88 protein-coding genes, 1 tRNA gene and 1 pseudogene (1 of these 90 running past the window's edge) are annotated in these 115,343 nt (G+C 60.0%); 46 read left to right on the top strand and 44 right to left on the bottom strand.

Going from position 1 to position 115,343, the window contains the following annotated elements:
• The 5 genes from AKL25_RS14925 to AKL25_RS14905 form a co-directional block, all read left to right on the top strand.
• Window positions 1-443, top strand: the final stretch of a protein-coding gene (locus AKL25_RS14925) for a hypothetical protein (protein ID WP_050478483.1). It extends 604 nt beyond the left edge of the window; the window shows 443 of its 1,047 coding nt (coding positions 605-1,047); its start codon lies off the left edge, out of view; its stop codon occupies window positions 441-443.
• A 60-nt stretch (window positions 444-503) separates the two neighbouring features.
• Entirely contained in the window at window positions 504-1,553 is a 1,050-nt protein-coding gene (locus AKL25_RS14920) for a DMT family transporter (protein ID WP_050478482.1), read from the top strand.
• A 22-nt stretch (window positions 1,554-1,575) separates the two neighbouring features.
• Window positions 1,576-2,034: a GNAT family N-acetyltransferase gene (locus AKL25_RS14915; protein WP_050478554.1), complete on the top strand. Its 459-nt coding sequence runs from the start codon at window positions 1,576-1,578 to the stop codon at window positions 2,032-2,034.
• An 87-nt stretch (window positions 2,035-2,121) separates the two neighbouring features.
• The gene (locus tag AKL25_RS14910) at window positions 2,122-3,123 is read left to right on the top strand and encodes an acyltransferase family protein (protein WP_050478481.1); all 1,002 of its coding nucleotides are present in this window, start codon (window positions 2,122-2,124) and stop codon (window positions 3,121-3,123) included.
• Window positions 3,124-3,195: 72 nt separating this feature from the next.
• Window positions 3,196-3,498 carry a YciI-like protein gene (locus AKL25_RS14905; RefSeq protein ID WP_050478480.1) on the top strand — a complete coding sequence of 101 codons (303 nt, stop codon included), beginning with the start codon at window positions 3,196-3,198 and terminating at the stop codon, window positions 3,496-3,498.
• A 59-nt stretch (window positions 3,499-3,557) separates the two neighbouring features.
• On the opposite strand, the gene AKL25_RS14900 is transcribed toward AKL25_RS14905, so the two are convergent.
• Complete coding sequence (locus AKL25_RS14900; protein ID WP_240475755.1) at window positions 3,558-5,060, bottom strand: FAD-dependent oxidoreductase; 1,503 nt, start codon at window positions 5,058-5,060, stop codon at window positions 3,558-3,560.
• A 50-nt stretch (window positions 5,061-5,110) separates the two neighbouring features.
• Between AKL25_RS14900 and AKL25_RS14895 the strand changes: the two genes are divergently transcribed.
• Window positions 5,111-5,587 carry a MarR family winged helix-turn-helix transcriptional regulator gene (locus tag AKL25_RS14895; protein WP_050478478.1) on the top strand — a complete coding sequence of 159 codons (477 nt, stop codon included), beginning with the start codon at window positions 5,111-5,113 and terminating at the stop codon, window positions 5,585-5,587.
• A gap of 63 nt (window positions 5,588-5,650) precedes the next feature.
• On the opposite strand, the gene AKL25_RS14890 is transcribed toward AKL25_RS14895, so the two are convergent.
• Complete coding sequence (locus AKL25_RS14890; protein ID WP_050478477.1) at window positions 5,651-6,352, bottom strand: O-methyltransferase; 702 nt, start codon at window positions 6,350-6,352, stop codon at window positions 5,651-5,653.
• 154 nt (window positions 6,353-6,506) lie between these two features.
• On the opposite strand from AKL25_RS14890, the gene AKL25_RS14885 reads away from it, so the two are divergent.
• A complete protein-coding gene (locus AKL25_RS14885) occupies window positions 6,507-7,361 on the top strand; it encodes an AraC family transcriptional regulator (protein WP_050478476.1) in 855 nt (284 codons plus the stop codon).
• Between the two features lie 231 nt (window positions 7,362-7,592).
• Here AKL25_RS14885 and AKL25_RS14880 read toward each other — a convergent pair whose 3' ends face one another.
• On the bottom strand, window positions 7,593-8,372 hold the full coding sequence (locus AKL25_RS14880) for a substrate-binding periplasmic protein (protein ID WP_050478475.1): 780 nt from the start codon (window positions 8,370-8,372) through the stop codon (window positions 7,593-7,595).
• Window positions 8,373-8,650: 278 nt separating this feature from the next.
• A tRNA-Thr gene (locus AKL25_RS14875) sits at window positions 8,651-8,726 on the bottom strand.
• Window positions 8,727-8,887: 161 nt separating this feature from the next.
• On the opposite strand from AKL25_RS14875, the gene rarD reads away from it, so the two are divergent.
• Entirely contained in the window at window positions 8,888-9,778 is an 891-nt protein-coding gene (gene rarD, locus AKL25_RS14870; RefSeq protein WP_050478474.1) for an EamA family transporter RarD, read from the top strand.
• An 85-nt stretch (window positions 9,779-9,863) separates the two neighbouring features.
• Here the strand turns inward: rarD and AKL25_RS14865 are convergent, their stop codons facing one another.
• Together AKL25_RS14865 and pepN are read right to left on the bottom strand one after the other, a co-directional pair.
• Window positions 9,864-10,868 carry a class 1 fructose-bisphosphatase gene (locus AKL25_RS14865; protein ID WP_050478473.1) on the bottom strand — a complete coding sequence of 335 codons (1,005 nt, stop codon included), beginning with the start codon at window positions 10,866-10,868 and terminating at the stop codon, window positions 9,864-9,866.
• 48 nt (window positions 10,869-10,916) lie between these two features.
• Window positions 10,917-13,613: an aminopeptidase N gene (pepN, locus tag AKL25_RS14860; RefSeq protein WP_050478472.1), complete on the bottom strand. Its 2,697-nt coding sequence runs from the start codon at window positions 13,611-13,613 to the stop codon at window positions 10,917-10,919.
• A gap of 200 nt (window positions 13,614-13,813) precedes the next feature.
• Between pepN and AKL25_RS14855 the strand changes: the two genes are divergently transcribed.
• Window positions 13,814-14,500, top strand: a complete 687-nt coding sequence (locus tag AKL25_RS14855; protein WP_050478471.1) for a DUF4136 domain-containing protein — start codon at window positions 13,814-13,816, stop codon at window positions 14,498-14,500.
• A gap of 40 nt (window positions 14,501-14,540) precedes the next feature.
• Here the strand turns inward: AKL25_RS14855 and AKL25_RS14850 are convergent, their stop codons facing one another.
• The 6 genes from AKL25_RS14850 to AKL25_RS14830 form a co-directional block, all read right to left on the bottom strand.
• Complete coding sequence (locus tag AKL25_RS14850; protein ID WP_083444724.1) at window positions 14,541-15,707, bottom strand: ABC transporter substrate-binding protein; 1,167 nt, start codon at window positions 15,705-15,707, stop codon at window positions 14,541-14,543.
• A 196-nt stretch (window positions 15,708-15,903) separates the two neighbouring features.
• Window positions 15,904-16,065 carry a hypothetical protein gene (locus tag AKL25_RS24260; RefSeq protein WP_157050654.1) on the bottom strand — a complete coding sequence of 54 codons (162 nt, stop codon included), beginning with the start codon at window positions 16,063-16,065 and terminating at the stop codon, window positions 15,904-15,906.
• 9 nt (window positions 16,066-16,074) lie between these two features.
• A complete protein-coding gene (locus AKL25_RS14845; protein ID WP_050478470.1) occupies window positions 16,075-17,049 on the bottom strand; it encodes a quinone oxidoreductase family protein in 975 nt (324 codons plus the stop codon).
• A gap of 35 nt (window positions 17,050-17,084) precedes the next feature.
• The gene (locus AKL25_RS14840; RefSeq protein WP_050478469.1) at window positions 17,085-18,002 is read right to left on the bottom strand and encodes a DMT family transporter; all 918 of its coding nucleotides are present in this window, start codon (window positions 18,000-18,002) and stop codon (window positions 17,085-17,087) included.
• Between the two features lie 55 nt (window positions 18,003-18,057).
• Window positions 18,058-20,580: a DEAD/DEAH box helicase gene (locus AKL25_RS14835; protein ID WP_050478552.1), complete on the bottom strand. Its 2,523-nt coding sequence runs from the start codon at window positions 20,578-20,580 to the stop codon at window positions 18,058-18,060.
• Window positions 20,581-20,591: 11 nt separating this feature from the next.
• Entirely contained in the window at window positions 20,592-22,127 is a 1,536-nt protein-coding gene (locus AKL25_RS14830; RefSeq protein ID WP_050478468.1) for a helicase HerA-like C-terminal domain-containing protein, read from the bottom strand.
• A 201-nt stretch (window positions 22,128-22,328) separates the two neighbouring features.
• Between AKL25_RS14830 and AKL25_RS14825 the strand changes: the two genes are divergently transcribed.
• From AKL25_RS14825 to mug, 10 genes are all read left to right on the top strand, one after another.
• Entirely contained in the window at window positions 22,329-23,054 is a 726-nt protein-coding gene (locus AKL25_RS14825; RefSeq protein ID WP_007876866.1) for a YebC/PmpR family DNA-binding transcriptional regulator, read from the top strand.
• A gap of 31 nt (window positions 23,055-23,085) precedes the next feature.
• Window positions 23,086-24,354, top strand: coding sequence for a phosphoribosylamine--glycine ligase (purD, locus tag AKL25_RS14820; protein WP_050478467.1), 1,269 nt, complete (start codon window positions 23,086-23,088; stop codon window positions 24,352-24,354).
• Window positions 24,355-24,567: 213 nt separating this feature from the next.
• On the top strand, window positions 24,568-25,446 hold the full coding sequence (locus AKL25_RS14815; protein WP_050478466.1) for a mechanosensitive ion channel family protein: 879 nt from the start codon (window positions 24,568-24,570) through the stop codon (window positions 25,444-25,446).
• 183 nt (window positions 25,447-25,629) lie between these two features.
• Window positions 25,630-26,541 (top strand): oxygen-dependent coproporphyrinogen oxidase, encoded by a 912-nt coding sequence (hemF, locus tag AKL25_RS14810; protein ID WP_050478465.1) that lies wholly within the window; start codon window positions 25,630-25,632, stop codon window positions 26,539-26,541.
• Window positions 26,532-27,218 (top strand): nicotinate-nucleotide adenylyltransferase, encoded by a 687-nt coding sequence (locus tag AKL25_RS14805; protein ID WP_050478464.1) that lies wholly within the window; start codon window positions 26,532-26,534, stop codon window positions 27,216-27,218. Before hemF ends, AKL25_RS14805 begins: the two co-directional genes overlap by 10 nt.
• A complete protein-coding gene (gene rsfS / locus AKL25_RS14800; protein ID WP_050478463.1) occupies window positions 27,218-27,955 on the top strand; it encodes a ribosome silencing factor in 738 nt (245 codons plus the stop codon). The genes AKL25_RS14805 and rsfS overlap by 1 nt, the downstream gene beginning before the upstream one ends.
• 17 nt (window positions 27,956-27,972) lie before the next feature.
• A complete protein-coding gene (gene rlmH / locus AKL25_RS14795; RefSeq protein WP_050478462.1) occupies window positions 27,973-28,443 on the top strand; it encodes a 23S rRNA (pseudouridine(1915)-N(3))-methyltransferase RlmH in 471 nt (156 codons plus the stop codon).
• A gap of 107 nt (window positions 28,444-28,550) precedes the next feature.
• Window positions 28,551-29,168 (top strand): Maf family protein, encoded by a 618-nt coding sequence (locus tag AKL25_RS14790; protein WP_050478461.1) that lies wholly within the window; start codon window positions 28,551-28,553, stop codon window positions 29,166-29,168.
• 55 nt (window positions 29,169-29,223) lie between these two features.
• The gene (gene rng / locus AKL25_RS14785) at window positions 29,224-30,696 is read left to right on the top strand and encodes a ribonuclease G (protein WP_050478460.1); all 1,473 of its coding nucleotides are present in this window, start codon (window positions 29,224-29,226) and stop codon (window positions 30,694-30,696) included.
• A 31-nt stretch (window positions 30,697-30,727) separates the two neighbouring features.
• Window positions 30,728-31,270 carry a G/U mismatch-specific DNA glycosylase gene (mug, locus tag AKL25_RS14780; protein WP_050478459.1) on the top strand — a complete coding sequence of 181 codons (543 nt, stop codon included), beginning with the start codon at window positions 30,728-30,730 and terminating at the stop codon, window positions 31,268-31,270.
• Here mug and AKL25_RS14775 read toward each other — a convergent pair.
• The 8 genes from AKL25_RS14775 to AKL25_RS14740 all read right to left on the bottom strand — a co-directional run bounded on the left by AKL25_RS14775 (window position 31,267) and on the right by AKL25_RS14740 (window position 40,317).
• Window positions 31,267-32,187, bottom strand: a complete 921-nt coding sequence (locus tag AKL25_RS14775) for a bestrophin family protein (RefSeq protein WP_050478458.1) — start codon at window positions 32,185-32,187, stop codon at window positions 31,267-31,269. The genes mug and AKL25_RS14775 overlap by 4 nt on opposite strands.
• 142 nt (window positions 32,188-32,329) lie before the next feature.
• The gene (locus AKL25_RS14770) at window positions 32,330-33,496 is read right to left on the bottom strand and encodes a M20 aminoacylase family protein (RefSeq protein ID WP_050478457.1); all 1,167 of its coding nucleotides are present in this window, start codon (window positions 33,494-33,496) and stop codon (window positions 32,330-32,332) included.
• 117 nt (window positions 33,497-33,613) lie between these two features.
• Complete coding sequence (locus AKL25_RS14765) at window positions 33,614-35,113, bottom strand: sodium:solute symporter family protein (RefSeq protein ID WP_050478456.1); 1,500 nt, start codon at window positions 35,111-35,113, stop codon at window positions 33,614-33,616.
• Window position 35,114: 1 nt separating this feature from the next.
• Complete coding sequence (locus AKL25_RS14760; RefSeq protein ID WP_050478455.1) at window positions 35,115-35,333, bottom strand: DUF3311 domain-containing protein; 219 nt, start codon at window positions 35,331-35,333, stop codon at window positions 35,115-35,117.
• Window positions 35,334-35,575: 242 nt separating this feature from the next.
• Entirely contained in the window at window positions 35,576-37,006 is a 1,431-nt protein-coding gene (locus AKL25_RS14755; protein WP_050478454.1) for an NAD-dependent succinate-semialdehyde dehydrogenase, read from the bottom strand.
• 27 nt (window positions 37,007-37,033) lie between these two features.
• Window positions 37,034-38,260 carry an MFS transporter gene (locus tag AKL25_RS14750; RefSeq protein ID WP_050478453.1) on the bottom strand — a complete coding sequence of 409 codons (1,227 nt, stop codon included), beginning with the start codon at window positions 38,258-38,260 and terminating at the stop codon, window positions 37,034-37,036.
• A 37-nt stretch (window positions 38,261-38,297) separates the two neighbouring features.
• Window positions 38,298-38,792, bottom strand: a complete 495-nt coding sequence (locus AKL25_RS14745; protein ID WP_007876837.1) for a flavin reductase — start codon at window positions 38,790-38,792, stop codon at window positions 38,298-38,300.
• 157 nt (window positions 38,793-38,949) lie between these two features.
• Window positions 38,950-40,317 (bottom strand): LLM class flavin-dependent oxidoreductase, encoded by a 1,368-nt coding sequence (locus tag AKL25_RS14740; protein ID WP_050478452.1) that lies wholly within the window; start codon window positions 40,315-40,317, stop codon window positions 38,950-38,952.
• Window positions 40,318-40,596: 279 nt separating this feature from the next.
• Here AKL25_RS14740 and AKL25_RS14735 point away from each other — a divergent pair, with 279 nt between their 5' ends.
• The 5 genes from AKL25_RS14735 to AKL25_RS14715 all read left to right on the top strand — a co-directional run bounded on the left by AKL25_RS14735 (window position 40,597) and on the right by AKL25_RS14715 (window position 46,470).
• Window positions 40,597-41,175, top strand: coding sequence for a helix-turn-helix domain-containing protein (locus tag AKL25_RS14735; protein ID WP_240475753.1), 579 nt, complete (start codon window positions 40,597-40,599; stop codon window positions 41,173-41,175).
• A 290-nt stretch (window positions 41,176-41,465) separates the two neighbouring features.
• On the top strand, window positions 41,466-43,202 hold the full coding sequence (gene msbA / locus AKL25_RS14730; RefSeq protein WP_050478451.1) for a lipid A export permease/ATP-binding protein MsbA: 1,737 nt from the start codon (window positions 41,466-41,468) through the stop codon (window positions 43,200-43,202).
• A gap of 64 nt (window positions 43,203-43,266) precedes the next feature.
• Complete coding sequence (locus AKL25_RS14725; RefSeq protein WP_050478450.1) at window positions 43,267-44,379, top strand: glycosyltransferase family 9 protein; 1,113 nt, start codon at window positions 43,267-43,269, stop codon at window positions 44,377-44,379.
• Entirely contained in the window at window positions 44,376-45,377 is a 1,002-nt protein-coding gene (locus AKL25_RS14720; protein ID WP_050478449.1) for a glycosyltransferase family 8 protein, read from the top strand. The genes AKL25_RS14725 and AKL25_RS14720 overlap by 4 nt, the downstream gene beginning before the upstream one ends.
• Before the next feature lie 46 nt (window positions 45,378-45,423).
• Window positions 45,424-46,470, top strand: a complete 1,047-nt coding sequence (locus AKL25_RS14715; RefSeq protein WP_050478448.1) for a glycosyltransferase family 9 protein — start codon at window positions 45,424-45,426, stop codon at window positions 46,468-46,470.
• A 32-nt stretch (window positions 46,471-46,502) separates the two neighbouring features.
• Here the strand turns inward: AKL25_RS14715 and AKL25_RS14710 are convergent, their stop codons facing one another.
• The 3 genes from AKL25_RS14710 to dnaE all read right to left on the bottom strand — a co-directional run bounded on the left by AKL25_RS14710 (window position 46,503) and on the right by dnaE (window position 52,353).
• Window positions 46,503-47,765 carry an O-antigen ligase family protein gene (locus tag AKL25_RS14710; RefSeq protein WP_050478447.1) on the bottom strand — a complete coding sequence of 421 codons (1,263 nt, stop codon included), beginning with the start codon at window positions 47,763-47,765 and terminating at the stop codon, window positions 46,503-46,505.
• Window positions 47,766-47,827: 62 nt separating this feature from the next.
• A complete protein-coding gene (locus AKL25_RS14705; protein ID WP_050478446.1) occupies window positions 47,828-48,829 on the bottom strand; it encodes a glycosyltransferase family 8 protein in 1,002 nt (333 codons plus the stop codon).
• Window positions 48,830-48,891: 62 nt separating this feature from the next.
• A complete protein-coding gene (gene dnaE / locus AKL25_RS14700; RefSeq protein ID WP_050478445.1) occupies window positions 48,892-52,353 on the bottom strand; it encodes a DNA polymerase III subunit alpha in 3,462 nt (1,153 codons plus the stop codon).
• 206 nt (window positions 52,354-52,559) lie between these two features.
• Between dnaE and AKL25_RS14695 the strand changes: the two genes are divergently transcribed.
• Window positions 52,560-53,459 (top strand): sulfurtransferase, encoded by a 900-nt coding sequence (locus tag AKL25_RS14695; protein WP_205627258.1) that lies wholly within the window; start codon window positions 52,560-52,562, stop codon window positions 53,457-53,459.
• 75 nt (window positions 53,460-53,534) lie between these two features.
• Here the strand turns inward: AKL25_RS14695 and AKL25_RS14690 are convergent, their stop codons facing one another.
• The gene (locus AKL25_RS14690; RefSeq protein WP_050478444.1) at window positions 53,535-54,110 is read right to left on the bottom strand and encodes a flavodoxin family protein; all 576 of its coding nucleotides are present in this window, start codon (window positions 54,108-54,110) and stop codon (window positions 53,535-53,537) included.
• Window positions 54,111-54,364: 254 nt separating this feature from the next.
• Between AKL25_RS14690 and AKL25_RS14685 the strand changes: the two genes are divergently transcribed.
• Window positions 54,365-55,291 carry a LysR family transcriptional regulator gene (locus tag AKL25_RS14685; RefSeq protein WP_050478443.1) on the top strand — a complete coding sequence of 309 codons (927 nt, stop codon included), beginning with the start codon at window positions 54,365-54,367 and terminating at the stop codon, window positions 55,289-55,291.
• The gene (gene gluQRS / locus AKL25_RS14680; protein WP_050478442.1) at window positions 55,288-56,190 is read left to right on the top strand and encodes a tRNA glutamyl-Q(34) synthetase GluQRS; all 903 of its coding nucleotides are present in this window, start codon (window positions 55,288-55,290) and stop codon (window positions 56,188-56,190) included. The genes AKL25_RS14685 and gluQRS overlap by 4 nt, the downstream gene beginning before the upstream one ends.
• Window positions 56,191-56,212: 22 nt before the next feature.
• Here the strand turns inward: gluQRS and AKL25_RS14675 are convergent, their stop codons facing one another.
• The gene (locus AKL25_RS14675; protein WP_050478441.1) at window positions 56,213-57,724 is read right to left on the bottom strand and encodes a DEAD/DEAH box helicase; all 1,512 of its coding nucleotides are present in this window, start codon (window positions 57,722-57,724) and stop codon (window positions 56,213-56,215) included.
• Between the two features lie 346 nt (window positions 57,725-58,070).
• Entirely contained in the window at window positions 58,071-58,754 is a 684-nt protein-coding gene (locus tag AKL25_RS14670) for a fumarylacetoacetate hydrolase family protein (protein WP_050478440.1), read from the bottom strand.
• Window positions 58,755-58,974: 220 nt separating this feature from the next.
• Here AKL25_RS14670 and AKL25_RS14665 point away from each other — a divergent pair, with 220 nt between their 5' ends.
• A complete protein-coding gene (locus AKL25_RS14665) occupies window positions 58,975-60,810 on the top strand; it encodes a tetratricopeptide repeat protein (protein WP_050478439.1) in 1,836 nt (611 codons plus the stop codon).
• Between the two features lie 76 nt (window positions 60,811-60,886).
• On the opposite strand, the gene AKL25_RS14660 is transcribed toward AKL25_RS14665, so the two are convergent.
• Both AKL25_RS14660 and AKL25_RS14655 read right to left on the bottom strand, forming a co-directional pair.
• Window positions 60,887-61,768, bottom strand: a complete 882-nt coding sequence (locus AKL25_RS14660) for an SMP-30/gluconolactonase/LRE family protein (RefSeq protein ID WP_050478438.1) — start codon at window positions 61,766-61,768, stop codon at window positions 60,887-60,889.
• 204 nt (window positions 61,769-61,972) lie between these two features.
• A complete protein-coding gene (locus tag AKL25_RS14655) occupies window positions 61,973-63,082 on the bottom strand; it encodes a porin (protein WP_050478437.1) in 1,110 nt (369 codons plus the stop codon).
• Between the two features lie 293 nt (window positions 63,083-63,375).
• Here AKL25_RS14655 and AKL25_RS14650 point away from each other — a divergent pair, with 293 nt between their 5' ends.
• Window positions 63,376-64,317: a LysR family transcriptional regulator gene (locus tag AKL25_RS14650; protein ID WP_050478436.1), complete on the top strand. Its 942-nt coding sequence runs from the start codon at window positions 63,376-63,378 to the stop codon at window positions 64,315-64,317.
• Between the two features lie 178 nt (window positions 64,318-64,495).
• Here AKL25_RS14650 and AKL25_RS14645 read toward each other — a convergent pair whose 3' ends face one another.
• From AKL25_RS14645 to AKL25_RS14600, 10 genes are all read right to left on the bottom strand, one after another.
• Window positions 64,496-65,272, bottom strand: a complete 777-nt coding sequence (locus tag AKL25_RS14645) for an SDR family NAD(P)-dependent oxidoreductase (protein WP_050478435.1) — start codon at window positions 65,270-65,272, stop codon at window positions 64,496-64,498.
• 24 nt (window positions 65,273-65,296) lie between these two features.
• Window positions 65,297-66,295 carry an AraD1 family protein gene (araD1, locus tag AKL25_RS14640; protein WP_050478434.1) on the bottom strand — a complete coding sequence of 333 codons (999 nt, stop codon included), beginning with the start codon at window positions 66,293-66,295 and terminating at the stop codon, window positions 65,297-65,299.
• 12 nt (window positions 66,296-66,307) lie between these two features.
• On the bottom strand, window positions 66,308-68,056 hold the full coding sequence (locus tag AKL25_RS14635) for an IlvD/Edd family dehydratase (RefSeq protein WP_050478433.1): 1,749 nt from the start codon (window positions 68,054-68,056) through the stop codon (window positions 66,308-66,310).
• Window positions 68,057-68,176: 120 nt separating this feature from the next.
• Entirely contained in the window at window positions 68,177-69,391 is a 1,215-nt protein-coding gene (mmsB, locus tag AKL25_RS14630) for a multiple monosaccharide ABC transporter permease (protein ID WP_050478432.1), read from the bottom strand.
• Complete coding sequence (mmsA, locus tag AKL25_RS14625) at window positions 69,378-70,916, bottom strand: multiple monosaccharide ABC transporter ATP-binding protein (RefSeq protein ID WP_050478431.1); 1,539 nt, start codon at window positions 70,914-70,916, stop codon at window positions 69,378-69,380. The genes mmsB and mmsA overlap by 14 nt, the downstream gene beginning before the upstream one ends.
• A gap of 193 nt (window positions 70,917-71,109) precedes the next feature.
• The gene (gene chvE / locus AKL25_RS14620; protein WP_050478430.1) at window positions 71,110-72,183 is read right to left on the bottom strand and encodes a multiple monosaccharide ABC transporter substrate-binding protein; all 1,074 of its coding nucleotides are present in this window, start codon (window positions 72,181-72,183) and stop codon (window positions 71,110-71,112) included.
• Window positions 72,184-72,395: 212 nt separating this feature from the next.
• Entirely contained in the window at window positions 72,396-73,427 is a 1,032-nt protein-coding gene (gene yjfF, locus AKL25_RS14615; RefSeq protein WP_050478429.1) for a galactofuranose ABC transporter, permease protein YjfF, read from the bottom strand.
• Between the two features lie 16 nt (window positions 73,428-73,443).
• A complete protein-coding gene (locus AKL25_RS14610) occupies window positions 73,444-74,523 on the bottom strand; it encodes an ABC transporter permease (protein ID WP_050478428.1) in 1,080 nt (359 codons plus the stop codon).
• 8 nt (window positions 74,524-74,531) lie between these two features.
• On the bottom strand, window positions 74,532-76,088 hold the full coding sequence (locus AKL25_RS14605) for a sugar ABC transporter ATP-binding protein (protein WP_050478427.1): 1,557 nt from the start codon (window positions 76,086-76,088) through the stop codon (window positions 74,532-74,534).
• Between the two features lie 256 nt (window positions 76,089-76,344).
• Window positions 76,345-77,316, bottom strand: coding sequence for an ABC transporter substrate-binding protein (locus AKL25_RS14600; protein WP_050478426.1), 972 nt, complete (start codon window positions 77,314-77,316; stop codon window positions 76,345-76,347).
• A gap of 420 nt (window positions 77,317-77,736) precedes the next feature.
• Here AKL25_RS14600 and AKL25_RS14595 point away from each other — a divergent pair, with 420 nt between their 5' ends.
• The 5 genes from AKL25_RS14595 to AKL25_RS14575 all read left to right on the top strand — a co-directional run bounded on the left by AKL25_RS14595 (window position 77,737) and on the right by AKL25_RS14575 (window position 83,038).
• Window positions 77,737-78,666, top strand: coding sequence for an aldose 1-epimerase (locus AKL25_RS14595; RefSeq protein WP_050478425.1), 930 nt, complete (start codon window positions 77,737-77,739; stop codon window positions 78,664-78,666).
• A 14-nt stretch (window positions 78,667-78,680) separates the two neighbouring features.
• Window positions 78,681-79,646, top strand: coding sequence for a 2-dehydro-3-deoxygalactonokinase (locus tag AKL25_RS14590; RefSeq protein ID WP_050478424.1), 966 nt, complete (start codon window positions 78,681-78,683; stop codon window positions 79,644-79,646).
• A gap of 49 nt (window positions 79,647-79,695) precedes the next feature.
• Window positions 79,696-80,343 (top strand): 2-dehydro-3-deoxy-6-phosphogalactonate aldolase, encoded by a 648-nt coding sequence (locus tag AKL25_RS14585; RefSeq protein WP_050478423.1) that lies wholly within the window; start codon window positions 79,696-79,698, stop codon window positions 80,341-80,343.
• Between the two features lie 110 nt (window positions 80,344-80,453).
• The gene (dgoD, locus tag AKL25_RS14580; RefSeq protein ID WP_050478422.1) at window positions 80,454-81,602 is read left to right on the top strand and encodes a galactonate dehydratase; all 1,149 of its coding nucleotides are present in this window, start codon (window positions 80,454-80,456) and stop codon (window positions 81,600-81,602) included.
• Between the two features lie 275 nt (window positions 81,603-81,877).
• A complete protein-coding gene (locus AKL25_RS14575; protein WP_050478421.1) occupies window positions 81,878-83,038 on the top strand; it encodes an MFS transporter in 1,161 nt (386 codons plus the stop codon).
• 100 nt (window positions 83,039-83,138) lie between these two features.
• Here the strand turns inward: AKL25_RS14575 and AKL25_RS14570 are convergent, their stop codons facing one another.
• On the bottom strand, window positions 83,139-83,390 hold the full coding sequence (locus tag AKL25_RS14570; RefSeq protein WP_050478420.1) for a GlsB/YeaQ/YmgE family stress response membrane protein: 252 nt from the start codon (window positions 83,388-83,390) through the stop codon (window positions 83,139-83,141).
• A 167-nt stretch (window positions 83,391-83,557) separates the two neighbouring features.
• Here AKL25_RS14570 and czcI point away from each other — a divergent pair, with 167 nt between their 5' ends.
• The 10 genes from czcI to AKL25_RS14520 all read left to right on the top strand — a co-directional run bounded on the left by czcI (window position 83,558) and on the right by AKL25_RS14520 (window position 98,969).
• Window positions 83,558-84,064 carry a cation efflux protein, CzcI family gene (czcI, locus tag AKL25_RS14565; RefSeq protein WP_276203015.1) on the top strand — a complete coding sequence of 169 codons (507 nt, stop codon included), beginning with the start codon at window positions 83,558-83,560 and terminating at the stop codon, window positions 84,062-84,064.
• Between the two features lie 233 nt (window positions 84,065-84,297).
• A complete protein-coding gene (locus tag AKL25_RS14560) occupies window positions 84,298-85,530 on the top strand; it encodes a TolC family protein (protein ID WP_050478418.1) in 1,233 nt (410 codons plus the stop codon).
• Window positions 85,531-85,550: 20 nt separating this feature from the next.
• Window positions 85,551-86,786, top strand: coding sequence for an efflux RND transporter periplasmic adaptor subunit (locus tag AKL25_RS14555; RefSeq protein WP_050478417.1), 1,236 nt, complete (start codon window positions 85,551-85,553; stop codon window positions 86,784-86,786).
• A gap of 59 nt (window positions 86,787-86,845) precedes the next feature.
• Window positions 86,846-90,061 carry a CusA/CzcA family heavy metal efflux RND transporter gene (locus AKL25_RS14550; RefSeq protein ID WP_050478416.1) on the top strand — a complete coding sequence of 1,072 codons (3,216 nt, stop codon included), beginning with the start codon at window positions 86,846-86,848 and terminating at the stop codon, window positions 90,059-90,061.
• Window positions 90,062-90,195: 134 nt separating this feature from the next.
• Window positions 90,196-90,564: a hypothetical protein gene (locus tag AKL25_RS24255; RefSeq protein WP_157050652.1), complete on the top strand. Its 369-nt coding sequence runs from the start codon at window positions 90,196-90,198 to the stop codon at window positions 90,562-90,564.
• 89 nt (window positions 90,565-90,653) lie between these two features.
• Window positions 90,654-91,898, top strand: a complete 1,245-nt coding sequence (locus tag AKL25_RS14540; protein WP_050478414.1) for a TolC family protein — start codon at window positions 90,654-90,656, stop codon at window positions 91,896-91,898.
• On the top strand, window positions 91,895-93,379 hold the full coding sequence (locus tag AKL25_RS14535; RefSeq protein WP_050478413.1) for an efflux RND transporter periplasmic adaptor subunit: 1,485 nt from the start codon (window positions 91,895-91,897) through the stop codon (window positions 93,377-93,379). Before AKL25_RS14540 ends, AKL25_RS14535 begins: the two co-directional genes overlap by 4 nt.
• Window positions 93,376-96,516 carry an efflux RND transporter permease subunit gene (locus AKL25_RS14530; RefSeq protein ID WP_050478412.1) on the top strand — a complete coding sequence of 1,047 codons (3,141 nt, stop codon included), beginning with the start codon at window positions 93,376-93,378 and terminating at the stop codon, window positions 96,514-96,516. Before AKL25_RS14535 ends, AKL25_RS14530 begins: the two co-directional genes overlap by 4 nt.
• Window positions 96,517-96,546: 30 nt before the next feature.
• Window positions 96,547-96,888, top strand: coding sequence for a copper-binding protein (locus AKL25_RS14525; RefSeq protein WP_050478411.1), 342 nt, complete (start codon window positions 96,547-96,549; stop codon window positions 96,886-96,888).
• 464 nt (window positions 96,889-97,352) lie between these two features.
• Complete coding sequence (locus AKL25_RS14520) at window positions 97,353-98,969, top strand: methyl-accepting chemotaxis protein (protein WP_050478410.1); 1,617 nt, start codon at window positions 97,353-97,355, stop codon at window positions 98,967-98,969.
• A 119-nt stretch (window positions 98,970-99,088) separates the two neighbouring features.
• On the opposite strand, the gene AKL25_RS14515 is transcribed toward AKL25_RS14520, so the two are convergent.
• Window positions 99,089-99,589 carry a cupin domain-containing protein gene (locus AKL25_RS14515; RefSeq protein WP_050478409.1) on the bottom strand — a complete coding sequence of 167 codons (501 nt, stop codon included), beginning with the start codon at window positions 99,587-99,589 and terminating at the stop codon, window positions 99,089-99,091.
• 378 nt (window positions 99,590-99,967) lie between these two features.
• On the opposite strand from AKL25_RS14515, the gene AKL25_RS14510 reads away from it, so the two are divergent.
• The gene (locus AKL25_RS14510) at window positions 99,968-100,600 is read left to right on the top strand and encodes a carbonic anhydrase (RefSeq protein WP_050478408.1); all 633 of its coding nucleotides are present in this window, start codon (window positions 99,968-99,970) and stop codon (window positions 100,598-100,600) included.
• A 39-nt stretch (window positions 100,601-100,639) separates the two neighbouring features.
• Here AKL25_RS14510 and AKL25_RS14505 read toward each other — a convergent pair whose 3' ends face one another.
• Window positions 100,640-101,611, bottom strand: coding sequence for an AraC family transcriptional regulator (locus tag AKL25_RS14505; RefSeq protein WP_240475752.1), 972 nt, complete (start codon window positions 101,609-101,611; stop codon window positions 100,640-100,642).
• Window positions 101,612-101,729: 118 nt separating this feature from the next.
• Between AKL25_RS14505 and AKL25_RS14500 the strand changes: the two genes are divergently transcribed.
• A complete protein-coding gene (locus AKL25_RS14500; RefSeq protein WP_050478407.1) occupies window positions 101,730-102,575 on the top strand; it encodes an SDR family oxidoreductase in 846 nt (281 codons plus the stop codon).
• Window positions 102,576-103,297: 722 nt separating this feature from the next.
• Here AKL25_RS14500 and AKL25_RS14495 read toward each other — a convergent pair.
• From AKL25_RS14495 to AKL25_RS24545, 3 genes and pseudogenes are all read right to left on the bottom strand, one after another.
• Window positions 103,298-113,059: a hemagglutinin repeat-containing protein gene (locus AKL25_RS14495; RefSeq protein ID WP_050478406.1), complete on the bottom strand. Its 9,762-nt coding sequence runs from the start codon at window positions 113,057-113,059 to the stop codon at window positions 103,298-103,300.
• A 39-nt stretch (window positions 113,060-113,098) separates the two neighbouring features.
• On the bottom strand, window positions 113,099-114,793 hold the full coding sequence (locus AKL25_RS14490; protein ID WP_050478548.1) for a ShlB/FhaC/HecB family hemolysin secretion/activation protein: 1,695 nt from the start codon (window positions 114,791-114,793) through the stop codon (window positions 113,099-113,101).
• A gap of 359 nt (window positions 114,794-115,152) precedes the next feature.
• Window positions 115,153-115,343, bottom strand: a pseudogene (locus AKL25_RS24545) (IS21 family transposase); the annotation flags it as partial.

Here is a 115,343-nt window from a genome sequence, read left to right as displayed (position 1 = left end):
CCTATCTGTACTTCGACAACAGGCGGCCGCAGCCGGACGGCAGCTTCGCGGACGTCAGTGCCAACTGTCCGGCCGTGAGCACATGGAACAACGGCTTCGCCTCCAAACTGCCCACTTACCTGGAACAGCCGGTGTCGCCCGCCGATTTGGAAAGGAACTATCTGCAGCGCGATGTCGTGTATCTGCTCGGCACCGCCGACAACGATCCCAACGCCGATGCGCTCGGCCTGTCTTGCGGCTACAAGAGCCAGGGCGCAACTCGCCTGGAACGCGGACATGCTTATTTCCGCTATATCAACGCCGCGGCTGAAGCCGCTCGATTGCCGCAACGCCATCGCCTGCTGGAAGTGCCGGACGTCGCCCATCGCACCTACGCCATGTATCACTCGGCTTGCGGATTGGCGGCGCTGTTCGATCAACCCGGCTGCAAGGGCGAGCCTTGACTTGAGCCATCCGGCGAGGGATTAAAATAGATCTGCTTCCAACCGGCCTGCAAAATCATCATGCGCAAATTGAAAAACATCGCCTCATCCGGTCCTCAGGCAGCCTTGCTTGCGGCATTGCTGTTCGGCGCGGCTACGCCGCTGGCCGGCATGCTGCTGAAGAACAATTCGCCGTGGATGATCGCCGCCCTGCTCTATCTCGGTTCAGGCCTCGGGTTGACCACCTACCGTCGGATCAGCGGCGCCAGGCAAGTCGTGCCGGCGCGCGCTGAGCTGCTGTGGTTTGCCGGCGCCATCGCCTGCGGCGGCGTACTCGCCCCGGTGTTGCTGATGATGGGGCTGACCGGCATGCCGGCGTCTTCCGCATCGCTGCTGCTCAATGCAGAGGGTGTGTTCACTGCACTGCTGGCATGGTTCGCCTTCAAGGAAAACGTCGACCGGCGCATCATGCTCGGCATGCTCGCCATCGTCGTGGGCGCCGTCATCCTGAGCTGGCCTGCGCAGACCGGGGCGGTCACGCTGTGGCCGATGCTGGCCGTACTCGGCGCTTGCCTTGCGTGGGGGCTCGACAATAATCTGACGCGCAAAGTCTCGCTCAACGATGCCACCTGGATTGCCTCGGTCAAAGGCCTTGCCGCCGGCGGCACCAACCTGGTGCTGGCCTTGCTGTCCGGCGCGCACTTTCCGGAAGCGCCCGTGATCGGCGCCACTTTGCTGGTCGGTTTTCTGGCTTACGGCGTCAGCCTTGCATTGTTCGTCGCAGCGCTGCGCCATCTGGGAACCGCACGGACAGGCGCTTACTTCTCCGTCGCGCCCTTCTTCGGCGCCGGCCTGGCCCTGCTGAGCGGAGAACGATTGACGCCGCAACTCGTGGTCGCCGGCCTCTTCATGGCCTGGGGCATCTGGCTGCATTTATCGGAACGCCACGCGCATACACATCGCCATGACGAGATGGAACACGATCACGAGCACAGCCACGATGAACACCATCTGCATGAACACGACGTCCCGGTCGCACCCGGCGTCACGCATCGCCACAGGCATCAACACCTCGGCCTGACGCACTCGCATGCACACTACCCGGATGCGCACCACCGGCACCGGCATTGAAACTCGCGAAGCTCTTGAAATCATGACTCAACACGACGCCCCCATCATCAGTTTCGCGCCGACAGCATCATCCGACCTCGACGAACTGGTCGGCATCCGCATCGCCGCCATGCGCGAAAGCCTGGAGCGCGTCGGACGCTTCGATCCGGTCAGGGCGCGCGAGCGCCTTCAATCGGGATTTTCGCCCGCCGATACGCGCTTTGTACTTCATGAAACGCGCCGCGTCGGCTTTGTCGTACTCAAGACGAAAGCGGATCACTTGCTGCTGGATCATCTGTACATCCTTCCGGAACACCAGGGCAAAGGCATCGGCGGCGCGGTGCTCGCGACGATCTTCGATCACGCGGACAGCGCAGGCCTGGCCTTGCGTGTCGGCGCGCTGAAAGGGAGCGATGCCAACCGCTTTTACCAGCGACATGGTTTTGTGCAGGTGGCCGAAGAACAATGGGATATCTGTTACCAGCGCCCGCCGCGCCAATGAGCGACAAGCTGGCCGGCGCACCGATGCACGACGCCGCCGCGGTCGGGCTGCTCATGAGTCCTGATACAATTCGGCCCAGAGGAAATCATGAGTAGCAAAAAACTAAACTACATCCAGTTACTCCGCGCCATTGCCGCCATCGCCGTCGTGATCTTTCATGCATCGGTCGCCACGACCAAATATTCCGATTTTCCATCGCGGTTCATTGATTTCTTCAAGTTCGGCACGTATGGCGTGGACTTGTTTTTCGTCATTTCCGGCTTTGTCATCTATTACGCCAACGACGATACGCCACCCGGGATGTTCATCCGCCGCCGCCTTGAACGCATCGTCCCGATCTACTGGATCTTGACCCTGCTGGCCGTACCGTTTGCCTATCGCTCGGCCAGTGCGCAATTTACCTGGCTCAAACTGGCGGAGTCGCTCGGCTTCGTTTCGTTTCTCGGCGAATCCAGTCCTGTCCTGTATGTCGGCTGGACGCTTGAATTTGAAATGTTTTTCTATATCAGCGCGGCGGCCTCGATGCTGCTCATGCGGCACCGTTGGCGCGCCGTCTGCATGGCCATCTCATGCCTGGTCGGCATGGGTGCATTGATGCAGACATCGGGTCCGATTGCGAATTTCCTGACGGCGCAGATCATGCTTGAATTCCTTGCCGGCATCGTGATCGGCCAGATCGTCAAAAACAGGCGCGTCGAATGGATAGAAGTAGCCTTTATCGGCGTCGCATCCGCTCTGGTCGTCATCCTGAAACAGGATTTTCGCCTGTTGTGGCTTGGCGTCCCGTCGGCATTCCTTGTCTGGTGCGCGGCGTCGGCAGGCGACAGAGGCTTGCCCAAATGGATCGTCACGCTCGGCGACGCCTCCTACTCCATTTATCTGATACAAGTGTTTACTGTCTCCGCTTGCGGACAGCTTGTTCACCTCGTCTATCCGCACCTCGACCCTGAGGTGCTGATTGCGCTGGCCACGCTGCTTACCGTTTGCGCAGGCGTTGCCTCTTACAAACTGATTGAATCCCCGATACAACGCTGGTTCCGCAACCTGAGGCGCCAGGGCTCTTCGCGTCGAGCGCAGCAGCTCGAATAAACGCAGGCGACATCCGACTGCCGGGACAAGTCGACATACAATTGCATCGCATCATTCTGAAGAGAGGCCGACATGCACTACGTTCTTTTTTACCGCTTCGTCAAAGACAGCAAGACCGTCAAACTGCCGTTCCGCAACGACCATCTCAAATTCGCGTGGGAGGCGGCCGAGCGCGGCGAGCTGATCCTCGGCGGCGCGCTCAGCGATCCGGAAGATGAAGCCATGCTGCTGTTCAAGGGCGACTCGCCCGAGGTTGCCGAGAATTTCGCCAACAAGGATCCGTATGTGCTCAACGGCGTGGTCACGCAATGGCAGGTGCGCTTGTGGACGACGGTGGTCGGCGACAGCGCCGGCACGATCGTCCGGCCGGTTTGACGGTCAGCACGCAAAGCCCGTATTGCTACGGGCTTTTTCTTGCCGCCAGGAGCAGGCAATTACTCCTCCCGATGCGCTGATACTCCTGCGCGTTGCAGGTAATTCATGAGCGCCTCCAGATTGTCCGAGGCGACAATCGCGCCGATGTAACCGTCCGGTCGCACCAGCACCCAGTCACCGTTCTCGAGACCGTAGGCATCGCGGAAATGACCGCTCACGTCCGCCAGGTTTCCTCCGGGTCCGAAGAGATGAACCTGCAAGTCATCAGCTTGCGGTGCGCGCGCGGGCTGCACGTGAAATCCGATCAGGGTCCAATGCGTGCCGCGAAACAGCTCGAAGAGACGCCGCGGCGCACCCGAGAGCGTTGCGACCGGCGCGTCCGGCGCGCGGTCCCCTGCCATCAGTCCTTGCCGGCGCACCGGCATTTCCAAGGCCAGCGATGATCCCGGATACCCGAGGTCGAGCTGCTGCACTTCCCTTCCCCGGCGCATTTCGCCGCGCCTGGCTTCGTCCAGCAGTCTGGTCGACAACCCCAGCATGGATGCGGCAATCGGACGCCGCTCTTCTTCATAGGTATCGAGCAGCGTTTCTTCCGCACCGGCCAGCACGGCGGCAAGTTTCCACGCCAGGTTGTAGGCGTCCTGCACGCTCGTGTTGAGACCCTGGCCGCCGGTCGGCGGATGAACGTGCGCCGCATCTCCCGCCAGCAAGACGCGACCGACGCGATATCGTTGCGCCAGTCGCGCATGCATCTGGAATACCGAAGCCCATTGCACGGCGACGATGGCGATGTCTGTGCGGCCGGTGCGTTCCGACACCATTCTCGTCAAACCATCGGCGGAGAGGTCCGGCTGTTCGTCGCCGGCCAGCGCCGCCTGCAATTGGAACAGATCGGTTCCGGCCAGAGGACACAAGGCAATTTGCCGTTCTTGCGCACCGCCGCTGAAGCGATGCCAGACATCCCGGCTCAAGCCTTGCAAGGATACGTCCGCGACCACCGCCCTGACGCCCAGCGTCTTGCCGGGAAAATCGATCTCCAGCAGACTGCGCACAAAGCTGCGCCCGCCGTCTGCCGCCACCACATAGCGTGCGCGCAGCAAATGCTCCCCGTCTTGGCCGGTGACGCGCGCGTTGACGCCTTGCGCTTGCGGTTCCAGTCCGATCAGTTCGCAGCCGAACTCCACCTGATGGCCCAGCTCGCCGAGTTTGGCGCGCATCGCCGCTTCGGTTGAAAACTGCGGCACCATCCACGGCATCGAATAGGGCTCCGACGCTGTCGGCGCCCTTTGCTCGGCAGTCGGGGAGTCACGCCAGCTGCCGTCATCCTGATACTCGCGCTGCGGCGGATAGGGTCCGCCTGCCGCCATGATTTTTTCGAGAATTCCCACATCCTCAAAGATCTCCAGGGTGCGAGGTTGCAGGCCTTTTCCTCGCGAACCGTGAAAAGCCGCCTCCATTTTTTCAATGAGGCGGAAAGAAACGCCCCGTTGCGCCAGGACAAGCGCCAGCGTCAGGCCAGTCGGGCCTGCTCCGCAGATCAATACGTCGACTTCTTTATTCATAAGCATTATCGGCCTCTTAAGTGTAATATGCACATAACTTAGGAGAGTGTATGTCATCAGATAAAAATGTGCAAGATACACATATATCGTCGCAACTCAAGATTCTGCACGGAACGCTGATCAGTATCGCGAGTGCGATGAATCGCCCGCAGCGAGATGAGGCGATGATCAAGGAAGCAGGCATTCCCCTGGACCGGGCCTTGTTTCCCCTGCTCGTCGGAATAGAAAAGCTGGGGCCTATCGGTGTGGTGGAGATTGCAGACCGCGTCGGGCGCGACTACACCACCGTCAGCCGCCAGGTTTCGAAACTGGAAGAACTGGGACTGGTGCGCAGAGAAAGCAGCGCCGCCGATCGCCGGATTCGCATGGCCTCGGTCACCGCCAAGGGAAAGGGAATGACCGACCTGGTCGACGCCGCGCGCGAACGCATAGGCAAGAAAATCTTCGCTTCCTGGGAGCAAACCGAGATGGATGAATTGGTGCGCCTCATGCGCAAGTTTGCGGATGCGCTTGATACACTGGATTGACGCCGCGTTCGGGTGTCGGCCACCGGCAAGGCGTCATTCGCCTCAAGGCCTCGCCGGTGGCGATCAATGCGTGCGCACGCTGAACTCATTTCCGCGCCCTTCGTTGATCGCCAGCGCCTGCGAGCGGTAACCGTTAGCGGGATCACGAACATAGGTCAGATAAGCATTGCCATGATCGAAGGCATTTTCAGCCAGGACCGCCGCTCCGGACGTCAGATGTGGCTCGATCAGTTGCAGCACCGGCAAGTAGAGGCTGAAGGCGCCGTCCAGCAACACCAAATCCACTGCGCCATCCATATCAGCCAATGTATCGCGGGCGTCGCCTTCACGAATATCCACCAGGCCGGCCAATCCCGCCGCCTGCAGGTTGGCGCGCGCACGCGCTGCCTTGGCCGGTTCCAGTTCAGTGCCGGTCAAATGGCCGCCCCCATTGTCGCGGAGAGCCGCAGCCAGGTATATCGTCGAAATTCCCATGGAAGTTCCGAACTCGACGATGCGCTTGGCTCCGCGCATGCGCGCGCATTGATAAAGGAAGCGACCGTATTCTTGCGTCACGTTGAGGAAATTGTCGGCATAGCCATGATAGAAGCCGAGGAGATCCCGGGTCTCCGCAGCGATATGCTCCGCAACGGCTTTTTCGATCTGCAACTCCGACGACTCGCCATCGGTGAACTGCGCCATCAAGTTGCGATCGGCCTCTTCGGCTTCCCTGAAAAGGCGATTCAGTGTGTCCGTTACTGGTCCGTGTTCTAAAGAATCTGGCATGCGTTGCGCTCCAAGTGAGGCGGCGACGGGGAATTCCGTATGCCGCATTGACGCCATCGTAGGCATTTGCCGGATTGGCGACATTGGCAAACCAGGTCAATAAATGATGAATTCATGCCAATATGGTGGCGTTGCAAACTTTTAGTGTGCCGAGATGCCTTTGCTGAACGACATAGCCCATCCCCCCGCATGGATAGACCCGGACCTGGTGCCGCGTCCGCTGGTCACTTTCGGCGCGGCGGGGAGCGTGCCGCCGGACATCGCGCCCGAGGAATGGGAACGCATCGCACGCGAGCGCAAGGAAGTGGGTGCGCATCGCCATCAAAAGGGTGAATTGGTGCTGGCGCTGCGCGGCATTCTCACCTGTGAAGTAGCGGGAGGACTTTGGGTTGTGCCGCCGCATAGCGCCCTTTGGATACCCGCCGAGCTCGAGCACAAAGTCACGGCATCGGGCGTGATTGAATGCTATATCGCCTTCGTCGCACCGGCTGCTGCCGCCCGGCTTCCTGCGCAGTGCTGTGCGATAAGCGCCTCTCCGCTGTTGCGAGAACTGCTGATCCGCGCCGCCGGCTTTGAACTGCTTTATCCGGAAGGAGGATTGGAAACGCACTTGACCGATCTGATGATGGAAGAGCTCGCCATGGCGGAGATTGGCAGCCTGCACTTACCGATGCCCTCCGACAAGAGGCTGCGCCAGATCGCAGATATGCTGATGAAGGACCCAGCCGCCCCTGGCACGCTGCAGACATGGGCCCGACGGGTGGGATTGAGCGAACGCACGCTGGCGCGCCTGCTTGCGCAGCAGACCGGGATGAGCTTCGGCCGCTGGCGCCGGCAGCTGCAAGTGATGCTGGCGGTTACCTGGCTGGGCAGCGGGAGTTCCGTGCAACAGGTCGCCGAAAGGCTAGGCTATGAAGGAACCGGCAGCTTCGTTACCATGTTCCGCAAGGCGCTCGGGACGACTCCGGCACGCTACATGAAACAGCGAAACAAGGAAGCCCTGGTTTGATTGGTTTGCAATATTTGCATCAGGCGGCAATCAACCGGATGCGGTCGCAATCATGATCTTGGCAATGACGAGCGAGGTACCGGTTACGACGTCATTTTTATGGATCGAAGAGGCTGTTGCGACACGCGGCTTCCTGCCGCCCAAGATTGCGGTGCACTCTGCCAATGCATCTGCACGCGAGAGAATTTATGAAATGAGTTCCAGCCTTTCCCGGCAAAGCAAAGGTATTTATTATTGCCTGGTCCGCTGCGCCAGCAGCGCCATGTGCTTGTCCAGGATCAGCTTCAGTTTGCCTTCATGGCGCATAGTGTCCAATTGCAGATTCAATGCCTTCAGGTGTTTGATACAGGGACTGGATTTCGTGAGGGCGATGAAATTGTCTGATTCCGAGACATACGGCTTTAAGGCAACGAACCTGTCGTTTTGTCCGGATGTGGCGAGGTAGGCCAATCCGCTGTAGTACCCGGTGATCAGGTAATCGATGCGACGCAGTTCGAGCTTCTTGAAATTCATGTAGGTTTTTTGCTCAGCCTGCACCTGCAAATTGTTTTGCAGGAACTCATCGAAGCCGTTTCCAAACTGATTGCCAAGCGTGACCCCGCCCCTTTTCCCGATCAGATCCTGCCATCCCGAATAGCTGATTTTTTTGTCCCTGGCGACAAATACGGCAATGGGATTGGAAAATAAGGCCACGCTTGTGTAGGCCAGATACTCGCGTCTTTCGGGGGTGTCCTTGAGCGACGCGATCATGTCGATCTCGCCGTCCTGTGCGCTTTTCAATACGCGGTGGAACGGCCCCACATAGCGAACTTCGTAGGGGATGCTGAGCGCGCTCAAGGCGGTCGTCACGATTTCGATACTGGCGCCGGTCAGATGTTTGCCGTCGTACCATTGCAGCGGCGCGTAGTCGGAATCAGCCGAGACGACCACTTTCCGGCATTCTTTTTCTTGCGACAACGCCACCAGCGGGACTAGCGCAAGGAACAAGACACATCGAATCAACATAGGCATGCGCGGTCTCCCAGCGAATTTTATTTAATATTTTGCCGTATTGTTTCTGCACTATAACGCGAATAAAACCGATGGAGGAGAATGAAGTTCAAAACTGTTGGGAAGTTGCCGGCTTGCCCGGGAAATACATTGCAGCATGGGACGCAGGCTCGCAGCTTGCCAACCTCGCCCACTGCTTACGCGCGCAAAGAAAAATGCCGTTCAGCTTTCACTGAACGGCATTGCCACCGAAGTGTCTTGTTACGACCTGAAGACGCTTGCGCCGTGCTTACCACTCATGGTGCTGATGAGAGGAATCGAACCTCCGACCTACTGATTACGAATCAGTTGCTCTGCCAACTGAGCTACATCAGCGCGAACAATATTCTAGCGAAAATTCCTGCTTCGCAAAAATCGCTTCTGCAGCCCTCTCCATGCTTTCTCGACATAAGGTCCCTGCGCCACCACTCCACTAGGCTACAATCGCGCTCGCACCACGTTGGTGCCGCAATATCCAACTCCAATTCATTTTCTGCATGAACCACCCTGAAACGGCGCGCGGCATCGCCTTGTCGGTCATCGCGTCGACGCTGTTCGCCCTGCTCTCTGCCTATACCAGTTGGCTGACGCCGCTCAACGGCCTCGATATTTTTGCCTGGCGCATCGTGTGGACGCTGCCGCTGGCGTTCGTGCTGATCGGTTGGCGCAAGCATGGCGCGCAGTTGCGTGATGCCGTTCTTGCATTGCTGCGCGCGCCGTTGCAGGCGCTGCTGTTTGTGGCGATGACGGCGATGCTGGGGGTGCAGCTGTGGCTGTTCTTGTGGGCGCCGCTGAATGGGCGGGCGCTGGATGTGTCGCTGGGATATTTCCTGCTGCCGCTGGCGATGGTGCTGATCGGGCGGTTTTATTACGGCGAGCGGCTGGATGTGTGGCAGCGCATTGCAGTGGCGTGCGCGGTCGCAGGCGTGTTGCATGAGCTGTGGATGACGCGGGCGTTTTCATGGCCGACGGTGCTGGTGGCGCTGGGCTATCCACCTTACTTCATGCTGCGGCGCCGCCTGAAGCTCGACTCGATGGTGATCTTCACGATGGAGATCGCGCTATTGACGCCGGTGGCGCTGTACACGCTGGCGATCAGTCCGAATCTGTCAGCGGTGTGGCAACGTCCTGACATGTATCTACTGCTGTTGCCGGGCCTGGGGCTGTTGAGCACGGCGGCGCTGGATTGTTTCCTGCGCGCGAGCCGCTTGCTGCCGATGGGTCTGTTCGGAATTCTCGGCTATGTCGAGCCGGTGTTGCTGGTGGTGGTGGCGATCATCCTGCTGGATGAGACGCTGAGCGCGGCGCAGTTGTGGACTTATATTCCGATCTGGATGTCGGTCGGCTTTACGGCGATTCACAGCGTGAGACTGATGCGGCGGCGCTAAAAACTCGCCGAAAAAATGAAAAGGGACTTGCATCGCAAGTCCCTTTGTCGTTCCGGCAGCTGGAAATTTCCCGCCGCTGTCGCTATTACTCTTTGTGATAACCGGTAACGCGCTCAACCTCGTTCTTCGACCCGAGGAATACCGCGACGCGCTGGTGCAGCTTCTCAGGCTGGATATCGAGGATGCGTTGATCGCCGTTGGTGGCGGCGCCACCGGCCTGTTCGACGATGAAGGCCATCGGGTTGGCTTCGTACATCAGGCGCAGCTTGCCTGGCTTGTCCGGTTCACGCGCATCGGCCGGGTACATGAAGACGCCGCCGCGGTTGAGGATGCGATGCACGTCGGCGACCATGGAAGCGATCCAGCGCATGTTGAAGTCCTTGCCGCGCGGACCGGTGGAGCCGGCCAGCATTTCGTCGACGTAGCGCTTGACCGGCGGATACCAGTGACGGGCGTTGGAGGCATTGATGGCGAATTCCTTGGTGTCTTCCGGAATCTGCATGTCGCGCTGCGTGAGCACCCAGGCGCCCATTTCGCGGTCCAGCGTGAAGCAGTGCACGCCGTCGCCGGTGGTCAGCACCAGTACGGTTTGCGGGCCGTAGACGGCGTAGCCGGCGGCGACTTGCCTGGTGCCGGGTTGCAGGAAGTCTTGTTCCGACGGCGTGGTCATGCCTTCCGGCGCCTTCAGCACGGAGAAGATGGTGCCGATGGAGACGTTGACGTCGATGTTGCTGGAGCCGTCCAGCGGATCGAACATCAGCAGGTATTCGCCCTTGGGATAGCGGTTGGGAATCGGGTGGATGGTTTCCATTTCTTCCGACGCCATGCCGGCCAGGTGGCCGCCCCACTCGTTGGCTTCGAGCAGGATTTCATTGGAGATGACGTCCAGCTTTTTCTGCACTTCGCCCTGCACGTTTTCGCTGCCGGCGCTACCCAGCACCTCGCCCAGCGCGCCCTTGCCGACGGCGTGGCTGATGCTCTTGCAGGCGCGGCCGACGACTTCGATCAGCAGGCGCAGTTCGGATGGGATCTTGTTGTGCAGGCGTTGCTGCTCAATCAGGTGTTGGGTCAGGCTGATGCGTTTGGTCATGATGCTCTCTCTTAAAAATCAAATTTTCTTTATTCAGTCTACCGACGCTTAATTGGACAGCGACTTGGTGATCACTTCGGCGACGTCGCGCGACAGGTTAGGCGTATCGGCCACCTGGCGCAGCGCGGCGCGCATTTTTTCCTGCAGCGCCGGCGAATACTTGCGCCAGCGGTCCATGCTGCGCGCCAGACGGGCCGCGACTTGCGGGTTGCTGCCGTTGAGCGCGATGACTTGCTCGGCCCAGAAGGCGTAGCCGCTGCCGTCGAGCGCGTGGAAGGCCGATGGATTGCCGTTGCAGAAACTGAAAATCAGGCTGCGTGCGCGGTTCGGATTCTTCAGCGTGAAGGCCGGATGCTGCGCCAGCGCGCGCACGGTGTCGACATCGGCGGTGCGTGCGGTGGCTTGCAGCGTGAACCACTTGTCGATGACCAGCGCTTCTTGTTCGAACTCGGTGTAGAAGACTTCCAGCGCTTTGCCCTTGCCCTCGGCGCGGCTGTTGGTGAGCGCCGCCAGTGCTGCCAGGCGGTCGGTCATGTTGTTGGCGTCGTCGCATTGCTGTTGCGCCAGCGCGTGCGCCTGCTCGTCGTCGAGTTCGGCCAGGTAGGACAGCACCACGTTTTTCAGTGCGCGCTTGCCCGAAGCGGTTGCGTCGGGGCTGTAGGCGCCCTTGTTCTGGTTGGCCTTGTAAGCGGCCAGCAGATCGGTGCGCAGGTCCTTGGCCAGCGTGCGGCGCAGGAACTGGCGCGCGGCGTGGATGGCTTGCGGATCGATGACTTCCATCTGCTCGGCGATCATGGTTTCCGACGGCAGGGTCAGCACCAGTTCGCGGAAGGCCGGGTCCAGCGAAGTGTCGTTGAGCGTGGCGCGCAACGCGTTGGTCAAGGCATCGTCCTGCTGCAGGTTGCCGAGCACGGATTCGACCGAGACGACGTGTCCCGATTGGCGCGCAGCCTGCACGGCGATGGTCAGGTTGAGCAGGCGGCGTGTGGCGAGACGCTGCCCGGCTTCCCAGCGATTGAAGGCATCGCTGTCGTGCGCCATCAGGAAGGCCAGCTCGGCATCGCTGTATTCATATTCCAGCACCACCGGTGCGGAGAAGCCGCGCAGTATGGACGGCACCGGTTTCTCGGCGACATCGGTGAATTTGAAAGTCTGTCTGGCTTGCGTCAGTTCCAGCACGCGCGTGGTCTGCGTCTGCTTGGCTGCCTTGTCGCCGGACAGGCTCAAGGCCATATCCTTGCCCTTGCTGTCGAGCAGGCCGACCGCGACCGGAATGTGGAACGGCAGCTTTTTCTTTTGTCCCGGCGTGGACGGGCAGGATTGTTCCAGCGTCAGTTCCAGCGTCTTTGCCTTGGCGTCGTAGCGTACGGAGGCGGCAACGCGCGGTGTGCCGGACTGGCTGTACCAGCGTTCGAACTGCTTGAGATCGCGCTTGTTGGCGTCGGCCATGGCGGCGCGGAAATCGTCGCAGGTCACGGCCTGGCCGTCGTGGCGCTTGAAGTACAGGTCCATGCCCTTGCGAAAGCCATCGCGGCCGAGCAGGGTCTGGTACATCCGCACCACTTCGGCGCCTTTTTCGTAGACGGTGACGGTGTAGAAATTATTGATCTCGACGAAGGAGTCGGGACGCACAGGATGCGCCATCGGGCCGGCGTCTTCCGGGAACTGCGCCTGGCGCAGCACGCGCACATCGTCAATGCGCTTGACCGCGCGGCCGCTGTCGCTGCCGATCATGTCGGCGGAAAACTCCTGGTCGCGGAACACGGTCAGGCCTTCCTTCAGCGACAGCTGGAACCAGTCGCGGCAGGTGACGCGGTTGCCGGTCCAGTTGTGGAAGTATTCGTGGCCGACCACGGCTTCGATGTTGGCGTAATCGACATCGGTGGCGATGCGCGGATTGGCCAGCACGAACTTGGTGTTGAAAATGTTAAGACCTTTGTTTTCCATCGCGCCCATGTTGAAGTCGCCGACGGCGACGATCATGAAGCGGTCCAGGTCCAGTTCCAGCCCGAAGCGCTCTTCATCCCAGCGGATGCTGTTCTTGAGCGAATCCATGGCGTGCTGGGTCTTGTCGAGGTTGCCCGCTTCCACCCACACTTGCAACAGCACTTCGCGGCCGGATTGCAGCTTGTATTTTTCTTCCTGGCAGACCAGCTTGCCGGCCACCAGCGCGAACAGGTAGGACGGTTTCTTGAACGGGTCTTCCCACTTGGCGTAATGACGGCCGTCGGGCAGATTGCCCTCTTCGATCAGATTGCCGTTGGACAGCAGCACCGGGTACTTTTTCTTGTCGGCGCGCAGCATGACGGTGTACTTGCCCATGACGTCGGGACGATCCGGGAAGTAGGTGATCTTGCGGAAACCTTCGGCTTCGCACTGCGTGAAAAAATTGCCGTTGGACACGTACAAACCCATCAGCGAGGTATTGCGCTGCGGATTGGTGGTGGTTTCGATATCCAGCGTGACCTTGGCCGGCGCGCCGGGAATGCGCAGGATGCCGCCCTGCACGCGGTAGTCGCGCGCGGTCAGCGTCTTGCCGTTGAGGCGCAGCTGGACCAGGTCCAGTTCTTCGCCGTAGAGTTCGATGTCCTTGCCGGCGGCGGCAGGGTTGCGCTGCATGGTGATGCGGGTGGCAACGCGGGTCAGTTCCGGCTCAAGGTCGAAACCCATTTCGACAGTATCGACAAAATAGGTCGGAGCAGCGTAATCTTTGCGGTAAATCGTCGGAGGCGTTTCTGTGCGCATGGAGGATATCCCGTGGAATGGAGGCACTAGGTGCAATAGGAACAAAACAGGATTTTACCAATCAACCGTATGGATAGGCAGAAAAGGGCGAGAATAGTCAGTTGTGACTCGCTACCAGGCGTCGTAGCCGGACATTTCACCGAAGCCGCTCACTTCACGATGCTCACACCATGACCTGCCAGAACCACCGGAGACTCACCATGAAACGCTTGCTTGGAGTCCTTTTCCTCGCCGGCAGCGCCCTGCTCACAGGATGCGCCACCACCATCACCAGCGACGTCACGGCTTTCCACGCCTGGCCGGCGGACCTGAAGGACAAATCCTTCGTCTTCGCGCCCGCCAAGGAACAGGAAGGCAGCCTCGAATACCGTAACTACGAACAACTGATCCGCGCCGAATTGCTGCGCCTGGGCTTTACCGATGCCCCGGCTTCGGCACCGGCAGCGTTGAAGGTGTCGTTCGCCTACGGCATGCAATCGGGCACCATCGTCGTGACGCAACCGATGTATGACCCCTTCTGGTACGGTCCCGGCTATCCGGGCTGGCGCGGACGCGGCTTCGGGCCATGGGGACCGGGACCGTTCTACGATCCGTTCTGGGGACCGCCGATGCAGACCACTGCCTTCCCGGTATTCCAGCGGCGTTTGCATGTGACCATTGCGCGCGCAGCCGGCGATCAGAAACTGTATGAAGTGACCGTCGACAGCGAAGGCCGCGAAGCCACCTTGCCGATGGCGATGCCTTACATGGTGCGCAGCGCGTTTGCGGAATTCCCCGGCCCCAGCGGTGTGTCGCGCCATGTGGTGCTGAAGCTGGACAAGACGGCCAAAACGCCGACACCTGCACCCGCGCCGACGCCCGCCTCGCCTGTCGGAACTGTCCCCTAGCACGCAGCTCACGCCTATTGACGAAATGAGTTCCTGGAGTTCAGTTGATGAGCTTTGAGCCGTAGGCAATACCGGTAACGTCCACATAACTGGAACCGTTATGGTTGCCCGGCTCAAAACGAATATCAAAGCCGCCGGCGTCATAGTTCTTGGTACTGATCGATTCCAGCGCCTGCATAAAACGCTCTCGCGTAAGCAATCTGCCGGTCCGTTTCAAGCCTTCCACCAAAATCTTGGCAGCAATGAAGCCTTCGAGACTGGAGAAATCGAATTTCCCTCCATGCTGTTCTCCATAAACCTTTTGGTATTCGTACACAATCGGAACACGCTTTGACCAAGGGAAAGGCACGACCTGGGTGATGACATTGCCGGCCCCTTCACCCTGTAATGACGCCAGTAGCGAGGTCGCTCCGACAAAGGAAAGATTGTAAAAAATTCCGCGATAGCCGCCCTTGCGCATGGCTTTGATAAATGCAGCCGAAGAAACATAGCTGCTGACCACGATAATTGCATCGGGCTGATGAGGCGCGATTCTGCCGATGGCGCCGGCGACTTCCTGACTATTGCGTTCTACGGAGGCACTGACAATCAACTGGATATTTTTTTCAGCCAGCTTGCGCTGCAATATTTCCAATGTCGACCAGCCGAACTCATCATTCTGATACAGCACTGCAACTTGCTTTTTACCGCTGCTGATCAGTTGCTTGAGCATGTAGCCTACTTCAACCTCATAGCTGGCGCGAATGTTGAAGACCAGCGCGTTGAAGGGTTCGCGCAGGAACTGCGCGCCCGACACCGGCGCAAAAAACGGAATCCCGGCCTGGTTAACCAACGGCAAGGCGGCGCGCGCCGTCGGCGTGCCGACATAGCCAAACAGTGCGAACACTGCATCTTTGCGGATCAGTTGCTCGGTGTTCTTGACAGTCCGTTCAGGTTCGTACTGATCGTCCCTCGCAATGAGTTCGATATAACGGCCGTGCACGCCGCCATCGGCATTGACCTTGGAAAAATAAGCGCTGGCGCCGCGATTGAAAAGTCTGCCCAACTCTCCGGAAGGCCCGGAAAGAGGTGCCGACTGCCCCAACAGAACCCTGGCTTCGCTGACACCGATCTCGGCGTGGACCTTGCCGGCGGCAAACCAGAGCAGGGCGGCAAACAAGGCGCTCAAGAGAGAATATTTGTCCCTGAACAAAGGTATTGTCGACATAAATTCTCACTTAAAACGAATAAAAAATCGTAATAATCAAGAGCAAGATATTGCATTATCGACAACACAAATAGATCGGCAAGCAACGTTACATTTTTTGCCATCTATACAACACAAATAAAACACAAACCCCGGCGTATCTTGCGACAGGCCGGGGTGCGTGAAAAGCTATCGAGGGGGCTACGCGACCGCAGCGCTAAGAGAAGTACGCTTCGCTGCCGAAGGTAATCGCCACAATCATCAATACCGCCAGGATCAGCACGATCAGCAGCCGCCCGAACCTGGGCGAGCCGTCGGTGCCGGACGGCTGCTCGTCGGGGTGATTCATCGGGCTCTTGCCCGGATCGGAGTTAGCCAAGATCGGTCCTCAGGGAATCAGGATGGTGGAACCGGTGGTCTTGCGGCCTTCCAGATCGGCATGCGCCTGGCCGACGTCTTTCAGCGCATAACGCTGGTTGATGTCGATGCAGACCTTCTTGCTCTCGACCATGGCGAACAGGTCGCCGGCCGTGGCGTTGAGCGCTTCGCGCGTGGCGACATAATTGCCCAGCGAAGGACGCGTCAAAAACAGCGAACCGCGTGACGCCAGTTCGCTCACGCCGAACGGCGACACCGGACCGGAGGCGCTGCCGAAGCTGACCATCATGCCGCGCGGCGACAGGCAGTCGAGCGAACCGAGGAAGGTGTCCTTGCCGATTGAGTCATAGACCACCGGCACGCCTTTGCCGCCGGTCAGTTCCTTGACGCGCTCAACGAAGTTCTCGGTCTTGTAATTGATCACGTGGGTGCACCCTGCAGCAGTTGCCAGCGCAGCCTTTTCGTCGGTGCTGACGGTGCCGATCACGGTCACGCCCAGCGCCTTTGCCCATTGGCAGGCGATCAGGCCGATACCGCCGGCGGCGGCGTGCAGCAGGATGGTTTCGCCGCCCTTGAGCGGATAGGTCTGGCGCAGCAGGTATTGCACGGTCATGCCTTGCAGCATCATCGCGGCGGCGGTGTCGAAGCTGATCGAATCCGGCAGCTTGACCAGGATATCGGCAGGCATCACGCGCGCTTCGGCGTAAGCGCCGTTGGGGCGGCCGGCATAGGCGACGCGGTCGCCGGCCTTGAAGTCGGTGACGCCGGCGCCGACGGCCTCGATGGTGCCTGCGCCTTCCTGGCCGAGGCCGCTCGGGAGCGGCTGCGGATACAGGCCGATGCGGAAATAGACGTCGATGAAATTCAGGCCGACGGCGGCGTGGCGGATGCGGACTTCGCCGGGACCGGGATCGCCGACCTCAACGTCGACGTATTCCATGACTTCCGGTCCGCCGGTCTTGAACATTCTGATTGCTTTTGTCATTTCGGTCTCCTGAATGGCGATTGAAGAAAACTTGCTTAAGTCTTTTTGCGCGACAACAAATAAATCCCGGACAACACCAGCGCCGTACCGACCAGCTGGATCGCCGTGATCGGCTCATCCAGCAGCATGGCGCCGAGGAACAGCGTCGACACCGGCCCCACCAGCCCGGCCTGGGCAGCGCTCGGCGCACCGATGCGCGCCACGGCGATCATGGTCAGGAATACCGGCAGCACGGTGCAAAACACGGCGTTGAACGCCGACAACTGATACACCTCAACCGGCTGCACCAGCGCGCCGACCGGACGCAAGATGAAAAACTGCGCAATACACGCCACCGACGACACGCACATGGCATAGGCCACCAGGCGCATCGCGCCGACGCGGCGCACCAGCTCGCCGGAGAAGATCAGATAAAGCGCATACGAAATCGCCGCGCCCAGCACCAGCACGCTGCCCAGCACCACGTTGCTGCCGCCGGTGTTGATGTCATGTTGCAGCACCAGCGCCGTACCGAGGTAGGACACCAGCAGCGCGGCCCATTCCACCAGGCCGACCTTGCGCTTGTAGAACGTGAAGGAAATCAGCAGCACGAACGACGGCGTGAGAAACAGGATCAGCCGCTCCAGCCCGGCCGAGATGTATTGCAGGCCGAGGAAATCGAGGAAGCTCGACAGGTAGTAGCCGATCAGGCCGAGGAAGACGATCTTGGCGTAATCGCGTCCGGCCAGCGGCGGCGAATGGCGCGCCTGCCAGACCGCCACGACGGCGAACATCGGGAAAGAAAACATCATGCGCAGGCTGATCACCATCACCGCATCGACGTGATAGCGGTACATCAGCTTGGCGACGATCGCCTTGGCCGAGAAGAAAATGGCGCCGACGACGGCGAGCAGCAAACCGCCGAGATAAGCCTGGCGTTTGGAAATAGCGGGGGAAAGTGTGGCGGAAGACATCGCATGATTGTAAACGCTCCCGGCCCGAAGCGCCGAAGTGCCGTCGCTGCCGGATTCAAGCCGTCCGGATGGACGCGCTCAGCGGCGCCATCAGCGCATTGAGTTCGGCGGCGTCGAATTTGGGCGCGAGCTCCGCATCGCTGCCCAGCACGCCTTCGGCCAGCACCGACTTGCGTTCCTGCAGCTCCATGATGCGCTCTTCGATGCTGCCTTCGACGATCAGTTTGTAGACCAGCACGGTCTGGTCTTGCCCGATGCGATGCGCGCGCGCGATGGCCTGCTCTTCCACGGCGGGATTCCACCAGGGATCGACCAGGATGACGGTGTCGGCCGCGGTCAGGTTGAGGCCGATGCCGCCGGCCTTGAGGCTGATCAGCAGAATCGGCACGCTCTTGCTCTGGAAGCGCGCCACCACCTCGCCGCGCTGCGCCGGCGGCGTCTTGCCGGTCAGCGACAGCCAGTCGAGCTGCAAGGCGTCGAGTTCGGTTTCGATCAGCGCCAGCATCTCGGTGAACTGCGAAAACACCAGCACGCGCCGGCCTTCCGCCGCCAGCGAGGGCAGCATGTCGCGCAGCATTTCTATCTTGGCGCGTTCGATGTTCTTTGGCGCTTTGTCTCCCTTAAGTAACAGCGGATCGCAACATACCTGGCGCAGCTTGAGCAAGGCATCCATGATCGTCACGTGCGAACCGGTGAAACCCTTGCGCTCCAGCACGCGGCGCACTTGCTTGTCGGCGGCCACGCGTACGCTTTCGTAGAGGTCGCGTTGCGCTCCTGCCAGCCGCAGCAGTTTGACGGCGACGGTTTTGGCCGGCAATTCGGCGGCGACGTTTTCCTTGCGGCGACGCAGGATGAAGGGACGCACACGTTGCGCCAGCAATTGTGCGCGCAAGGTCTCGCCGTTTTCTTCGATGGGCTTGCGCCACAGCCGCGCGAACGTGGTGGCGTCGCCGAGGAATCCCGGCATAAGGAAATTGAATTGCGTCCACAGCTCGCCCAGATGGTTTTCCATCGGCGTGCCGGTCATGCAGATGCGATGCCGTGCCTGCAAACGGCGCACCGCGCTGGCGGCGCGCGCCGATGCATTCTTGACGGTCTGCGCTTCGTCGAGGATCAGCAGATGGAACGGTTGCCGCGCCAGCATGTCGAGGTCGCGCCACACCAGCGGATAAGTGGTGAGCACGATGTCGTAGTCGGCCATGCGCGCGAAATCCTCTTCCCGCTCCGGACCTTGCAAAGCCAGCACGCGCAAGGCCGGCGCCATGCGCCTGGCTTCCGCCTGCCAGTTGAATACCAGCGAGGTCGGCAACACCACCAGCGCGGGACAGTCGAGCCGCCCCGCCTGATGTTCGATGAGGATGTGCGCCAGCATCTGCGCCGTCTTGCCCAGCCCCATGTCGTCGGCCAGGATGCCGGCCAGATTGTGCTCGCGCAGATATTGCAGCCAGGCGACGCCGTGCAGCTGATACGGACGCAGCGTGACGCCAAGTCCTTGCGGCGCAGCCACCGGAGGCGGCTCGCCGGCAGCGCGCAGGCGTTGCGCCAGCGCACGCAGGCCGGCGTCGTTTTGCATGGTCAGCACGCCACTGCGTGCGGCGTCGCTGTCGCCCAGGCGCAGGCACATGTCTTCGAGACGGCCGGCATCCCAGGCGGAAATGCGCAGCGGGCCTTCCTTGCGGCGCGGATCGGTCAGCAGGTCGAGCATGGACGAGACGATGACCTTGAGCGGCGCCGCCAGCGCATCGACACGTTTGCCGCCGGGCGCGCGCAGCGAGATGACGGAGATGTCGTCGATGGCGGCGATCTTTTGCACGTCGGTCCAGCGCGCATCGCGACGCAACAGGTCGGCCAGCATCGGCGCGAGGTCGAACGATTGTCCTTCGATCTCAATGCCCATGGTCAGCAGCCACCAGGCGGCGCGACCGGGGCCGACCTCACCGAAGTCGCCGATGACTTTGTGACGCCCTTGCAGCAACCGGCTGGCGACTTCCTTGCCCAGCACGGCGCCGGACTCGGGACTGACGATCAGACGCCAGGCGTCGACCGGCACGCTCTCGTGCGCGAAGCCGGGACGCACGACGATGGTCCAGCCCTGCTCCTGCAATTGCGGCACCTGATCGGCCCAGAAATCGCCGAAATTATTTTCCAGCAGGAGCGACCACAAGGGATCGTGCAAGGTCGCCATGTCGTCGGCGCGCCATTGCAAAGCGTCTGGCGGCAGCGGCAACAATCCCGCCGCCTGGATCGCTTCGAGCGCATCGGCCTCGGCGTGCAGGTTGCGGCGCATGACGATTTGCCGTCCTTTGCCATCGAACAAGGTTTGCGTCGCGGCGACGCTCCGGTCCATGAGGCTGGTTTGCGCGGCCGTTTCCCAGCGCAGATGCTCGCCGGCCTGATACGTCCAGTCGATCTGCGCAACCGTCACATTACCGCCGCGCGGCCCGAACAGTCCGCCCGGACGCAGGCCGAACACGCCGTCGCCGCGCGTGAGCGTGTGCAGCGTCAGGCGCGGGCGAAAGCGCCCCAGTACTTCAGAGGCGTTCAGCGACGATGAGGATTGGTCCTCGGAAACTGCCATCGGCGGATCGATCAACGCTTCTTGAGCAGGGACCCGAGCACGCCGCGAATGATTTCACGGCCGACCTGCGAGCCGATGCTGCGCGCTGCAGATTTGACCATGGCTTCCACGGGCGACTCGCGGTGGCTCTTGCCTCCGGCGCTGTTGCCGAAAAATCCGCCGGCAGCGTCTTTCAGCAAATCACCCAAACCGCCGCCGGAAGATTCCGGTTCGGCCGGCACGGTCGTGTTGGCAGGCGCGCCGGAAGCAGTCGCAGTGCCCGGCTGCTGGGCGGCGCGGCCCTTGAGTTTTTCGTAGGCGGACTCGCGGTCGACGACTTTTTCGTAGACGCCCGCGACCACGGACGAGGCGATGAAGGCCTTGCGCTCGTCGTCGGTGATAGGACCGATCTGCGAACCCGGCATCATGACGTAGGCGCGCTCGACCACGTTCGGACGGCCCTTCTCGTCGAGGAAGGACACCAGCGCTTCGCCGACGCCGAGTTCGGTAATCGCAGTCGCGGTATTGAGTTGCGGATTGGCGCGGAAGGTTTCAGCCGCTGCCTGCACGGCCTTCTGGTCGCGCGGCGTGTAGGCGCGCAAGGCATGCTGCACGCGGTTGCCGAGCTGGCCCAGCACGGTGTCGGGAATATCCAGCGGATTTTGCGTGACGAAGAAGACGCCGACGCCCTTGGAGCGGATCAGGCGCACCACTTGCTCGATCTTTTGCAGCAGCGGCTTGGGCGCTTCATCGAACAGCAGATGCGCCTCATCGAAGAAGAACACCAGCTTGGGCTTGTCGAGGTCGCCGACTTCCGGCAGATGCTCGAACAGTTCGGACAGCATCCACAGCAGGAAGGTCGAATACAAACGCGGCGCGTTGAGCAGCTTGTCGGCGGCGAGAATGTTGATCACGCCCTTGCCCTTGGCGTCGGTCTGCATCCAGTCTTCGATATTGAGCATGGGCTCGCCGAAGAACTTGTCGCCGCCCTGCTCCTCGATGCCGATCAGGCCGCGCTGGATGGCGCCGATGCTGGCGGCCGAGATGTTGCCGTATTCAGTCTTGAAGGTGGCGGCGTTGTCGCCGACGTGCTGCAGCATGGCGCGCAGGTCTTTGGTGTCGAGCAGCAACAAGCCGTTGTCATCGGCGATCTTGAACACGAGTTGCAGCACGCCTTCCTGCGTGTCGTTCAGGTTCAGCATGCGCGACAGCATCAGCGGTCCCATGTCGGACACCGTGGCGCGCACCGGATGGCCCTTTTCGCCGAACACGTCCCAGAACGTCACCGGCAGCGCCTCCCACGCCGGCTCGCTCATGCCGAGCGAGCTCAGGCGTTCCTTGCCCTTGGCCGTCAGCACGCCGGCCTTGGACAAGCCCGACAGATCGCCTTTGACGTCGGCCATGAACACCGGCACGCCGATGTCCGACAGCGCCTGCGCCACCACTTGCAGGGTCACGGTCTTGCCGGTGCCGGTGGCGCCGGTGATGCAGCCGTGGCGATTGACCAGATTGGGCAGCAAGGCCAGTTCCTGGGTCTGATTGCGGGCGACGAGAAGTGGATTGATCATGATAGGAATGTAATAAGAACGCCAATAAAGAGGATGGCCGGAGGTCGGCTTTGGGGTCGGACGATATGGTAAAATTCCCGGTCGATTATAACTAGAACGCCTTTCGTCAATCTCCGATATCCACTGAAAATTCGGGAAAATTCAGCAGACTTCGCGACGATCCGGTTGGAGCGCGTTTCATCAAGGCAGGAAAGATTCATCATGGCTGGACACAGCAAATGGGCCAATATTCAGCATCGCAAGGGCCGTCAGGACGAAAAGCGCGGCAAGATCTGGACGCGCCTGATCAAGGAAATCACCGTTGCAGCCCGCATGGGCGGCGGCGAACCGGACGCCAATCCGCGTCTGCGCCTGGCCGTCGACAAGGCGGCCGACGCCAACATGCCCAAGGACAACGTCACGCGCGCCATCCAGCGCGGCACCGGCACCCTGGACGGCGTCAACTACGAAGAAGTCCGCTATGAAGGCTACGGCATCAACGGCGCGGCCATCATCGTCGATTGCATGACCGACAACCGCATCCGCACCGTGGCCGAAGTGCGCCACGCGTTTTCCAAGTTCGGCGGCAACATGGGCACCGAAGGTTCGGTGTCGTTCATGTTCAAGCACTGCGGCCAGCTGATGTACGCGCCGGGCGTGAGCGAAGACGCGGTCATGGAGGCCGCGCTCGAAGCCGGCGCCGATGACGTCATCACCGACGAAGAAGGCGGCATCGAAGTGTTGACGCCGCCGCACGACTTCGCCGTCGTCAAGGCCGCGATGGAAAAAGCCGGCTTCAAGGCCGAAATGGCCGAAATCATCATGAAGCCCGCAACCGAAACCGTCTTCACCGGCGACGACGCCGTCAAGATGCAAAAACTGCTGGATGCTTTGGAAAACCTCGACGACGTGCAAGAAATTTACAGCAACGCCGTGATTGAAGAATAAGCCGGCCAATTCAACTTAATCAGCCTATCCCATGAAAATTCTCGTTGTTGGCTCCGGCGGTCGTGAACACGCACTGGCCTGGAAAATCGCCCAATCCCCACGCATCCAAACCGTCTACGTTGCACCGGGCAATGGCGGCACCGCGCTCGACGAGCGCCTGGAAAACGTCGCGATCACCGATCTCAACGAACTCGCCGATTTCGTCGAAAAAGAACACGTCGCGCTGACCGTGGTCGGCCCGGAAGTGCCGCTGGCCGCCGGCATCGTCAACCTGTTCCGCGCCCGCGGCCTGAAGATTTTCGGCCCCACCAAGGAAGCCGCACAACTGGAAAGCTCGAAGGATTTCTCCAAGTCCTTCATGAAGCGCCATGCAATCCCGACGGCTGAATATCAGACCTTCTCCGACGTCAAGGCAGCGCACGACTATGTCGACCAAAAGGGTGCGCCTATCGTGATCAAGGCTGACGGCCTGGCCGCCGGCAAAGGCGTGGTCGTCGCGCTGACGCTGGAAGAAGCGCACGGCGCAGTCGACATGATGCTGTCGGACAACAAGCTCGGCGACGCCGGCGCGCGCGTGGTGATTGAAGAATTCCTGGCCGGCGAAGAAGCCAGCTTCATCGTCATGGTCGACGGCAAGAACATCCTGCCGCTGGCCACCAGCCAGGACCACAAGCGCCTGCAAGACAACGACCAGGGTCCGAACACCGGCGGCATGGGCGCCTACTCCCCGGCGCCGATCGTGACGCCGGCGCTGCACGCCCGCGTGATGCGCGAAATCATCGTGCCGACCGTGCAGGGCATGGCCAAGGACGGCATCCCGTTCTCCGGCTTCCTGTACGCCGGCCTGATGATCGACGACAAGGGCAATCCGAAGACGCTGGAATTCAACTGCCGCATGGGCGACCCCGAAACCCAGCCGATCATGGCGCGCCTGAAGACCGACCTGCTGGCCGTGATGGAACACGCGGTGCAAGGCACGCTGGACACCATCGAACTGGAATGGGACCGCCGCACCGCGCTGGGCGTGGTGATGGCAGCCGCCGGTTATCCGGACGCGCCGCGCAAGGGCGACCTGATCACCGATATCCCTGCAGAGACCGATGACTGCGTTACTTTCCACGCCGGCACCACACTCACCGGCGACAAGCTGACCACCTCGGGCGGCCGCGTGCTGTGCGTCGTGGGCCTGGGCGACAGCGTCAAGGTCGCACAGAAGCAGGCGTATGCCGCGGCGGACCTGATCCACTTCGAAGGCGCGCAACTGCGCCGCGACATCGGCTGGCGCGCGATCAAGCGCTGATCCCTGCGCAAAACGCGGAATCGATGGAAACCTCGCAAAATCTTATGTTTTGCGAGGTTTTTTCTTTGTATTCGCCTGTTTTGCATAAAATCGCATCAAATCTGCAACAAAAAACGCAACGGGAGAACTAATCCCGATGAATGACGTGGATAACACCGCCCATCACGATACCCGCCACCCTATCTGCGCAGCGAATACAAGAAAGGAACACGCATGCAACAACATCTGCTCAATCTGGACACCCTGATCAACCTCTACCTGGTGCCGTTCGGCCTCAAGGTCCTCGCCGCGCTGGTCATCTGGATCGTCGGCGGCATGCTGATCGCCACCTTCGCCAAGGTCGTGCGGCGCGTGCTGACGGCGCGCCAGTTCGAGGCGACGCTGATCAATTACGCCGTGTCGGCCATCCACGTGATCCTGCGCGTGCTGCTGGTGATGGGCATCCTGGAAGTCTGCGGCATCCCGACCACTTCGTTTGCCGCCATGATCGGCGCGGTCGGCGTGGCGCTGGGCGTGGCCTGGTCCGGCCTGCTGTCGAACTTCGCGGCCGGCATCTTTCTGGTGGTGCTGCGCCCGTTCAAGGTCGGCGACTACATCACCGCAGCCGGGCAGACCGGCACCGTGACCGACATCGGCCTGGTGACCACGACCATGCTGACCGACAACAACCTGCGCGTGATCATCGGCAACAACAAGCTGTTCTCGGACATCATCACCAACTACAACGTCCAGCCCACCCGCCGCATCGATCTGCGTTGCCAGATCGCCTACGGCGTCGATCCGGCCGCCGCGATTGCGCGCCTGACCGAGAAGGTCTCGCACATTCCCAATGTGCTGACCACCCCTGCCATTGCGGTGGTGATCCAGGAGTTCAACGCCATGGGCACGCTATTGGCGGTGCGCCTGTTTGCGGCAACGCCGAATTTCGGCCAGGTCTACAACGACACCAACCAGGCTATCGCCCAGACTTGCGCCGAGGCCGGCTGGCCGGCGCCGGCAACATATCAGGTCAGCATCGCCAATCCCTCCGCAGATCCGGCGGCCGCGCCGGGCGCCAAACCCGATGCAGACAAGCCTGCCCCACAGGCCTGAACCGCGCGCTTTTGTCTCTATCTGTCTCAAATCCCTCTCTAAAGCCTGTTCCGGAGCCGTCAAAACGGCTCCGGACTACCCGCTGAAGCCCCTGTCAGGGTACAATCGCGGGGGTAATTTTTCTTGCGTGCACCAAAGAGCGCCTTAGCGGCTGCCACCACGCCCCCTTCCGATCGACGCGCCGTGACATCATCCGCCAACGCACCTTCTACCGTTAAAGCCTATTTGCAAGATCTTCAACACCGCATCGTCGCGGCGTTGGAAGACGTGGACGGCAAATCCTTTCTGACCGATTCATGGGAACGCCCTGAAGGCGGCGGCGGGACCTCGCGCATCATCGAAGAAGGCGATGTGCTGGAGCGCGGCGGTGTGGGTTTTTCTCACGTGATGGGCAAGAACCTGCCGCCCTCGGCTGCCGCCAACCGTCCGGAAATCGCCGGCCGCGAGTGGGAAGCCATGGGCGTATCGCTGGTGCTGCATCCGCGCAATCCTTACGCGCCGACGGTGCACATGAACGTGCGCTTCTTCGTCGCCAAGGCGGACGGCCAGGAGCCGGTCTGGTGGTTCGGCGGCGGCATGGACCTGACGCCCTACTATGGCTTCGCCGAAGATGCGAGCCATTTCCACCGCAGTTGCCGCGATGCGCTGGCGCCGTTCGGCGACGAACTGCATCCGCGCTTCAAGACATGGTGCGACGACTATTTTTATCTGAAGCACCGCAAGGAAGCGCGCGGCGTCGGCGGGATTTTTTTCGACGATTTCAACGCGCTGCCGTTTGACGACAGTTTCGCCCTGATCCGCAGCGTCGGCGACCGTTTCCTCGATGCTTACCTGCCGATCCTGCAACAGCGCAAGGACACGCCTTACGGCGAGCGCGAACGCGACTTCCAGGCTTATCGTCGCGGACGCTATGTCGAGTTCAACCTGGTGTTCGACCGCGGCACGCTGTTCGGCCTGCAATCGGGCGGACGCACCGAGTCGATCCTGATGTCGATGCCGCCGGTGGTGAAGTGGCGCTACAACTGGCAGCCCGAAGACGGCAGCCCGGAGGCGCAGCTGTATACCGATTTCCTGCCGCATAAGGAATGGATCTAGTGGTGGCCGCCTCTTTGCCTGTACCAGCCTCGCGCTGCATCGCCATCCTGGGCGGCAGCTTCGATCCGGTCCATAACGGCCATGTCGCGCTGGGCGATCATTTCGTCGAACTGCTGCAGCCGGACGAGTTGCGCGTGATTCCGGCGGGCAACCCGTGGCAAAAGCATGGCCTGCAGGCCACGCCGGCGCAACGCGTAGAAATGGTCGAACTGGCGTTCGGCCATGAACACGTGCCTGTGGTGATTGACCAACAGGAAATCCGCCGCACCACGGCAACTTACACCATCGATACCTTGCAGGCCTTGCGGGCCGAGCTCGGTCCCGAGGTCTCCATCGTTTTCCTGATGGGCGCAGACCAATTGCAGCATCTGGACACCTGGCAAGGCTGGCAACAGCTGTTCGACTATGCCCACCTGTGCGCGGCTTCGCGCCCCGGCTTCGGCATCGACGCCGCGCAGGTGCCGGACGTTGTCATGCAGGAATTCACACGCCGTGCCGGCACTGAAAAGGAAATACGCACCACCTCGCACGGCAAAGCCTATCTGGCATCCAGTCTCGACGTCGACATTTCGTCGACCGAAATCCGTTCCTTGCTGCAACGCGGCGAAAGACCGGAGTCGCTGATCCCGGCGAGGGTGCTAGACTATATCGAACAACATCATCTCTATCAAAACTAATGGATATCAAAAAACTGCAAACAGCCGTCGTGGACGCGCTGGAAGACGTCAAAGCTCAGGACATCAAGATCTATGACACCACTCACCTGACCAGCCTGTTCGACCGCGTGGCGATCGCCTCCGGTACCTCGAACCGTCAGACCAAGGCATTGGCCGCATCGGTGCGCGACAAGGTCAAGGCCAAGGGCGGCCACGTCGTCAGCGTCGAAGGCGAAGACACCGGCGAATGGGTGCTGGTCGACTTGGGCGACATGATCGTCCACATCATGCAGCCGGCCATCCGCGCCTACTACCGCCTGGAAGAAATCTGGGGCGACAAGGAAGTGAAGATGGGCGCCGCCAAGCGCGTGGCCTCCACCGCCGCCGCCAAGAAGGCCGCCGAAGACGAAAAGCCGACCAAGATCCGCCGCACCCGCGAGCAAGCCGAAGCGGTTGAAGCCAGCCAGGCCATCGACGACGACGAAGCACCGAAGAAGCCGGCACGCAAGCCGCGCGCCACTTCGGTCACCACCGACGCCAAGCCGGCGCCGAAGACCACGCGCGCACCGCGCGCCTCGACCACCCTCAGCGCCGCCAAGAACAAGGCTGCCGCCGGCACCGGTACTGCCGTCAAGCGCAAGGCCCCGGCCAAGAAAGCAGTCGGCACCACGGTCAAGGTCGCCATGCCGAAAAGCGCCGTTGCGTCGAAGAAGGCGGCCGCCGCCAAGCGTCCGGCACGTCCAAAAGCCAAGGCCTGACCCCGGCAGTGTGAGCCATGCAGCTCATCATTACCGCCGTCGGCCACAAAATGCCGGATTGGATCGCATCGGGATTTAACGAATACGCCAAGAGAATGCCGGCCGAGTGCCGGGTTCTGTTGAAAGAAATCAAACCGATAGAACGCTCCGGCAGCAGGACCGCAGAAACCGTGATGTCGCAGGAACGCAGCAAGATCGAAGCGGCCCTGCCGAAAGGCGCCCGCATCATCGCGCTGGACGAGCACGGCAAGGACATCACCTCAGTACAGTTGTCGCAGTTGCTGACGCAGTGGCAGCAGGACGGTCGCGACGTCGCCTTCGTGATCGGCGGCGCCGACGGACTCGATCCCGGCTTCAAGGCCAATGCCGACATGCTGGTGCGCATTTCCAGCCTGACGCTGCCGCACGGCATGGTGCGCGTACTGCTGGCGGAACAGTTATACCGCGCCTGGTCGATTACGCAGAATCATCCTTATCACCGCGTGTAAGGATCAACGGCGTAACAGACGAGACACGGAAAGAATACAAGCAAGCACGTCGTCGCAGATGGAAACACAGCGACGACGTACGGATAAATACTGAGAAGTGTTGCTTCATGAAACTTGCTGACAAAAAAATCTACCTCGCCTCCAAAAGCCCGCGCCGGCGCGAACTGCTGCGCCAGATCGGCATCGATTTCGAACTGCTGCTCAACGACAAGGAAGTCGACGAGCAAGTCCTCCCGGACGAAAAACCCGCCGCCTATGTCGCCCGCGTCACGCGCGACAAGCTCATGAGCGCACGCCAGACCATGCTGTACCGGCAACTGCCGATGCGCCCCATACTCGCGGCCGACACCACCGTCGTGGTGGACGACCTGATCCTCGGCAAGCCGGCCGACATGAAAGAAGCCATCGAGATGATCAAACGTCTGTCCGGACGCACGCACCAGGTGCTCACCAGCATCGCGGTCGCGTTCCAGGAACAGATGTGGCAGACCACGCAATACTCCGACGTCGTCTTCGAAGCGCTGAGCGACGACATGATCCGCTCCTATTGCGCCACCCAGGAACCCTACGACAAGGCCGGCGGTTACGGCATCCAGGGACTGGCGTCGATTTTCATCAAGGACATCGCCGGCAGCCACTCCGGCATCATGGGCCTGCCGCTGTTCGAGACGGCGCAGCTGCTGCACAACGCCGGCCTGCGCATCCTGCCGCCGGCCACGCCGTGATCACGTCGATCGCGGCCCGCACCTCCAAGAATTCACATTTTAGGGTCACCAGACCATGAACGAAGACATCCTGATCAACATCACGCCGCAGGAGACGCGCGTGGCGCTCATCCTGCAAGGCGCGGTGCAAGAACTGCACATCGAGCGCACGCTCTCGCGCGGCCTGGCCGGCAACATCTATCTCGGCAAAGTCGTGCGCGTGCTGCCCGGCATGCAGTCGGCCTTCATCGACATCGGCCTCGAACGCGCCGCCTTCCTGCATGTCGCCGACATCTGGGAAGCCAAGCCGCACGACGGCCAACATGGCCAGAACGTGCCGCAAATCCCGATTGAAAAACTGCTGTTCGACGGCCAGACCATTACCGTCCAGGTTATCAAGGACCCGATCGGCACCAAGGGTGCGCGCCTGTCGACGCAGATTTCCATCGCCGGCCGCATGCTGGTGTATCTGCCGCAGGACAAGCACATCGGCATCTCGCAGCGCATCGAGAACGAAGCCGAGCGCGAACTGTTGCGCAGCAAGGTGCAAAGCCTGCTGCCGCCGGAGGAAAAAGGCGGCTTCATCATCCGCACCATGGCTGAAGACGCTTCCGACGCCGACCTGCAGATGGACGTCGAATATCTGCGCAAGACCTGGGCCAGCATCATCGCCCAGACCAAGACCAAGCCCGCCGCCACGCTGATGTACCAGGACCTGAGCCTGGCGCAGCGCGTGCTGCGCGACTTCGTCAGCGACGACACCTCCAACATCCAGGTCGACTCGCGCGAAAACTTCCAGATGCTGCAGGAATTCGGCACGCTCTACACGCCGTCGGTGCTGCCCAAGCTGATGCACTATCGCGGCGAACGTCCGCTGTTCGATCTGTACGGCGTCGAAGAAGAAATCGAACGCGCGCTGGGCCGCCGCGTCGACCTGAAATCCGGCGGCTACCTGATCGTCGACCAGACCGAAGCGATGACCACCATCGACGTCAACACCGGCAGCTTCGTCAACGGCCGCAACTTCGACGACACCATCTTCAAGACCAACCTGGAAGCCGCACACGCCATCGCACGCCAGCTGCGCCTGCGCAATCTGGGCGGCATCATCATCCTCGATTTCATCGACATGGAAAACCTTGAGCACCGCGCCGCCGTGCTCAGTGAATTGAACAAGGCGCTGCAGCGCGACCGCACCAAGATTTCGGTGTCCAACTTCTCGACGCTGGGCCTGGTGGAAATGACGCGCAAACGCACGCGCGAATCGCTGGCCCACATCCTGTGCGAAACCTGCCCCGCCTGCAAAGGCAAGGGCCAGGTCAAGACTTCGCGCACGGTGTGCTACGAAATCCTGCGCGAGGTCTTGCGCGAGGCCAAGCAATTCAACCCGCGCGAATTCCGCATCCTCGCGGCGCAAGTGGTGGTCGACATGTTCCTGGAAGAGGAATCCCAGCATCTCGCGATGCTCGGCGACTTCATCAAGAAGCCGATTTCCTTGCAGGTGCAGACCGATTATCAGCAGGAGCAGTACGACATTATTTTGATGTGAGCTGTCACTGCATGCCTGAGCAACGCCAATCATGACGCCGCTTGCAGCCGCGCCTCTCCCGGACATTCTGGCGCCGGGGCTCGATGTCGTTTTCTGCGGCATCAATCCGGGGATGTCTGCGGCGGCGACCGGCCACCATTTCATGGGCCGCAGCAATCGCTTCTGGAAAACCATACATCTTGCGGGCTTCACGCCGACATGCCTTGATCCGCTCGACGACCGCCGGATCCTTGAACATCGCTGCGGACTGACGACGGTCGTCGAACGACCAACCGCACGCGCTGATGAATTGGCACGTGACGAATTTTTTCTCGCCTCAGCGAAATTACGCGAAAAAATCGAACGTCTCAAACCCAGGTGCCTGGCTTTTCTGGGAAAGCCCGCGTATCAGGTCATCTCGGGAAACTCAAAACTCCTTTGGGGAAAACAGACGGAAACGCTCGGCGGCGCAATGGTCTGGCTGTTGCCGAATCCCAGCGGACTGAACCGTGGCTTCAGCCTGGACGATCTGGTGCAGGCGTATCGGGAATTGCGCTGCGAGTTTCCTGACGGCGCATCTTCCGCTGCCGGTTAACTGAGCCGGAAGTTCTTTCCCGCTGCAGCGGCAGGAGGCATATCCCGACCGCCCAGCTCCAGCACCGTACGTTCGATTTCGGTCGCGATGGCGTCTAGCGCCAGGCAATTGGGCGCCACGCCGAAAGGCTCTGAGATCTCGCTGGCGATCGCTTCCAGCGCCAGGAAGGTATAGGACACAAAAACCGAAATGACCGGCGTTGCAATGCCTATCGTGTCGACCAGGCCGAACGGCAGCAACAGGCAGTACACATACACGGTCCGATGCAGCAGCACGCTGTAGGGATAGGGAATCGGCGTCGAGGCGATGCGCTCGCAGGCGCCGAGAATGACGCTGAGTTCGTTGAGCTGATTGTCCAGCATCCACAATTGTTCGCTGCACAGATGGCCGCTGCGATGGGCAACGGCAATCATGTCGCGCAAGCTGTCGAGCAGCATCACGGGGCGATACTGCACCTGCGCGCACTTCCCAAGATCCTCGTTGGACAGCAGGCGCGCCAGGTCGTCATTCCACGCGCTGTGGCGCAACTGATGCTTCAGCGCGTACACAAACGCGATCAGGCGATTTTCGAACAGCACCTGATCAAATTCGCCGACGCCGGGGTTACCGTAGCGCTGCGCCTGCGACGTCAGCGTACGCGCCGAGATAAGCAACTGGCCCCACATCTTGCGCGCTTCCCAGAAGCGCTCGTAGCTGGCGTTGTTCCTGAACGCGAGGAAGATCGCCAGCGCCAGCCCCAGCAAGGTAAAGGAAGCGATATTGAGCGGCAACTTTTCGCCCAGCACGCTGCCCTTCGTGACGACAGCGAGCGTCGACACGATCGTCATCAGCGCCATCTGCGGCAGGATGGACGGTAGCACCGAGCCATCCCAGACCAGAAGCATCCGAAACCAGTTTTGCTGCGGGCGGACAATCATGTTGGACTCTCTCGGCGACGTGAAGGACTCTATGCGTCACAGAATACGCCCAAACAGCGCCCTGCCTGGAGTACAGATTTTCCTTCAGGGTTGATGCACAGCTGACAACCAGAGCGCGCCCGTCAAGCAGACGCGCCGGCGCTTACCCCGGCCGCGCGTAGCTTTGCGCCAGCCGTATCCAGTACTCCACGCCGTAGGCGATGACGTCGTCGTTGAAGTCGTAATGCGCATTGTGCAAGCGATGGTTGTTGCCCTGCGCGGCGTTGCCGATGAGGATGTAGGCGCCGGGCCGTTCTTCCAGCATGAAGCCGAAATCTTCCGACGTCATGTTGGCCGGCATGTCGCCCTGCACTTGCTCCACGCCGAAACAGGATTCCAGCACGCGTTGGCAAAATGCCGTTTCGGCGGCGGTGTTGACCGTTGCCGGATAGTATTGAAAGAAATCCAGGACCGCCTTGGCGCCGTGCATCGACGCAATGCCTTCGGCGATGCGCGCCATGTCGCCTTGCAGTTTTTTCAGCAGGGACGACGACAGGGTGCGCACCGTGCCGCGCAGTTCGGCGCTGTCAGGAATCACGTTGTCGGTCTCGCCGGCGTTGAACATGCACACCGAGATCACCGCGGGATCGACAGCGCTCTTGTGCCGCGCGATCAGCGTCTGGAATTGCTGCACGATGGCGCAGGCGATCGGGATCGGATCGATGCCCAGCTGCGGTTGCGCGGCATGCGCGCCGCGCCCGTTGACGGTAATCCGGAAGCGCTGGCCGGCGGCCATGATCGGCCCCACGCGCAAGCCGAACTCTCCGGCCGGCAGGTCCGGCCAGTTGTGCATGCCGAATACCGCCGCCGTCGGGAATTCGTCGAACAGGCCGTCATCCATCATCTTGCGCGCACCGGCGCCGCCCTCTTCACCCGGCTGGAACACGAAGTGCACGTCATGCTGCGGCGCCGGCAGCGTCTTCATCAGCAAGGCCGCGCCCAGCAGCATCGTGGTGTGGCCGTCATGGCCGCAGGCGTGCATCCGGCCCTCACAGGAGGAGCTGTGGGCGAAGACGTTTTTCTCGCGAATCGGCAAGGCATCCATATCGGCCCGCAGGACGATTCCCGGACCGTCGCGCCGGCCTTCCAGCGTGGCGACGACGCCGGTGCCGCCCATGCTCTGGCGCACGCGGTAACCGGCGTTTTGCAATTCTGCGGCGACGGCTGCCGCGGTACGGTGTTCTTCAAAACGCAGCTCGGGATGGCGATGCAGGTCGCGCCGGAAGCTGCTCAAAAAAGGCAGGTTGGCGGCAATCAGGGCGCGCAGCATCTGACTGTCGGAAAAAGCCGGAGCATCGATAGAGGTCATGGTGAGGGAATCGAAATCGTGAAAAAGCGGCGCAGCCTGGTGGAAAATGCCTTCTCACCTTGCCGCGCCGCCGCAACGTTATGCCACCGAATCAGCCTGTAACGACTGGCTGCCTTGCTTGACGCCGGAACGCGTCATGGCAGAGACCAGCAGCATGGCGATCACATTCAGCGCCAGGGCCACGACGCCGACGTTGGTGTCTTTCAGCGCATCCGGAATGAAGGGCAGCAGATCGGCGATCGTCATCTTGGTCACCGACAGCGCCGCCACGGTCGCCTCACCCACCAGGATGCCGACGATGGCGCCTGCCTTGCTGACCGGCTTCGACGGCAACAGACTCGCCAGCAGCGCCGGGAACAATTGCGTAACCAGGCTGTAGGCCATCAGCAGCAACGACACGATGGTTTGTCCGCCCTGCAAAGTGAACCACAGGCCGGCCAGCATCACCAGCGGCGCCGCCAGTTTGGCGACGCGGCCGATGTGCTGGTTGTCCGCCGCCGCATTGCCTGTCGATGTGCGCCAGGCGCGATAGACGTTGTTGGCCAGCAGCGTCGACACCGCCATCAAAATCATCGAGCCGGGAACGATCGCCGTCAGCACGCCGGCAGCGCCGATGATGCCGACCACCCAGGGATCGAAGGTCGCGAGCGAAATCTTGAACAGCGCCAGATCGATGTCCGGACCGGTCAATCCAGGAATCTGCAAGACTGCGGCAAAGCCCACGAAGAACACGAACAGCAGCATCATCTGGTAGATCGGCAAGGTATAGGCATTGCGACGCAGGTTCTGTTCGCTCTTGGCGGTGAAGGACGCCATGAACATGTGCGGCCACATATAGAAACCCAGCGTCGTCAGCAGCACGGTGGAGGTCATCCACACTGCGCTCTTGCCGGTCGCTGGCAGCGCCAGGAAGCCGGGCTTGGCGTGTTCGATCGCTTCAAACATCGGCGTGATGCCGCCGTAGTAATGCCATGGCAGATACAAGCCGAGGAAAATCGCCACCGCCAGCACCAGGAAGTCTTTCAACACCGAGGTCCAGGCCGAACCGTGCACGCCGGAGACCATCACGTAGATCACGGTCACGATCGCGCCAATCCAGACGCCCTGCGTCGAGCTTAATCCCGAATACGATGCCACGCTCACGATGATGCCCAGGCCCTTGAGTTGCAGGACCAGGTAAGGCATCAGCGCCACCACGCCCACCAGCGCCACCAGGATGCCGAGTGCGGGGCTGTTGAATTTCTTGGCGAAGAAATCCGGCTGCGACAGCAGGCTGTGCGTCTTGGCGAAGCGCCAGATCGGCGGCAGCAGCCAATAGGACAGCACGAAACTCAGGCTGCCGAATCCCAGCATGTAATACGCCGGACCACCGACGCCGTAGGCAAAGCCGCTGCCGCCGAGGAACACGAAGGTGGTATAGATTTCACCCGCCATCAGCAGGAACACCAGACCGGCGCCAAAGCCGCGCCCGGCCACCGTCCATTGCTCCAGGCTCATGTCCTTGCCGCGCTGGGCGCGTACGCCGAGCCACAAGGCCAGCAGCATGGTGCCGAAAATAAGGATCAGAGAAATATTCATGTCACTCTCCCTGCTCGCCGAGTTCAACATAGCCGGGCGCATTGCGCGGGTCGAAGCGATACACGATGTACATCACCACCGAGGTCATCGCCAGCGACAGCGCCATCCACGACAGCAGAAACGGCAGGCCGAACAAAAACGGCGTGACACGATTGGCGAAAAACGGCCCGAGCATGACGGCTGCCACGGGCACTAACGCAAGATACCTAACTGCACTCATTGAATCCCCCCTTGAATTGACAATTGACAAATGCAAACGACAATAAGCGTGGTCTGCCGCCGGTACAACGACGTGCGAGCAGCAGAAACAGGCGACGATGGACTGCGAGGTTCCCAGCGCAGATGACTGGCGAACCGGACTGACGAACTAACTCAAGAACAAAAAATGCAAAATAAAACAGAAGGACACGGACGGATTGCATGGCGTCCCCTCCGCAGCAAGAACAGCGCCAAGAACAGGATCTATCCCAGCAACTTGTGCGACACCGATTTGACGTGGGTGTAATGTTCCAGTCCCTCGGTGCCTCCTTCGCGTCCGTAACCGCTGTCCTTGACGCCGCCGAACGGCGTCTCTGACACAGCGGACACCATGTGATTGATGGCCAGATTGCCGACTTCCAGTTCGGTCGCCAGCTTGTAGGCATAGTTGGCCGATTCGGTGAAGGCGTAGCCGGCCAGGCCGAACGGCAACGCGTTGGCTTTGTCGATGGCCTCGTCGATGTTGTCGACCGGGCTGATCAGGCAGAGCGGTCCGAACGGTTCTTCACGCATCGCCAGCGCCGTCACCGGCACATCGGCCAGCACCGTGAACGGAAAGTGATAGCCGGCGCCGGGCAGGCGCTTGCCGCCGCACACGATGCGCGCGCCGTACAGCAGCGCATCGTCGACCATGGCGTCCAGGGCTTGCACCCGGCGCACGTTGGTGACCGGGCCGATCTGCACGTCCTCGCGCATGCCGTCGCCGACGCGGATCTTTTCGCCGAAGGCGGCACAGGCCGCAACGAACCTATCGTAGATGGCGCGATGCACGAAGAAGCGCGTCGGCGCCACGCACACCTGGCCGCCGTTGTTGAGCTTGCCCTGCAAAGAGATCGTCGCCGCCAGCTCGGGATCGGCGTCTTCGCAGACGATTACCGGCGCGTGTCCGCCGAGTTCCATGATCACCGGCTTCATGTGGCGCGCCGCCATCGCCGCCAGCTGTTTGCCGACCACGGTCGAACCGGTGAAAGTCACCAGCCGCACCAGCGGATGGCAGATCAGCGTTTCTGAAATCTGCGCCGGATCGCCGAACACCAGGTTGAGCACGCCCGGCGGCAAACCTGCATCAGTGAAAGCGCGCGCCAGCATGACGGCGCCGGCGGGCGTTTCTTCCGCCGCCTTGAGAATGATGGAGCAACCTGCCGCCAGTGCGCCGCCGACTTTGCGCGCCGGCGAGCTCAGAGGAAAATTCCACGGCGTGAAAGCGGCGACCACGCCGACCGGTTCACGGAATACGGTGTGCCGCATCCCCGGTTCAGCAGGAATCAGGCGGCCATACAGGCGACGGCCTTCGTTGGCGTCCCAGGCGATCAGATCGCAGCCGCGCAGCACTTCGGCGCGCGCCTGCGCCAGCGTCTTGCCCTGCTCCAGCGTGATGGCGGCGGCAATGATGTCGACCCGTTCGCGCATCAGGTCGCAGGCGCGCAACATGATTTCCGCGCGCTTGGCGGGAGCCATGTTCTTCCAGATATGAAAGCCCGCATCGGCGGCCTGCAACGCCAGCTCCAGATGCAGCGGTGTGGCCATCGGCACGCTGCCGATCACGCTTTCATCGGCCGGGTTGAGGACCGGCTTGCCGGCGCAGTGGATCCAGTTGCCGTTGATCAGGAATTGAATTTCAGGATAGTTGTTCATCACTCGACCTTATGTTGTTGGGACTATCTATCTTTTTCCGTTTGCAAGACGCACTGCCTCCGGCCGCAGACGCAGGCGATACATGGCGATGCAGCCGAGCGCGGGACCGATCGCCAGCAGGAAGAAGCCGGCGCGCCAACCCGCCCATGCCACCGCTTCCGGCACCAGGTGGATGCTCGCCAGCGTCAGAAGAAATCCCGCGCAGGTTTGCACCGTCAGCAATGTTCCCGTCATGGACGCCTCGCCCAGCTCGGCCACGCTGGCGGAGAACTGGGCGGAGTCGGCGATCACCGAAATCCCCCATGCCAGCGCAACCGGCACCACCAGCCAGGGCGTCATGCCGAACAGGAAAGCGATCAGCACCGCGCAGCAGGCGCTGGTCGCCATCGCCGCGATGGTCAGCGTGGTGCGCCCGAAACGATCCGCCAGCCAGCCGCCGCCGCCGGCGCCGACCGCGCCGATGGCAACCGCGGCAAAGGTCCACAGGCTGGCGAAATGGTCCGCACGCGCCATGCCGGCCGCCGCAAAACTCGCCGCCAGAAAAGCCGCCAGCCAGGCCCACATGGCGTACAGCTCCCACATGTGGCCGAGGTAGCCCAGGTTGGCCAGGCGAATCGCAGGATGGCGCCAGGCCTGGGCCATGTAGTTGAAATCGATGCGACTGCTGCGCGCCATGTTGGGACCGAGTCCGCACAACAGAATGCCGACGCCGGACAGGGCCGCGCACGCCGCCGCCGTCGCGTAAATGGCGCGCCAGTCGATGCCGCCCATGGCCGCCAGCAAATGGGGACTGGCCGAACCGAATGTCAGTCCGCCTACCAGCAAACCAATCAGCAAACCCATGTCGCGCTGCGCCCACGTCACCGCCAGCCGCATGCCGACCGGATATACGCCGGCCATGCACATGCCGGTGATGAAGCGCAGCAGGAACACAGCCGGTCCGACCGGCGGCATCAGCGCCAGCAAGCCGGTGGCGGCAGCCGCCACCAGCGCGGACGCCATGAACAGGCGGCGCGGATCGTAGCGATCGGCCAGCGACAGCAAAGCGCTGATCACCGTGCCGGCAACAAAGCCGAACTGCACCGAGCTGGTCAGCAGCGCCTGATCCAGCGCCGGGATGGCCTGCGTGCGCTTGATCGTCGCCACCACGGCGGCGGAAGAAAACCACACCGCCATCGCGCCGATTTCACACAGCAGCAAGATGAACAGGGAGCGCATCTTGCCGGGCAGCGCAGCGGTCTGATGAGACGGCATGGGGGATGAGTTTGCGTTCAATTTCTTACTCAGCCTCTCAGGCTGCAAGCGCTGTGGGCAAACGATGGAAATTGCGGCCCAGATAAATCAGCGCTTCCATACCCTTGTTGCTGCGCGCCGCCTGTACGGAGCAAAAGAACACGCTGTGGGTGCCGACTTCCGATACCGAATCGATCTTGCAATCGAGCGCCACCAGCGCATCGACCAGCACCGGCGCGCCGGTGTCGAGGCGCTCCCATTCGGCGGACAGGAAGCGTTCCCTGACGTCGACGCCTTTGCTCGAAAACAAGACCGCCAGTTGCTGCTGGCTGGCCGACAACACGTTGATGCACAAGGCGCCGTTCTCTTTGAAGATGGCGTTGTTGCGGCTGTCGCGGTTGATGCAGAGCATCAGCGTCGGCGGTTCGTCGGTGACGCTGCAGACGGCGGATACGGTGCATCCGGCCAGGCCTGCGGGACCGTCGCTGGTGATGACGTTGACGGCGGCGCCGAAGCTGGACATCGCTTCGCGGAAAATGGCTTTATCGATCATGACGGGCCTTCTCTATGGTGAAACCGGTGGAACGGACTGCGCGATGAAAATCCTGATATCCGGATCGGCAGGCGAACGCTCTCCCGCGGCGCATGGCAAGAATGCGATGCGCCGTCTGACTCATTGAACGGAAGAGCGGGCCTTGCCTCGCCCGGTGTTACGGCTTGGGGTGGATCCGGTACTGATTGGCGCTATGGCTGCCCGGCAGGCGTGGCGTGCCGAACAACTTCTCGCGCAACGGTCCCTGCTTGTAAGCGGTCTTGTAGGCGCCGCGCTCCTGGAGAATCGGCACCACCAGCTCGATGATGTCGTCGAAGCACTCCGGCACCACGGTGCGCGACAGGTTGAAGCCGTCGACGCCGGCTTCCTCCGACCAGCCCATCAGGGCGTCCGCCACCTGCTCCGCCGATCCCACCAGCGGTTGCTGGCGGCTGCCGAGCGTCATCTGTTCCAGCAGCTTGCGCTTGGTCCATTGCGGACCGGCGCTGCGCGTCATGGCTTCGACGTTGGAGACGATGGCCTGGCTCTTGCCGGTTTCGATCGGCTCATCCATGTCGTATTTGGCGAAGTCGATGCCCATGGAGGCGGCGGCGTGCACCAGCGCCGCTTCCGAGCTGACGTAGCGCTGATATTCGGCGAATTTTTCCTTGGCCTGGCTTTCGGTTGGCGCCGTGATGATGGTGGCGCCGAGGAAGACCTTGATGTCGGCGGCAGCGCGCCCCAAGGCCACGGCCTGTGCGCGGATATCGTCCACGATGTTCTTGACCCCGTCCTTGCTCTGGCCGTTGACGAAGACGCACTCGGCATGCGTGGCGGCGAACTGGCGACCGCGCGTGGAGGAGCCGGCCTGATACAGCACCGGGGTGCGTTGCGGCGAGGGCTCCGACAGATGCATGGCGTCGACCTGATACTGGCGTCCACGATGGTGGACGACGTGTACTTTGGATGGATCGGCGTAAAAGCCGTCGGCACGGTTAACCTGCACGGCGCCGTCTTCCCAGCTGCCTTCCCATAGTTTGTAGACCAGTTCCATGTATTCGTCCGCCAGATCGTAGCGGTCGTCGTGGGCCATCTGGCCGGACAGGCCGATGGCGCGCGCTGCGCTGTCCAGATAGCCGGTCACGATGTTCCAGCCGACGCGCCCGCCCGTCAGGTGGTCGAGCGTCGACATGCGGCGCGCAAACAGGAAGGGCGATTCGTACACAAGATTGCTGGTGACGCCGAAACCGAGGTGGGTGGTGACGCCCGCCATGGCCGGGATCAGCATGGTCGGATCATTGACCGGCACCTGCACCGCGCCGCGGATGGCGGCGTCCGGGTTGCCGGCATACACGTCGTAGACGCCGACCACGTCGGCGAAGAAGATGCCGTCGAACAAGCCCTTCTCAAGCTTTTTTGCGTAGTCCATCCAATAACGGATGTCGCGATAATCGGCGGAACGGTCGCGCGGATGGCGCCACAGGCCTTGCTGGATATGACCAACGCAGTTCATGTCGAATGCGTTGAAATGGATTTCCTTGGACATCCGGTCTCCTCGATAGTGAATGCTTTTCTTGTTGCTATAAACGATGCAAACTCAAGACATCAGGTGCATCTTGATTGTATTTTTTCTACTTATCTGTCGTTTACTATATTGGACAAAAATACACTATGCAAGAATATTTTACATATTTTTTAGACTAAATAAAGATGCCCCACATTGATCCGGATCAAGCCCGGTCGTGGTGCGCGCGTCCTTCCGGTTTTCCCCGGTCCGGTGCAGCGGTTATAATCCGAGCCTTACCGACATCGATCTTTCATCCGCTTGAATACCTCTCACGCCCTCATCGCAGAAGACCCCACCCAGGCCATTTCCACCCGCATCAAGATCGAACGTGGAAGCCGGGGCTGGTCGCTGGCGGAATTGTCCGAGCGCTCCGGCGTGTCGAAGGCCATGATCAGCAAGATCGAGCGCGGCGAGGCCAGCCCCACCGCCACCGTACTGGGCCGCTTGTCGGGCGCGTTTGGCCTGGCGCTGTCGATGCTGCTGTCGCTGGCGGAACAGAACGGCAACCGCCTGAACCAGCACGCGCATCAGAATGTCTGGACCGACCCCGAAACCGGCTATACCCGCCGCACCCTGTCGCCGCCCGCCGGCGGCATGCTGGAATTGCTGGAAATCGTCTTGCCGGCCAAGGTCAGCGTCCCCTATCCGGCCAGCGCCTTCACCTTCCAGCATGAGCAGATCCTGATGCTCGAAGGCCGCCTGCTGTTCCGCGAAGGCGAACAGGAGCACCAGCTCAATCCGGGCGACTGCCTCCAGCTTGGCCCGCCGATGGATTGCGTGTTTACCAACCCAGGCAGCAAAGCCTGCAAATACCTGATCGCGCTGGTACGCCGCTGATCGCAGTGCAGACCGCGCCAAGGCGCACCCGACGCCGGGCGGCAGATCCGGCCAAAAAGTTGCCATACCGACAAATTTATTCCCGCCTGCTTTACATGCCCGGCGGGTCAATTCGCCCCTCCCTTGCATTACAATGTGCGGTTTCTCCGATTTGCGACCTGGCTGCGCTTTTGAGGCGCATCCAGGAGCGTCGCGAACGGCCCGGAAGGGACGCTGACGCACCCGCAAACCGCTGGCCGTGGCATGATCGCCCATCGCATTTTCAATTGCAGCAATCAGTAAGGAACAGCATGTTTTTGTCCCACAATATGAAGCGCCTCGCCGCTCTGCACTGGCCCCACAAGAAGCGCCTGGCAATCGCGTTTCTCGCCATGATCGTTACGGCAGCGACCGAGCCGGTAGTGCCATACATCTTTCAGGTGCTGTTGGACAAAGGTTTCGTCGGCAAACCGACTTTCTCGCTGTGGCTGGTGCCGGTGGCGGTGATCGGGATTTTCTTCATCCGCGGCATTGCGACGTTCACCAGTTCATACATGATGACCTGGGTGACGACGCGCATCCTCAATGAATTGCGCCGCCAGATGTTTGCGCGCATGCTGGATCTGCCGGTCAACTTCTACGCCACCAATACGGTCGGCAAAGTGATCAACTCGATGATGTTCGAGGTGCAGCAGATCATCGACATGGTGACCAAGGTGTTCACCTCCATCGTGCGCTCGGCGCTGACGGTGCTGGGCCTGCTGGCCTGGCTGCTGTATCTGAACTGGGCATTGACCATCGTCACGCTGGTGCTGCTGCCGCTGGTGTCCGTGGTGGTGCGCATGACAGGCAAGCGCCTGAAGAAACTCAACCGCGATTCGCTGGCCGTCAATGCGGAACTGACGCAAGTCATCGAAGAAACCACGCGTGCGCAGCAAGTGATCAAGATCTTCGGCGGCCACGATTATGAAAAGGGCCGCTTCCACGAGCGCGCCGAAAACCTGCGTCGTTACACGATGCGCATGACCACCGCATTTTCCGCCACGGTGCCGATCACCCAACTGATGACTGCCTGCGCCGTCGCGGTCGTGATCGTGATGGCGCTGATCCAGTCGGGCAACGGCCAGATCACCGTCGGCGGTTTCGTGTCCTTCCTGACCGCGATGCTGATGCTGCTGGCGCCGCTCAAGCAACTGGCGGAAATCAACGGCCCCTTGCAACGCGGCATGGCGGCGGCGGAAGAAGTCTACATCCTGATCGACAAACCCATCGAACGCACCGGCGGCGAGACGCTGCCTGCGCGCAGCAGCGGCAAGCTGGATCTGGTCAACGTCAACTTCTCCTATCCCGGCCATACCCAGTTGGCGCTGCAGAACATCAACCTGAACGTGCAACCGGGCGAGGCCATCGCCTTCGTCGGCATGTCCGGCGGCGGCAAGTCGACGCTGGTGAGCCTGATCCCCGGCTTCTATTCCGCAACAGGCGGCGAGATCCTGCTCGACGGCAAACCGATCGAATCGATTTCGCTGACCAGCCTGCGCCAGCAGATCGCCATGGTCAGCCAGAACACCGTGTTGTTCGACGACACGCTGGCGGCCAACATCGCCTACGGCGATGCCCAGCCCGATGCCGGGCGCATACGCGCGGCGGTGGTGGCGGCGCATCTGACCGATGTCGTGGAAGGCATGCCGGAAGGCCTGGAAACGCGCATCGGCGACAACGGCTCGCGCCTGTCCGGCGGCCAGCGCCAGCGCGTGGCCATCGCCCGTGCGATCTACAAGGATGCGCCTATCCTGATCCTCGACGAAGCCACCTCGGCGCTCGATACGGAGTCCGAGCGCGCCGTGCAGGCCGCCCTGGATCGTCTGATGGAAGGCCGCACCACCTTCGTGATTGCACATCGTCTGTCGACCATCGAACGCGCCGACCGTATCGTCGTGCTGTCGCATGGCCAGATCGTCGAAGTCGGCAGCCATCAGCAGTTGCTGGCCAACGAAAGCGTGTACGCCAATCTCTACCGTTTACAATTCTCGCAGCAGGCAGCCTGAAGCCACTGCGGCCGCAAGCAAAAATACAGAAGAACATCGCGCAGCATCAGAGAAAAACTCAACCATGCCCCAGACACTCATTCCTGCAGAGCTGCTGAAAAAGTCGGACAAGATCCTGTTCATCGCCCACCTGGCGCTGGGAGATTTCACTTATCTGCAGAATTTCTTCCAGGCCTTCCAGCGCGCCAATCCGCATCTGAAAGTGGATTTGTGGGTGGATGAGGTGCGCCGCACCAGCGACGCCTCGCAATGGCCGCATCTGCAAAAATATTCGCTGTACGACTGGGTCGCCGCCTGCCCGTTCTTCAACAAGATCTACACCCGCACTTACAGCCCGACGCTGTATCAGGAATCGATCGCGGAGGCGCAACAGGAGCATTACCCCATCGTCGTCTCGCTGGCGACCCTGCGGCCGCACCTGTACGCGGCCCTGGCGCGCAGCATCAGCCCGGACGGATTGGTCGTCGGCATGAAGAAACGCGTCAAGTTCTACCAGCCGCATCACCAGCTCGCCTACCGCAAGCTGAATGCGGCGATTCCACCCTATACCGTCGACCGCAGCAATCCGCAGCACATCAGCGACGTCTACGCGCACTGGTTTCATCAACTCAGCGGCCTGGAAGTCGGTGCGGCGGAGCGGTTTCCGTTTGTCGACATCCCCGCGCAATGGCAGCAGTACGCACAAGAAAAACTGGCGGCATGGGGCTTCAGGAATGCCGAAGGCAATCCGGGCAAGCTGATCTTCATCAATCCTTACGCCAAAACCAAAAAACGCTGCTGGCCGCTGGAGCATGTCGCCGAGCTGATCATCGCCATGAAAAAGCAGGACAAATGGCGCGACAGCAGTTTCATCGTCAACGCCGTGCCGCAGGAACTGGCGCATGCGCGCCAGGTGATCAGCGGCTATCAGCTGGAGCGCACCGAGCTGTTCAGCGCGGAAGAAAACTTCTTCCAGCTGCCGGCGATCCTGGCGCAATGCGACCTGATCATCTCGGTGGAAACTGCCGTCATGCACCTGGCCAATGCCGTGCATGTCCCGGTGATCGCACTGATGCGCCAGAAGAATCCGGAGTGGGTCCCGATCGACCGCGCCAACAGCACCGTCATCACGGCCCCGAGCCGCGGCGACTGGGTCAAGGCCGTCACGGTCGAACAAGTCATGAAAGCCATGCAATGAATCAGCCAGAGAATCTGCAAGCAGCGCAAGGAACACCCCCGGCCGTCGGCAGCAACGGCAAGCCGTCCTTCCACATCGCCTTTTGCGTGGACAACAATTATTTCCGCGCGATGGGCGGCACGATCTCGTCCATCATAGCCAACAACCCGGGGCAGCATTTCACCTTTCACGTGCTGGCGTTCGAGGTCTCCGACGAGCATCAGCGCCGCCTGAAACAGCTGGAACAGATGTATGCGGTCAGCACCCAGCTGCATTTGCTGGACCTGGCGTCGTTCACGCAGTTTTCGCATTTCCTCGGCCACTCCCACTACTCGCTGTCGATCTTCACGCGCCTGGTGATCCCTACCGTGCTCCGGGGACAAACCGACCGCGTGCTGTATCTGGACGCCGACATCCTGTGCGTCAACAAGCTCGACGAAATGGTCGACATGGACATCAGCCAGGACATCGCCGTGGTGGTGCCGGATGCGCCGGTCACGCTGCAACGCCGCGTCGCCGCCCTGGGCCTGAAGCACAATGAATACTTCAACGGCGGCGTGATCTTCATCAACATTGAAAAATGGATCAGCGAAGACATCACGCAGCAAACGCTGGATGCGCTGCTCGACAGCAAGACCGACATGCGTTTCAACGACCAGGATGCGCTCAATATCGTGCTCAACGGCCGGGCGCGCTATATCTCGCCGCGCTGGAATTACCTGTATGACCTGATCCACGACCTGAACGTCAACAAGTTCGCCCTGCGCCCGGTCGGCAAGGCGGTGTTCGTCCACTTCGCCGGCGCGGTCAAACCGTGGACCGACTGGAGCGGCCACGATGCGCGCCACCTGTTCCGCAAGTACCTGTCGCTGACGCCCTGGTCGGACATGCCGCTCGACCCGGAACCGAAGAACACCAAGGAAATGCGCATGCACTCGCGCTTCATGTATCGCCAGGGCCGCCCGCTGGAAAGCCTGAAGTGGTATATCCGCTATCTGCGCAAGCGCGCCGCGAAGTAAGCTTGCACGTCACACCTGAACAACGCTACCCGATCCGCCGATAGAAATGCCCATCACCAGCAAACATATCCTCATCAGCCGCCAGGACAACATCGGCGACGTTATCCTGACGCTGCCGATGGCGGCGCGCCTGAAGCAACTCAATCCCGGCGTCAGGATCACGCTGCTGTGCCGCGCCTATGCGGCCGAAGTCGTGCGTTATTGCAACGACATCGACGATGTCGTCGAGATCGAAACGATTGAAAATGATCTGGTCGGCTACCTGAAGCAATCGGACATCGATACGGTGATCCTGGCGCAACCGGATCGCGCTCTGGCGATTGCGTCATTCCGCGCCGGCATCCATCATCGCATCGGCAACGCCCGCCAAAAAATCTATCAGCTGATTTACTGCAATCGCCGCGTGCGTTTCAGCAAGGGCTTGTCGGAGCATCACGAATCACAAATCAACTTCGAGTTCTTGCGCCCGTATGGCGACAAGCACATCCCCAGCCGTGAAGAGATTCCTGACTACTACCACTTCAACATTCCTCACGATGCCGCCAGCGAGGTCTTGTTCGCACCGCATGCATTCAATCTGATCCTGCACGCGAAGTCGAACGGTCACGGCAGGGAGTGGCCGATCGAGTCCTACCTGGCGCTGGCAAAAGAACTGGGGAAATCACCGCAGGTGCATGTCTGGCTGACCGGAAGCGGGAAGGAAGGCGAATGGCTCAATGAAAACGCGGCTGAACTGGTTGCCCTGCCGAATGTCAGCAATGTGTGCGGCACGCAGACACTCGCGCAACTGACCAGCTTCATCCATCAGGCAGATGGCCTCATCGCCAGCGGCACCGGCCCCTTGCACCTGTCAGCGGCGATCGGACAACGCACGCTCGGCCTGTTCCCGCCTACCCGCCCCATGCATCCGGGTCGCTGGGCGGCCATCGGCAAACGCGCGCAAAACTTGTGCATGGCTGAGGCCGGCTGCGTGGGCTGCAGCAGGCGAGATAAAGTCACCTGCGATTGCATGCGGGCGATCACACCGGCCGCGGTGATGGAGGTCGTACAAGCTTGGATAGCCGAAAAGCAGGCAGCAGGCTCGCATCGGTAATTTTTCCCGACGCAGGCCTGGTGCAATCTCCGTCAGGCCGCGACGCCGTTTGCCGGCGCCTGCTGCGCCAGCAAATTCTTGCGTTTGACTATATACGCGAGGAAGAAGGCCGTGCTGATGGCGTAGTACGGATAGCATTCCCACCACAAGAAGACCACGTCGACCAACCCGAGGGTAAAGAACCCCAGCGACAACGCCAAACCCATGGCGGCCGCGCATCTGACTTCGGAATCCCGATGGCGGATGTCCCTGGCGAAGTAATAGAACGGAACGAAATACACCGCAAGAACCGAGAGCAGTCCGAAAATACCGAGCCGCGCCATCATGAAAAGAATTTCATTGTGCGAATGCGGGAGGCTTGCCGAAAAAGGACTGATGATCTTCCGTTCCGCCAAATCCTTGAGCGCTGCAGGATAGTTTTCAATACCGACGCCGAACACCGGGTGTTCCTTGAACAAGATCCAGGATCCCCGCCACAGTTGAAAGCGTATGCCGAGCGACGTATCCACCTGCGTGCCGCTGGTGTATTGCTGGATATCAGTTTCAGCAACGCTCACCCGTTCCTTGAGAATGCTGCCGTACTGGAAAACGCCCCCGATACACAATGCGAACAGCACTGCTACGCCGATTTTGTATGCCGATGGAATATTCCTCACGGCGATGCCCGCGATGATGGCAAAGACCGGAATCGTCGCCCATACACCTCGCGACTGCGACAAATAGGCCACGTAGAAGCCGACCAGCAAGACCAAGACCTTCAAGGCAGCCAGCACCCGGTTATGCTTTTTATCCCATGCGATCGAGAACACTGCAAAAACGCTCATTAACAAAACCAGTTCGGCAAAGATGATGATGGGAATGAAATCCGTACCGTAGCGCGTCTTCCCGCCTTCGGTGAGGATGTAAATCTTAATCGCAGCGAGGACGATGCCGACGATCAATCCCCATTGCACCTGCTTCATGTACTGAAGAGGGATAAACAGCATCACCCAGAAAACCAGCGCAAACAAGGCCAGTCGCGACTGGGCATCGTAGCTTCTGCCTGCGAAATGGCCGGTCGACAGCTGGTGCGCCACGACTGCGATCAATGGCGTCGCCATGGCCAGCATCAGCGGCCAGTACTCTTTCAGCAGATCAAAAAAAGACTTCTGTTCCGGCCGGGCGCGGAGCACGATGCCGGCGAACGCCAGCAGCAGCAGCAGGGAGTAAACCACGCCTGCAGATCGATCCACGACCAAAGCGAAAGCATAAAACAAGGTCACCAGAACAATGACCGGCAGCTTCAGGTAATTCAATGAAAACTCCTAGAATGGCGATAAGACGTCGTGCGTACAAGAGAGAAGAGAATCCGCATCCCTCACTTTTTACCCGGCATCTTTTGGCTGACGGCAGAACGTCTCCACAGATATTTCACATGCCAGCCAATCCCTTCCAACGTCCGGCCTTGCTTGACGAGAAACTTGGAAAACAGCTTCAGTTCCCTGGCGCTTTTGGGTTGATCCAACGGCATGTCCGCCCAGGCGGATAAATTCTGATAGCCGATGAAAATCGTTTTCGCTTCATGCAGGCACCAATCGTGCCATGGCTTGACCGGGCCGGTGAAATGCATGAATACCACCGGCCTGACAACGTCCAGCGTCTTGTGCCCCCGGCTCAGGAAATCCACGAGGTGATAACGATAATTCCATTTTTCGTCGATGAACCTGATGCGCCCGTTCAACGCCACGTTCAGTGCGTCCTGATCTGCAAACACCAGTTCCTGCGTCGACAAGACCGTCAATGCCTTCACTTGCGTATCGTGCGCAACCCAGTTATCGACATTGATGTACATGACCCCGGCGTTGAAATACTCCGCCACCGGCAATCCCAGCGCAGCGATCTGCGTGCTGGCGGTCGTTTCAAGCTGATCGTGCACGGCCGCGGCGATGCAGCCATCGAGATCCATGCTCAACAATTCGTCCATCGGGCCGAGACAAAGCAAATCGGCGTCAAGATACAGAACGCGCTTTGTCACGCCTTGCAGCAGATCGGGGATCAGCAGGCGGATGAATGTCCCCAGATGATGCTGCGCGAAGCAAGGAAAACCTCTGAACGCATCCAGCACGTGCGGATCCAGCACATGGATGCGGATCTCGGTCGCGTAGTGCGCTTCCAGTTGCACGATGCGACGGCGGCTGTCGTCCGAGACGGAGAACGCAAAAACGTGGAATACGAAACGCATCCCCGGATTGTTCTTGATGGCGGACGCAATCGCAACGCCCATCCCGCGGAAATAGCTGCTGTCGACACCAAATGCGATATGCAGCGCTTCGTCCCCCGACGTCGCACCAGTATGTTCTACAGAATTATCTTGAGTCATATGTTCTTGCCGGTAAAGCCGACCATCCTTTATTCCGGAACCGATTGCCGATTCCGGGTTTATTAATATTCAACGACAACTGCTTCTTGCCCGAATGACTCTCGCAGCGACGACTGCAGGCCATCGCTGGGCACAACGCGCCAGGCGTCTCCGAGCACCACTTCGCAACCCACGCCGGACTGTACATATTTCATGACGAAGGGTAAGCCCTGCTCCTGACGATATGTTGACAAGGTGTCGCGCAGATACGCCGGATCGATGCTCTTGTTGAGCGACACCACGACCCGTTGCCCATACTGAATACGCGCGGCGCCGATGTCCATGACCTTTTCGGCAGAGATGCGCAAGCCGCCGTTGAAGCGGTCTTCCGATACTTTGCCTTGCACGATCAGCAATTCGTCTTCCTTGAAAAAGGCCTTGTTCGGCTCAGCCAGTTCGCCATAGACGGTGACGTCGACCGTGCCGCTGCCGTCATCGAGCGACACGATCAGCAGCTTGCCGCGCTGGGTCATCTGCACGCGGATGCCGGTGATGATGCCGGCCAGCGAGCGCGGATCGCGCGAGGGTTCCAGGCTGGAAATCTTGGTGCGCACGAACTGGCGCACTTCCTTCTCATAGGCGTCGAACAGGTGGCCGGAGAGGTAGAAGCCGAGCGCGGTCTTTTCTTCGGTGAGGCGTTGCTTGTCGGTCCACGGACGCACTTCCACGTATTCGAGCGGTGTTTCAAGGTCGCTGTCGTCGCCGCCGAACAGGCTGACCTGGTTGGCCGAAGCTTCCAGCTGCTCGGCGTTTTCCCAGGCCAGGCCGACCGAGGCTTGCAGGATCGCGCGGTCAACGCCGAAACAATCGAAGGCGCCGGCGCGGATCAGCGAATCGACCGTGCGGCGGTTGATCTGGCGCTTGTCGACGCGCTTGGCGAAGTCGAACAAGTCCTTGAACGCGCCGCCTTCCTGGCGTGCGGCGATGATGGCTTCGATCGCGCTCTGGCCGGAGCCCTTGACGGCGCCGAGGCCATAGCGGATCTGCATGGCCTTCTTGCCCGGCTCGCCGACCGGCGTAAAGCGGTAATCCGACAGGTTGATGTCGGGCGGCAGCAAGCCCAGGCCGCAGACGTCGAGTGCGTCTTCAACCAGGATCTTGATCTTTTCGGTGTCGTCCATGGCGAGCGACAAGTTGGCTGCCATGAACGCTGCGGGATGATGGGCCTTGAGGTAAGCGGTGTGATACGACAGCAGCGCGTAGGCGGCGGCGTGCGACTTGTTGAAGCCGTAGCCCGCGAACTTTTCCATCAGGTCGAAGATGTCATCGGCCTTTTCCTGCGACAGGCCGTCTTTGGCGGCGCCGGCACGGAAGATATTGCGGTGCTCGGCCATCTCTTCGGCCTTCTTCTTACCCATCGCGCGGCGCAGCAAGTCGGCGCCGCCGAGCGAGTAGCCGCCGACCACCTGCGCCATCTGCATCACCTGCTCCTGATACACCATGATGCCGTAGGTTTCGGACAGAATGCCTTCGGTACGCGGATCGGGATAGTCGAACTTTTCGCCGTGCTTACGTTTGCAGAAGTCGGGAATCAGGTCCATCGGGCCCGGACGGTAGAGCGCCACCAGCGCAATAATGTCTTCGAAGCGGTCGGGACGCGCGTCCTTCAGCATGCCTTGCATGCCGCGGCTTTCAAGCTGGAACACGGCGACCGTCTTGGCCTTGGTCAGCAGGTCGTACGATGCGCGGTCGGTCAACGGCAGCTTGGCCAGGTCGAAATCGGCCATGTTCGGATCGAGCTGCTTGATATAGCGCACCGCGCGGTCGAGGATGGTCAGCGTGGTCAGGCCCAGAAAGTCGAACTTCACCAGGCCGACGGCTTCGACGTCGTCCTTGTCGTACTGCGACACCACGCCGGCGTCGCCGCCCTGGGTGTAGAGAGGACAGAAATCGGTCAGCTTGCCCGGGGCGATCAACACGCCCCCGGCGTGCATGCCGATGTTGCGGGCGATGCCTTCGACCTGCTGGGCCAGGCCCATCAGCTGCTTCACTTCGTCTTCGTTTTCCAGCCGTTCTTTCAGCAGCGGCTCTTCTTCGATGGCGTCGGCCAGCGTCACCAGCTTGCCCGGCTTGAACGGGATCAGCTTGGAAATGCCGTCGCAGAAGTTGTAGCCCAGATCGAGCACGCGGCCGACGTCGCGCACCGCGCCCTTGGCCGCCATGGTGCCGAAGGTGGCGATCTGCGAGACCGCCTCCTTGCCGTAGCGGTCCTTCACGTACTGAATGACGCGGTCGCGGCCTTCCTGGCAAAAGTCGATGTCGAAGTCGGGCATGGAAACCCGCTCAGGGTTCAGGAAGCGCTCGAACAGCAGGTTGTATTCCAGCGGATCCAGATCGGTAATCGAGAGCGAATACGCCACCAGCGAACCGGCGCCTGAACCCCGGCCCGGCCCGACCGGCACGCCGTTGTTCTTGGCCCACTGGATGAAGTCGGCCACGATCAGGAAGTAGCCCGGGAATTTCATCTTGATGATGGTGTCGTTCTCGAACTTCAGGCGCGCCTCGTAGCGCGGGCGTTCCTTCTCGCGCCGCGCTTCGTCCGGGAACAGGTGCTTGAGGCGCGCTTCCAGGCCGACCTTGGTTTCAGCGACCAGGAAGTCGTCGATGGTCATGCCGTCCGGCGTCGGGAAGTTCGGCAACTGCGGCTTGCCCAGCGTCAGCGTCAGGTTGCAGCGCTTGGCGATCTCGATAGTGTTTTGTATGGCGCCCGGCAAGTCGGCGAACAGCGCGGCCATGTCGGCCTGGGATTTGAAATCCTGCTGGTCGTTGAAGCGGCGCACACGGCGCGCATTGGCCAGGATCTCGCCTTCGGCGATACAGGTGCGCGCCTCGTGGGCGACGAATTCATCCTGCGACAGGAACTGGATCGGATGCGTCGCCACCACGGGCAAGCCGAGGCGCGCCGCCAGGGCGACCGACTGGCGCACCTGGATATCCATGTTGGGCTGGTTGGCGCGCTGGATTTCCACATAAAAAGCGCCGGGGAAGAACTCGCTCCAGCGTTGTGCGCAGCGTTCGGCTGCAGCCACGTTGCCGTTCTCAATGGCAATGCCGACATCGCCGAAATGGGCGCCGGACAGTGCGATCAGCCCGTTGCCGCCGTCTTCGTGGCGCAATTGTTCCAGCCACTCGGGGCGGATTTCGGCGCGGCCGCGGTGCAGGTTGGTCAGCCAGGCTTTGCTGAGCAGGTCGCACAGCTGCAGATAGCCGTGATGGTTCTTGACCAGCAGCAGCAGGCGCGACGGCTTGTCGCGGTCGTCGTCGTTGCTGATCCAGACGTCGCAGCCGGCGATCGGCTTGACGCCTTTGCCGCGCGCGCCTTTGTAGAACTTGACCATGCCGAACAGGTTCGCCAGGTCGGTGATCGCCAGGGCCGCCTGACCGTCTTTTGCTGCTGCTTTGACAACATCGTCGATGCGGACCAGGCCGTCGACGATGGAATACTCGGAATGGAGCCGTAGATGAACGAATTGCGGTGTAGTCATAGGGCCATATTTTACCGTGCCGTGACATGCCGCTCAGGTGGAATTTACGATTAGCAATCACAAGACAACAACATACCCGGAAGACGGTCTCGGTCGACGCTGTTTGATTTGCATCATGGATCCCGCAAATTGCTGCACGCGTGCGGCGCAGAATGGCCTCGGGGCGTTTATAATGCTGTTAATTCAAAGACTTAGGCAATATCACCATGCAACAAATGCAAGAAACCGCAAATTCGTACGTCAACATCGCGGCCTATAAATTCATCACCTTCAACGACACCGCCGAAAAGCGCCCAGTGTTTCTGGCATTCTGCCAGCAGCACAAGCTGCGCGGCACCGTCATCCTGAGCCCCGAAGGCATCAACCTGTTCCTCGCCGGCAAGCGCGCCGATATCGACGCCTTTTTAACCTGGCTGCGCGCCGACGCGCGTTTTGCCGACATCCAGGTCAAGGAAAGCTTCTCCGAACACCAGCCGTTCAACCGCATGCTGGTCAAGCTCAAGGCCGAGATCATCACCATGAAGCATCCGCTGATCAAGCCGGAAGAAGGCCGCGCGCCCTTCGTCGAAGCCAAAACGCTCAAGCGCTGGCTCGATCAGGGCCATGACGACAACGGCAAACCTGTGGTCATGGTCGATACGCGCAACGCCTTTGAGGTCGATGTCGGCACCTTTGAAAACACCATCGACTACCGCATCGAAAAATTCACCGAGTTTCCGCAAGTGATCGCCGATCACAAGGACGAGCTGAACGACAAGACCGTGGTGACCTTCTGCACCGGCGGCATCCGCTGCGAAAAAGCCGCCATCCACATGCAAAACATCGGCTACGACAGCGTCTATCAGCTCGAGGGCGGTATTCTCAAGTACTTTGAAGAAGTCGGCGGCGCGCATTATCAGGGCGACTGCTTCGTCTTCGACTACCGCACCGCGCTCAACCCGCAATTGCAGGAAACGCAGACCGAGCAATGCTTCGCCTGCCGCGCCGTGGTGACGCCGCGCGAGCAATTGTCGCCGGCCTACGTGCCCGGCAAATCCTGCCCGCATTGCGCTCCGGAACTGGCGACGGCGCCTGCCCCGGCGCCGAATGCAGGTGCGACCGTCTGAGCATCTCCCGCTGTCGGCGGCACATAAACAAAAAGCCCACCTTTCGGTGGGCTTTTTGCATGGGAAACGTCGCGCTTATTTCTTGAATTGCGCGGCCGTTTCAGCAACGCGCTTGCCGAACAGCTTGGCGGTTTCCAGATCGCCCGGCAGCGGGCCTTCTTCCGGCGAGGAATCCGACGGGCTTTGCGCCATCAGACCGGAGAAAGAACCGACGAAGTTGATGTCGTTGCGTTGCGCCGCCTTGGAGTTGGCAGGCATCAGGCCGGTGCCGACCCAGACCATGCTGTGTTGCATACCCAGCGTGAACAGGTAGTGCAGGGTCGACAGCTTGTCGCCGTTCATCGTGGCCGAATTGGTGAAGGCGGCGCCGATCTTGTCTTTCCATTTTTGCGAGAACCATGGCTTGGAGCTGGCGTCGGCGAATTTCTTGAATTGCCAGGAGACGGAACCCATGTAGGTCGGCGAGCCGAAGATGATGGCGTCGGCAGCGTCCAGCGTGGCCCAGTCAGCGTCGGCGATATTGCCTTCGGCGTTGATGGCGATCAGGTCCACGGTGGCGCCGGCGGCGGATGCGGCGCCGGCCTGCACGGCTTCAGCTTGCTTCTTGGTGTGGCCGTAGCCGGAGTGATAAACGATAGCGACTTTGCTCATGTTGGTTTCCTTGTTGGGGTGAGAGGAAAAACTGACGCCTGTATGTACTAACGAGAGAACTGCAGAAGAAGCCGGGAAAGAATAGCGTCTTTTGGCAGACTAATCGGATATTTTCAGGCGCTTGTACAAATTTTCTGTGCGTGCACTACACTATATCCACTTGCTTTCACTGAGATAAGCCTGTCAATTCAGACATATTATTCAAAAATTTTAAACAAACCCGCCGACAGGCTTTTTCCGACCGCCCTCATCGCATGAACCTCACGCTGGAAGCCCTGCAAATCCTCGACATGATCGACCGCAAGGGCAGCTTCGCCGCTGCGGCGCTGGCGCTCGACCGCGTGCCGTCGGCGCTGACCTACAGTGTGCGCAAACTGGAAGACGACCTCGACGTGCTGCTGTTCGACCGGCGCGGCCATCGCGCCAAGTTGACGCCGGCCGGCCAGGAACTGCTGACCGAAGGCCGTCACCTGCTGCATGCCGCCGACGATCTCGAACAGCGCGTCAAGCGCACCGCCACCGGCCGCGAAACCGAATTGCGCATCGTCCTCAACAGCATCATCCCGTTCGCCAAAATGCTGCCGCTGATCGCCGCCTTCGACCGCGAAGCCGGCGGCACCAGACTGCGCTTCGTCCCCGGCGTCTTGTCCGGCACCTGGGAAGAACTCATGGCCGGACGCGCCGACCTGGTCATCGGCGCCACGCTGGACGGACCGGAAATCGTGCGCACCAGCGGCCGCTTCCAGACGCGCCCGCTGGGCGTAGTCGACTGGGCCTTTGCGGTAGCGCCGGACCATCCGCTGGCCGACGCGCCGGAACCGCTTTCGCCCGAACTGGTGCGCCAGCATCGCGCCGTGGCCGTCGGCGACAGCAGCCGCAGCAATCCCGGCATCACGATGGGCTTGCTGGCCGGCCAGGAAACCCTGACCGTGCCGGGCGTGGACGACAAACTGCAGGCGCAGCTGGCCGGGCTGGGCTGCGGCCATCTGCCGCGCTTCTGGGCGCAGCACTATCTCGACAGCGGCGCCTTGATCGAGAAACAGACCATCATGAGCAAGCCGCATGAAAATTTCCTGGTGGCCTGGCCCAAGGCCGATCAGGGAAAGTCTCTAAAATGGTTCCTCCATCAACTGTCGCAACCTGAAATCCAGCGTTCGCTGCTGGGCCCCGTCACGCCATGAAGTCTGCATCCGCCCCCTCCTCCTACATCGGCCGTTTTGCCCCCTCGCCTTCCGGCCCGCTGCACGCCGGCTCGCTGGTGGCCGCGATGGCCAGTTATCTGGATGCGCGCGCGCATCAGGGACAGTGGCTGCTGCGCATCGAAGACATCGACGAAGCGCGCACCGTCGCCGGCGCGGCGCACGACATCGAAGCCGCCCTGCGCACCTTCGGCATGCGCTGGGATGGGCCGGTACTGGTGCAGAGCCGACGCAAACAACACTATCGCGACGCGTGCGACCGGCTGGGCGCGCATGTCTACGCCTGCGGCTGCAGTCGCAAAGAAATCGCCGATTCGCGGCTGGGGATCGCTGCGGACGGCGCCGCCATCTACCCCGGCACCTGCCGCAACGGCCTGGCGCCGGGCAAGACTGCACGGGCGCTGCGCGTGCGCGTGCCGGAACCGGGGCAGTACGGCGAAGAGATTGCATTCGAGGATCGCTGGCTGGGATGGCAGAGCCAGCATCTGGCCAGCGAAGCCGGCGATTTCGTCCTGAAACGCGCGGATGGCTTCTGGGCTTATCAGCTGGCGGTCGTCGTGGACGATGCCGAGCAAGGCGTGACGCATGTCGTACGCGGCGTTGACCTGCTGGAGTCGACGGCGCGGCAAATTTACCTGCAACGCTTGCTCGGCTATCCGACGCCGTCTTATCTGCACGTGCCGCTGGTCAAGCATACGGACGGAGAGAAACTGTCCAAGCAAAACGGCGCACAGGCGCTGGATCTCACACGCCCGCTCGACGAGTTGCACCTGGCTGCGGAGTTTCTGGGACTGGAAATGACAACGGCGACCGAAGTCGCCGCGTTCTGGGAGCTTGCTACCTCGGCCTGGCAACGCCGTCTGGCGCAGCTGCAAACCTAAGTTGCAAATCTAATCCGAAAACTTAAGCCTGACGCTTGGGCATGCCGCCCAGCAACGCCGCCACTTTGTGCTTCGGCGGCTTGCTGCTTACCGGCTTGGCAACGGCTGCGCCGGCCTCGACCGGCGCCGGTGCCGAAGTCGGCTCATACGGCTTGAGGAACCACGGATCGACTTTTTCCTTGCGGCCGCCGCCGTTGCTGCGACCATAGGATTGCGTATCGCGCGGCGCGCTGACGCGCTCGCTACGCTCAGCGGCACCATTGCTACGGCTGCTGCTGCGGTCGCCACGATCGCTTCTTTCGCCGCGTTCGGAACGCTCGCCACGATCGCTGCGCTCTCCACGCTGACGCGGAACGAAACCGGTCAGTTCGGAACGCACGAACTTGATCTTGATCAGCTTTTCGATATCGACCAGCAGGCGCTCGTCCTTGTCCGAGAACAGCGAGATTGCATCGCCCGAAGCGCCCGCGCGGCCGGTACGACCGATACGGTGGACGTAGTCTTCGGCGTTGTACGGCAGATCGATATTGATCACGCAAGGCAGATCGGTGATGTCCAGACCGCGCGCGGCGACGTCGGTCGCCACCAGCACTTCGACCTGGCCCTGCTTGAAGGCTTCCAGTGCGGCCATGCGCTCGCCCTGGGATTTATCGCCGTGGATCGCGGAAGCTTTGACGCCGTCGTTCTCCAGCTGGCGCGCCAGTTTGGAGGCGCCGATCTTGGTGTTCGAAAACACGATCACCTGCTTGAGCTGGCGCTCGCGGATGATATGCGCGACGGCTTCGCTCTTGGCGTCTTCGTCGACTTTGTAAATGGTCTGGGTCACGCGCTCGGCGGTGGCGTTGCTGCGCGCCACTTCGATGGTGACCGGGTTGTTCTGGAAGCTGGCGGCCAGCTTCTTGATCTCCGGCGAGAAGGTCGCGGAGAACATCAGGTTCTGGCGCTGCTTAGGCAGCAGGTTGATGATGCGCTGCAGGTCCGGCAGAAAGCCCATGTCCAGCATGCGGTCGGCTTCATCCATCACCAGGATCTGGGTCTGCGACAAATTCACGGTCTTTTGCTGGACATGATCCAGCAGGCGGCCCGGGGTCGCGATAACGATTTCAACGCCGGCGCGCAAGGTTGCCGTTTGCGGCGCCATGTCGACCCCGCCGAAGACCACGGTGGAACGCAGCGGCGTGAAACGGGAATAAGCTTTGACGTTGTCGGCAACCTGGTCGGCCAGCTCGCGCGTCGGGGTGAGGATCAGCGCGCGCACCGGGTGACGCGCCGGCGACATGCTGGTGCTGGCGTGGGCCAGCAGCAATTGGATGATCGGCAGCGAGAAACCCGCCGTCTTGCCGGTGCCGGTCTGGGCGGCCCCCATGACATCGCGCCCTTGCAATACGACAGGAATCGCCTGCGCCTGGATCGGTGTCGGATGGATGTACCCCTGCTCCGACAGCGCTTTCAGGATGTCGGGCGACAGGCCGAAGTCTTCAAAACGAACTTCAGGCACTTCAGGTACTGCTGTTTCAGGCAATTGCTCGGGCATGTTAGGGATGAGTCCTCAGGCGAACCCTGCGTGAATCGATGCAATGCGACACAATGTTCTGCACAGCAGATTGCGACGGGCACATTCGCGAAGAGGCTCTGTTGCTTTCAGTAATAACGGATGTTTGACATATCACGCGGCGCCGACCCTGCATGAAAAACAGGGCGCCCGCGTCAAGAGGTTGCCGAACGGAAACCGACCGGCAAACCGCTATTATACGCCCCTCGGCAATTTGGCTTCATGACAGTTTAATGTCACGTCAACCGGGCGATATAAAAATGACAATCAGGCCGCCTCGCCGGCAACGGCGGCAAGGACGGCCCTCATAGGGAAAAACAGGAGAAAATCAGACGATCGTGACGTTCAGATCGACCAGGCCGTCGACGTGGCCGTGCAACTTGTCGCCCTTGACCACGGCGCCGACGCCTTCCGGCGTGCCGGTATAAATCAGGTCGCCGGGGAACAGCTCCACCAGCCCGGACAGATAGGAAATGGTCTCGGCCACGTTCCATATCAGGTCCGACAGATCGCCTTGCTGGCGCACTTCGCCGTTGACCTTGAGCCAGATCGCGCCCTTGTCGGGGTGGCCGATCTTCGACACCGGCAGCAACGGCGCGCACGGCGCCGAATGGTCGAAGCCCTTGCCCATGTCCCACGGGCGCGCCAGCTTCTTGGCCTCGCCTTGCAGGTCGCGGCGCGTCATGTCGAGGCCGACGGCATAGCCGAACACCAGTTCCAGCGCTTTTTCCACCGGAATATCGCGGCCGCCCTTGCCCAGAGCCACCACCATTTCGATCTCATGCTGGTAGTCGTTGGTCTTGCTCGGATACGGCACCTCGCTGTCGGTCGGCACGATGGTGTCGGTCGGCTTCATGAAGAAAAACGGCGGTTCGCGGTTCGGATCGTGACCCATTTCGCGCGCATGAGCAGCGTAATTGCGGCCGACGCAGTAGATGCGGCGCACAGGGAAAGGATCGCCGCCGACGACCGGTACGGTGGTGATGGCGGGAACGGGTATGGCGTAAGTCATGGCTGAAACTCCGGCTATAAATATGTTCTTGGATGCTGAGCAGCCCCATCGGGCCTCTGCGAGTGTAAAAGAAAACACCGCGCCATGCTGGCCGCAGACGGCGAAATCCGACATGAGGGCTGTTTTTTTGTGTAGCATCGTGAAAACTTAACGCTTGGTTCACCCTTGCTTCACGCTTAGTTCTCACTTTCTCACGAAACGTCACCCAGACTCTCAGCTTATGCGGCCTACACCCCAGAATCCAGCCATTGCAGCACAAATTCAGCAAGCCGTCGTCCTGCACCAGCGCGGCGACCACGACAAGGCGGAAGCCATGTACAAGAAAGTGCTGGCCAAGGCGCCCAGGCACTTCCAGGCGCTGTATCTGATGGGCATGCTGCAACTGCACCGCGAAGATCCGGCCGGCGCCATCGAATGGATCGACCAGGCGCTCAAGATCAACCCTACCCATATCGATGCGCAATTCGACCGCGCCACCGCGCTGGAAGATCTGGAGCGTTACACCGAGGCCCTGCGCAGCTACGATCTGGTGCTGGCGCTCAAGTCCGATTTCACCGAAGCGCTGTACCGCCGCGGCAACGTGTTGCGCGCGATGAAGCGCCACATGGAAGCGCTGGATTGCTACAAGCGCGTACTGGCCGTCAAGCCTGACCATGCCCAGGCCTGGCTCAAGCAAGGCAACTCGCTCAACGACCTGGGCCGTCTGCGCGAGGCCCTTACCTGCTACGAGAAAGCCGTGGAAGCTGCGCCGGAATACCCGGAAGCCTTGTTCAACCTGGCCAACACGCTCAAGGAATTCGACCGCATCGACGAAGCCATGGCGACCTATGACAAGGTGCTGGAAATCGAGCCGGATTTCGCCGAAGCAATCGCCAACCGCGCCTATCTGCTGGCCGGCAAAAACCGCCTGGAAGAAGCGCTCGCCGGTTACGACCGCGCCATCGCGCTGCTGCCGGATTATCCCGACATGGCCTACAACCGCGCCGTCACGCTGGAAGAACTGCAACGCTACGACGAAGCCATCGCCGCTTATGCGCAAGTGCCCTCCAGCGATCCCAACTACCAGTCGGCGCGCTGGAACACGGCGCTGTGCAACCTCAAGCTCGGCAATCTCGAAGCCGGCTGGCGCCAGTACGAACAACGCTGGCAGACCGAGCAGATGCGCAAGACCCAGCGCTATTTCACGCAGCCGCTGTGGCTGGGCGAGGTTCCGCTGGCCGGCAAAACCATCCTGCTGCATTCCGAGCAAGGCTTCGGCGACACGCTGCAATTCGCACGTTACGTTCCCATGCTGGCCGAACGCGGCGCACGCGTCATCCTGCAGGTGCAACCGGCGCTCAAGCCCCTGATGGCCACGATCAAAGGCGTCGGCGCGGTGCTGGCGACCGGCGAGCAGTTGCCGCCGTTCGACCTGCATTGCCCGCTGATGAGCCTGCCGCTTGCCTGCCAGACGTTTTCGCTCAACGACATCCCCGGCGCCGGTTACCTGCAGCCGGATCCGGCCAAATCCGAAAGCTGGAAGGTCCGCCTCGGCGAAAAACGCAAGCCGCGCGTCGGCATCGTCTGGTCCGGCAGCAACCCGCGCGTCAACAGCCCGGCAACCAAACGACTCGACGCTGCGCGTTCGATCCCGTTCAACGCGCTGTCGCCGTTGCTGCAAAACGACCAGATCGAATTCTTCGCCGTGCAACCGCAGAACAGCACCCTGACTTCGCTGAGCTTCAACCTCGGCGGCCAATCGTCGGGCCTCAACCTCGGCGGCCCGCGTCTCGTCGACTACACGCGCGACCTGCGCGATTTTTCCGATACTGCCGCATTGATAGCCAACCTCGATCTGGTGATTTCGGTCGATACCGCCGCCGCCCATCTGGCAGGTTCGCTGGGCAAGCCGGTCTGGCTGCTCAATCGCTGCAACACCGACTGGCGCTGGCTGCTGGGCCGCAACGATTCGCCGTGGTATCCGAGCATGCGCATCTTCCGCCAGGAAAAGCCCGGCGACTGGAGCAAGGTCATCGAGGATGTCCGCGCAGAACTGCAGCGACAGACGCAAGGCTGAACGCAGATCGGCGACTTCCAAAAAGAAAGCCCGGCTATCATGCCGGGCTTTTTCATGCCATCCAGGCTGCCCGGCGTCATCCGCCGAATCGCACCTCGAGAATGCCTGTCACGCCATCCAGCGCCACCGCAAACAATCCCCCCGACAAAGGTTCGCGCTCGCGCTGCGCCGCATCCATGCCTTCATGCGCCGTTGTCACGTACAGGGTATCCAGTGCAACGCCACCGAACGCCGGACAGCTGGGCTGCGACACCGGCACCGCGATGATCCTGTCGACCAGTCCGTCGGGCGCGTAGCGCACCACGCGTGCACCGCCCCATTGCGCATTCCAGAGATAGCCGCGGCTGTCGATGGCCGATCCGTCGGGACTTCCCTGTTCACCGCCCAGATCGACGAACAGACGCTGCCCGCTGATCGCACCGGTCGCGACATCGTAATCGCAGCACATGATCTTGCCCTGCATCGTGTCGCAGTAATACATGCGCGCGCCGTCCGGACTGAAGCACACGCTGTTGGGAATCGCCACACCCGGCAGCGGCAAACGCTCCAGGCTGAGATCGGTATTGAGGCGATAGTAGCTGCCGATGGGCGCGCGTCCTTTGTCCTCGTTCAGGGTGCCGAACACGAAACGCCCCTGGCGGTCGCAACGGCCGTCATTCAGGCGCGTGGTCGGCAAGTCGTCTTCGATGCGGCAGATCGGCGTGACGGCTTGCGTCTCCAGATCGAAAAACGCCAGCCGCGAGGCCAGGCCGATCAGCAGGCGATTGGTCTGTGCCGTCAGCGCGAAGACCGACAGGCGCTCCGGCATGTTCCAGCTGCGCGTGACGCCGTCGGCGGGACGGTAATTCCACAATACCGAGGCCTGAATATCTGTCCAGAACACCGACTGCGTGCGATCGCACCAGATCGCGCACTCGCCGAGTTCACATTTGCCGTCAACGATAAGGCTTGCTTGCATGGGACATCATCTCCGTTTTCAGAGCCACTGATAAAACACCGCCGGCCGCGTTGCATCTCCTTGCCATCGTTTTTTTGTCAGAAGCTCTCACTGTTCAAATAAACTCAATCAACTCTAAACGAAAAAAGGCAAGCCGTGGCTTGCCTCTTTCCTTGCTGCATTTTACTGCGCTCTGCTGCACATTATGATCGGATCCTCATACGATCAGAACGAGTGAGCGATACCGAAGTAGCCGCCGGTCTGGCTTTGGCCCGCCAGCGGCGCGCCGGCTTCGTCGGCTTCCAGCGAGAAGGTGCCGTTGCCGCTGTTGCGAACAGTACCCGCGCCGACATACAGCAAAGTGCGCTTGGACAGGTTGTAGTTCAGGCCGGCCATGAACAGGTTGGCGGAGCCGCCGTTCTTGTTGGCGTTGACGTGGAAGACCGAACCGATCAGCGTCAGCGCAGGCGAGACCTCGTAGTTGGCGCCGATCCAGTAATGATTGACCTTGTCCGTCGAGCCCGGCGCCACGTCCGGCGCTTTCAGGTTTTCATAACCCAGGTACATCTTCAGTTTGTCGATGGTGTAAGTACCGCCCAGGATCAGCTCTTTGGACGAATCATAGACAGTCCCCGGAACTGTAGCGCCCGACGAGTTCGTCATGACGCTGCCGTACTTGCCGTTGGCGTCGCGTACCAGATCGTAGATCGCGCGCAGTTCCAGACCCTGGTTTTGATAGACCAGCGAGACGCCATCCTTGCGACCCTTGGTGGTCGAACCGGCCTGCTCACCCAGGCTGGTCTGGAAGGTGGCATTGAAGCCGCCCCAGGTCGGCGTCTGGTATTCGATCACGTTGTTGGCGCCGCCCCAGTTGCGGCCGTGCACCAGATTGGCGGTCCCGATCCATTGCTGACCGGTCGGATCCAGGAACCAGACGTCATTGTCGATGAACAGGTTTTTACCGATCTTGACCGAACCGGCGCTGCCGTTCAGGCCGACATACGAACGACGATTGAACAGCGCAGTACCGTTGGTGGCGCCTTTAGTCGCGCCGAAACCCGACTCCAGCAGGAAGAAACTGTTCAGACCGCCACCCAGGTCTTCCTTGCCCTTGAAGCCGATCATGCTGGTGCCCCACTGATTGCTGGCGGCGCGCACTTGCGTGCCGGTGGCGCCGTTGGCCTGATGCACGTTGGTCTGCACATCAACGCCGGCGACGACGCGGCCGTAAATGGTGACGCTGTCTTCCGCCTGCGCGGACGCCAGGCATGCGCCGAACAACGAGGCCGTGCCCAAGGCCTTGAGAATGGTTTTGGTTGAGATGGACTGAGTCATCTGAGGTCTCCGTAGATCTTTGTAGTTTTGACAGGGTGTAGTCGATTGCTGCACCCGCACTTTTTGTTGAAAATCACCTTGATCCGGCGCGCAAAAAATCTCCTCGATACCGGTATTCGTAACCGTTCGATAAGCTTTCCGTAAGCGCCATTTCAACGTGAAGATCACAACGTGAAATCGTTGTGAACTGGGCTAGATACTAAGGATTTGCGACATATATTTCTAATGAATTATTTGCCTAAGCCGATACTTGATTTGATATCATCAAAAGATATAAAAAATGGTGGAGACAAATGAAGAACAGCGACCCGAACTGGTTCCTGCGCGCGCGTCTGAAAACACGGCAACTCTTGCTGTTGATCGCGCTGGATGACGAACGCAATATCCATCGCGCAGCCAACGAACTCAACATGACGCAACCGGCCGCGTCCAAGCAGCTCAAGGATCTGGAAGACACGCTCGGCGTCACGCTGTTCGATCGCCTGCCGCGCGGCATGCGCCCGACCATCTACGGCGAAGCCATGATCCGCCACTCGCGCATGGCGCTCACCAGCCTGTCGAAAGCGCATGAAGACATCGTCGCGCTGAAGTCCGGCCTGTCCGGCCAGGTCGACGTCGGCGTCATCCTGTCGCCTGGCATGTCCCTGATCCCCGCCGCCATTGCGCGCGTCAAGGAACACTCGCCGATGTTGCGCATCGGCGTCGAAGTCGAGAGCAGCAACATCCTGCTGGCGCGCCTGCTGCGCGGCGATCTGGATTTTCTGGTGGCGCGCATTCTCGATGAAGAAGTCAGCCACAACCTGCACTACGAAGAGTTATCCGACGAACCGATCTGCGCCGTCGCCCGCGTCGGCCACCCGCTCCACGAACACAAGAACCTGGAGCTGAAAGACATCGTCGACGACCCGTGGATCATGGCGCCCAAAGGCAGCATCCTGCGCAGCCGCGTCGACCTGATGTTCCGCAAGAGCGGCCTGACGCCGCCGGCCAACGTGGTCGACACCACCGCCATCCTGACCATCACCAGCCTGCTGCAGCAGACCAACTTCCTCTACGCCATGCCGACCGAAGTCGCGCGCTATTACTCCCAGGCGCGCCTGATGGATCTGCTGCCGATAGAATTGCCGTGCAAGATGGACGGCTTCGGCATCATCACCCGCCGCGAACATCTGCTGTCGCCGGGCGCGACGATTTTGCAACAGGCGATCAGGGATGTGGCGAAGACGATTTACTAGTTTTCAACATTCTCACCAATAAAAAAAGCGAGACCTGAAGTCTCGCTTTTTTGTTTTCGGTCTTTTTCGCATCTCGCCTAGATTGTCGAGAAAGTGCCGATAGCAAGGCGCGCCGACGCAGACAGTGCGTGAGCACGGCAAGGAGAAGCAACGCCGCTAGCGGTGCTTTATCGACAATCTACGCCCAGCCGGCATCTACGATGAATTCTTGTGCCGTACACATCACGCTCTCATCCGACGCCAGAAACAACACCATCCGCGCCAGATGCCATGGCAGCAATTCGCCCTGCAGGCACTGATTGCGCTTGATGTCTTCCTTGCCCTTCTCGTCCAGCCACAATTCAATCTGACGCTCGGTCATGACCCAGCCCGGCGTCACGGTATTGACGCGGATATTGTGCGCACCGAGGTCGCGCGCCAGGCCGCGTGTCAGGCCCAGCACCGATGATTTTGCCGTCGTGTAGACCGGGAAACCGCCGCTCGACGTATGCCAGCTGATCGAGCTGAAATTGATGATGGAACCGGCCTTTTTCTTGATCATGCCCGGCGCAATGGCCTGCACGGCGAAGAAAGAAGGACGCTGGTTGATCGCGATGCGGTTGTCCCAATATTCCTGCGTCACGTCTTCCAGCTTGTGGCGCTCGTCGTTGGCGGCGTTGTTCACCAGCACGTCGAAATCGCCCAGTTGCGCCGCCAGCTCCTTGATGGTGTTTTGCAGCGATGCAATATCGCGCAGATCGCAGTAGCGGAACGACGGCGCGACAAAACCGGCGTCGGCGATCTTCTTGCACAGCGCTTCGCTGGCATCCCTGGCGATGTCGACAAAAGCGACGACCGCGCCTTGTTCTGCCAAAGCGCTGACGATGGCCGCACCGATGCCGGTGCCGCCGCCGGTGACGAATACGCGCTTGCCCTTGAGGCTGGGGTAACTCGCCAGTTGATATGTTGCAGACATAGATTCTCCAGAATTAGATTTTGCTCAGAGCACGTTGACCTGCGGGTGCGGCACGTCATCCAGGCTCAGGCGGTTGCGCAATGCCGGGCCGAAGGCGGCAACGTCGATTTCAAACGTTTCGCCGGGTGCGACGCTGATGTTGTCCGAACAGCTCAGCGTCGCCGTGCCGAAGAAGTGAATGTGCACATCGCCGGGACGGCGGAACAGCGGGTACTTGAAGTGATGATATTCAAGATTGGCAACCGTGTGCGACATGTTGTCTTCGCCGCTGAGGAAAGGTTTTTCCCAACGGACCTTGCCGTCTTGCGCACGAATGCGCGACATGCCTTGCACGTGCGCAGGCAGCTCGCCCACCAGTAGCGCCGGACCGACCGAACAGACGCGCAGCTTGGAGTGCGCCAGGAACAGGTAGTTCTGACGTTCCGTCACGTGGTCCGAAAATTCGTTGCCGATGGCGAAACCCAGGCGATACGGCTGGCCGTTGTCGCCGATGAGGTAGAGACCGGCGATCTCCGGCTCTTCACCGCCGTCGAGCGCGAAGTGCGGCATCGCCAGCGGCTCTTCCGCAGCGCGCACGATGGAGCCGTCGCCCTTGTAGAACCACTCGGGCTGCACGCCGATCTTGCCGGCCGCAGGCTTGCCGCCTTCCAGGCCCATGCGGAACATCTTCATGCTGTCGGTCAGGTTGTCGCCGGCGCCGTCCAGCTTCTTGTGCATGGCGTCGCGGCCGTCGGCGCTGCCCAGATGGGTCAGACCGGTGCCGGTGACGTAGCAGTGCGCCGTGTCTTCATGGTCCAGCGGCGCCAGCAGGCCGCCTCTTTCTGCAACCGATGCGTAGTCGGCTACGGTCGAGCCGAGTGCCGCGCCGGCGAAATCCTGCAGAGAACTTTTCTTCGCAATCGCAGCGCGCGCCAATGCGTAGGTGCTGCGATAGCCGTCAACAACGCGGATCTTCTTGCCGTCGTCTTCGAGAACGCCGACGTGACGATTGCCGTCGGCTTGTTTGAATTGCACCAGCAACATGCTTGTTACTCCTCAATGTGAATGCTTGGGGACGGCAGCGCCACGGCAACCGACCAGGAAATCGAAATCGCAGCCTTCGTCGGCCTGCAACACGCGGTCGATGTACAGCGACTGATAGCCGCCCTGCATCGCCGGCTTGACCTGCGCCAGCTTCTCGGCGCGGGCGGTCTGGCGTTGCGCCATTTCTTCATCGCTGATGTCCAGATGCAGGCGGCCCGCCGCGCAATCCATTTCTATCCAGTCGCCGTCCTGCACGATGCCCAAGGGACCGCCGGCAGCCGCTTCCGGCGCCACGTGCAGCACCACGGTGCCGTAGGCGGTGCCGCTCATGCGCGCATCGGAAATGCGCACCATGTCCTTGACGCCTTGCGCCAGGAGCTTGGGCGGCAAGCCCATGTTGCCGACTTCGGCCATGCCGGGATAGCCCTTGGGACCGCAATTTTTCATCACCAGCACCGAGCTGGCGTCGACGTCCAGATCGGGATCGTTGATGCGTTCCTTGTAATGCGCAAAGTCTTCGAACACCACCGCCTTGCCGCGATGCTTCATCAGCTCGGGCGAAGCGGCCGACGGTTTCAGCACCGCGCCGCGCGGCGACAGGTTGCCGCGCAGGATGCAGATGCCGCCGTCGTCAATCAGCGGATTGTCGAGCTGGCGCACCACTTCGTCGTTGTAGATCGGCGCATCCTGATTGTTTTCCCACAGCGTCTTGCCGTTGACGGTCAACGCGTTCTTGTGCGGGATCAGATCGGCTTCGCCGAGGCGGCGCAAGACGGCAGGCAAGCCGCCGGCGTAGTAGAACTCTTCCATCAGGAAGCGGCCCGAAGGCTGCAAGTCGACGATGGTCGGCGTGCCGCGGCCGACGCGGGTCCAGTCTTCCAGTTCCAGATCGACGCCGATACGGCCGGCGATGGCCTTCAGATGGATGACGGCATTGGTCGAACCGCCGATCGCCGCATTAACGCGAATCGCATTTTCAAACGCTTCGCGCGTGAGGATCTTGGACAAGGTCAGTCCTTCCCACACCATGTCGACGATGCGCATGCCGGACATGTGCGCCAGCACATAGCGGCGCGAATCGACGGCGGGGATCGCCGCGTTGTGCGGCAGGGAAGTACCGAGCGCTTCGGCCATGCAAGCCATGGTCGAAGCGGTGCCCATGGTGTTGCAGGTGCCGGCCGAACGCGACATGCCGGCTTCGGCCGCCATGAATTCATGAATCGAAATCTTGCCCGCCTTGACTTGTTCGCTTAACTGCCAGACCACGGTGCCGGAGCCGATGTCCTTGCCTTCGTGCTTGCCGTTCAACATCGGGCCGCCGGTGACGACGATGGCCGGCACGTCGCAACTGGCCGCGCCCATCAGCAATGCCGGCGTGGTCTTGTCGCAACCGACCAGCAGCACCACCGCATCCAGCGGATTGCCGCGGATCGACTCCTCGACGTCCATGCTGGCGAGATTGCGCGTGAGCATGGCGGTCGGACGCAGGTTCGATTCGCCGTTGGAAAACACCGGAAACTCCACCGGAAAACCGCCCGCCTCGATGATGCCGCGCTTGACGTGTTCCGCGATCTTGCGGAAGTGCGCGTTGCACGGCGTCAGTTCGGACCAGGTGTTGCAGATGCCGATGACCGGCTTGCCTTGAAATTCGTGATCGGGAATACCTTGATTCTTCATCCAGCTGCGATACATGAAGCCGTTCTTGTCGGCTGTACCGAACCATGCTGCCGAACGCAGCGTACGCTTCTTGTCGATAGTCATTTACTCATCCAATGGAATAATGCGGTCGCCGCCTCCCGATGCGGCGACGCTGATCAAAACCGGCTGCAAGATGCAATACTTCATACGCATTTGCAGCCACCCCCTCTTGCAGAATTTTTGTTATTTATTTTTGTTATAGACGTCGAAGAACACGGCGGCCAGCAACACCAGGCCTTTGATCACTTGCTGATAATCGATGCCGATACCCATGATGGACATGCCGTTGTTCATGACGCCCATCACGAAGGCGCCGATGACCGCACCCATCACCTTGCCGACGCCGCCCGATGCCGAGGCGCCGCCGATGAAGCAGGCCGCGATCACGTCCAGCTCGAAGCCGGTGCCGGCTTTCGGCGTCGCCGTGTTCAGGCGCGCCGCGAAGATCAGGCCGGCCAGCGCCGCCAGCATGCCCATGTTGACGAAGGTGTAGAAGCTCACGCGTTCGGTCTTGATGCCGGACAGCTTGGCCGCTTTTTCATTGCCGCCGACGGCGTAGACGCGACGGCCGATCGTGGTGCGGTTGGTGACGAAGGTGTAGATCACCATCAGTGCAAACATGATGATCAGCACGTTCGGCATGCCCTTGTAGGACGCCATCAGATAGCTGAAAGCGATGATCGCTGCAGCGAACAGGATATTTTTCAGCAGGAAGAACACGGCCGGCTCTTCTTCCATGCCATGCTTGACCTGCTTGCTGCGACCGTGGACTTTCACCGCCAGCAGGATTGCCGCTGCCGCCACGCCAACCAGCAAGGAGGTCAGGCGCACGCTGCCGGTATCGGCAAACAACTCAGGAATGAAACCCGAGCTCAGCAACTGGAAGCCGCGCGGGAATGGCCCCACCGACTGGCCTTCCAGCAGCGCCAGCGTCAGGCCCTTGAACACCAGCATGCCGGCCAGCGTGACGATGAAGGACGGGATGCGGAAAAACGCCACCCAGTAGCCTTGCGCCGCGCCGATGGCGGCGCCGGCGATCAGGCAGATGACGGTGGTCAGGATGAAATTCATTTCATAGTTGACCATCAGCACCGCCGCCAGCGCGCCGATGAAACCGACCACCGAGCCCACCGACAAGTCGATGTGGCCGGCCACGATCACCATCAGCATGCCCAGCGCCATGATCACCACGTAGCTGTTTTGCAGAACCAGGTTGGTCAGGTTGAGCGGCTGCATCAGCGTGCCGTCGGTCATGACCTGGAAGAAGGCCATGATCGCCACCAGCGACAGCAGCATGCCGTATTCGCGCATGTTGTTCTTGAGGAAGCCGGCGTATTCCCGTTTGACTTCAGGGACCGCGTCGAGCGCAGGTTTCTTGCTCATTTCATTGTTCTCCATTCTTCACATTCCTCACAATCGCTCGCATGATTTTCTCTTGCGATGCTTCCGCCGCCGCAAACTGGCCGACGAATTGCCCTTCGTTCATGACGTAGATCCGGTCGCACATGCCGAGCAGTTCCGGCATTTCCGACGAGATCATGATGATGCACTTGCCTTCCGCGGCCAGCTGGTTGATCAGCGTGTAGATCTCGAACTTGGCGCCGACGTCGATGCCGCGCGTCGGCTCGTCGAGGATCAGCACTTCCGGATTCGAGAACAGCCACTTGCTGAGCACCACCTTCTGCTGGTTGCCGCCGGACAGGTTCACGACCTTTTGCAATACGCTCGAGCAGCGGATCCGCATCTTGTTGCGGAAGTCCGCCGCCACCTTGAATTCGCGCGCCTCGTCGATCACCGACTTGTCGGCGATGGCGCCGAGGTTGGCCAGCGAGATGTTTTTCTTGATGTCTTCTTCCAGCACCAGGCCGTCGCCCTTGCGGTCTTCGGTGACGTAGGCGATGCCGTGGTTGATGGCTTTCTGGATGGTGCCGACGTCGATTTTCTTGCCGTGCAGGTGCACTTCGCCGCTGATCTTGGCGCCGTAAGCGCGGCCGAAGATGCTCTTGGCCAGCTCGGTGCGGCCGGCGCCCATCAGGCCCGCAATGCCGACGATCTCGCCCTTGCGCACGTTGAAATCGATGTCCTTGATCACCACGCGCTCAGGGTGGATAGGATGATGCACGCGCCACTGCTTGACCTCAAAAATGGTCTCGCCGATCTGCGGTTCGCGCTTGGGATAACGGTCCGCCATCTCGCGGCCGACCATGTTCTGGATGATGCGGTCTTCGCTGATGGCTTCCTTGCGGCAGTCGAAGGTATCGACTGTGGCGCCGTCGCGCAGCACGGTGATGGAATCGGCGACCTTGGAAATTTCGTTGAGCTTGTGCGAAATCAGGATGGACGAAATCCCCTGCGCCTTGAGTTCCAGCAGCAGTTCGAGCAAGGCGTCGCTGTCGCTTTCGTTGAGGCTGGCGGTGGGCTCGTCGAGGATCAGCAGCTTGACCTCTTTCGACAAAGCCTTGGCGATCTCGATCAACTGTTGCTTGCCCACGCCGAGGTTGGTGATCAGCGTCGACGGCGGATCCTTCAGGCCGACCTTGGCCAGCAGTTCTTTGGCTTTGGCATAGGAGGCCTCCCAGTCGATCACGCCGCCGGTGGCTTGCTCATTGCCCAGAAACAGGTTCTCGGTAATCGACAGCAGCGGCACCAGCGCCAGCTCCTGGTGGATGATGATGATGCCGACGCTTTCGCTGTCGACGATGTCTTTGAATTCGCGTGTCTGGCCCTGATAGACGATGTCGCCGGAATAGGTGCCGTGCGGATAGACGCCGCTGAGGACTTTCATCAGGGTGGATTTGCCGGCGCCGTTCTCGCCGACCACGGCGTGGATTTCGCCGGTGCGCACTGCCAGGTTGACGTTGTTGAGCGCCTTGACACCCGGGAATGTCTTTTCAATTCCGCGCATTTCCAGAATTGTACTCATGTGTTCTGACCTCTTCTTCTGCGCCGGCCTGCCGTATTGGGAGGGATAGGGCGAGCCGGTTTTACTGCTCTGCGCCGACGGGAATCAGCGTACTCCGGAAACACCAACCCCGCGCGCACGGCGCGGGGTTTCATTGTGTCCGATCCTGAGTGCCGACAAACCGAACAACACAAACTAATCGGAATTACCGAATTTATTTAACTTGTGCTTCGGTGTAGTAGCCGCTGCCGACCAGCACTTCTTTCCAGTTGCTGGCGTCGACGCTGACCGGCTTCAACAGGTAGGAAGGCACAACCTTGACGCCATTGTTATAGGTCTTGGTGTCGTTGATGGTTGGCGCTTTGCCCGACAACACGGAGTCCACCATGGAAACAGTGACCTTGGCCAGTTCACGTGTGTCCTTGAAGATGGTCGAACGCTGTTCGCCGCGGATGATGGACTTGACCGAAGGCACTTCCGCATCCTGGCCGGTCACGACCGGCATCGGCAGCTTCGGTGTACCGTAGCCGACGCCCTTGAGCGAGGAAATGATGCCGATGCTGATGCCGTCATACGGCGACAGCACTGCGTCGACGTGGGCATTGCCGTAGTAAGCGCTCAGCAGGTTGTCCATGCGGGCTTGCGCAGTCGCGCCGTCCCAACGCAGGGTCGCCACCTTGTCCATGCCCAGCTGTTTGCTGCGCACGACCAGCTTGCCCTTGTCGATGTATGGCTTCAGCACCGACATGGCGCCGTTGTAGAAGAAGAAGGCGTTGTTGTCGTCAGCCGAGCCGCCGAACAGTTCGATGTTAAACGGACCCTTGCCGCCCTTCAGATCCAGCGCCTTTTCGATGTACGAAGCCTGCAGCACGCCGACCTGGTAGTTGTCGAAAGTTGCGTAGTAGTCGACGTTCTTGGAGTTGCGGATAAGGCGGTCATAAGCGATGACCTTGATGCCCTTGTCGGCTGCTTTTTGCAGTACGTCGGACAAAGTCGTGCCGTCAATCGCCGCGATCACCAGGACTTTCACGCCCTTGGTCACCATGTTCTCGATCTGCGCCAACTGGTTCGGGATGTCGTCTTCCGCGTATTGCAGGTCGGTCTGGTAGCCCTTTTCCTTGAATACCTTGACCATGTTGTTGCCGTCGGCGATCCAGCGCGCCGAGGATTTGGTCGGCATGGAGATCCCGATCAGGCCCTTGGTCTGGGCGCTGACTTGCGCGCTCACAGCCATCAGACCCATGCTCAGGCCGAGTGTCAGCCCGGCCAATACCGATTTGAGTTTCATACTTCTGTCTCCTAAGTTGTTTGTTGTTTTACTGGCAATGCAAAACATGTCAAAACGCGCGGGGAACGCTCGATGTTCTGCAAGGCCTCTAAGATAACCATTAGAGCAATACATTTCTAATGATTTTTTTCATGAAACCAATATTGTTTTCAGCATCACTTTTTGCGCAAACGCCGCAGTTCTCTCCAACTCGCGTCTGCGGCGTTTTTCTTTTACGCTGCCTGCGCGGCCGGTTTGACGGAACCGCCGCCGCTATTCGCATCTGACGCCTTGGCCGCGCCCAGCGACATCAACCTTTGCGCCAGGCAGAACACGAACAGCAGCACCCCGATCACAATCTTGGTCCACCACGAGCTCAGCGTGCCGTCAAAGGCGATCAAAGTCTGGATCACGCCCAAAATGAGCACGCCGGTCAGCGTTCCCGCCACGTAGCCGTAGCCCCCGGTCAGCAAGGTGCCGCCGATCACCACTGCCGCGATCGCGTCCAGTTCGGTGCCCTGGGCATGCAAACCGTAGCCGGACAACATATAGAACGAGAACAATACACCCGCCAGCGCCGCGCAGAAACCGCTGAAGGCGTAAATCGCGATCTTGGTGCGGCCGACCGGCAAGCCCATCAGCAGGGCCGAATGCTCGTTGCCGCCGATGGCATAGACAGCGCGGCCGAAACGCGTGAAATGCGCCAGATAGATCGCCAGCGCCAGCATCAGCACCGCGATCACCACACTGGGCGAGACGAAGGCGTCGCCGAACCCGAACTCCAGCCGCGTCTGCGACATCGCCACATACAAGGGATCGTCGATCGTGATGGAATTGATACTGATCAGATAACACAAGCCGCGCGCCAGGAACATGCCCGCCAGCGTGACGATGAAGGGTTGCAGCTTGAAAAAATGGATCAGCATGCCCATCGCCGCGCCGAACACGCCGCCCAGCACCAGCACGCAGACGATCACCAACAAGGGATGCCAGTGCCACGCATGCAGCAGATAAGCCGAGATCATCGTCGTCAGCGCCAGCACCGAACCGACTGACAGATCGATGCCGCCGGACAGGATGACGAAGGTCATGCCGATACCGATCACCAGCAGGAAAGCGTTGTCGATCAGCAGGTTGAGCACCACCTGCGCCGAAAAGAAACCGTCATAGGCGACCGAGCCCATCGCAAACAACACCACCAGCAAGGCGACGGTGACCAGCGACGTGAAGTAAGGCGTCGCCAGCAAGGAACGAAAATTCTTCATGATTTTTCCTGAATGCTTAGGCTTGGTTGCCGGATTTGAACAAACGCAGGCGGCGGAACTCGGGCGACTGCGAGAGGCACACAAGGAACACCACCACCGACTTGACCACCATGTTGACTTCCGGCGGCACACCGAGCGAATAGATGGTGTAGGTCAGCGCCTGGATGATCAGCGCGCCGATCACGCTGCCGACCAGGCTGAACTTGCCGCCGGCCAGCGAAGTGCCGCCCAGCGTCACGGCCAGGATGGCGTCCAGCTCCAACAGCAGGCCGGCGTTGTTGGCGTCGGCGCTCTTGATGTTGGCGCTGATCATCAGCCCCGCCATGCCGGCGCAGGCGCTGCAGAAGATGTAGACGAAGAAGATCAGCGCCGCCGTACGGATCCCCGCCAGGCGCGACGCCACCGGGTTGATGCCGACCGACTGGATGAACAGGCCCAGCGCCGTCTTGCGCATCAGCAGCGCCAGCACGACGAACATCCCGGCCACAATGAACAGCGAGAACGGCAGCCCGAACAGATAGCCGCTGCCGAGATAGAAGAACGGCTTGTAGTACACAGTAATGATCTGGCCGTCGGTCATCAGCTGCGCCAGTCCGCGCCCGGCCACCATCAGGATCAGCGTGGCGATGATCGGTTGCAGACCCAGGGTCGCCACCAGCAGGCCGTTCCACGCGCCGCACAGGATTGCCGCTCCCATCGCGGCGGCAATCGCCCAGCCCATGGGGATATTGCTGGCATATTCCTGCACGCCGTTGTTCATCACCATGGTGCCGCCGATCAGCATCGCCGCGACCGTACCGGAAATCGCCACCACCGCCCCCACCGAAATATCGATGCCGCGCGTGGCGATCACCAGCGTCATGCCCAGCGCCGCCAGCATCAGCGGCGCCGCGCGGTTGACGATGTCGATCACGCTGCCGTACAGATGGCCGTCCTTGAGCTCGATGCGGAAGAAGCCCGGGATCATGAAGAAGTCGATCAGCAACAGCACCGCCAGCGCCCCCAAAGGACGCGCCAACGGATGTCGCAAGCCCTGCAGAACGCGCCAGCCGGCAGCATCGTTCTTGTCCTGCCCGGAAACCAGATTTGAATTCATTGATGCGCTCACGCTGTTTCTCCCGCAATCACCTGCAACACCGACGCATCGTCAAGCTCGCCGCGCAGGTATTCGCCGCAGCCCTCACGATCGCGCAACACCAGCATGCGGTCGCTGCAACGCAGGACTTCGGGTATTTCGGAAGAAATGAAAAGAATCGCCATGCCCTTGTGGCACAGCGCCATGACGAAATCCATGATCTCCTGCTTGGCGCGCACATCGATGCCGCGCGTCGGCTCATCCAGGATCAGCATGTCGGGATCGGTCGCGAGCCAGCGCGCCAGCAAGGCTTTCTGCTGGTTACCGCCGGACAGCGAACCGATCGGCGTGTCGATGTCGGGCGTCTTGATGCCCAGCCATTTGACGTAATCGGAGGCGATCTGCTGCTGGCGCTTGCGCGGAATCACATGCAGCAGGCCGTTGCGCGCCTGCAGCGCGAGGATGATGTTTTCGCGCACCGACAGCTCCAGGATCGCGCCCTCTTTCTTGCGGTCTTCGGAGCAGAAGCCGATGCCCGCCGCAATCGCGTCGCGCGGCGTGGAGAATTTCACCCCCTGCCCCTTGATGCTGATAGTGCCGCTGTCCGCCTTGTCGGCGCCGAACAGCAAGCGCGCCATTTCGGTACGGCCGGAGCCGAGCAGGCCGCACAGGCCGAACACCTCGCCGGCGCGCAACGCCAGATCCTGCGGCGCCAGCGCGCCCTTGCGGCCCAGTCCGCGCGCCTGCAAAAACACTTCGCCATCGCCGGCGGCCGGCGTGATGGCGGCGTTGGCGGCCAGGACATTGCCGGCGGCGGTGGCATCAATCTGCACGCCGACCATTTTGTTGACCAGATCAAGGCGCGACAATTCGCTGGCGGCGTATTCGCCTTCGCGCACACCGTTGCGCAGCACGGTGATGCGGTCGGAAATTTCGTAGGTCTGGTCGAGGAAGTGCGTCACGAACAGGATCGCCATGCCTTCGTCGCGCAGGCTGCGCAAGACCTTGAACAGCAGCTGCACTTCCGCTTCGTCCAGGCTGGAGGTGGGCTCGTCGAGGATCAGCACGCTGGCCGACACGCTCACCGCGCGCGAAATCGCCACCATCTGCTGGATCGCCAGCGGATACGAAGACAGCGGCTTTTGCACGTCGATATGCAAATCGAGCTTGGCCAGCAGCTTGGTGGCGCGGCGGTGCATGGTGGCCCAGTCGATGGGACCGAAACCGCCCCACTTGCGCGGATAGCGGCCGATGAAGATATTCTCGGCCACCGACAGGTTCGGGCACAGATTCACTTCCTGATACACCGTGCTGATGCCGAGCTGTTGCGCTTCCAGCGTGGAACCCGGCTGGATCGCGCGGCCCTGGAGCAGGATGTGGCCGCTGTCGGGCGTATACACGCCGGTCAGTACCTTGATCAGGGTTGACTTGCCGGCGCCGTTTTGCCCCATCAGGGTATGGACTTCGCCGGGATAGAGGCGCAGGCCGACATCGGTCAGGGCCTTGACGCCGGTGAATGCTTTGTAGATACCGATCAGTTCCAGCGCCGGTTCGGCAGTGGTGGCAACACTGGTTGCGGCAGACATGGCAACTCCAGACATGGACGTTTCCAGAAAAGAAAAGGCGGCGAACCTAAAACTTAAGCTCGCCGCGTAAAGCCTTTTTAATGAAGGCCTGACACCATACCGACGACAGGATGCGGTCAATGCGAAATCAACGGCATGGTGTCAGACCCTCAAGGCCCAGGGGGATACTCCAGAGGAGGAGAACAAGACCGGGAGCGTCGCCGCTCCCGGCGATACGATCAACATCGGTTCAGATTAGTACCTGAACCGCTACTGATCAATATTTACGGTTAGGGAATTCCTTGGCGGCCACTTCCGCCGGGAATACGCCTTCTTCGGTCGTGATGCGCTTCGGCACTTCCTTGCCGGCCTTCACGTCCTTGGCGATCGACATCAGTTGCGGTCCGAGCAGCGGGCTGCACTCGACGGTGACGTTGAGCTTGCCGGCCATCATGGCTTCAAACGCGCCCTTCACGCCGTCGATGGAGATCACGAGGATGTCCTTGCCCGGTTTCAGGCCGGCTTCTTCGATCGCCTGGATGGCGCCGATGGCCATGTCGTCGTTATGCGCGTAGAGCACGTTGATCTTCTTGCCATCCGCCTTGAGGAAGGCTTCCATGACTTCCTTGCCCTTGGCGCGGGTGAAATCGCCGGTTTGCGAGCGGATGATCTTCAGGTTCGGATTGGCTTTGATTTCTTGCTCGAAACCGGCCTTGCGGTCGATCGCAGGCGCCGAGCCGACCGTGCCTTGCAGCTCGACGATATTGATCTCGCCGGCAGGCATGGTCTTGGCGCGGTCCAGCAGCCAGCGTGCAGCGCGGCGGCCTTCTTCGACGAAATCGGAACCGATGAAGGTCACGTACAGCGACTTGTCGGTGACGTTGACGGCGCGGTCAGTCAAGATGACCGGGATCTTGGCGGCCTTGGCTTCGCGCAGGACGGTGTCCCAGCCCGACTCAACCACCGGCGAGAAGGCGATCACGTCGACCTTTTGCGCGATGAAGGAGCGGATCGCCTTGACCTGGTTTTCCTGCTTTTGCTGCGCATCGGCGAACTTCAGGTTGACGCCGGCCTTCTTGGCGGCATCCTTGATCGAAACGGTGTTGGCGGTGCGCCATTCGCTTTCGGCGCCGACTTGCGAGAAGCCGATTGTCAGCGGTTTGTCCGCCGACATGGCGGAGGACATGACGCCCCAGCCCAAAGTCATGCAAACGGCGGCGCCCAGCAGTGTTCTGCGTGTCATTTTCATTGCGTTGTCTCCAATTATGTTTATCAACACGATCTGTTTTTATTGGTATCCGGCGCTGTCGGAGCGAGGGTGAACCGATGGTTGCGCCGTGTTTTGCGTCTTCGCTTGCACCTGGCGTGCAGCGATATGTGCCGGTCAATATTAGGAGCGTGAGAAATATCTATCCAATGAATTTTTCGCGCTTTCCGATACTGAAACAGGCATGACGCTTTACCTGACTACATCCGGAACGGGATGTGGAAAGTCAGATCGTTTTTGATATCAATCTTTACTAATTTTTCATTATTCCGCATCAGTAGCGAATGTTAGGATCGGCCCTGTTTTTGTTCGGCCTGACGCCTGACCAAGGGCCACTCAAGACGAAGCGGAGCAGACCGCACAGCATCCGCCTGAATAATCGAGACAAGCAACCGAGAAGCCATGACCACATCACCAGCACCGCAGCGCGGCGGCGCGTCCGCTATCGAGACGCTCACCCTGCAATCCGGACGGCAACGCCTGAGCGTATTGCCGGCCCTGGGAGCAAGCGTGGCGGCCTGGGATCTGCAGTGGCGCGGTCAGTGGACGCCGCTGTTCCGCCCTTGGGCCGGCGGCGATGATCTTTATACAACGGCCTGCTTCCCGCTGGTGCCCTGGTCCAATCGCATCACCGAAGGCGGCTTCATGCACAAGGGCATGCACTATCCGGTGCTGCAAAATCGCGCCGGCGAAAACTATCCCATCCATGGCGATGGCTGGCTGCAGGCGTGGCAGGCCGAGGCCTACACTGACAATAGCGTGGTGCTGACGCTGAGCTCGGAACAATATGACGGCGATCCCTACACCTATTCCGCGACGCAGACGCTGACCCTGCACGACGACGGCCTGGAGATCGACCTGCAGGTCACCAATCGCGGCGCCGACGAACTGCCCTTCGGCCTCGGCCTGCATCCTTACTTTCCGCGCAATGCGGCGACGCGGCTGCAATCGCGCGCCGACGGCGTCTGGCTGTGCGGCAACGATCCGATCCCGACCGGGCATACGCGGGATTTTCCCGCGACCTTCGACTACAACGCGTTTGCGCCGGTCGACTTCCCCGCCGACGGGCCGCTGATCGACAACTGCTTCACCGGCTGGGACGGCGTCTCCCGCATCGACTATCCCGACCGCGGCCTGCGCATCGAAATGCGCATGCAAAACTGCAAGGGCTACAGCCTGATGTACCGCCCGCCCGGCCTCGACTATTTCTGCCTGGAACCGATCACCCATCCCATCGACGCCTTCCACATGCCTGCACGCGACGGCCTGGTCAACCTGGTTCCCGGCGCATCCATGCAACTGCTCACCCATTTCAAGGTGAGCGAACTCTGAACATGACATCTGCAATGCAAACCTCTTCATCCACCGGCCTGATCGCGCTCGACTGGGGTACGTCCTCCCTGCGCGCCTATCGTTTCGACAAGCAAGGCAAGGTCGTCGACAAACGCGCGCTGCCGTGGGGCATCATGAATCTGCCGCCCGCAGAAGGTGATGCGGACGACCGTACTGACGCCGGCTTCCGGCGCGCGTTGCAAGCCGCTTGCGGCGACTGGCTGCGCGCAGCGCCCGGCACGCCGCTGATCGCAGCCGGCATGGTCGGCAGCAAACAAGGCTGGCGCGAAGCGCCGTATCTCGACGTGCCGCTGGCCGTGAGCGACATCGGAAAATCGCTGACCGCCGTCGACACCGGCCTCGGCACGCCGCTGCACATCGTCTCCGGCCTGCTCGAACGCTCGGCCCTGCCCAATGTGATTCGCGGTGAAGAGACGCAGGTCGCCGGCATCCTCGACCAGTTGCAGGTGGAAGACATCCTGATCGGCCTGCCCGGCACGCATTCAAAATGGGTGCATGTGGCCGGTCGCCGCATCACGCATTTCGACACCTTCATGACCGGCGAGATGTATGCCGCGCTGTCCAACCACACCATTCTCGGCCGCACCATGCAGCGCGACGGCGCACCTGACGACGCGGCCTTCCTGCGCGGCGCAGGCGTGGCGAAAACCGCCGACGGCCGCGCCGGCATGCTGTCGAACATTTTCAGCAGCCGCACCCTGGGCCTGACCGGCGAACTGTCGCCGCGCGCCCAGGCCGATTATTTGTCGGGTCTGCTGATCGGTCACGAAATCGCCGCGCTGCTGGCGCTGGTCGACGGTCGCCTGCAAGCGCGCATCGCCCTGATCGGCGACGACATGCTGTGCCGGCGCTATCTCCAGGTGCTGGCGCTGTACGGCGTCACGCAGGCGGAGATCGCCGAGGCGGCAACCGAACACGGCCTGTGGAAACTGGCCCAGCACGCCGGCTTGATTGCCTGATTACCCGATCACATTGCGCTACCCATTTCGTCATCCAGAAAGCAGAACCATGCTGAAGAATCTTTTCCAACACGCGCTCAGAGACTGCGGCCTGATCGCCATCCTGCGCGGCGTGCGTCCCGATGAAGTCGAAGCCATCGGGCACGCCCTGTATGAAGCCGGCTTTCGCATCATCGAAGTACCGCTCAATTCGCCGGAGCCGCTGCAAAGCATCGCCACACTGCGCCGCGCATTGCCGGCCGATTGCATCATCGGCGCCGGCACCGTGCTCAGTCCCGAAGCCGTGTTGCAGGTCAAGGAAGCCGGCGGCGAACTGATCGTCATGCCGCACAGCGACGCGCGCGTCATTAGCGCCGCCAAGGAAGCCGGCCTGTGCTGCGCGCCCGGCGTGGCGACGGTCACCGAAGCCTTTGCCGCGCTGGCCGCCGGCGCCGACGTGCTGAAAATGTTCCCGGCCGAGCAGCTCGGGCCGCACGTGGTCAAGGCCTGGCGCGCAGTCATCCCGGCATCGGTGGCGCTGCTGCCGGTGGGCGGCATCCTGCCGAGCAGCGTCTCGGTCTTTATCGATGCCGGCGCCTCCGGCTTCGGCCTCGGCTCGGCGCTGTACAAACCAGGCCTGACAGCCGCCGCCGTCGGCGAAAACGCCAAAGCCTTCGTCAGCGCCTGGCAAACCCGCGCCGCAGCCAGCGTGAAGTAAACGAATAACAGCAGCCGCAGCAACAGCCGGAGCCGGGGCCGGCCAAGCATTTAACCAGCCTAGCCATCGACCATGGCCGGGCGCTACTCAGAGAAACGGATATCTCTCCGATGAAAATCACCAAACTGACCACCTTTATCGTTCCACCGCGCTGGTGCTTCCTGAAGATTGAAACCGACGAAGGCATCGTCGGCTGGGGCGAGCCGGTCGTCGAAGGCCGTGCGCACAGCGTCGCCGCCGCCGTCGAGGAACTGGCCGACTACCTGATCGGCAAAGACCCGCGCCACATCGAAGACCACTGGACCGTGCTCTATCGCGGCGGCTTCTATCGCGGCGGCGCGATCCACATGAGCGCGCTGGCCGGCATCGACCAGGCCTTGTGGGACATCAAGGGCAAGGCGCTCGGCGTACCGGTCAGCGAATTGCTGGGCGGCCCGGTGCGCGACAGCATCCGCGTGTATTCGTGGATCGGCGGCGATCGTCCGGCCGACACCGCGAAGGCCGCCAAGGATGCGGTGGCGCGCGGCTTCACCGCCGTCAAGATGAACGGCACCGAAGAACTGCAATTCATCGACACCTACGACAAGATCGAAGCCACGCTGGCCAACGTCGCCGCCGTGCGCGACGCCGTCGGCCCGAACATCGGCATCGGCGTCGACTTCCACGGCCGCGTGCACAAGCCGATGGCCAAAGTCCTGATCAAGGAACTGGAGCCGTACAAGCTGATGTTCATCGAAGAACCGGTGCTGAGCGAAAACTACGAAGCCCTAAAGGAAATCGCCCACCTGACCGCCACACCGATTGCGCTGGGCGAACGCCTGTACTCACGCTGGGATTTCAAACGCATCCTCAGCGAAGGCTATGTCGACATCATCCAGCCCGACGTCTCGCACGCCGGCGGCATCACCGAGACGCGCAAGATCGCCACCATGGCCGAAGCCTACGACGTCGCGCTGGCGCTGCACTGCCCGCTCGGACCGATTGCGCTGGCGGCCTGCCTGCAGGTCGATGCGATTTCGTACAACGCGTTCATCCAGGAACAGAGTCTCGGCATTCATTACAACGAAAGCAACGACTTGCTCGACTACGTCACCAAGCCGGAAGTGTTCAGCTACAAGGATGGCTATGTGACCATCCCGAACGGTCCGGGGTTGGGCATCGAAATCAATGAAGAGTATGTGAAGCAGCGTGCGGAAGTCGGTCACCGCTGGCGTAATCCGATCTGGAGACATAAAGACGGCAGCTTCGCCGAATGGTAAAACTTGTCCGTGGTCCTACTGCGGAAGCGTGATCCACCGCCGTACGGTGCTCGGAATCCTCGTGTACTAAATGTACACTCCGGTTCCTCCGCTCCGGTCGGCGGCGGCTGACGCTCCCTCGCTACGGACCACGAACAAGTTTCGGTCTCTTCGAGATCACACCGCGCTCTTCAATATATTTCATCCATGCGGCCCGCATCTGCTCAGCAGACCGGGCCGCAGCCACGTAAAATAGCGGTTTTCCCTCCGTAGTATTTCAACAGGATTTCTCCAGCATGCATTGGCCCCTCTTCGCCCTCGCCGTGGCCGCCTTCGGCATCGGCACTACAGAATTCGTGATCATGGGGCTGTTGCCTGATGTCGCGCGCGACCTCGGCGTCTCTGCGCCGGCGGCAGGCATGCTGGTGTCCGGCTATGCCCTGGGCGTGGCGGCCGGCGCGCCGGTGCTGGCGATCCTCACCGCCAAGTGGCAGCGCAAGCGTGCGCTGGTCGGCCTGATGTGCCTGTTCATCCTCGGTAACGTGCTCTGTGCGATTGCGCCCAACTACAATTTCCTGATGGTGGCGCGCGTGGTGACGGCGTTCTGTCACGCCGCCTTCTTCGGCATCGGCGCCGTGGTCGCCGCCGAGCTGGTGCCGCGTGAAAAGCGCGCGCAAGCCGTGGCGCTGATGTTCACCGGCCTGACCGTCGCCAACATCCTCGGCGTGCCCTTCGGCACCGCGCTCGGCCACGCCGCCGGCTGGCGCTCGACCTTCGGCGCAATCACGCTGATCGGCCTGGCTGCCGTCATCATGCTGTGGGTATGCCTGCCGAAGAAGATCGCCATGCAAGGCGGCAGCATCTTCAAGGAATTCCGCGCCATCATTCATCCGCAAGTGCAACTGGCGCTGCTGACCAGCACGCTGGCCTCGGTCAGCATGTTCAGCGTGTTGACCTACATCGCCTACATCCTGCTCGACGTCACCGGCTTCACAGCGCATCAGGAAAGCTGGGTGCTGCTGCTGTTCGGCGCGGGCATCACGGTCGGCGGCCTGATCGGCGGACGCCTTGCCGACTGGCGCCTGATGCCGGTGCTGTTTTCGATGTTCGTCTGCATCGCGCTGATCCTGGTGCAATTCTCGTGGAGCAGCCACTACCAGTTGCCGACGCTGATCACCATGTTCGTCTGGGGCGCCTTCTCGTTTGCGGTCGTGCCGGCGGCGCAGATCCGCGTGCTGGACAAGGCCAAGGATGCGCCGAACCTGGCTTCCACGCTTAACCAAGGCGCCTTCAATGTGGGCAATGCGACGGGCGCCTGGCTGGGCGGCCTGGCGATTTCGGCAGGCTTGCCGTTGACCGACTTGCCGCTGCTGGGTGCGGGCGTGTCGGTGCTGGGTTTCCTGACGGTGCTGACATCGGCGCTGCTGGACCGTCGCGCAGCGAGAGCGCCGGCCTAAAACAGCCTGTTCGTTGCATGAATGAAAACGCCCCCTGGCAATCGCGCCAGGGGGCGTTTTTCATCACTCTGCCGGAAACAACAACGCGATCAATTGCCCATCAACGGAGAAAGTGGTTATAGCCCACCAGCACCACCACCGCACCGATCACCGACAGGACCAGGCCTGCCGGATGGAACAACGCGCCATCGACCGGCCTGCTGAACAGACGGGCGATCAGGCCGCCGACGAACGAACCGACGATACCCAAGACCCCGGTCAGCAAGATGCCGAAATGCTCGCTCCCCGGTACGACAAGGCGAGCGATCGCGCCGGCGACAATGCCAACGATGAACATCAAAATGTAATGCATGATTTACCTTCGAAAAATAACGAACATGTCGATTGACCTGAACAATTCAGACAACCGACGCCTTGCCTGAGAGACATCTCTTGCATTGCAGTGCGCTGCGCCGCTCCCAAGGACTGGACCAACAACGATGCCTCGGCGACGCGTGTTGACGACGCAGTTGTAAGAGATTGAAAACCCTTCTTTTAATCGCGAATTTTCTATTTACTCGTCAAAGCGAATGCCTCAGCCAGCACACATTCATCATTCGACGCTCCGCTATCGCCGGCATCGGATTTGCGCGCCCTCCCGACAAGTACGGCTATAATTGCCGCGCCATGCGACGCTACCTGATCATTTTCCTGCTGCTGCTCCTGCCGTTCCAGTTCTCCTGGGCCGCGGTCGCATCGTATTGCCAGCATGAAACTGAGAGCAGCACACAGCATATCGGTCACCATACTGCCGATACTGCCGACGCAGGCAGCAAGCAAGATCAGGCGCCGGAAAAGAAACTGAGCGAAGGCGACGACGCCGATTGCAGCGTTTGCCATTTCTCCTGCAGCAAGCCGATGAATCCGCTGGTGTCCTGGGCGCCCGCCGCCGCTGAAAACGACAGCTTCACCGCCTCAACGCCTGCCCGCTATCTCTCCTATATCGGAGAATCCCCCGAAGAGCCCGACTGGATGCTCGCCGCCTGAGAACCTGCTCAAGGTCTTGCTGCGAAGCCATGATCTGGCGTCGTCCGGTGCTCGAAATTCTCATGTACTCAAGTACATTCCAAGGGTTTCAACTGAGCTCCGCTCCGGACGCCGCCAGTTGATGGCTTCTCGCTACAGACCTTGAACAGCTTCTGCGCCGGCGAGCCGTCTTTCCCTTTCCTCACCACCGCTGACCGCTCGCCGAATTCCATCCCTTTCATCCGGAGAATTCGATGTACACCCGTTTCTATCCGCTCGGACTGGCGCTTCTGCTCGCCTGTCCGGTCTACACGCATGCGCAGGAGGCGGCAACGCCCATCACGCTAAGCAGCGCCGTCGCGCTCGCGCTCGACAACAATCCTGAACTGTCCGCCGCCCGGCACGAACTTGAGGCGGTCGACGCCACCGTCACGCAAGCCGGCGCGCGTCCCAATCCCGAACTGTCGACGCTGATGGAAGACACGCGCAAAAGTACGCGCACCACCACCATCCAGCTCAACCAGCCAATTGAACTCGGCGGCAAGCGTGCCACCCGTATCAGCGCCGCCGAACGTTCGCGCGACGCCGCCCGCATCGAGCTGGCGATCCGGCGCGATGAAATCCGCATCGCCGCCACATCCGCGTTCTTCGCCGTGCTGACCGCGCAAGAACGCCGACGCCTGGCGCAGGAGTCCGCCGAGCTCGCGCGCAGCGCCGCCGACGCCACCGGCCGTCGCGTCACCGCCGGCAAGATCTCGCCGGTCGAAGAAACGCGAGCGCGCGTCGCCGCTACCTCTGCACGGCTCGAACTGAGCCAGGCCGACGGCGAACTCGACCTCGCGCGCCGCCGCCTCGCCGGCCTGTGGGGCAATGCCCAGCCGCGCTTCACGCTGGCCGAAGGCGCCGCCGGGCAATTGCCGCCGCTGCCGGCCATCGCCGACGTTGCGGAGCGCAGCGCCGACGCGCCGCAACTGCGGCTGGCCCGGATCGAAGTCGAACGCCGCCAGGCCCTGAGCAAGATCGAAAGCAGCAAGCGCATTCCCGACGCCACGCTGAGCCTGGGCCGGAAGCGCGACGAAGAAGCCGGCCGCAGCATGTGGGTGGTCGGCGTGTCGATGTCGCTGCCTTTCTTCGACAGCAATCGCGGCAACCTGGAAGAAGCCCTGCGCCGCACCGACAAGGCGCGCGACGAACTGGCCGCTGCGGAGACCCGCGTGCGCACCGACATCGCGCAAGCCTATGAAAAACTGCGCAACGCCCATGCCGAAGTCGCCGTCCTACACAGCGACATCCTGCCCGGCGCGCAAAGCGCCTACGCCGCCGCCGGCAAGGGGTTCGAACTCGGCAAGTTCAATTTCCTGGAAGTGCTCGACGCCCAGCGCACCTTGTTCCAGGCGCGCTCGCAATACCTGCGCGCACTCTCGGACGCGCACCTGTCCTCGGCCGATCTGGAGCGCCTGCTCGGCTCCGCCGCCCCCAACCCATAACCGGATAACAAGACGCCATCATGACCAAGAAACAGAAACTCACCATCGCCGCGATTGCGGCCATTACAGCGCTGCTGGCTGCGCTGATCATGCTCAGCGGTTCCGGCAAAGCGACACAGGCCGATGCGCACGCTGAAAGCGGGCACGATCACGACGTAGAAAAAAATGCCAAGGACGAGCACAAAGAAGATGAACACAAGGAAGCCGGCCACGATGACCATGACGAAGAAAACGCGATCGCCTTCAGCGAAGCGCAACTGAAAACCGCCGGCATCGTGCTCGACACCGCTGCGCCGGGCCGCATCCGCACCAGCCTGCAACTGCCCGGCGAGATCCGCTTCAATCAGGACCGCACGGCGCACGTCGTCCCCAAGGTCAACGGCGTGGTCGAATCGGTCAGTGCCAATCTCGGCCAGCAAGTGAAGAAAGGACAAGTGCTCGCCGTCGTCAGCAGCAGCACGGTGTCCGAACAGCGCAGCGAACTGCTGAGCGCACAGCAACGGCTGGCCCTGGCGCAATCGACCCATGCACGCGAGAAAACCTTGTGGCAGGAAAAAATCTCCGCCGAACAGGATTACCTGCAAGCCGGACAAGCGCTGAAGGAAGCCGAGATCGCCGTACGCAACGCGCAACAGAAACTGGCTGCCATCGGCGCAGGCAGCGCATTGTCCGGACTGAACCGCTATGAAATCCGGGCGCCTTTCGACGGCATCGTGGTGGAAAAGCACCTGGCGCTGGGCGAAGCGGTGAAGGAAGACGCCAACGTCTTCACGATCTCCGACCTGTCCAGCGTGTGGGCCGAGATTACGGTCGCCGCCCGCGACATGAACGCCGTGCGCGTCGGCGAAAACGTCACCGTCAACGCCACCGCATTCGCCTCCAGCGCCGTCGGCAAGATCGCCTATGTCGGCGCGCTATTGGGTGAACAGACCCGCACTGCCAAAGCCCACGTCGTGCTGCCTAATCCGGGCAATGCCTGGCGTCCCGGCCTGTTCGTCAACATCGACGTGCTGGCGCAGGAAACGGACGTGCCGCTGGCAATCGCCGCCGACGCCGTTCAGTCGGTGGAACAAAAGAATGTGGTCTTCGTGCGCACGCCCGGCGGTTTCAATAAACAGGAAGTCACGCTCGGACGCAACGACGGCAAACGCGTGGAGATATTGAAAGGCCTCAAGTCCGGCGACGTCTACGCGACCGCCGGCAGCTTCGTCATCAAGGCGGAACTGGGTAAAGGGAGCGCCGAACATGCCCATTAATTTCCCGACAAACATAGTCAGCAAGGATATCGCCCACCTCCCGCGAGAAGGACACACTCATGTTTGAACGCATCATCCGCTTCGCCATCGAGCACCGGTGGCTGGTCATGCTGGCCGTTTTCGGCATGGCGGCCTACGGCGTCTACAGCTACCAGAAGCTGCCCATCGACGCCGTCCCCGACATCACCAACGTGCAGGTGCAGATCAATACCTCCGCACCGGGCTACTCGCCGCTGGAGACCGAGCAGCGCATCAGCTTCCCGATCGAGACGGTCATGTCCGGCCTGCCCAATCTGGAACAGACGCGCTCGCTGTCGCGCTACGGTTTGTCGCAGGTGACCGTCATCTTCAAGGACGGCACCGACATCTACTTCGCGCGCCAGCTGGTCAACGAACGCATCCAGGAAGCGCGCAGCAAGCTGCCGTCCGGCATCGATCCCGCGATGGGGCCGATCTCGACCGGCCTCGGCGAAATCTACCTGTGGACGGTCGAAGCCAAAGACGGCGCGAAAAAAGCCGACGGCACGCCCTACTCGCCGGCCGATCTGCGCGAGATCCAGGACTGGATCATCAAGCCGCAGCTGCGCAACGTCGCCGGCGTGACCGAGATCAATTCGATCGGCGGCTACGCCAAGGAATACCACGTTGCGCCCTCGCCGGCCAAGCTGGCCTCTTACGGCCTCACGCTGCAAAACGTGGCGACCGCACTGGAACGCAACAACGCCAACGTCGGCGCCGGCTACATCGAAAAGCGCGGCGAGCAATACCTGATCCGCGCACCGGGCCAGGTGGCGTCCATTGACGATATCAGCAACATCGTCCTCAGCAGCGTGCAAGGCGTGGCGATCCGCATCCGCGATGTGGCGGAGGTCGGCATCGGCCGTGAACTGCGCACCGGCGCCGCCACCGAGAACGGCCGCGAAGTGGTGCTGGGCACCGTCTTCATGCTGATCGACGAGAACAGCCGCACGGTCTCGCAGGCGGTCGACAAAAAGATGATCGAAATCAACCGTTCGCTGCCGGAAGGCGTGCAGGCCGTCACCGTGTATGACCGCACGGTGCTGGTCGACAAGGCCATCAATACCGTCAAGAAAAACCTGATCGAAGGCGCGGTGCTGGTGATTGCGGTGCTGTTCCTGTTCCTCGGCAATATCCGGGCGGCAGTGATCACGGCGACGGTGATTCCGCTGGCGATGCTGTTCACCTTCACCGGCATGGTGTCCAACCATGTGAGCGCCAACCTGCTGAGTCTCGGCGCGCTCGACTTCGGCATCATCATCGACGGCGCCGTGGTGATCGTGGAAAACTGCGTGCGGCGCCTGGCGCATGCGCAGCAGCATCACGGACGTCCGCTGACGCGCAGCGAACGCTACCACGAAGTGTTCGCCGCTTCGCGCGAAGCGCGCCGGCCGCTGCTGTTCGGCCAGTTGATCATCATGATCGTCTACCTGCCGATGTTCGCGCTCACCGGCGTGGAAGGCAAGATGTTCCAGCCGATGGCGTTCACGGTGGTGGCGGCCTTGCTGGGTGCGATGATCTTGTCGGTGACCTTCATCCCGGCAGCGATCGCCCTGTTCATCGGCGACAAGGTCGACGAAAAGGAAAACGCGCTGATGCGCTTTGCCAAGCGCAGCTACGCGCCCCTGCTGCAGCGCTCGATGAGCAACAAGCCGATCGTGCTGTCGCTGGCGGCGGCCGTCATCGTGCTGTGCGGCCTGCTCGGGACAAAACTGGGCAGCGAGTTCGTGCCCATCCTCAATGAAGGCGACCTCGCGATTCAAGCCTTGCGCATCCCCGGCACCAGCCTGACGCAATCGGTGGAAATGCAGCAGCAGCTGGAACGCACGCTCAAGGATAAATTCCCCGAGATCGAACGCGTGTTCGCCCGCACCGGCACCGCCGAGGTAGCGTCCGACCCGATGCCGCCGAATATCTCGGACGGTTACATCATGCTCAAGCCGCAAGATGAATGGCCTAAACCGAGGAAGACGCAGGCGCAATTGCAGGACGCCATTCAAGATGCGGTGGCGGCGCTGCCCGGCAACAGCTATGAGTTTTCGCAACCGATCCAGTTGCGTTTCAATGAACTGATCTCGGGCGTGCGCAGCGACGTGGCGGTAAAAATCTTCGGAGACGACATGGCAGTGCTCAACGACACCGCGGCCAGCATCGCCGGCGTCCTGGGCAAGGTCGCCGGCGCAACCGAAGTCAAGGTCGAGCAATCGACCGGCCTGCCGATGCTGACGGTGAAGATCGACCGTGAGAAAACGGCGCGCTACGGCCTCAACATCGGCGACGTGCAAGACACTGTGGCGATGGCCGTCGGCGGCAAAGAAGCCGGTACGCTGTTCCAGGGCGACCGCCGTTTCGACATCATCGTGCGCCTGCCGGAACACGAGCGCAACGACCTCGACGCCATCAAACGCCTGCCAATCCCGCGACCGCATGCCGACGGCAAGCTCAGCTACATCCCGCTGGGAGAAGTGGCCGACTTCGACATCGCGCCGGGACCGAACCAGGTCAGCCGCGAAAACGGCAAGCGCCGCATCGTCGTCAGCGCCAACGTGCGCGGCCGCGACCTCGGTTCTTTCGTCGACGATGCGGCAAGCCGGATCAGCGCACAGGTGAAAATCCCGGCCGGCTACTGGACCGCCTGGGGCGGTCAGTTCGAGAATCTGCAATCGGCCACGCAACGCCTGCAGATCGTCGTACCCGTCGCGCTGTTGCTGGTGTTCGTGCTGCTGTTTGCGATGTTCAACAACGTCAAGGATGGCTTGCTGGTGTTCACCGGCATCCCGTTCGCACTGACCGGCGGCGTGCTGGCGCTGGCCATGCGCGGCATCCCGTTGTCGATCTCGGCGGCGGTCGGCTTCATCGCCTTGTCCGGTGTTGCAGTACTCAACGGGCTGGTGATGATCGCCTTCATCCGTACGCTGCGCGAAGAAGGCCGCTCGCTCGACGAGGCCATCTTCGAAGGCGCCATGACGCGCTTGCGGCCGGTGCTGATGACAGCGCTGGTGGCGTCGCTGGGCTTCGTGCCAATGGCGCTGGCAACCGGCACCGGAGCCGAGGTGCAGCGCCCGCTGGCGACCGTGGTGATCGGCGGTATCCTGTCGTCGACCCTGCTGACCTTGCTGGTGCTTCCCTTGTTGTATCGCTTGGCGCATGCATCGGATTCCGATGATGGCGATGCGAACCGGCAAACGCCATCTTGGCGTAACCGCTTGCGTGCCTGGCTGCCTGGCAGAAAACGCCGGAGTGCGTCTGCGACTTGAAATAAAACGCCTCGCAACGTTGTCGTTGCGGGGCGTTTTTTGATTCGATTGCTCTCTGTCGATCTGACGCTTCTCAAATCCCGATGCAACACTTCCCCAGATCGCCCAATAAAACATCGTCTATAATCCGGTTCATGAAAATGCTGCGTACATTTCTGATCCTGCTGTTGGCCATTGCCATTCCCCTTGAGGGGCTGGCAGCGGTGCGCATGGTCGAAACGATGCGCACCAATTCTGTCTCTACGGAAATGGCGTCATCCGCGAGCGCTGCGGATGAGACTTGTGTGATGGCCATGTCGGATTCCGACCCGTCCTCCAAATCGACGGCGCCGTGCAAGATGGGCGACGCCTGCAAGATTTGCCAGGTTTTTCCATCGACGACATCTTCCGTCGATATCAATACCTTGATCCTGCCGCTGATCGACACCGTTGCATTGCTGCCTGAATCGTTTCTGCCTTCTCACGACCCGTCCGGGTTGTGGCGCCCCCCTCGTTCGCTCTAAATCTCATTGATTCGTTGATGCGTCCGGCCTAGCTGCCGGGCGATTGTTTGCGTGCCTTCGTGCGCGCCGTCACGCTATGGAGTGAACACATGTCCCTTCGAAGGATATCTACCGCCTTGCTTGCTTTGCTCGCAGGGATGGCCGGTCTTGCCCAAGCCGGCCCCTTGTCTTTTAACGCTGCGCTCGACATTGCCGAGCGTCAGTCTCCCAACCTTGCCTCCAACAGGGCGCAAATCCAGGCAGCGCAATCGTCCGCGATACCCGCCGGCGCTTTGCCTGATCCGAAAATCTTTGCCGGCATCGACAACTATCCCGTCTCCGGCCCGGATCGGGGGCGGCTTAATGCCGACTCAATGACGATGCAAAAGATCGGCGTCATGCAGGAGTTTCCCAATGCGGCGAAACGCCAGGCCCGTGTGGCGGTAGCCGAAGCTTCCATCGAAACCGCCGAAGCACAACGGCAGGTCGAGCGTTTGAAATTGCGCCGGGCGACTGCCCTGGCATGGCTCAATCGCTACTATCTGGAGCGCAAGATCTCGCTGTTCGATAGCCTGGACAAAGAGAATCTGCTTTTGTCAGATGCGGTACGCGCCCAGGTCGCATCCGGTCACACCCAAGCTGCCGATAGCGTCATGCCGAAACAGGAGGCGGCGCAATTGGCCGATCGCCGCGACGATCTGATCCGGGATCTGGTCAAAGCCAAGGCCGGTTTGCGCCGTTATGTAGGCGGTGAGGCGGATGAGCCGCTGGTCGACGCCTTGCCCGTTCTGAACATCGATGCGGAGCATCTGCGCAATCACCTGCACCAGCATCCGGAACTGCAAGCCTTTGCCGCCGAAACACGCAAGGCAGAAGCCGAGGTCCGCGAAGCGCAAGCCATGAAGAAATCAGACTGGGGCGTGGAGCTGGCCTACCAGCGACGCGATGCGCGCTTCGGCAACATGGTCTCCGTCCAATTCACGTTTGAGATTCCTGTCTCGCCCTCAACCCGACAGGATCCGCGCATTGCCGCCAAACAGCAGGAGCTGTATCGGATCGATGCAGACCGCGAAGCCATGCTGCGCGATCACACCAACGAACTGGAAAACGATCTCGCCGACTACCAGACCTTGACCCGCCAACTGGAGCGCGCCAATCAGACCACGTTGCCGCTGGCACAGCAGAAGCTCGATCTTCAGTACGCCGGCTATCGCGCGGGTAAAAACGATTTGACTGCGGTACTGGCTGCGCGCCGTGAAATCGTCGATCAGCGTCTGAAAATCATCGAGATAGAAGCGCAGCGCACGGCGATGGCCGCACAGCTCTATTTTGCTTATGGAGAGAATCTGCAATGAAGAAAAATACCTATCAAGTCGCCGTACTGATGGCGGCTGTGGCTGCTGTGAGCGGAGCAAGCGGTTACTTGCTCGCTCACCGTACTGACGCCATGCCGGCCATGCATGGAGAGACAACAGACCAGGCCAGGCAGGCGGAGCGCAAGGCGCTCTATTGGTACGACCCCATGATGCCGAACCAACGCTTCGACAAGCCGGGCAAGTCGCCTTTCATGGATATGCAGCTGGTACCCAAATACGCCGACGAGCAAGCAGACGGCGCCGGCGTCAGGATCGATGCGGGCGTCGTTCAGAATCTGGGAATGCGCACCGCGAAAGTGGAGCGAGGCAGCTTGTCGGCAACGTTGAGCGCTGTCGCCAGCGTGCAGTTGAATGACCGTCAGGTCGCGATTGTACAGTCCCGCAGCAGTGGTTTCGTGGAGCGCGTCTATGCAAGAGCCCCTGGCGATGTGGTCGCACGCGGCGCGCCGCTGGTCGATTTGCTGATTCCCGAATGGGCCGGTGCACAGGCCGAGTTTCTGGCGGTCCTTAAAACAAACGATACAGCATTGATCCAGGCCGCCCGCGAGCGTCTGCACCTGCTCGGGATGAGCAGCGATCTGATCAGCCGCGTCGAAAAGAACGGCCGCCCCCAAACCATTGTCACGATTACCGCTCCCATCGCAGGCCTGATTCAGACGCTTGATATCAGAAGCGGGATGACGGTAACGGCAGGCGCTCCGCTGGCAAGGATAAACGGTCTGGATACCGTGTGGCTGGAAGCAGCCATTCCTGAGGCGCAGGCCGGGCAGGTCAATGCCGGCGGCAAGCTGGTCGCCTATTTCTCTGCCTATCCGGGCGAAAACTTCACCGGAAAGATCCTTGCCGTCCTGCCGGAAACCAACGCAGACAGCCGTACGCTCCGGGTGCGCGCCGAATTACCCAACCGCGACGGCAGGTTGAAGCCAGGCATGTATGCCCAGATCAGTTTGGGCGCAGGCAAGGCAACGCAAAGCCTGTCGATTCCATCCGAAGCAGTCATCCGCACCGGCACACGCAATGTCGTGCTGGTCGCCACGGGCGATGGACGTTATCAGCCGGTCGAAGTGCAGCTTGGCCAGGAGGCCGACGGCAAGAGTGTCGTATTGAACGGCCTCACCGAGGGACAGCAGGTTGTCACATCGGGGCAATTCCTGATCGATTCCGAGGCCAGCCTCAAAGGCGTGTTGACGAGATTGAATACATCGCCGTCTTCTGTCGCTGATGCCACTCAGGCCGCCCTCAACAACACTACCGGGAAAATCGAATCGCTCAAGGGAGCCGATATCACGCTCTCGCATGGTCCTGTTCCCTCGCTGGGCTGGGGGCCGATGACGATGACGTTCAAACTGGCGCGCCCCGATATGGCGTCAGGCCTCAAGACCGGCGACAGCGTGCATTTCAGCTTCCGCGAAAAGAACGGCGACTACGTGATCGAGAAGCTGGATCGGAGCGCACCATGATAGAGAAACTCATCAAATGGTCGATTGCGAGCCGTTTTCTGGTCTTGCTTGCCGTCCTGTTCCTCGCGGCATGGGGTGTCTGGGCGCTGAAGACGACGCCGGTGGATGCATTGCCGGATCTGTCGGATGTCCAGGTCATCATCCGCACCAGCTATGCCGGCCAGGCGCCGCAGATCGTTGAGAACCAGGTGACCTATCCGCTGGCGACCACCATGCTGTCGGTGCCTGGAGCGAAGACCGTGCGCGGCTACTCCTTCTTTGGCGATTCCTTCGTCTATGTCCTGTTTGAGGACGGCACCGACATGTACTGGGCCCGCTCCCGGGTGCTGGAATACCTCAACCAGGTTCAAGGCCGCCTGCCGGCTTCGGCCAAGGCATCCCTGGGGCCGGACGCCACCGGAGTCGGCTGGATCTACGAGTATGCTTTGGTCGACAAGACCGGCCAGCACGACCTGGCCCAGCTGCGCAGCCTGCAGGACTGGTTCCTGAAATATGAGCTCAAGAGCTTGCCCAACGTGGCCGAAGTGGCGACGGTCGGCGGGATGGTCAAGCAATATCAGATCGTGCTCGATCCAGTGAAGCTGGCAGCCTACCGCATCACGCAAGACAAAGTCGTCGACGCGATCAGGAAAGCCAACCAGGAAACCGGCGGTTCGGTGCTGGAGATGGCGGAAACCGAATACATGGTGCGAGCTTCCGGCTATCTGAAGACGCTGGCGGATTTTCGCAACATCCCGTTGGCGACGGGACAAAACAGCGTGCCGGTCAAATTGGGCGACGTCGCGAGCATCCAACTGGGGCCGGAGATGCGGCGTGGCATTGCAGAACTGAACGGCCAGGGTGAAACCGTCGGCGGCGTCGTCATCCTGCGCTCCGGCAAGAATGCGCGCGACACCATTGCCGCGGTCAAGATCAAACTGGAAGAACTTAAGAAGAGCCTTCCGTCCGGCGTCGAGGTCGTTCCGGTCTACGACCGCAGTCAATTGATCGACCGCGCCATCGACAACTTGTCGCACAAATTGCTCGAGGAATTCATCGTCGTCGCGGTGGTGTGCGGCCTGTTCCTGTGGCATCTCCGCTCCGCACTGGTGGCGATTGTGTCCTTGCCGCTCGGCGTCATGATTGCCTTCATCGTGATGCGCTATCAGGGCGTCAACGCCAACATCATGTCGCTGGGTGGGATCGCCATCGCGATCGGCGCCATGGTCGACGCTGCCGTTGTCATGATCGAGAACGCCCATAAGCATATCGAAGCGTGGAAGCACGAACATCCGGGGCAATCATTGCAAGGCGAGGCGCATTGGCGCGTGATCGGCGACGCGGCGGCCGAGGTCGGGCCGACCTTGTTCTTTTGCCTGCTGATCATCACCTTGTCGTTCATTCCGGTATTCACGCTGGAGGCGCAGGAGGGACGCCTGTTCGGCCCCCTGGCGTTCACCAAGACCTATGCCATGGCCGGCGCTGCGGGCTTGTCCGTGACGCTGATTCCTATCCTGATGGGCTACATGATCCGCGGGAACATCCCCTCGGAAAACAGCAATCCGCTGAACCGCTGGCTGATTCGTTGCTATCGACCTTTATTGGAGGCCGTCCTGCGCCGCCCGAAAACGACGCTGGTCATTGCCGGACTGGCCTTGCTGACGACGCTGTGGCCGATCAGCCGATTGGGCGGCGAGTTCCTGCCGCAGATGGATGAAGGCGATTTGCTCTACATGCCGTCCGCCTTGCCGGGCTTGTCCGCGTCCAAGGCATCCGAGTTGCTGCAACAGACCGATCGCCTGATCAAGACCGTTCCGGAAGTCGCCAGCGTTTTCGGCAAAGCCGGCCGGGCTGAAAGTGCGACCGATCCGGCGCCGCTGGAGATGTTCGAGAACACCATCCAGTTCAAGCCACGCGATCAATGGCGCCCCGGCATGACGCCGGCAAAATTGATCGATGAGCTTGACCGTGTAGTCAAAGTCCCTGGTTTGTCGAACATCTGGGTTCCTCCCATCCGCAATCGCCTGGACATGCTGGCCACCGGGATTAAAAGTCCGATCGGCGTCAAGGTATCCGGAACCAGCCTTGCCGATATCGACAAGACGGCACAACAGATCGAGCAGGTCGCCAGGCAGGTTCCCGGAGTCAGTTCAGCACTCGCCGAACGTCTCAGCGGCGGACGCTACGTGGATGTCGACATTGACCGATCTGCGGCCGCCAACTACGGACTCAACATCGCCGACGTGCAAAGCATCGTGTCCTCGGCGATCGGCGGCGAAAACGTGGGCGAAACAGTCGAGGGGCTGGCGCGTTACCCCATCAGCGTTCGCTACCCAAGGGAAATCCGGGACTCGCTGGAAAAACTGCGCGACTTGCCGATCCTGACCGGAAGCGGCCAGCAGATCACCCTGGGAACCGTCGCCAAGTTGAAAATCAGCGACGGACCACCGATGCTGAAAAGCGAAAATGCACGGCCGAGCGGCTGGATCTATGTCGATGTCCGGGACAGGGATTTGGCTTCCGTCGTTGCCGATCTGCGCACCGCGGTGGCGGCAAAAGTGAAACTGGCGCCGGGGCTGAGCATTGCCTACTCGGGACAATTCGAGTATCTGGAGCGTGCCAACGCACGCCTGAAGCTGGTGGTGCCGGCGACACTGCTGATCATCTTTGTGCTGCTGTACCTGACCTTCCGGCGCATCGACGAAGCTGCGCTGATCATGGCGTCCTTGCCATTCGCACTGGTCGGCGGCATCTGGTTCCTCTACCTGCAGGGTTACAACCTGTCGGTTGCCACCGGCGTCGGATTCATTGCGCTGGCGGGCGTCTCTGCCGAATTTGGTGTGGTCATGTTGCTTTATCTGAAGCAAGCTGCTGCCGCCCGGCAAAGATCCGGAACAACACTGACGACAGCCGTTCTTGAGGATGCGATCCGGGAAGGCGCCGTGCTTCGCGTTCGTCCCAAGGCGATGACCGTCGCCGTCATCCTGGCCGGGTTGATTCCTATTTTATGGGGCAGCGGCGCCGGCTCCGAAGTCATGAGCCGCATTGCCGCGCCCATGGTCGGCGGCATGATCACCGCCCCCTTGCTCTCCATGTTTGTCATCCCGGCCGCATATCGCCTGATGCGCGGCCGTCAACCTGAAGCCGCGCAGGCTTGATTCATCTTTTAACCTGAAAGGAAAATCATCATGAAAAATTGCTTTATTGTTGCCTCCTTCGTTGCCTTTGCCACCGTTGGAGCATCCTCCGCTTTCGCCGCCGACATGGGAAACATGAATATGGGCAAGAGCGACTCGGCCGAAAAAGTTGCGCACGGCGTTGGCGTCGTCAAAGATATCGACACCAAACAGAACACCATCATTCTGTCTCATCAACCGATCAAGGAACTGAACTGGTCGGCGATGACGATGGCTTTCAAGGTGTCGGATGAGAAGTTGCTCAAGGGCGTCAAAGTCGGCGATCAAGTGTCGTTCGATCTGAAGGGAAGCGGCATGTCGCCGGTGGTGACGGCCATTCGCCCGGCCAGGTAGCCGGGCGTAGCTTGCGCTTGCCTCTCTACGGTATTGCCAACTGAAAATAAGGAAAGCCCCGATAGTCCAAAACGGATGCAAGCCGTAAGCTTAAACCTGACATCTCCTCTTCAGCCGACAGGCTGAATCGCTCGTGATCGGCCCATTCCGATCGCGAGCTTTTTTTTGGGGTTTTGCGGGCAGAAAATATAAACCCGTTAAATCAAACGTATATTCCTGAGTCGACCATAAACTACATCTTTCCGCTCGGCATTGGGTGATTAATCAAATGCAACGCAACTGTGTCGTCAAGTACTGCGACTCAGGAAAATCCTCATAGCCAGCATTTTATTTTTGACTAAAACTCCACTTTAGTTTCCGCAAAAAAGGTCTGCTCACACTGATTGTGGGCAAGCAAGGGACGCAGAAACTTTACATTCGTCACAGCAAGCCTTCTTAAAACACTTCGAATGGTGGAGTTAGAAATGAACTACTTTAGAAATCTCAAGATCGGCACGCAATTGAGCCTCGGCTTCGGCATGCTGATCATGCTGATGTTGGTGCTTATTCTGTTTGCGCTGACGCGCATGAGTTCCATCTCGGCGGCGGTCAAGCATCAGGACCAGGTGCGCGCCACCAAACTGGAACCGCTCTACGTCGCGCGCGAGGCGCTTGATCAGACCGGGCTGGCCGCACGCAACGCCTTCATCTTTCAGGATGAAGGCGATGCCAAAAAGGAACTCGCCATTCTCGACGAACAGAAAGCCGTTTACCTCGCAGCGCTCAAACAGCTGGAGCCGGTGTTCGCCGGCAACGCGCAATTCGAAAAGGTCAAGGCCGGGCTGCTGGCGATGGGCAATGAACTGACTCGTCCGCGCAAGTATCGCGAGGCTGGACAGATGGCCGAGTACGGGACCTTTCTGGTCAAGGAATGCAGCCCGCTGCGCCGCCAGATCGTGCAGGATATCGATACCTTGCTGAAATTCGAGCAAAAGGAAAATGAAGAAGCCAGCATGATTGCCGACGGTCTCTTCGACAGCTCGCTGCGCATGATCACGGTATGGACAGGGATCATCCTCGGCGTGTCGGTGCTGATTGCCTGGCTGATCCGCAAGAGCCTGCTTAAACAGCTTGGCGGCGAGCCGGCCTATGCAGTCAAGATTGCCGGACGCATCGCGCACGGCGAGCTATCCACCTCGGTCGACACCCATCATGAAGACGATTCCAGCCTGCTGTTCGAGATCCGCGTCATGCGCGACAAGCTGGCCTCGCTGGTGCAGCAGGTTCGTATCGGCACCCACACTATCGCCGGCGCCTCGGCCGAGATTGCTTCCGGCAACATCAACCTGTCGGAGCGTACCGAGCAACAGGCCGACACGCTGGAAAAAACGGTAGCGGCGATGGAAGAGCTGATCCGCACCGTACGCCAGAACGCCGAGAACGCGCAGCAGGCCAAGCAACTGGCCGACTCGGCATCGGTGATCGCGACCAAGGGCGGCGAAGTGGTCGGCCAGGTGGTCTCCACCATGGGAGTGATCGACGATGCTTCCAGAAAGATCGTGGACATCATCAGCGTCATCGACGGCATCGCTTTTCAGACTAACATTCTCGCGCTCAACGCTGCGGTGGAAGCGGCTCGCGCAGGCGAGCAGGGACGCGGCTTTGCGGTGGTGGCTTCCGAAGTGCGCTCATTGGCCCAACGTTCGGCCTCTGCCGCCAAGGAAATCAAGGAACTGATCAATCACTCAGTGAGCAGCGTCGCCGACGGCAGCCGGCTGGTGCAGGAGGCCGGCGGCACCATGGAAGAAGTGGTCGCCAGCGTCAGGCGCGTGACTGAAATCGTGGCAGAAATCAGCACTGCCAACCACGCCCAGTCCCACGGCATCAACGCCGTCAACGAAGCGATCTCGCTGCTGGATCAGAACACCCAGCAAAACGCCGCGCTGGTCGAAGAAGCTGCCGCGGCATCGCAGTCGATGAGCCAGCAGGCCGAACATCTGACCGAACTGGTTGGCACTTTCAAGCTGAGCCAGGCCCAAATGGAGGGGAATGCATGCGAGATCGACATCACACCCGCATATGTGCAGCTGCGGGCCGCATGAGCAGATCGCCAGAAAACGGGCCGGAAGACGGCCCGGATATGACGAAGGCCTTCATGTCATTGAGAGAGAAGATCTTTATTTATCGAGGGAGCGGCTGCTTCTGGCCGCAAGCACACACTTTATGCCAGGCGCTCGATCACCTGTGCATGTTGCGGCCAGGTTTTCAGGAGAAAATCCTTGTCCGCTATTTCAAATTCCTGGAATTCAAAACCTGGTGCTACCGTGCAACCTACAAGGGCATAGGCGCCCGACCCGGCACATTGCGCCGCAAACCAGGCGCCCGCTGGGACCAAGGCCTGGAACGTGGCGCCGTCGTGCGTCAAGGGATTTCCCAGCATCAGGGTATGCAGCTCGCCGCTGTGTTCGAGGACATGAACATGCAGGGGCTCCCCTGCATAGAAATGCCACATCTCGTCGGACTGGATCCTGTGCCACGTTGACCTTTCTCCCTGGCGGAGGAGATAGTAAATCGCGGTAGCTGCGGAGCGGCTGAGATCCGTACCTTCCCGCAGTACTCTTTGTTGACTACGGTAGGTTTCTCTGTAATGGCCTCCTTCCGGGTGCGGAAAAAGTTCAAGACGAGCGATCAGTTCTGCGGCAATCGAATCATGTTCATTCATGGGTATCCTTAGCGGTATGAGGATTATCGTGACTGGAAATGAGCTACTTGTATTGATTCAATGCCGAGCAAACCTGATGGCATGTGAATCTTTCACGCAATGGTGAGGATATCGGTTACTGGCGGACTACGGCCGCTAATGCATGCCTCTATGGGCGTTCAACATCGCTATTGCTGTCGATCTGAGAGGCCCACAAAATCTTAAGCACTGTTGCCTCTTTTAAGGTGCTACCCCGCGTGGGGCCGTTCCTTCCTTCACATATCAGCCCTGTTCCACGGTCAAATCTCAATCTCGCCATACGCCCTCCATATTGACAATGTAGATATCTGATACCAATCCACGCGATAATAGCGTTCCTGTATCAGCTTTTAATTCAATATGCGTGACATTATTAATGGTTTTCTGCGCTTCCAACAGGAAGTCTTTCCAGAACGTAAAGAGCTATTCAAGACGCTTGCGACCGGTCAAACGCCGAAGGCGTTATTCATTTCTTGCTCTGACAGTCGAATGGTTCCAGAGCTTGTCACCCAACGAGAGCCAGGCGAGTTATTCGTGATTCGCAATGCCGGCAACATCGTGCCGTCGTTCGGCCCTGAACCTGGCGGTGTCAGCGCAACGGTTGAATATGCCGTAGCGCAGCTGAAGGTAACGGACATTGTCATCTGCGGCCACTCCGATTGCGGTGCGATGAAAGCAGTCGCCACGTGCGCATGTCTGGACCACATGCCAGCGGTCAAACACTGGCTGCACTATGCCGATGCAGCTCGGATGATTAACGAATCCAGGAACCACGCGAATGAGAACGATCGCATCAACGGCATGGTTCGCGAGAACGTCATTGCACAGTTAAACAACATCCGAACGCATCCATCAGTAGCCCTGGCGCTAGCTCAAGGTCGATTGACGCTTCACGGATGGGTCTATGATATCGAAAGTGGCTCAATAGACGCGCTGGACGCCGCCACGAACAGCTTTGTCTCTCTGGCGGAGCATCCTGCAAGCAAACTTTAAGGCCCGTACGCCGGTGGCCCAGGAATGCAACGGATACATTCATCCCGAAGTATCCCGGGCAATCGTCGCCTTCCGATAAGTCTTTGGCGATCGTCCGGTCACACGCTTGAACGCATTGCTGAATGCGCTTTCCGATGCATAGCCAAGTGATGCCGCAAGTGCGCTGACAGAAGTGCGTTCGCTCCGCAAAATACGTTCGGCGAGTCGCATGCGCCATTCCGTCAAGTAAGTGATGGGCGCAACACCGGCAACAGTCTTGAAGTGAGACGAGAATGTCGCACGTGACATCGCTGCCGCTTTTGCCAATTCGTCCAGTTGCCACGCGCGTCCCGGATCGCCATGCATCAATTGCAGCGCTGGCGCTAAACGTCGGTCGCCAATAGCGCGAAGCCTGCCGCTGGCAAGCGGTTCCGAACTCTCAAAGCAAGCACGCAAAATCTGAATGAACATCAGGTGGGCCAGTTGCGACGAAGCCGCCGCCACGCCCGGATGATGATCATCCTGTTCTTTGACCAATTGCTCCAGAAGCCAGCGTAGCGATGTTGAATGACGTGACGCTGCACGGATGTGAATCAGCGAGGGCAACTCATCCAACAGAAGCTGTCCGCTGTTGCCTGACAGCTCGACTTTGCCACCGATCATGAAAAATTCATCGCCTTCGCCGTACTCGACGACGGCGCCTTTTCGATCTGCCAAGACATCCTGCAGTTCTACCAGCCTGGCGGAGAGGTCGCTGGCCAGCACATGTGAACGTGGCGTCCGAAGAAGAAAGACGTCCCCCGCTTCGACAGGAATGGGCGTCGTCTCCCCTGCCATCACAAGCGAACAGCTACCTCGGACGATACCCCAGAACTTGATCTGATCGGATGCGGGAAACCTGATCGCCCACGATCCGCCCGTGATCAGTCCGCCAGCCAGAACGGAATGGGCATTGAGTAGCTTGAGGAGGTCTGAAAAGGGATCTAGCTGCATTCTCAGATTTTGACGCATAAAACCCCGACGATCAAGCATTCAAAATCTCATCCCTGGCCGCTATTCTGCATGCTCTGGTTTGGGATTCGGTCTTTGCCGTGGCCATCCAAGTCCAGTCAGAGAAGCATTTATTTGGCATTATTTGAAAGGCACAGAAATGACTCAGCAACGAACTTGGTTCATCACGGGTGTGAACAGCGGTTTCGGCCGACTGATGACGGAGCAACTTCTCGCGCGGGGCGATCGCGTAGCAGGAACCGTCCGCAAGATGGATGCAATGGATGATCTTAAAGAGAAATACGGGGCGCTTTTGTGGCTTGCCCATCTGGACATGACGGACATGTCCGGGATTGAACAAGTTGTAAACATGGCTTTTACTGACCTCGGCAAAATCGATGTCATCGTCAACAACGCCGGCTATGGCCTGTTCGGTGCTGTTGAGGAATTGAGCGGCGTACAGATTGCTCATCAGATATCAACAAATCTGCTCGGTCCAATCACGCTGATTCGCGCAACCTTGCCTTACTTGCGAGCCCAGGGAAGTGGCAGGATCATCGGTTTGTCCACATATGGCGGTCAGGCAACTCTTCCAGGCGGGTCTTTGTATCATGCGAGCAAATGGGGGCTGGAAGGCTTCCTCGATTCGATTGGTCAGGAACTCGCGGCCTTCAATATCGGGGTCACTATTATCGAGCCGGGTGGCGCACGTACAAACTTCCGCTTCAGTGGCGCCCGGCTCGGCGAACAGATGGACGCCTACAAGGGCACGCCGGCGGCGATGGTGCACGTGATGATCAAGGATACGTCGCGCTTGCCCCCTGGCGACCCGGCAAAGATGGCGGCAATCATCGTTGATAGCGCGGATCAAATGCCGGCACCGAAGCGGATCGTTCTTGGCAGCGATTCCTGGGGAATCATTCGCAAAGCGTTAACGGAGAGACTCGCTGCCGTCGAAGCGCAAAAGGAACTCGCTGCATCAACTGACATTCCTACGGTCAGTTGAGCGCCATTAAAAGAACAAAGCCTCGTATTTACGAGGCCCTTAAGATTTTAAATGGCAGCTTCTGGCCGAGTGCTGTCACCCATTTCAGATCAATTTTTACTTATACATAACTTCGCAGCGGTTGTTTCAGCCTCGTCATCGTGCCACCGCCATTGAATTGGCATATTGCTTCCGCTAACTCTAAACGTCTGCACAGTAGAGGAGTCATAGGGGCTACCCCGTCTTGAAGCTAATGGATGCCCTGACGTGGAATATATTTATTTATCAATGCCACGACACCTGTATATAAGCATCCTGAGACAAGTCCGAAAATTGAGAAAAATATAAATCTCCGCCATGCGTAATGAAGCAAAAAATTTACGTCAGACCACGTACCCCAATCTTTCGGAAAAATTGGCATATCGAGAAGTAACCAGATTCCGGTGGAGCATGCAATGCCGCCAATGATGTATCTGAATCTATTTTTCGACAGCTTCCACTCAACCAGAGCCAACAAAGGCCAACCGACAATGGCACTTGCGAATGCTCCAATAAAAAACATAGTGAGCAATCCCATCAAATGAGAGTAATCCGACGTATAAAAAATATAGGGTAGCGATATGCCAAGTACTACAATCACTCCTCCGCACGCAGGCAAACCCAAAATACGTAGGGATGCATTTGTATTTATCAAACTCATTGGCGCACCTATATTGTTTTTTCTTCAGGACTGTTCGCTGCACTCATTTAGATTGTCCTGGTAAGAGATTGGTTAGCCATTTTGGGATAGTTAGCCACTCAAATTTGACGGATTCTATACCAATGTTCATTGTATTCAAGCCCCAAACCGTACTGGCCGCCCATACGTTGGAATTAAATAGAGGACTACTTCCAGTACCCCATCCTCTCGTATCAACGGAGAAGCCTCCTTTGCCATCAGGGACTATTTTTCGTACGACAAATCCTGGATCTAGCGCATGCTCACTTGGCACCGTTATATTAATAACGCTGTTTGTACTGGGATCAATAAGATGTGTAACATACCCGAGCTTGAATCCTCCAACATTCAGCTCGCTTACAACGCCATTGCCTGCTAATTGACTTCCATCTGTGCCTGGTCCAGCATACTTTCGTAGTGCGTTGAACTGATCAACAGGGCTACCGCAACCCACAAAATATCCTGTCATGCACCCTACGGTTATATCTGTATATTCGTGTGGCTGCTTAGTACTTCCCACTACGCTCTCATAGGCGCTAAACGCTTGTTGCCAAGAAGTCCCGCTTTGACCTTGCGTAAATGTTAGATCTTTGACGTTTTTCAAGAAAGCGTCTCTGTCGCCGCCAGTCTCATTATAAATTTTCAATCCCGCCGCCATGTTGGCCGCCAGTAATAGAGACTTCGTTTCCATATCGCTCATTGCGCCAAAAGCAGTTTTATCTCTATTGCCAACTGCTTGATCACCACGATAAAGTGCATCGAAATACTTAGCTCCAGCAACAATCCCGGGAATAAGTTTATTTACACATTCTTCTGTAGTACAAGCCAATAATTCTGCATCATTCTTATCGCTAATTGACTTGGCCTCTTGTACTACACGATCACGGCATGAACTGTCATCTGCTTTACACAATGCAAGCTTCTTTCCTAAATACGAGTCATCTTTCTGCTTCAAGTAATTGTTCGCCGCTGCATTTGCCGCAACATTGGCGCCAACGATCGTATCAAGCGTCGTTCCTCCTGTGATTCCACCCATGATCGCACCCACTGCTGTGGATAACGCGATCACAGTGTTGAGCTGACTGCCATTCAGCCTCTCCGGGTGAAAAGTGCCATCTGCATCATAGGCGTCTGGATACAACTGCTTGGTGATCTCTTGCGCAGCAAGCTCTCCTACCCCACCAGCAACGGCACCAGCTCCTGCGCTACCACCATTCGCAGCGGCGAGAATGCCGCCCAGCACGGCATGGCTTAGTACCTGCGCAGTCCTATTCTCGTTGCCAGGTTGTGAGAAATAGTCGCCGATAGCATTGGCCAGATATGGAGCTCCTGCACTGGCTGCCAGTTGTCCTCCACTTTGGCCCGCTAGCCCTCCCACCAAGACAGCTGTGACAGTTTTGAGGGCACGGGCGTAGTCACCAGTTGGTCCCCAGTTCTTTTCAGCGTCAGCGTCGCCTCTGGCTTTTGCAGCTGCAGCCTGACTCTTTGCAATATCGCCGGCGATTTGCGCGCTTGTAGCAATCACCGTGTTGGCAGCAGCAGCCATGGCCTGCTGTTCCTTCATCACGTTTCTTAAGTCCGGCAACGCCTCAATTGCGGTATGCGCCGTCGCCAGATCGGTGTGTGCCCCAAGACCGGCGGCGCTGCTCGTGGCTTGGCCGCCGATGGTGATCTTGCCGTCGGTTAAAGTCCCGTAAGTGGTAGAACTGGCGCTAACGCTGTCTTGCAACATGATGCCGGGAGTCAAATTAGGACTTGGGGCCCCCTTACTATTCTGCAGCGTTGCGCCAGCCTCACTGGTATTTTGTGTTGAGGTACCGCCCGTGCTATCGGCCTTTTTAAGGCTGCCACCAAAACTGCCAGAGATACTCATCGTGTCCGCCGAGTATTCCATCTTGTTGGTGATGTCCTCAAAGCTGATCGATTTAGTGCTCAGATCCGAATTACCTGCATTGCTACTGGCAATGGCGCCGCCTTTCAGGGCGATGGTGTCGGCGACGACGTGGTAGCCACCGTTGCCGGCGAACAGGCCCGACTGTTGATTCACAAAGCTGCTGCTGCCGTTGGCAGTTGATTGCGACAGGCTGCCGGAAGCTTCCCAGGCAGTCCCGAAGGAAATCTGCACGCGACCACCGACACTACTCTGCTCACTATGCTGCGTGATCTGGTCTTGCACCGACTCAATCGTCAGCTTGCCGCCGGTGAGAGCATTGATAGTATCTGCGTGGACGCTGGCACCTTTGAGCGTCGTGTCGGACTGCGATTTGAGAGTGACGGTATCGCCGCTCAATTGCGTGTTGCTGTTGGTGAGCGCGTTGTAGTCGTAACGGCCGTTACCGATGTTGGCACTGATGTAGGCGTAGACACCGGTTTTGGCACCAACCGAGAAGCCAACGCCGATTTCGGCGCCAGCGCTGTGGTTGTCGCCATTGCTGACGACAGTGCTCCGCGCGGCATCGAGTAGAATTTCCCGTGCCGAATCAAGGGTCAGAGTACTGCCGGCGGCGATGCTGGCTCCGGTGGCGTGGATATCGCCCTCAGTGCTCGTGAGGGTGACGTTGCCACCACCCTGGATGGTACTTCCCTGGGCCTGCGTATAGCGAGTGTGGTCTTCGCTGTTGGCGGTGGCGAAGCCGACTCCGACTTCGCCCTTGATCAGGTCGCCGCTGCCGCCGGTCATGGCACTCACCGCCTGGTAACCATTCGCTGCCGCTGCCAGGCTTTGCATGGCTTGTAGACGCCCATCGGACTTCTTGGCGTTCTCGATGTTGTTGGCCAGGTCAATCAACGGTGAGCTGATGCGCGCGAATGCGCCGATCTTGAGGCTTTCGCTGTTTTGATCATTGCTGCCGGTGTTGTCAGCCGTATTGATGGTGATGGCCTTGGCATTGATGTCTATGTTGTTGGCTGCCAGAACGTTGCTGGCGGTCTGGGTATAGCTATCACCGGCACGCAGGTTGACGTTGCCTTGTAAGCTACCGATATTGCTGGCGACCTGGGTGACGCCGCTGTTGTCATCCTGACTCTTCTCGGTGTGGTAGCCCGAGAAGCGCTCAGTATCAGAGACAACGACCTTGCCAATTGCCTGATTGTTGCTCTTATTGGCATTAGCCAGAATGTCCTGGCCGCTTTGAATTGTGAGACTCTTGGCAGCGTTGATGCTGAGATCGCCGTTAGCGACCAGATTGGCGGCAGTGAGGGTGATGTCGCCTTGGGTCGTCGACAGCGAGGCAGTACGGCCAGCCGAGAGACTGGTGCCAATGACGGTGGTGGTGGTGCCGTCGCCCTTGCCATTGTTATTGAACATCCCGACCGGCAAGGTGCCGCGATTGTCCAGACTCCAGCCGTTGGCGATGTTGGTCTGCCCCTGAGTTTCATAGCTGCGCGCGACATCGAGCGTGATGTTGTTTTTAGCGATCAATAAAGCGTCGCCTGCCGCACTCATCGCAGTGCCCTGGCTGGTGATACTGCCGTCGGTAGCAAGCAGAGTCAGGTTATTTCCGGCCGTGAGAGTGCTGACCTTAGCGCTGCTGGTGGCATAGTCCTGGTTGCTGTTAGCGCTGCGTGATCCGGCTTGCACTACAACAGCCGTGGTAGCGGCCGAAACACCATCGACCGTGGCATCGGCACGTTTCGTGGCCTGTCCGAGGAAGCTGGTGCTGGGGTTGCCGCGAGCGCTTTGCTGATAGGCATTTTTGAAGGCTGCGAGAGGGTTATATGTTATTCCAACCGAGAAACCACTAGCGCTGCTCTGTTGCGTGCTGTGCTCGACACTGGTATTTTGTGCTGCAGTAAGATCGATGCTTTTTCCAATCAGCGTGAGGTCGTTACCGGCACCGATATCGGAGGCAGTGACGCGCAATTGCTGACCCGCTTGAATTTGCGTATTTCCATTGAGGGAGACAATGGTTGACCCTTGCTGAGTCACCGTCTCCGAACTACTCTCACCGTTGGCACTAGTTTTACTGTAACCAATGCTGGCGACACCAGCACCAAAACTCGCGGCAAAACCAGATTTCTTCTCGCTATATTGGTGGACTTCTTGGAATCTTTCGGTAGCGGCAGAAATCGTCACGTTATTGACTGCAGAAAGCATGGTATCTGCGTTTGAAACGATATTGCTGCCGGTGATATTCAGGTCTCTCCCAGCCTGAATCACGACACTATCGCCACTCAAGTTGCTACCAATGGCATCCGAATAAGCTTGTTTCCCGTAGCCAGTACTACTCCTGCTAGATAAGAAGCTCTTGGACGAGCTCGTGGCATATTCACTGTAGCTGTGGAATGCATCTTCAGACACGACACTGACATTACCACTAGCAGCAACATTGAGCTCCTTATCCGCGTTAATGTTACTAGCAGCAATCTTTATATCTGCCGTTTCCAACAATCCTGCACGGAGACTAAGTCCTCCAGCAGCGCTAATCTGGCTACCGACCACGTCTATGGTTTGGCTTTCAAATTGCGCAAAAGAACGGGATTGGGAGTGCGTCCTTACCGATTCGGATTCATTGAGTGCGGCACCGATCGTAACGGAACGACCCGCCAAGAGTGAACCGCTACCACTACCATTTGTACCAATAGCGACTTGCGCCGCGGTCATGCTGATATCTCGCTGTGCGACGATCTGGAGATCTCCGCCAGCGTTTACCGTTGCCCCAACGTTATTGATGCTTTTGTCGTGCCCGACATAGCCATTGAAGTTGATATCATAGGTACTGCCGGTCTTAACCGTATTCAAATTAACGTCTCGACCTGCGTTCAACGTGAGAGCGCCTGCGCCAGCATCGCCAGATCGTCCGCTTACCAGCGCAGCCCCAACGATATTGATATCGGCTCCAGCATTGATCGTCAGATTTTTCTCGGCTGTAATGCCAGCTGCATTTGAAAGAGACGTAAAGCTGCCGCTAGTCTGGCTATTCGCATAGGTCTGCTGGACGGTAAGCGTTTCGTTGCGGACATTGCCGCCCGCACTGATGACAATGTCGTCGCCGCGAATGCCGCCGCCCAGATTGGCCAGATCGTTCGAAGCGACCAGCACTGTACGTCCCGTACCATCGGCCCGCCCGTCGATCATGCCCCCCTTGTTGGTAATGTTGGCGGCCTGGATCGTGACGTTAGAACCACTGACCAGGGCGCCGGTGTTCTGAAGCGCACTGTCGTCCAGATGCGCCAGATAGACGCGCGGCACTAGGACATCTTGGGTACTACCATCTGGCAACGTAACGGTTTGGCTTACCAGCCAGACGATATCGCTAGTCAGATGACTAACTTGGTCGGGCGTCAGTTCCACGCCTGGACGCAATCCCCAGGCTTGTGCTGTGCTGACACCATTGCTAAGTAATTTTTGATATTGACTGTCGTCGCTGGCGGCACCGGTGACCTTGCCGGTAAGTTGTGCGATCTGCTCGCGCACTAGGCGTTGCTCATAGTAGCCGTCACCCAGGCGCTTCTGTACCGTACTTGGATCGACGTTGAGGGCTGTCAGCAAGTAGTCGCTGCTCAACCACGTGCGATGGTCGGTGAACTGTGAACGCGTTTCCAGCAAGTAGCTGCCGCTGGCGGACGGCTGGAATAGTACGCCCGGCCGAATCGGTACCGGTACACTTCCGTTTTGCGGAAAGAGCGCGCCAGCGGGGAATCCGCTCATCGTCGGAAGGCCCGCCCCCGAAGGCAGCGTGCCGCCGGTTGGCGCATTACTGCCGGCGCGTGTGGCGACGCTCCCCAACATGCCGCCGATCGACTGACCACTGCCCGTGGCCGGCGTAATATCGTTACGAATATTGGCGGCGCTTCCTGCGGAAAGATCGGCATTGCTGAAATTGTTCGCAATAATGGTAACGCCGCCATTGCCCACAATCGCTCCCTGAGTGGTACCGATCACTTCAGAAATATCCGGCATGCTGTAGCCCGCGACAGCCCCCCCTGTCGTCGTGAAGGTGCCGTCGAAGCTATGTCGGCGATACAAGGTTTGTCCCAGGTTCGTGATGTTTGCGTTGGCTCCGCCCAACCACAAGCTGCCATTGACGACAATATTGCTGAATTCGTTGCTCAGCGACTGGCCGATGTTGATACGAGCGTTACCACCAGCGCGAATCTCCGCAACTGCTCCAGCGCCGCTCGCCAGCCTGTCTTCGGTGGCCGTGTGATGCGCATTGCGGGTGAGTTCCAGCGAGTCGTGTTGTTGTGCGAGGTAGCGTTGCGTGTCGCGCCGGAAGATGGTGTTGGGATCGGTATAGTCTTGTTCAGCCACGAAACGAATGCAATTCGTCGTGCAATTTCCGTACTGGTTTGAGTACCCGGGCATGGGTTCCCAGTTGATGTCGCCACGCCCGTCGCGCGGATCATCGCCTCCAGCGACCTTGTCAGGGTTGCTGACATTGTTGCTTTGTGCGGTGAAATACACCACGCGCGTGCCGTCCGTGGCACTCCCGCGGCTGATCTGCCCGAAGATTGCCCAGTTGGAAGAAATTCCCTTATAGAAAACGCTGTCGTCTGCGTGCGTCCTGATGACTGCCCGACCGATGACGTAGCCATCCGGCGTAATGATATTTTTGGTCTCCAACACGTCGGCCGGATTGACATACAAGATCTCATAGGCGTTGAAGTTCGATGAGTCTGGCTTGTAGTACATCTGGTTGCCGCCGTTGTGCCACCAGGAAGGCGCTCGCATCGCGTATGTCTCGTCGAGTGTCTGTACCGTACTCACCGCCACGCCGCTGCGGGTATTACGCAAATTGACGGCCGCCAGCTCCATGTTGCCGCCAGCTTCGATGATCGAATCTTCGTTAGTGATCTGCGCCGTGCCGTTTACCAGACCGTTTGCATCACGCTGGTCGTTAGCGCCGATCGCCATGCTGCCAGCGCTGTAAATGACCGCATTGTTGCGATTGGAAAGAGCACTCGTCACCCACAGCGACATGCTGTTTCCGCCACCCAGCAAAGCATTGTTGCCGGTGTTGTTTAACGTCTGAGTACGCACTACCAGATCGCCACCCAGAATAACGCCCGTGTTGTCGACGGTCGGCGCGGTAATATCGAGCAGATTCCTCGAGCTAATTTCACCAGCATTGGTAAGGGTACCGCTACCGTTGATGGTGATCGAGTCCGCCTGAATTGCTGCCGTATTGAGATTACTGATTTGCGCTGCCGACAACGCCAGCGTTCCTGCTCGCAATTGTCCGGCGTTGGAATAGTTGCCTGCCAGGTTCAATACCATATTGCCGTTGGCGGCGAAGGCGGCCGTCGAGGATTGGCGGAAGCCGCTGCGAGAAGCCAATGAAGCAGCCGCCTGGGCACCGATACTGCCGTCGTTCACTACATCTTGCGCAGAAATGTTCAGGGTCTTCGCTGTGATGGTGCCCGTCCCCGTGTTACTCAACTGCCCATCGGCGATCAGCGACGCGGTACCACTGGTGGCCTGGATCTTTCCATCGTTGTACAGCGATGCGCCCGCGTTGCGCGCTGTCAGGTTCACGTCGCTTTGTGCGGCAATGGTGCCGCTGTTGCGTATGCCGCCGTTGGCAACCAGCGTGGATGCGCCGGCCGTTGCAGTGATGGTGCCGTTGTTAGTTACGGCCACGTCGCTTCCCGCAAACGTGCCCCGGGCAAGATTGGCGGCGTCAACGTCTACCGCCTGCGCTGCCGTGATCGTGCCGCTGTTGGTTAGGCGTCCGTCAGCACCCAATTGCGCCTGACCGTTTGCAGCCTGGATACTGCCGCCATTGTCGATATCAAATTGACCACCTGCGAACGGCTGGCCGGATGCATTGCGCGCGGAGATGATCACGCCATTCTGGCCAATCACAGCGCCGGTATTGGTCACGCCGCCGTCGATATTGAGTTGGACGGCGCCGGCACTCGCCCCGATGTCGCCCGTATTGCGCAAGCCATAGCGACCATCGATGCCATTGCTTCCTGATCCACTTGCGACACGCATGTCTACGCCATCTCTGGCGAGAATTTTTCCGCTGTTGTCGATGGCACCGGTAATCGCGAGGGAGATCGCGCCACCGGCCACGCTGATCGTTCCTCCATTGCGCAGACCAGCTTGCCCCACGGCTGCCCCAACGTGGCGTGCTGCGATGTCAAGCGCCGCCTGGCCAATCAGGGAACCGGCATTGTCGATGCTGCCGTCCGCGTTAATCTTTAACAGCCCCTGGATCGCACTCATACTGCCACGGTTGTTCACATTGGCTGGCATCCCACCAGCGCCGGACAAATCCAGACGTACATCATTGCGCGCGACCATGGTGCCCGCGTTATCAATACCTCCGCCGGTATTGACTGCAATGCTTCCGTTGACTGCACTCAACGTGCCGTCATTGCGCAACGCAGGACTTCCATTCGGATTCTGCAATTGCGCAATGATATTGATGTTGCTCTGAGCAGTCATCGAACCGCTATTGTCGACAGCTTCGCTTGCAGCAACGGTAATGTCGCCGTTGGCGGCCGCTATGCTGCCGGCATTCTTGACATCAGCGCCAGTAAGATGAACATCGGTCTGCGCGAGAATGGCGCCGCTGTTGTCAACCTTCCCATTGGCGACGACGTCGACTGCACTTCCTGCTGCGCTCAACGTTCCGCTGTTGTGTACATCCTGCCCAGTGGCGCTGATGGAAGTCTGAGCCGTCACCGAACCTCCATTGTCGATTCGGCCGTCGGTGCTCAGGGTAATCTCGGAGGTTGCTGCGGTGATGCTGCCTGTATTGATTACACCGTGGGCGGAGCTAGCGGCCACGCCAGTCGATTGGATGCGTATCTTGTCCTGGGCGTTTAGGGTGCCGCTATTTTCAATCCGACCGTCAGCCGTCAACGTGACCTCACCAATGGCGGCACCGATATTGCCGGCATTGCGCATGCCCACGCCAGATTCAGTGCCCACAAGGAAAATCTTGTTGGCGTACATTCCACCTAGCTGCGCTACATCGACACCGAACGCCGGCGCAGCGTCCTGAGCGGCGATGGGCGTCAGTTGCGTATGATCGGCATTGACTCGATTGGCCCCCGCGGTCACATGCAATTCCTTCGCCCAGATACCTGCGTTTACTTCTATGGCGCGCGCGATGATCTCGGTATAGTCGGACTGGGCATCGCTCATTCCGGCCCCTTCGATCTTGACTCGTCCTCCGCGCACCACATAACCGTCAAGATTACCGCCGTTCATGATGACTTCACCGGTGGTAAGCGTAGTACGCGCTGAATTAATGAAGCCGCATCCATCGCAGGTCACTCCTGACGGATTGGCAATAATGACCTGGGCACGGTCTCCTGCAACCTCCACGAATCCACGTAGATAGCTTGGATTGCTGGAATTGACTTCATTGAGGATCACGCGAGCAGTGCCGTTGGCCAGATTCGGATTGCGCTGAATCCAGCCACCCAGCTGGGTCTGCACGTCGGATCGGGAATTATTCAGGACGGCGCCGTTACGCTGGACATCGAACTGGCTATAGGTATTGCGCGACACGCCCGCCGCGCTCGGCGTCTGAATATTGACCTGCGGCACGCCGTTGGCGGTATTCACGACAACCGGCTGCTGATTGCGGGGTGCATTAGGGTCCGCCACGATTTGCGCCTGCGCCCGCGGCAGCAAGATCATTGTCGCGCCGACCAGCGTCAACACGGCCAATCCGATCCAGCTCAAACGTGCCATGGCTAGCGCAGGGCGACGACTGCCTTCAGTACCTTGTGAAGCGCTTCCATTGCAGTTACGAACAGTTTCGGCAACCGCCATGAGCATGCCGCGGGCTTTGTTGAAAATGATGCGATAGCACAATTGGTTCATGTTCTTTTTTCTTCTCTTCAGGGTGCGGCAACGCCGCTGTCAGTACGACCACATCAGGTTGAAACCCGCTGTCACGCGGGCAGTCTGGAATCGATCGGGCTTGGAAATCGGCGTACCGGCAAAGACTTCATAGGAGACACGTCCGAGTGCACCGCGCAGTCCCGTCACCGCGCCGGCCAGGCGACGGCCAGTCAACAGTACGGCCGAAGGGCCGCCGACTTGTCCGTAGTCCGCGCCCACGTAAACTTCCTGCCCGCTTTGTCCCAGCGCTGCGGAAAGTTCGTTGCGGACAAACCAGCCGTTCTCGGCCAACAAGGTCACTTCGCCGTCGAAGCCCCGCACGGTGTAGCGCCCACCAATCGAAAATCTGTCCTGAGGCGTCAGCGGCGTGCCATTCCATTGAGCGCGAGCGCTGAATGAATAGCGAAGCGCCTGCTTACCCCAAGGCGCTTGCCAGGAAAAAGGGAGGTTGAGAGACAGATCGGCTGTCGTAATCTGAAAACGAGAAGTACCTTCGCCGAATGCCTCTTCTGGGGCTGGCAAGGAATCAAACGCGCCTGTACCTCGCTTGTGCGCCAGAGACAGATCAAGCGTGGCGTCGCCCATGAACTCTCGGTGCGTCACACCCAATTCCCAACCGGCGGTGCGACGACGCTGGACTTCCACTTCCGTGTCATCCACGTAGTTGCTGGATGCTTTCAGAAAGCCCTTGAACGAGAGCGTAGTCTTGCGTACGGCGTCGCGATAGATCAGGCGAGAGAGTTTGAGCTCGTTGCTTTCGCTCTCACCACTATAGATGTAGGTTTGATTGATGCCTGCCACGGCCTGGTGATAACTGCTGGCGCTATTGGTGAACGCCAAAGCCCAGTAGCCAAAGGGCAGCGAATAGTGCACCACATGGCTTTGGCTCCCGCGTATGCCGGAATCTCCACCACCCAGATCGTGGTTGTAGCTGATGTAAAACAGGTCGTTGAGCGTCAACCAGTTGTCCAGAGAGACCGTTGCGCTTCCCTGATACTTTCCGGTTGATTTGGTGCCGCTGTCGTCGATCGAAGCTGTCAGACGCAAGGGAATGGCTTGGCGATAGCTGATGATAAGATCGCTGTCGCCGGCCTTGGCATCTGGTCCTTCGCTAGGTGCGACCTTGATGTCCGCCTCGGCGGTGGGCACACGCTTGAAGTTCTCCAAGCCTTGCTCAATGTCGCGCAAATTGAGCAGATCGCCCGGTGACGCGGGAACGGCGTTCCATTGACTAGCGCGCGGATCTGCATCCGCAGCGAAACGGATAGCGCGAATTCGCCCCGGCACCACCGTCAGGCGCAGTTCGCCACTGGCAATGTCCTGAGGCTCGGCAAGCACGCGCGTGGTGATATAGCCCCGCGTAACGATTTCGTTCTGAATTCGCGCCATGACGATATTGATACCTTGCCCCCCCAGGCAACGGCCCATCGCGGGATCGTCACCGGCATTGAAGTTTGCCAACGCAAATTGAAATCGCTGAGCTGACTCACCGGTGAGAGTGATGCGTGTCACCTGAAAGCATGGAGACTCGCCAGTTGGAATTTTTCCTACTGCGCCACTCGCCGGTTGCGTTTCAGGCAGCCGGACGTCAGGCTGCTGCTCTTGCTGGCGCCGCAGTTGGCGTTCTCGCTCCTGCTGGCGCTGAAACTCTTGAGCGGAGGCATCGGTCTGCGCGAACACCGGCGCGACATTTCCTGCGCTGGCCAAGAACATCAGGGCCGTGAGACTCTTGACTATCCAATGTGTTTGAATGTGTACTTCGTCGTCCTGCGCACGAAGTGCATCGTGAAGCCCGGCTACGTGAGCAGCCGGAGCCTGGATCGAGTTTGGAAAGACACCAAAGAAAAGCCCCGCCAAATAGCTGACGCGCTGAAATATTTTGTTATTGCAATGCAAAACACCACCCCGTAAAACCCCGATTATTTTTAATTTAATTTCCGGGCGGAATTTTACGGGCGGGAACTCTTCCTACGGAGGAGGATGTTAGTTTAAGTAAAGATGGTGACCCAAAAGCAACAAATTCTTATCGACAACACAATTTAAATTATCAAAAACATACCAACTTATTTAGTTATGGCTGTTGATTTGCTCGCAGAATTGCCCCTCTCCAATTGATCCACCTTCCAGCGCCTGGCGAAGGCCGCGACCCGATCGTACGACCCCTCATAACCCAACGCGCGCAGCTCCAAATGGAGCTGTTTTAACGTGCGACGTTGCTTGCGTGATTTGGCCGCCTCGGTCTTTAACCAGGCCGAGAGTTTGA

It is taken from the genome of Herbaspirillum rhizosphaerae, assembly GCF_001189965.1.
GTDB lineage: Bacteria > Pseudomonadota > Gammaproteobacteria > Burkholderiales > Burkholderiaceae_D > Herbaspirillum > Herbaspirillum rhizosphaerae.
The sequence above is the reverse complement of the archived record's forward strand: the minus strand, read 5'-3'. Positions and strand labels throughout refer to the sequence as shown.

Coding starts and splice junctions, on each gene's coding strand:
- AKL25_RS14890 (WP_050478477.1), bottom strand. CDS start 6,352: ATGCCAGATTCTTTAGAACACGGACCAGTAACGGACACACTGAATCGC.
- AKL25_RS14845 (WP_050478470.1), bottom strand. CDS start 17,049: ATGACAAAAGCAATCAGAATGTTCAAGACCGGCGGACCGGAAGTCATG.
- AKL25_RS14645 (WP_050478435.1), bottom strand. CDS start 65,272: ATGTCTGCAACATATCAACTGGCGAGTTACCCCAGCCTCAAGGGCAAG.
- mug (WP_050478459.1), top strand. CDS start 30,728: ATGACGCCGCTTGCAGCCGCGCCTCTCCCGGACATTCTGGCGCCGGGG.
- AKL25_RS14660 (WP_050478438.1), bottom strand. CDS start 61,768: ATGCAAGCAAGCCTTATCGTTGACGGCAAATGTGAACTCGGCGAGTGC.
- AKL25_RS14535 (WP_050478413.1), top strand. CDS start 91,895: ATGAAGAAAAATACCTATCAAGTCGCCGTACTGATGGCGGCTGTGGCT.
- AKL25_RS14825 (WP_007876866.1), top strand. CDS start 22,329: ATGGCTGGACACAGCAAATGGGCCAATATTCAGCATCGCAAGGGCCGT.
- AKL25_RS14895 (WP_050478478.1), top strand. CDS start 5,111: ATGTCATCAGATAAAAATGTGCAAGATACACATATATCGTCGCAACTC.
- AKL25_RS14920 (WP_050478482.1), top strand. CDS start 504: ATGCGCAAATTGAAAAACATCGCCTCATCCGGTCCTCAGGCAGCCTTG.
- mmsA (WP_050478431.1), bottom strand. CDS start 70,916: ATGAGTACAATTCTGGAAATGCGCGGAATTGAAAAGACATTCCCGGGT.
- AKL25_RS14790 (WP_050478461.1), top strand. CDS start 28,551: ATGAAACTTGCTGACAAAAAAATCTACCTCGCCTCCAAAAGCCCGCGC.
- pepN (WP_050478472.1), bottom strand. CDS start 13,613: ATGCGCACAGAAACGCCTCCGACGATTTACCGCAAAGATTACGCTGCT.
- AKL25_RS14760 (WP_050478455.1), bottom strand. CDS start 35,333: ATGAGTGCAGTTAGGTATCTTGCGTTAGTGCCCGTGGCAGCCGTCATG.
- AKL25_RS14830 (WP_050478468.1), bottom strand. CDS start 22,127: ATGATCAATCCACTTCTCGTCGCCCGCAATCAGACCCAGGAACTGGCC.
- AKL25_RS14555 (WP_050478417.1), top strand. CDS start 85,551: ATGACCAAGAAACAGAAACTCACCATCGCCGCGATTGCGGCCATTACA.
- AKL25_RS14880 (WP_050478475.1), bottom strand. CDS start 8,372: ATGCCTATGTTGATTCGATGTGTCTTGTTCCTTGCGCTAGTCCCGCTG.
- AKL25_RS14690 (WP_050478444.1), bottom strand. CDS start 54,110: ATGAGCAAAGTCGCTATCGTTTATCACTCCGGCTACGGCCACACCAAG.
- AKL25_RS14600 (WP_050478426.1), bottom strand. CDS start 77,316: ATGAAAATGACACGCAGAACACTGCTGGGCGCCGCCGTTTGCATGACT.
- rng (WP_050478460.1), top strand. CDS start 29,224: ATGAACGAAGACATCCTGATCAACATCACGCCGCAGGAGACGCGCGTG.
- AKL25_RS14910 (WP_050478481.1), top strand. CDS start 2,122: ATGAGTAGCAAAAAACTAAACTACATCCAGTTACTCCGCGCCATTGCC.
- AKL25_RS14715 (WP_050478448.1), top strand. CDS start 45,424: ATGCCCATCACCAGCAAACATATCCTCATCAGCCGCCAGGACAACATC.
- AKL25_RS24255 (WP_157050652.1), top strand. CDS start 90,196: ATGAAAATGCTGCGTACATTTCTGATCCTGCTGTTGGCCATTGCCATT.
- AKL25_RS14855 (WP_050478471.1), top strand. CDS start 13,814: ATGAAACGCTTGCTTGGAGTCCTTTTCCTCGCCGGCAGCGCCCTGCTC.
- AKL25_RS14725 (WP_050478450.1), top strand. CDS start 43,267: ATGCCCCAGACACTCATTCCTGCAGAGCTGCTGAAAAAGTCGGACAAG.
- AKL25_RS14570 (WP_050478420.1), bottom strand. CDS start 83,390: ATGCATTACATTTTGATGTTCATCGTTGGCATTGTCGCCGGCGCGATC.
- AKL25_RS14850 (WP_083444724.1), bottom strand. CDS start 15,707: ATGTCGACAATACCTTTGTTCAGGGACAAATATTCTCTCTTGAGCGCC.
- AKL25_RS14815 (WP_050478466.1), top strand. CDS start 24,568: ATGCAACAACATCTGCTCAATCTGGACACCCTGATCAACCTCTACCTG.
- yjfF (WP_050478429.1), bottom strand. CDS start 73,427: ATGAAGAATTTTCGTTCCTTGCTGGCGACGCCTTACTTCACGTCGCTG.
- AKL25_RS14505 (WP_240475752.1), bottom strand. CDS start 101,611: ATGCTTGATCGTCGGGGTTTTATGCGTCAAAATCTGAGAATGCAGCTA.
- AKL25_RS14765 (WP_050478456.1), bottom strand. CDS start 35,113: ATGAATATTTCTCTGATCCTTATTTTCGGCACCATGCTGCTGGCCTTG.
- AKL25_RS14585 (WP_050478423.1), top strand. CDS start 79,696: ATGCTGAAGAATCTTTTCCAACACGCGCTCAGAGACTGCGGCCTGATC.
- AKL25_RS14550 (WP_050478416.1), top strand. CDS start 86,846: ATGTTTGAACGCATCATCCGCTTCGCCATCGAGCACCGGTGGCTGGTC.
- rarD (WP_050478474.1), top strand. CDS start 8,888: ATGAACCACCCTGAAACGGCGCGCGGCATCGCCTTGTCGGTCATCGCG.
- chvE (WP_050478430.1), bottom strand. CDS start 72,183: ATGAAACTCAAATCGGTATTGGCCGGGCTGACACTCGGCCTGAGCATG.
- AKL25_RS14675 (WP_050478441.1), bottom strand. CDS start 57,724: ATGCCCGAGCAATTGCCTGAAACAGCAGTACCTGAAGTGCCTGAAGTT.
- AKL25_RS14755 (WP_050478454.1), bottom strand. CDS start 37,006: ATGAACAACTATCCTGAAATTCAATTCCTGATCAACGGCAACTGGATC.
- AKL25_RS14900 (WP_240475755.1), bottom strand. CDS start 5,060: ATGAATAAAGAAGTCGACGTATTGATCTGCGGAGCAGGCCCGACTGGC.
- AKL25_RS14530 (WP_050478412.1), top strand. CDS start 93,376: ATGATAGAGAAACTCATCAAATGGTCGATTGCGAGCCGTTTTCTGGTC.
- AKL25_RS14745 (WP_007876837.1), bottom strand. CDS start 38,792: ATGATCGATAAAGCCATTTTCCGCGAAGCGATGTCCAGCTTCGGCGCC.
- AKL25_RS14775 (WP_050478458.1), bottom strand. CDS start 32,187: ATGATTGTCCGCCCGCAGCAAAACTGGTTTCGGATGCTTCTGGTCTGG.
- AKL25_RS14590 (WP_050478424.1), top strand. CDS start 78,681: ATGCAAACCTCTTCATCCACCGGCCTGATCGCGCTCGACTGGGGTACG.
- msbA (WP_050478451.1), top strand. CDS start 41,466: ATGTTTTTGTCCCACAATATGAAGCGCCTCGCCGCTCTGCACTGGCCC.
- AKL25_RS14835 (WP_050478552.1), bottom strand. CDS start 20,580: ATGGCAGTTTCCGAGGACCAATCCTCATCGTCGCTGAACGCCTCTGAA.
- AKL25_RS14635 (WP_050478433.1), bottom strand. CDS start 68,056: ATGACTATCGACAAGAAGCGTACGCTGCGTTCGGCAGCATGGTTCGGT.
- AKL25_RS14575 (WP_050478421.1), top strand. CDS start 81,878: ATGCATTGGCCCCTCTTCGCCCTCGCCGTGGCCGCCTTCGGCATCGGC.
- gluQRS (WP_050478442.1), top strand. CDS start 55,288: ATGAAGTCTGCATCCGCCCCCTCCTCCTACATCGGCCGTTTTGCCCCC.
- AKL25_RS14750 (WP_050478453.1), bottom strand. CDS start 38,260: ATGCCGTCTCATCAGACCGCTGCGCTGCCCGGCAAGATGCGCTCCCTG.
- AKL25_RS14605 (WP_050478427.1), bottom strand. CDS start 76,088: ATGTCTGCCGCAACCAGTGTTGCCACCACTGCCGAACCGGCGCTGGAA.
- AKL25_RS14770 (WP_050478457.1), bottom strand. CDS start 33,496: ATGCTGCGCGCCCTGATTGCCGCCAACCTGCCTTTTTTGAGCAGCTTC.
- araD1 (WP_050478434.1), bottom strand. CDS start 66,295: ATGTTGCTGGTGCAATTCAAACAAGCCGACGGCAATCGTCACGTCGGC.
- AKL25_RS14905 (WP_050478480.1), top strand. CDS start 3,196: ATGCACTACGTTCTTTTTTACCGCTTCGTCAAAGACAGCAAGACCGTC.
- AKL25_RS14650 (WP_050478436.1), top strand. CDS start 63,376: ATGAAGAACAGCGACCCGAACTGGTTCCTGCGCGCGCGTCTGAAAACA.
- mmsB (WP_050478432.1), bottom strand. CDS start 69,391: ATGGAGAACAATGAAATGAGCAAGAAACCTGCGCTCGACGCGGTCCCT.
- AKL25_RS14885 (WP_050478476.1), top strand. CDS start 6,507: ATGCCTTTGCTGAACGACATAGCCCATCCCCCCGCATGGATAGACCCG.
- AKL25_RS14670 (WP_050478440.1), bottom strand. CDS start 58,754: ATGACTTACGCCATACCCGTTCCCGCCATCACCACCGTACCGGTCGTC.
- AKL25_RS14495 (WP_050478406.1), bottom strand. CDS start 113,059: ATGAACCAATTGTGCTATCGCATCATTTTCAACAAAGCCCGCGGCATG.
- rsfS (WP_050478463.1), top strand. CDS start 27,218: ATGGATATCAAAAAACTGCAAACAGCCGTCGTGGACGCGCTGGAAGAC.
- AKL25_RS14520 (WP_050478410.1), top strand. CDS start 97,353: ATGAACTACTTTAGAAATCTCAAGATCGGCACGCAATTGAGCCTCGGC.
- AKL25_RS14685 (WP_050478443.1), top strand. CDS start 54,365: ATGAACCTCACGCTGGAAGCCCTGCAAATCCTCGACATGATCGACCGC.
- purD (WP_050478467.1), top strand. CDS start 23,086: ATGAAAATTCTCGTTGTTGGCTCCGGCGGTCGTGAACACGCACTGGCC.
- AKL25_RS14740 (WP_050478452.1), bottom strand. CDS start 40,317: ATGTCCAAGGAAATCCATTTCAACGCATTCGACATGAACTGCGTTGGT.
- dnaE (WP_050478445.1), bottom strand. CDS start 52,353: ATGACTACACCGCAATTCGTTCATCTACGGCTCCATTCCGAGTATTCC.
- AKL25_RS14665 (WP_050478439.1), top strand. CDS start 58,975: ATGCGGCCTACACCCCAGAATCCAGCCATTGCAGCACAAATTCAGCAA.
- rlmH (WP_050478462.1), top strand. CDS start 27,973: ATGCAGCTCATCATTACCGCCGTCGGCCACAAAATGCCGGATTGGATC.
- dgoD (WP_050478422.1), top strand. CDS start 80,454: ATGAAAATCACCAAACTGACCACCTTTATCGTTCCACCGCGCTGGTGC.
- AKL25_RS14515 (WP_050478409.1), bottom strand. CDS start 99,589: ATGAATGAACATGATTCGATTGCCGCAGAACTGATCGCTCGTCTTGAA.
- AKL25_RS14525 (WP_050478411.1), top strand. CDS start 96,547: ATGAAAAATTGCTTTATTGTTGCCTCCTTCGTTGCCTTTGCCACCGTT.
- AKL25_RS14500 (WP_050478407.1), top strand. CDS start 101,730: ATGACTCAGCAACGAACTTGGTTCATCACGGGTGTGAACAGCGGTTTC.
- AKL25_RS14560 (WP_050478418.1), top strand. CDS start 84,298: ATGTACACCCGTTTCTATCCGCTCGGACTGGCGCTTCTGCTCGCCTGT.
- AKL25_RS14840 (WP_050478469.1), bottom strand. CDS start 18,002: ATGTCTTCCGCCACACTTTCCCCCGCTATTTCCAAACGCCAGGCTTAT.
- AKL25_RS14540 (WP_050478414.1), top strand. CDS start 90,654: ATGTCCCTTCGAAGGATATCTACCGCCTTGCTTGCTTTGCTCGCAGGG.
- AKL25_RS14720 (WP_050478449.1), top strand. CDS start 44,376: ATGAATCAGCCAGAGAATCTGCAAGCAGCGCAAGGAACACCCCCGGCC.
- AKL25_RS14610 (WP_050478428.1), bottom strand. CDS start 74,523: ATGAATTCAAATCTGGTTTCCGGGCAGGACAAGAACGATGCTGCCGGC.
- AKL25_RS14490 (WP_050478548.1), bottom strand. CDS start 114,793: ATGTTCTTGGCCAGCGCAGGAAATGTCGCGCCGGTGTTCGCGCAGACC.
- AKL25_RS14595 (WP_050478425.1), top strand. CDS start 77,737: ATGACCACATCACCAGCACCGCAGCGCGGCGGCGCGTCCGCTATCGAG.
- AKL25_RS14915 (WP_050478554.1), top strand. CDS start 1,576: ATGACTCAACACGACGCCCCCATCATCAGTTTCGCGCCGACAGCATCA.
- AKL25_RS14865 (WP_050478473.1), bottom strand. CDS start 10,868: ATGACCAAACGCATCAGCCTGACCCAACACCTGATTGAGCAGCAACGC.
- AKL25_RS14705 (WP_050478446.1), bottom strand. CDS start 48,829: ATGACTCAAGATAATTCTGTAGAACATACTGGTGCGACGTCGGGGGAC.
- AKL25_RS14695 (WP_205627258.1), top strand. CDS start 52,560: ATGCAACAAATGCAAGAAACCGCAAATTCGTACGTCAACATCGCGGCC.
- AKL25_RS14510 (WP_050478408.1), top strand. CDS start 99,968: ATGCGTGACATTATTAATGGTTTTCTGCGCTTCCAACAGGAAGTCTTT.
- AKL25_RS14805 (WP_050478464.1), top strand. CDS start 26,532: ATGGATCTAGTGGTGGCCGCCTCTTTGCCTGTACCAGCCTCGCGCTGC.
- AKL25_RS14655 (WP_050478437.1), bottom strand. CDS start 63,082: ATGACTCAGTCCATCTCAACCAAAACCATTCTCAAGGCCTTGGGCACG.